This is a genomic window from Streptomyces sp. NPDC028305 (assembly GCF_055569495.1).
In genome coordinates, this window is record NZ_JBVHTN010000007.1 from 279,603 (window position 1) to 394,945 (window position 115,343).

The window sequence follows — 115,343 nt, forward strand, 5'->3', positions numbered from 1 at the left end:
GGCGAAGCGGCGTACGAGGCTGTCGACGTAGCCGGGGATGTCCAGGCCGTCGGCCGGGGGCAGGCTCGCGGCGGCCTCGGCGCAGAAGGCGCGGACGGCGTCCTCGCCCCATTCGGTGGCCATGGCGTCGGCCACGGTCCCGCAGCCGGCCGCCAGGCCCAGATAGGCGAGGAGCGAGTGCGAGCCGTTGAGCAGCCGGAGCTTGGTGAGCTGGTACGGGGCGACGTCGGCGACGAAGCGGGCGCCCCCGGCCTCCCACCGCGGCCGGTCGGCGGCGAAGGCGTCCTCGAGCACCCACTGGGTGAAGGGTTCCGCGGTCACCGCGCCCTCGTCGCGCAGGGTCAGTGCGCGGGCGGCGGTCCGCAGATCGCCCTCGGTGGTGGCGGGGACGATGCGGTCGACGACGGTGGAGGGGAAGGCGACCGAGGCGGCCGTCCACTCCAGCAGGCGCTCGCGCTCCGCCCATCCGGTGGCGGCGAGGAACTCCCGTACCAGGCGGCGCAGGACCGCGCCGTTGCCGGCCATGTTGTCGCAGGAGACCACCGACAGGGGCGCGCCGCCGGAGCGCAGCCGGGCGCGCAGGCCGTACGCCAGTTGTCCGACGGCGCTCGCGGGGGCGGTCGCGCCCGCGAGATCGCCTCGTATCAGCGGGTCGGCCGGGTCGAGGCCGCCGGTCGCGGGGTCCCGGCGGTAGCCCTTCTCGGTCACGGTGAGGGTGACGACGGTGACGTCGGGGGAGGCGAGCAGCTCGGTCAGGCGGGCGCCGTCGTCGGCCGCGTGCAGCACCTCGGTCACCGTGCCGATCACCCGGGTGACCGGCCCGTCGGGGTGGCGCTCGGTGAGCGAGTACAGCCCGTCCTGGGGGCGCAGGGCGTCCACGACGGCCCTGCTGCGCTGGGTGACACCGGCGATCCCCCACCCGCCGGCCGCGGACACCTCGGCGAGCTCGGTGCAGACGGCCTGGTGGGCCCGGTGGAAGGCGCCGATGCCCAGGTGGACGATGCGCGGCCGCAGCGCGCCGCGGTCGGTCGCGGGCCGGCTCCCGGCGGGGACGGCGCGCAGGGTGGCGGCGGACAGCCGTCCCCCGGCGGGGGCGGGGGTGGCCTGGTGGCGGGGTGTGGCGCTCACCAGTCGTGCACCGATCCGTCGGTGCGGCGGTTGACCGGCAGGTATTTGGGGTCGTAGGGGAAGCGGGCGGCCGCTTCCTCGTCGAGTTCGACGCCGAGGCCGGGGGCGTCCGAGGGGTACAGGGCGCCGTCGCGCAGCTCGTAGGTGGGGCGGAAGACCTCGTGGGCGAGCGGGTCGTGGCCCATGTACTCCTGGATGCCGAAGTTGGGGACGGTGACGTCCAGGTGGACGTTGGCGGACAGGGACACCGGGGACAGGTCGGTGGCCCCGTGGGAGCCGGTGCGCACCTGGTACAGCTCGGCGAGGTGGAAGATCCGCCGCAGGTGGGTGATGCCGCCGGCGTGGACGACGGTGGCGCGGATGTAGTCGATGAGCCGCTCGGTGATGAGCTGCTGGCAGTCCCAGATGGAGTTGAAGACCTCGCCGACGGCGATGGGGGTGGTGGTGGCCTGGCGGATCTGGCGGAAGGACTCCTGGAGTTCGGCGGGGGTGGGGTCCTCCATCCAGAACAGCCGCAGCTCCTCCAGCCGGTGGCCGAGCCGGCCGGCCTCGGTGGGGGTCAGCCGGTGGTGGACGTCGTGCAGCAGGTGGAAGTCGAAGCCGTACCGCTCGCGGACCGCGGTGAGCAGGCGGGGCGCGAAGTCCAGGTAGTCCTCGGTGGACCAGGTCTGTTCGTCGGGGAGGGAGGCGGCGGCGGGCTCGTAGACCACGCCCTTGCGCACCCCGTAGCTGCCGGGCGAGCCGGGGACGGCGGCCTGGGCGCGGATCGCGCGGTAGCCCAGGTCCCGGAAGCGGGCGACGTCGTCGAGGAGTTCGGGGATGTCCCCGCCGCTGGCGTGGCCGTAGACCATGGCCCCGTCGCGGGCCCGGCCGCCCAGCAGGTCGTACAGGGGCATGCCCGCGACCTTGCCCTTGATGTCCCACAGCGCGGTGTCGACGGCCGCGATGGCGGTCATGGTCACCGGGCCGCGGCGCCAGTACGCGCCCTTGTAGAGGTACTGCCACATGTCCTCGATCCGGGCGGGGTCCCGGCCGATCAGCAGCGGTACGAGGTGGTCGCGCAGATAGGAGGCGACCGAGAGCTCGCGGCCGTTCAGGGTGGCGTCACCCAGTCCGGTGACGCCGTCGGACGTGGTGATCTTCAGCGTCACGAAGTTGCGGCCGGGCGAGGTGACGATGACCGTCGCCTCGGTGATGGTGGCCATGTGCTGCTCCTAGAGGGGGAGGAGAAAGCGGGATGCCGTGGTGAGGAGGGCGCTGGTCGACTACCATACAAGTATTGCAGTCGAGTGGGTCAAGGGATGGGAAGGGGCTCGATGGCACCGGTGGAAGGGCTTCACACGGCACGTTCCCGGGGGCGCAACACCCGGCAACTGGTCCATGAGGTACTGCGCTCGCGCATTGTGAGCCTGGAGCTGGCGCCCGGGGCGGCCGTCTCCGAGAACGATCTGGCGGCCGAGCTCGGCGTCAGCCGCACGCCCGTGCGCGAGAGCCTGATCCTGCTCGCCGACGAGGGGCTCGTCGACATCTACCCGCAGATGGGGACGTTCGTCTCGCGGATCCGCGAGCGCGATGTCGCCTCGGCCCAGTTCGTCCGGGAGGCGCTGGAGTGCGCGGCCCTGCGGGACGCCGTGGGCAAGGCCACCGAGCGCGACATCGCCGACCTCAGGGCGCTGCTCGCCGCCCAGGAGGAGGCCGACCGGCGGACCGACAGGGAGGGCTTCTTCCAGCTGGACGAGCAGTTCCACGCCCGGCTGATGGCTGTCAGCGGACACGGCTCCGCGTGGCGGGTGGTCAGCGAGGCGAAGGCCCAGCTCGACCGGGCGCGGCGGCTGTCACATGCGCTGACCCAGCAGATGACCCTGCTGGTCGGCCAGCACCGCGCGGTCGTCGACCTGTTGGAGGCGGGCGATCTGGACCGGGCCGACGACGCGCTGCGCTCGCATCTGCGGCTGGTCTTCAGCGACGTGGAGAAGATCCGGGCCCGCCACCCCGAGCTGTTCAGCGACGAGGACGCGCCCGTCCGGCCGCGCCGCGACACCGCCCGGCGCGGCGGCTCCCGGGAGGAGGCCTGAGGGGACGGCCGTCCCGGCCCGTGGCCGGCTGGAGGCCAGGGCCTGGCGTCAAAGGGCCCGTTGCATGAGCAGCGTGTCGATCCAGCGGTCGTGCTTGCGGCCCACGGCCGTCAGCCGGCCGGCGTCGGTGAAGCCGAAGCGGCGGTGCAGGGCGGCCGAGGCGTCGCTGCCGGTGTCCGCGATGACCGCGATCATCTGCCGCCGTCCGGCCCGGGCGGTCTCGGCGATCAGGGGGCCGAGCAGGGCGGTGCCCAGCCCCCGGCCGGTGGCGTCGGGGGCGAGGTAGACCGTGTCCTCCACCGTGTACTGGTAGGCGGGCTTGGGCCGCCACGGCCCGGCGTACGCGAACCCGGCCACGGCGCCGGACAGTTCGGCCACCAGGAAGGGCAGGCCGCTGCCGCTGAGCTCGTCGAGGCGCCGCTCCCATTCGGCGGTGGAGCGGGGGGTCTCGTCGAAGGTGGTCACGGTGTGCAGGACGTAGTGGGCGTAGATGTCGGCCACGGCCTTCAGGTCGGCGTGGACCGCCGGCCGGATGGTCGCTCCCGGGGGCGTCATGATCGTGCTGCTCTTTTCGCTATAGAGGAAGTTGTTGTTATTATAGAGGAATGCTGGATCTCCTGACCCTGGGCACCCGTGTGCAGGGACTGCGCCATGAACGCGGCCTGACCCTTCAGCAGTTGGCGGGCGCGGCCGAGGTGAGCGTGAGCATGCTCTCCTCGGTCGAACGCGGCCAGAAGGCGCCCACGGTTCTCGTCCTCGCCCGCATCGCCGACGGGCTCGGCGTGCCGCTCGCCGAGCTCGTCGCCCAGCCCGAGGACAGCCGCGTCATCGTGCGCAGAGCGGTCGACCAGGACACCGTCGAGGAGCCGGGAGGGTGGCGGCGGACCGTCCTCACCCCCGTGGTGCCCGGCGTGAACTTCGAGTGGATCCGCACCACCCTGCCGCCCGGCTGCGACGCGGGCCGCTTCCCCGCGTACGCCCCGGGCTCCCATGAGTTCGTGGCCGTGGAGTCGGGGACCCTGCGGCTGACCCTCGCGGACAGGACGGTGGAGCTCGGCGCGGGGGACTCGGTGTACTTCGCCGCCGACGTCACCCACGCCTACGCCAACCCCGCGAGCGTGCCGTGCACTTACCATGTCGCCGCGCTCATCATGCGGCCCCGCGCGGCACAGCCCCGGAAGCCTGATGGGGCCCGGTGAAATTCGGTTGTCCGGCAGCCGAGCCCCCTGCTCTACTCACCGCGGCACCCCCGCCGACCGAGGAGGCGCAATGAGGAACACGTTCATGTCCATCCACCCCACCCCTGCCATCCGCGCAAAGGACATGACGTTTGTCGACCTCATCGACCCTGCCCGCCGCAAGGAGGACGACCTCCGGTAGGCACGTCCTCCGCTTCCTCCTGCCGGGCCGCGGCGCCGCCGCACTCCTGGCCCTCACCATCACCGCCGCCACCGCCCTGCCGCTGGCGGCACCCCAGTTCACCCGTCGGCTCGTCGACGGCGCCAACGCCGGCGAGGACGCCCGCCGGCTCACCCTCATCGCGCTGGCCTACCTCGTCCTGGCCGTCGCCGGGCAGGGCGCCCGTACCGTCACCGCCTGGCTGGCCGGCAAGGCAGCCTGGGACGGCACCAACCGGCTGCGCGAACACCTGGCCGAGCACACCCTCGGCCTGGACCTCGCCTTCCACGGCGAACACACCCCCGGCGAGCTGATCGAGCGGGTGGACGGCGATGTGTCCGCTATCGCCGACTTCGTCGTGGCGTTCCTGCTGGACGTCGTGGCCGGGGTGCTGCTGCTGTGCGGGGTGATCGCGGTGGTGGCCGTGGTCGACCCGCGCATCGGCCTCGCCCTGCTGGTCTACTGCGCGCTGATCGGCCTCGGCATGGTCCACGCGCAGCGCCTGGCCGTGCCCTCCGCCACCCGTGCCCGGGCGGCCGACGCCACGCTCTTCGGCTTCCTGGAGGAGCGGCTGGCCGGAGCCGAGGACCTGCGTGCCAACGGGGCGGGCGAGCACACCGTCCGCCGCTTCCACCAGGCCTGCGCTCACCTGTGGCGCGTCGGACGGCGCGCCAGCGCGGTGGGCAGTGTCGTCCTGGCCGCCACCAGCGTGGCGTTCGCGGCCGGCACCGCGCTCATGGCCGGCCTGTCGGGCGCCCTCAGCATCGGCACCGCGGTACTGCTGTTCCAGTACACCCTCATGGTCCGCACACCGTTCGAGCGGCTGATCGACCAGCTGCGCCACTACCAGACCGCCCTCGCCGGAGTGGCCCGCATCGGCGAGCTGCTGGCCGAGCGCCGCACGCTGACCGTCCCGGCCACCGCCGAGGAGCTGCCCGCCACCGGACCGCTGCGTCTGGAGCTGGACGGTGTCGGCTTCTCCTACGGCGGCGAAGACGGCGGGCCGGTGCTGCGCGACATCAGCCTCGCCCTCGCCCCGGGCGAGACGCTCGGCCTGGTCGGCCGCAGCGGCAGCGGCAAGACCACTATCGCCCGCCTGGTGGCCCGGCTGTACGACCCGACGGCGGGCGCCGTCCGGGTCGGCGGCCTGGATCTGCGCGAGGTGGACCCCGCCTCGCTCCGCGACCGGATCGCCGTGGTCACCCAGGACGTGCAGCTGTTCGCCGCCGATGTCCGGGACAACCTCACCCTGTTCCGCCCCGGCCACGACGACGAGCGGCTGCGGGCCGTCCTGGCCGAAGTAGGGCTCCCCGCCTGGGACCTCGACGCCCCACTCGGCAAGATCTCCGCGGGCCAGGCCCAACTGCTGGCGTTCGCCCGGGCCCTGCTGGCGGACCCCGGGCTCGTGGTGCTCGACGAGGTGTCCAGCCGGCTCGATCCGGCCACCGAGCGCCACATCGGCGACAGCACGGCCCGGCTGCTGACCGGCCGGACCGGGGTGCTCATCGCACACCGGCTCGAATCGCTGTCCCGCGTGGACCGGATCGCCGTCCTGTCCGACGGAAAGGTCGTCGAGCACGGCACCCGGGAGGAGCTTCTCGCCGACCCCGCCGGCCGGTTCGCGCGGATGCTCGCGGGGGTGCGCCGATGAGCCCCCTCGCGGCGGTGACCGCCACCCTGGTCCGGTTCGATCTGCGCCGCTTCCTCATCGGTGGCCTCCTGTGGATGCCGGCCAGCGTCCTGCCGCTGGTCGGCGGGCTGATCCTCCAGCGGATGTTCGACCACCTCACCCTCGGCAGGGTGCCGCTGATGCTGTGCGCGGCCTTCGTGGGGGTGGAGCTGGTCCGCGGCCTGACCATCGCCATCGCCTGGACGTACGGCGACTACTGGTGGAGCGCGGCGGCCGCCCTGCTGCGGGGCAATGTGCTGCGCTCGATCCTGAGTGGGAAGGGGCGGGTGCCGCACTCGTCCGGGGAGGCGCTCTCCCGGCTGCGTGACGACGGCGCCGAAGTGGTGGAGTTCGTGGACGAGTCGGTGCCGCTGGCCGGAGCCGTGCTGTTCAGCACCGCCGCGCTGGCCATCATGGTGTCCATCCACCCGGCCGCCACGCTGGCCCTGATCGTGCCCACGCTCGCGATCGGGGTGGCGAGCCGGCTGCTGAACCGCGTGACCGGACGGCTGCACCGGGAGGCCGCCGTGCGCGGCGCGGCCGTCACCGGCCACCTCGGCGAGGTCTTCACCGGAGTGCTCGCGATCAAGACCGCCGGGGCCGAGAAGGCGGCGCTGGACCGTCTGCGGGCGCACAACCGGCTGCGCCGCGACGCGGCGGTCAAGGACCGGCTCGCCACCGACCTGCTGACCACCGCGACCGGCGCGAGCGTCGAGATCAGCGTCGGCCTGGTGCTGCTGCTGGCCGCCCCGGCCATGCGCCGCGGCGAGTTCACCGCGGGCGACCTGGCGCTGTTCACCACCTACATCGGCTGGCTCACCGCGCTGCCGCGGACCGTCGGGTCGATCCTCGCCCGGATGCCCCAGTCCGCGGTCTCCACCGAGCGGCTCACCCGGATGACCGGCCCGGACAACAGCCTGTCCCACGACTCCGGCGTCTGGTTCCACCAGGACTACCCCGTCGCGGCCGCGGCGGCCCACGACGATCCGCTGGAGACACTCCAGGCGCGGGGGCTGGCCGCCCGCCACGGCCTGCACGGGGTGGACCTGGAGATCGAACGGGGCACCCTCACCGTGATCACCGGGGCGGTGGGTTCGGGCAAGACGACGCTGCTGCGCACCCTCCTCGGACTGGAACCGCCGGTGGCCGGCACGATCCGCTGGAACGGCGGGCCGGTCGCCGACCCCGGCGCCTTCCTGGTGCCCGGCCGGGCCGCGTACGTCGGCCAGGTGCCGCGGCTGTTCTCCGCCACGCTGCGGGAGAACCTGTTGCTCGGCCGGGATCCCGGCCGCATCGAGCAGGCGGTGGCCGCCGCGGCGTTCGACCGCGACCTGGCCGCGCTGCCCGAGGGTCTGGACACCCTGGTCGGCCCCCGGGGCGTACGGCTGTCCGGCGGCCAGGCCCAGCGGGTGACCGTCGCCCGGGCCCTGGTCCGCTCACCCGACCTGCTCGTCGTGGACGACCTGTCCTCGGCGCTGGACATGGAGACCGAACAGCTGCTGTGGGAGCGGATCACCGGCCTCGCCACGCTGCTGGTCGTCTCCCACCGGCCGGCCGTACTGGCCCGCGCCGACCAGGTCGTCGTCCTGGACCGGGGCCGGGTGGCCGGGCGGGGGACGCTGGACGAACTGCTGGAGAGCTGCCCGGAGATGCGGCGTCTGTGGGCGCGGGAATCCCTGGAAGGAGCGGCTGAATAGCCAGACCGGCGTGAGGGCCCGGGGCGTGGCGCGTCGGCGCCGCGCCCCGGGCCGCGCCCGTGGCCCCCGGCACCGAACGGAACACCGCTCAGGAGGCCACGGGCTCGCGCAGATGGCCCAGCAGTTCGTCCCCGGCCGGGTACGGGCGCTCCTCGGGCAGCAGCTTCGCGGCCGCGTCCAACTCGTCCCGGCGCACCAGCGCGTGGATCTCGTGAGCCAGCGCGGTCACATCGGTGATCGAGACCGTCCACTCGTCCGCGTACCGGCGCGCCGCCTCGCCCGACAGGCCCAGCTGAAGCGAGCGGTACGGCAGCGGCCGCAGCCGCGGATCGCGCTCCGGGTCCCACTGGACGCGCGCGGGGGCGGCCTTCAGCGCGCGCTGCCAGGCGGCCCGGTCGGGGTGGAGCCCGGGTTCGTAGTGGGACAGGCACGACCGGCCCAGCGCCCACTCGAATCCCGCACGGGTGATCTCGACGGCCAGGACGGTCTCCTGGCCCTCCTTGGCGCCCCAGCCGCAGCGGTACATCATCCACAGGAACGACGGCTTGATCCAGGTCATCCGGTCGCGCTTCCAGGCCGCCGGGAAGCGGCCGTCGCGCGCCGCGGGCAGGCCGAGGTGCGGAGCGTACGCCTGGTAGACGGTGACCGTGGACCTCGTGTGGAGCGCGCGGATGCGATGTCGCGGTTCTTGCATGGCCACCAGGGTGGCGGGCGTACGCGGCGGGCGGCCAGCGAATTACGGGGGCGCGGTCCCCTCCCGTCCTGGCGCGCCCACGGAGGTGCGCTCTCGCGGCGCGGCCGGGACGCGTGGTCGGATACGGCCCATGGGTTCCCCAAGCGCTTCTCCCCGCCCCTCTCCCGCCGCCGAAGACGCGGGCCCGCGGGCCGCGGCCACGGACGCCGTGGGGGTGGACGCCTGTCCGGGTGGCTGGGTGGCGGTGACCCTGCGCGAGGGCCGGTTCGCGGGCGCCGACCGGGACGCGGCGCTCGCCGCGCTGCTGGCACGGGTGCCGGCGGCGGCCGTGGTGGCGGTCGACATGCCGCTGGGGCTGCTGGAGACCGGGTGGCGCCGCGCGGAGGAGCTGGCCATACGTCAGGTGGCCCCGCACCGCGCGCGGGTGTTCCCGGTGCCGCCGCGCGTGGTATGGGAGGAGTCCGGCTACGACGCGGCGAACGAGCGCTGCCGCCACCTCACCGGCTCGGGGCTGCCCCGCCAGTCCTGGGGCCTGGCGGTGAAGCTGCGGGAGGCCAACGCCTGCCGCGAGGGCGGCGACCGGCGCCTGTACGAGGTGCATCCGGAGGTCTCCTTCGCGGCCATGAACGGCGGCCGCCCGGTCGCCTGGTCCAAGAAGAGCTGGAACGGCCAGGTCCAGCGGCGGCGGCTGCTCCTCGGGCAGGACATCGCCCTGCCCGAGGAGCTCGGCCCGGCGGGCCGGGTCCCGCCGGACGACGTTATGGACGCCGCGGCGGCGGCCTGGAGCGCCCACCGGATCGCCCTCGGCACCGCGGTGAGCCTGCCCGACCCGCCCGAGACGACGCGCGACGGGCTGCCGGTCGCCATCTGGTATTGAGGAGCCGGTCGGTATGGGGGCGAAGCGCGGCGGCGAGTGAGCCAGGGCGCGCCGCCCGCGCCGGAGGCGCTGATGTGCACTGTGAAAGGGAGAGCGCGCACAGGCCCCGAGGCTGCGGTCGCCACGCGGCGGAGCCGCAGATCGACGCGGTCGGCTACCGCCGCGTGGTCGACCGTCGACAGGGGCTGTAGCGCCCCGGAGGGGAACCGAGCTCGAGAAGAAGGGGCCGCCCGGCCCCCTCCGCCGGGCGGCCTCCCCGATCGCCGGTCCGGCCGGTCGTCAGACGATGACTCCGCGCGAGCGCAGATAGGCGACGGGGTCGACGTCCGAGCCGTAGCGCGGACCGGTGCGCACCTCGAAGTGGAGGTGCGGTCCGGTGGCGTTGCCGGTGGCTCCGGAGCGGCCGATCCGCCGGCCGGTGTCCACCGTCTGTCCGGGGCGCACCGCCAGCGAGGACAGGTGCGCGTACTGGGTGTAGAGGCCGTCGTGGTGCCGGATCACCACCTCGTAGCCGTAGGAGCCGCCCCAGCCCGCGGTCACCACGACGCCCGGGGCGGCGGAGCGCACCCCGGTGCCGAGGGGCACCACGAAGTCCACCCCGGTGTGGTGGCCGCCTGCCCAGCGCGGTCCGCGGACGCCGTAGGAGGTGCCGAGCGGCCCGCTGACCGGGGCCACATGGGCGCGCCGGGCGGCGGGCCGCCGGGCGCCGTGGGCCGAGGTGCCGGACGCCGTGGCCCCTGCCTTGCCGGTCTTGTGGTGGCTGTTCGACGCCGGACGCGGCTGCTTCGCCTGCGGCCGCTTTCCGTGGGCCGCCGCCGTGCGCGCCTGGCCGGAGCGGGAGGGGAAGGCGAGCCGCTGCCCGGGGAAGATCATGTCCGGGTCGGGGCCGACAGTGCGCCGGTTGGCGCGGTAGAGCGCCTTCCAGCCGCCACTCACGGACTCGCGCAGCGCGATGCGGGACAGCGTGTCCCCGGCCCTCACCCGGTACGGGCCGGAGCCGGTGGCGTGCCGCCGCGGGGCGGCCGAGTGGTGGCGGGAGCCGGTGGATTTGCGGGACCCGGCGGAGTGGCCGGAGTGGCCGGAGCTGCCGCGGCCGGTGCCGGCCGCGGGCCGGCTGTCGCGGGTCAGCCGCCCCCGGACCGAGCAGACCGGCCAGGCGCCGGGGCCCTGGTGGCGCAGCACCGCCTCGGCCACGGCGATCTGCTGGGCCCGGGTGGCGAGGTCGGCCCGGGAGGCGTACTTGGCTCCGCCGAACGCCTCCCAGGTGTGCTGGGAGAACTGGAGACCGCCGTAGTAGCCGTTGCCGGTGTTGATGTCCCAGTCGCCGCCGCTCTCGCATTCGGCGACCTTGTCCCAGGTGTCCGAGGGGGCCGCGGTGGCCACTTCGGCGCCCAGGAACGGCAGGACGAGTCCCACGCTGCCCACGGTGAGGGCGGCGCAGAGGGGCGAGACCCGGCTGGTTGGTGCGGAACGGCGGTGACTTCGTCGTTGGGCCATGGGCCTGTTCCTCTCCACGAGCTTTCACTCGCCCACCGGCTGCCCCGGCGGGCTGTACGAGTACCGCAGCCGGGGGCCGCAGGTCACAAGGCGCAGGGGGCCGCACGGACCGCCGCACGCCGTCGAGTGCCACCCCCGCGGAAGCTGATGCCCCGTCAGGCGTGAGCCGCAAGGCGCGTGGAGGCCGGGGGGCGCACGGCTCGGGCCGGCGCGGGCCGCGGCCTGGACGCCGAGGGGGCCGGGCGGGCCGTGCCCGGCGCGGCGGTGGAGGCCCGGACCGTCCGGGGCCCGGCGGGAAATGATTCTTTCCCGGAGCGCACCGGGCCGGCTAATCCGCGCGATTGCCCTTTCCCGGCCCCATCGGTACCGCCGGCCTCGGGGAGAGGCGAAATACGCCCGGTGAGGGGGTTGGGGCGATGCCGGGCCGGGACCCGGCCGCCGCCCGGAATCCGCCGGCCCGCGGGCCGCCCCCGGTCACCGGCCCAGCCGTAGGGGGTCCGGCCGGGAGGTCGGCGGAAAAGCGCGAACGCCCTGGCCGGGTCCGTCTGTTGGGGGCGGGAGAGAAGCGGGACAGAGAAGAACGGGGGGAGAAGGGGAGAAGAAGAACGGATGGGCCATGAGGCCGGCGGCGGTCCGGCCCGGGTCCTCGCCCCGGCCGTGATCCTCGGACGACGCCGCACGCGAGATCGGGCCTTGGCCCTGTTTTGACGCGGTGTCATCGAGTCGCGGCGGAGGGTATATCGAGATCGGGTCCGGCGCTCACTCGTGTCGTCCCGGGCGGATGCATTTGCGGTCCTGGGCGCGGGGTTCGAACCGAGGCCCGGACCTTGGCACGCGGTTCCGGTACGAGGCGGGTCGTATATCGAAGCGGTCCGGAACCGTCCCTTCCTGAACTATCCCGGTACGAAGCCGTGGTGCGGAGGTGCTTCGTCCGGTCGAAGGGCGTGGGGCTGTGCCTCTCGCAGGGCCGGACGTGTCTGGACGCCGTGCTCGGACCCGCTCCTTCCTGGGGGTATGGACGCGCGCCACGCCGTACGGGGCTGCCGTCACGGGTCCGGGCGCCCAGGTGGGGCTGTGGCCGGAGCGGCGGGGCCCGATTTCGGCGTTGTCCGTGGTCCGTCCCTTCTCATCCGTATCGATTTGCGACTTCGTCGAGTGCGGACGCAGATGCAGAGGCAGACGCAGACGCGGAGCCCCGGTCCCCGACGTGGGATGGAGCGTCCGGCCGACCGGTTCCTTACCGCCCGTATGGATTTGCGGCTCCTGGTGCGGGGTTCGGCCCCCGGACCGGGCATGCTACGGAGACGGAACCCGCGGCTGCGCGGCCGAGCCGTAAAATCGACCTTGTCCCTGAACCGTCTCTTCTCGGCCGCGGTGATATCCGCCGCGCCCGCTGCGCCTGCGGCCCGGACCGGCGACGGTCCGAAGCCCGCCGCCGTGCGGCGTGGTCGCAAAACGAGGCCGTCCGCGAGAGTCGGGATAGGGAAAGATCCGCTGTACGGCCGCGCTTCTCCCGAAAAGGCGTCCGTCGCCGGGGGTGTGGGAAACTGGCGGAGAATCAGGCGGTCCATGTATAGCGGGATGCGTGCCGCCGCGCATACCATGGCAATCACATCGACTTCCTCCGCAGACCGCCCGCCGGGGCGGCTTGTGAATAATCAACTCTCCCCGTCGGCCAGTCGGGACCCTGGAGGGCATCACCGCCCTCTTTATCCGGGCCCCGTCCGCCGGTGAGCGGGAAGGGCCCGTAACCGGGCCCGCACCGCCGGGAGAGCGCAGCGTGCCTACGACGTACGGTGGTCGCCGCCGCGCGGCGCCGTACGTGAAGTGTCGTATGCGTGCCTACGCCATGCCGCTGGACGCCTCACCCGGGGGCGCACGGTGCGCCGGGGCGTGCCGCCGACCGCCCGTCGGGCACCGGGCGGGGCGGCTGTCTCCGCGATTCACGCCCCGTTCCTGACCTCTCCGGCCGCCGAACACGCCGTATACCAGCGCTACTTGGCGAAGCGGCGACCACCACCGAAGGCCGGCCCGGGGCCACCGCGGACACTCGCCCGCCACCTCGCGGGGCGGCGGGCAGGTGTCGCCTCGGGGGCCGCCACCGGCCCCGGCTCAGGGTTTGCGAGCCACGCCCGCGTAGACCGTGACCGGCGGGTCGTCGGGCGCCAGCTCCTCCGTCTCGGCGTCCGGCCGCCAGTGCGACACCAGGACGGGCGCCGGGCCGACGGGCTCCAGGCCGTGGAAGAACCTGGCGACCTCCGCCCGGGTGCGTGGCCGCAGGGTCACCCCGCCCTCGCGGTACAGGGCCACGACCCGCTCCGCCTCCTCCTCGCTGCCGTCGGCGGTGGCGTGCGAGAACACGAGGTGGCTGCCCGGGGCGAGCGCGTCGATCAGGCCGCGCACCAGGTCGTAGGCGCCCTGCTCGTCCGGGATGAAGTGCATGAGCGAGATGAGCGACAGGGCCACCGGCCGGTTCAGATCGAGCACCTCGGCGGCGAGGTCGATGATCTTCCCCGGCTCGCGCACATCGGCCTCGAGGTAGTGGGTGGCGCCCTCCGGTGTGCTGCGCAGCAGGGCCTCGGCGTGGCGCAGCACGATCGGGTCGTTGTCCGTGTAGACCACGCGGGAGTCGGGGGCTATCCGCTGAGCCACCTGGTGGAGGTTGGGCTCGGTGGGGATTCCGGTGCCGATGTCGAGGAACTGGCGGGTGCCGGCGCGGGCGAGCCACTCGGTGGCGCGGTGCATGAACAGGCGGTTGACTTTGGCGGAGGTGGCGACGGTGGGGTCGATGTCCAGGATCTGTACGGCCAGTTGCTCATCGACCGGGTAGTTGTTCTTGCCGCCGAGGATGTAGTCGTAGACACGGGCCGGATGCGGCCTGCTGGTGTCGATTCTGGTGAGCCCGGATTCGGGCCCGGGCACTGACGGTGCTGACATCGGGCGCTCCATGGGGGTCGGCGCGGGTGGGTCGGGAGATGCGGGTGCGTCAGGAGACCAGGAAGTCGGCCTTGCCGGCCTTGGCGCCCTGGATGAAGGCGATGATCTCGCTGCGGGTGTAGATCAGCGCCGGGCCCTCCGGATCGGTGGACTGACGGAGTGCGACCCGGCCGTCGTCCAGCTTCCTGGCCTCGACGCAGTTGCCGCCGTTGCCACCGCTCCACGGCTTGTGCCAGCCCTCGTTGCCGAGGTCGGCCGCGCGCATGCCGTTGTAAATGCGATCCATTCAGAGCTCCTTGCGGAAATCGCGGAGGATTTCCTTTGTGCGTCGTGCGGTTGCCGCCTGGGCCGCCATGCGGTCCAGGACCTCCAGGTGCGAGGCCACCTCGACACGTTCGTCGAGGTAAACGGCGCCGGTCAGGTACTCGACATAGACCATGTCCGGCAGTTCGGGTACAGCGAAGCGGAACAGGACGAAGGGCCCGTAGGTGCCCGGGTGGTGGCCCGAGGCGAACTCCGCGATCTGTAGCGTGACGTTCGGCCGCTCGGTGGCCGCCAGCAGCCGCTCGACCTGCCGCCGCATGATCTCGGGGGTGCCGACGGGCCGGCGCAGCACGGTCTCGTCCATCACCACCCACAGATGCGGGGCGTCCTCGCGGGTGAGCAGCGCCTGGCGCTCCATGCGCAGGGCGACGTGCCGCTCGGCCTCCTCGGTGTCGACCTGGCCGACGGCGCCGGTGCGCATGATGGCCCGGGCGTAGTCCTCGGTCTGGAGCAGGCCGGGGACGAAGTGCGGCTCATAGGCGCGGATGACCGCGGCCGCGCCTTCCAGGCTGACATGCACGCTGAACCAGTCCGGCAGGATGTCGTGGAACCGCTGCCACCAGCCGGGCCGGTTGGCCTCCTCGGTCAGGGTGATGAACGACTGGGCCTCGTCGCCGGTGACGCCGTAGGCGTCCAACAGCATCCGCACATACGGGATCTTCAGGGCGACCTCGGCGGTCTCCATCCTGCGGATGGTGGCGGCGGCCACGTGCAGCACCTGGGCGGCCTCCTCGCGCCGCAGGCCCGCTCTCTCCCGCAGATCCCGCAGACGCTTGCCCAGGACGACCTGGCCCACGGTCGGGGCGGACCGCGGTTCACTCACTTCTACCTCCCGCAGCTGATGCCCGAAGTGTGTCATGCCCTGAATGGAGCGGACACACTGCACTTGCGACTCTGCACTTTTCAGAGTGCCTCTTGCCAAGTGCACAAGGCGTTACGCATAGTGGCGTCGTGATCCCGTCAACTCACGCGGCGCCGCCCAGGCCCCGCTGCCGACGGCGTCTGGAGCTGCCGCCCACGCTGTTCGCCGACGCCGGATACGACGCCGTCGCCCTGCCGGAGCGGCATGGGCGTCAAGTCATGGAGCTGCTGCCCCGGTCGGGCTGTGTGTATTCCGCCGCCGGACGGTGGTGGTGGATCGTCCCGCCACGGTCGGACTGCGGGCTCAACTGGCCCGCGATGGCCCTGTATTCGGTCGGCGCGGTGGTGACCGGCGGATCGTGGCGAGCGGATCCGGCGGACGAGGCGCCCCGGCTGATCCACCGGCCCGAGGGCACCGTGCCGTACACCCACCCGCTGGTGCTGCACATCGCCGTGTGCGCGGTCGCCGGGATCCCCCCGACCTGGCCCGGCTAGGCCCGCCTGGCCGGCCCGGCTGGGCCAGGCCAGGTTCTGTCGGCTAGCTTCTGTCGGCCCCGACGGGCCCCGGGACGGATCCCGGGGCCGCGTCCGCCGTCATGCCCCGCTGTCGGTCTGGAGATACGCGGCCGGGCGGGGATAGCGGCGCAGGGCGCCCCCGCCGGGCGGGTCGTCGCTGTCCATGGACGGACGCGCCGGGGCCGGAGTGGCCGGAGCCGGAGCCGGATCCGGGGCGGGGGCCGGGTCCGCGACCACCGTCGGCATGTAGATGAGGGTGTCGTCCATCGACGAGCGGTCCGCCGCGACGGCCGCCGGGTCCGGCGCGTACACCGTCATCCGCCCACCCGTGGGCGGCTGTTGGGCGGCCTGCGCGGGCTGGGCAGGCTGCACGGTCTGGGCGGGCTGCGGCGCGCTCTGCTGGGCCGGCTGCTGGAGGGCCTGCTGCATGGCCTGGAGCCGGGCGTACGCGCCCGTCGCCTGCTGCTGGGCCTGAGGGGCTGCCTGGAAGGTCTGGGTGAGCTGTGGCTGCGGCGTGGGCTGGAGGGCCTGCCAGGACGGCACCTGGCCGGCGGGGGTGTACGCGGCGGGGGCCAGCTCGGCCATCGGCTGCGCCTGGGGCTGGGGATAGGCCGCGGGCATCGCCTGCTGCCCCGCGTACAGCCCATAGCCGTCCTGGACGGGCTGGAGCGGGGTGGCTGGGTAGAGCGCGGGCTGCGGCGTCTGCACGGACTGGAGAAGCTGCTGAAGCTCGGACTGCGGCTGCGGCAGCGCGTACGACGTCTGCTGCGGCAGCGCGTACGAGGGCTGCTGCGGCAGGGCGTACGACGGCTGCTGCTCCACCATGTAGGACGGCTGCTCCAGCAGGTAGGAGGGCTGCTGGTCCAGGGAGGGCTGCGGGGCGTACCAGGCCGTGCCGTACAGCACCGTGCTCAGCCCGGTCAGCAGCCGCTGCACATCAGGCTGGGAGCGCACCACCAGCCGCATGAACTGGCTGCTGCTGCCGAGCTTGTTGCCGCATTCGCGGACCAGTACGCCGTGTTCGGACAGCAGCCGGTCGCGCACCTGGGCGCCGTCGGCGCCCTCCGGGAGCTTGACGAACACGAAGTTGCCCTGGGACGGGTAGACCGTCAGCCCGGGCAGGTTGGCCAGCTGGGCGGTCATATCGTGTCGGTCGCGGCTGAGCATGCGCAGGCTCTGCGCGTACTCCGGCTGGTATCGCTTCAGCATGAAGACGATGACCTCGGCGAAGGAATTGAGATTCCATTTCGGCAACCGGGAGCGGATCTGGACGGCGAGCGCCGGATTGGCGACCAGGTAGCCGAAACGGACCCCGTGCAGGCCGAAGTTCTTGCCGAGGCTGCGCAGCACGATGACATTGGGCCGCAGTACCGCCTCGTCCACGACGCTCGGATACGCCTCGGCGTCGGCGAACTCCAGGAAGGACTCGTCGATGACGACCAGATCGAGGTCGGCGAGCGCGTCCATCATGGAGACGACGGCCTGCCGGGACAGCAGCCCGCCGTCGGGGTTGTTCGGGTTGCAGATCACCGCGACCCGCGAGCCCCGGGCCCTGACGAAGGAGACGAAGGCGTCCGGGTCGAGCCGGAAGCCGTCCATCTCCGGGAGCTGGAACATGTCGACCCGCTTGCCGGTCTCCATCGGCTGGTCGGTCCACCGGCCGAAGGTGGGTATCGGCACCGCCAGGCTCTCCTTGACCAGCAGGTGGTCGATCCAGGTGATGAGCTCGGTCGAGCCGTTGCCCATCGCCATGGTCTGCGGCTGGAGCCCCAGCAGACTGGCCAGTTCGGCGGTGATGGTGTCCGCCGAGCTCGGGTAGTACGTGAGGATGTCCCGCAGCCGGACCGCCAGCACCGCGAACATGGCGGGCGTGGGGAAGTACGGGTTGCAGGGGATGCAGAAGTCGACGACGTCCTGGCCCACTCCCGCGCGGGAGAGGGAGAAGTAGGACGGGCTGTGGTTGGTGCCACGGAACAGTTCCGTGGCATTACCGGAATTGCCGACTGCGGCAACAGTCACAGCAGGACCTCCTCGGTCACGGGGCCGTGCGGACACGACCGTTGCTGCTCTGTCTCCAGAGCCTGCTGCATGATCCCTCAATCGTCACTCTGCTGAGGATTTTCGTGGGGTGTTTGAGAAGTTCGGGACAGGGGAACAAGTGGGCGGTTATCATTCCGCCTCAAAATCGTGTTCGGTTCGATGCTGTCCGGCCACCCAGACTGCCACTTGAGCCCGGGAGTTGAACCCGAGTTTGCTCAGAATGCGCTCGATATGGCCCTCGGCGGTGCGCTGGGCGATCACCAGCGCGGCCGCGATCTCCTTGTTGCTCAACCCCTGGGCGACCAGTCGCGCGATCTCGGTCTCGCGCGGCGTCAGCGGCGAGGGCTGCTCGGCCTCCGCGACCGGGGCCCGGGCGGGCAGCTGATCCAGGAGCGCGTACGTGAGCGCCTCGTCGTAGGAGAGCCGGACGCCCTCCTTGACCGCCGCCTGGAACGCCTGCTTGCCCAGGGCCCGCTGGGTGTCCGCCGCGCAGGCCTCGTGGTAACGGATGAGATGTCCGTACCCCGACAGCGGGGCGCCGATGCTCTGCCAGATGTTCCGCAGGGCGCCCAATATCCTGGCGGCCCGCTGGTATCCCTTCTGCGAGGCCGAGATCCAGGCCAGCACCTCCAGGTTGACCCCGACTCCCAGCGGGTCGTCCAGTGAGCGGTTGAAGGTCAGGCTCTCCCGCTCCAGGGCGGCCGCGCGTTCGTGGTCGCCCTGGCGCCACACCTCGACGCCGAGCGCCATCGTCGCGTACGCGCGGTGCCAGCCCTCCCCGTACGCGTCGCACACCGCCAGCGACTCCTCGCCCAGCGCGATGGCGCGCGGCGAGTCGCCCAGGAAGGAGTGGGTCAGGGAGAGCCGGATGAGCGCGAGCGCCAGCCCCACCGGGTCGTCGGCGGCGCGATGGCGCACCACCGCCTCCTCGTAGAGCCCGATCGCCGACTCGGGGTCGTCCCGGCACATGGCGATCATCCCGGAGTAGAGCGCCACATAGCCGAGGACCGCGTCGCGCCCCAGCCGGACACCGAGCGCCCGGCACTCCTCCAGCATGGCGGCGGCCGCCTCGATGTCGGTCTGGATGATGGCCAGCCAGCTGTCGGTCCACAACGCGCGGGCGCGCGTCTCGGTGGGCTCGGCGCACAGGGCCAGGCCCCGGTCCAACCAGCCGCGCCCCTCGGCGAGGTAGTAGCTGGTGATCCAGTGGTAGAGCAGGTCGGTCGCGATGCCGAGCCCGGCCGCGGCCTGCCCGGGCTCGGTGAAGCTGTACTCCAGCGCGGTGCGCAGATTGGCGTGCTCCCGCTGGAGCCGGGCGAACCACGACACCTGGGTGGGGCCGAACAGCTCCGCGCGGGCCGTGGCCGCCAGCCGCTGGTAGTAGTCCCGGTGGCGGCGCAGCCGCACCGCCTCCTCCCCGGCCGCCGAGAGCCGTTCCCGGCCGTAGTGGCGCAGCGTGTCCAGCATCCGGTAGCGGACCGCCTCCGGGTGGTCCTCCCGGATCAGCACCGACTTGTCCACCAGCCCGGCCACCAGGTCCAGCACGTCCTCGCGGTGGATGCCGTCCCCGCCGCACACCGCCTCGGCCGCGTCCAGGTCCAGGCTCCCGGCGAACACCGAGACCCGGGCCCACAGCAGCTGTTCTTTCCCGGTGCACAGGTCGTAGCTCCAGTCGACGAGCGCCCGCAGCGTCTGATGGCGCGGCAGGACGGCCCGCGAGCCCGTGGTGAGCAGCCGGAACCGGTCGTCCAGCCGGTCGAGCAGCTGCTGTACGGACAGCGCCCGCAGCCGTACCGCCGCCAGCTCGATGCCCAGCGGGATGCCGTCCAGCTGGCGGCAGACCCGCTCCACCGCGTCCCGGTTGGTCTCGGTGACGGAGAACCCGGGCAGGATGGCGCCGGCCCGCTCCACGAACAGCCGCACCGCGTCGCACTGTGCCAGTGCCGCGGTGGACAGCCGGGGGCCCGTGGCGTCCGGCAGTGCCAGCGTCGGGACGGCCAGGGTCTGCTCGCCCGCGGTGCCCAGCGCCTGCCGGCTGGTGGCCAGGACGCGCAGCCGGGGGGCCTCGCGCAGCAGCCGGCCGGTGAGCAGGGCGCAGGCCTCTATCAGCTGCTCGCAGTTGTCCAGGAGGATCAGTGCCTGCTTGTCCCGCAGGTGGTCGACCAGGGCCTCGACCGCGGGCCGGGAGGAGTGGTCCCGCAGCTCCAGGGCCTCGCTGACGCTCTGCGGCAGCAGCCCGGGGTCGGCCAGCGCGGCCAGCTCGACCAGCCACACGCCGTCCGGGAACGCGCGGCGCGCGTCCTCGGCCACCCGCAGCGCCAGCCGGGTCTTGCCGACCCCGCCCACGCCGGTCAGGGTCACCAGCCGTGAGGCGGACAGCAGCCGTTTGACCTCGGCCGCCTCGTGCCGACGCCCCACAAAACTCGTCACCTCGGCCGGCAGCCTTCCGGTGTGCCGACCGTTCGAGGTGCCTGATGCCACCGCGCTCATGGATGCCTCGAACCAGTCCCGGCCGCCGGGTCTCCTTCTCGGGCCATCGGGCCGGGCCCGACGCTTCCAGGCTATGCCTGGCCTCTTGGGGGCGCGCGGGTCCGGGGAGGCGCCGGGCGGGCGGGGCGGGGGAGACACAGGGAGAATGGTGGTAATGCGCCGTTTGGGGCCGTGTGGGGAGTGCAGGTCGGCGGCCGGAGGCGGTGGCAGGACGGAAGCGAAGGACATCGCATGACGGCGACGCGTGACGAGGGCGGGCGCCGCGGCGGGGCCGGGCCCGCCCGCGGGCCGGGAGCGGCCGGTGCGGCGGTGTCGGCCGGTGCGTCCGGGCTGGTCGGCCGGGCGGGCGAGCTGTCCGAAGCCCGGCGGCTGCTCGGGCGTACGCGGCTGCTCACCCTCACCGGCGTTGCGGGGGTCGGCAAGACCCGGCTGGCGTTCGGCGTGGCCGATCTGGTGCGCGGGGACTTCCCGGACGGCGTGTGGACGGTCGAGCTCGCCGCGCTGGAGGACCAGAGCCTGCTCCCGCAGACCGTCGCCGGCGCGGTGGGGCTGCGGGACCAGGCCGCGCGGTCGGCGGTGGAGCTGCTCGGGGATCATCTGAGCGGCAAGCGGGCGCTGCTGGTCCTCGACAACTGCGAGCACCTGGTGGAATCCTGCGCGCGGCTCGCCGACAGCCTGCTGCGGCGCGCCCCCCGGCTGTGCGTGCTGGCCACCAGCCGTGAGCCGCTGCGGGTGCAGGGGGAGACGGTCCTGTGGGTGCCCTCCCTGCCCGTGCCCGAGCCGCACCGGCGGCACCGCCCGGAGGCGCTGGCACGCTGCCCGGCGGTGGAGCTCTTCGTGGCCCGCGCGGCGCGGGCCTCGCCCTCGTTCACCCTCGGCCCGCACAACGCCGACACCGTGGCCCTGCTGTGCGAGCGGCTGGACGGACTCCCGCTGGCCATCGAGCTGGCCGCCGCCGTACTGCGGACTCTCGACCCCGAGCAGGTGCTGGACCGGATGGACCGGTGCCTGGAGCCCGCGGCGGGGGAGGCCGGGGTAGCGGAGCCCGCGGCGGGGGAAGCCGCCCCTGCCCGGGCCCGCCACGAGACCCTGGGCGCGGCCGTCGACTGGAGCTTCGACCTGTGCTCCCCGGGCGAGCGGGCCCTGTGGGCCCGGGTGTCGGTGTTCGCCGGGGACTTCGACCTGCGGGCGGCGGAGGAGATCTGCTCCGGCGACGGCCTGGCCCGCGAGGACGTGCTCGACCTGGTGACCGGGCTGGTCGACAAGTCGGTTCTGGTGCGGGAGGAGCGGGGCGGCCGGGTCCGCTACCGGCTGCTGGAGACGATCCGCAAGTACGGCCGGGCGCGGCTGGCCGGATGCGGGCAGGCCGCGGCGGCGCGGCGGCGCCACCGCGACTGGTACCGCGACCTGGTGCGCGAGGCCGAGGAGGAGTGGCTCACCCCGCGCCAGGAGGAGTGGCTCACCCGGCTGCGCGGCGAGATCGCGAATCTCCGCGCGGCCCTGGAGTTCTGCTGCGCCGAGCCCGGCGAGGCCCGCGCCGGTCTGGAGATCGCCGCAGGGCTGTGGCCCCACTGGATCTGCGGCGGCAGCCTCGGCGAGGGCCGCCACTGGCTCGGCCAGGCGCTGTGGCTCGCGCCCGAGAGCAGCGAGGCCCGGGGCAAGGCCCTGTGGGTGGACGCGTGGCTCGCGACGCTCCAGGGGGACACGGCCGCGGCGCTGCCCCGGCTCGACGAGTGCCGGGAGCTGGCCCTCCGGCTCGGGCACGAGCCCACCCTGATCCGCGCCACCCAGCACCGGGGCGGCCTCGCGCTGTACGAGGGCGACTTCCCCCGGTCGATCCGCCTCATCGAGAAGGCGCTGGAGGGCCACCGCGCGGCCGGTGACCGCAACGGCGTCATGAGCGCCCTCTACCAGCTGACCATGGCCTGCTCCCTGTACGGCGACGCCCGGGCCTCGGCCTTCGGCGAGGAGTGCCTGGCGCTGTGCGAGGCCGGCGGGGCCCAGTGGGCCCGCTCCTACGCGCTGTGGGCGCTGGGCCTGCACACCTGGCGCCGCGGCGACCGGCGGCGCGCCACCACCCTGGTGCGGGACGCCCTGCGCACCCGGTGGGCGGTGCGCGACAGGTGGGGGATGGCGCTGTGCCTGGAGGTGCTGGCCTGGACCGCGGCCTCCGGCGGACAGTCCGGGCACGGCGCGCGGCTGCTCGGCGCGGCGGACGCGATGTGGAGCTCCCTGGGCGCCTCGCCCTCGGGGTTCCGGCACCTGGCCGCCGTGCACGACGAGGCCGCCGCCCGGCTGCGCGCCGACCTGGGCGGCGCCGCGTACGCCGCCGCGTACCGGGCGGGGACGCGGCTGACGGACGACGAGGCCGCGGCCGCCGCGCTCCACGCCCCCCACCGGCCCCGCCCCCGCGGCCGCCGCGCGGCCTCGGCCGGCGCGTGAACCCAGCGGCGGGCGGAGGCGAACCGAGCCCTAAAAAGGAGGCGAGTGAGCCCCGAAAGACCACTCAGGTACCCATGCGGGGATTTCTCCCCTCCCCGGGGGATGTCCCCGGACGCATGCTGAATGTCTCGATTCCGGATTCCGCCGGAAGTCGGCGGAAGATCGAAGGCCCGAGCCATGTGTGACCACCAGCCTCCCTGCCCGCCCGCCGAAGCCACCGATCACGATTCGGCGCGTCTCGTGGCAACCCACCCCGAGCAGGGGTGGAGCCTCCTGTGCAACGGTGTGGTGATCTTCGCGGACACGGGTGAGCTGCTCCCCGACGGACGCGTCGTCCCCGCCCCCCGTACCTCCCCGGACCAGACCGCATGACGAATGCACCCACCGTGGCCCTCGCGCCACCGCCAGGCACCCTCCGGCGGCCGGCGCGGCGTGGAGCCCGCGCCGCCGACCGGGGGGTGTCCTGGGTGCTGCCGTCCCATCCCTCCTCGGTGTCCACCGCCCGGCGGCTGGTGCTGTCGCAGCTGGCCGTATGGGCGCTGGCAGGCCCGACGGACGATGCGGAACTGCTGGTCAGCGAGGTCGTCACCAACGCGCTGCGCTACACCGGGGGGCCGGTGCGGCTGACGCTGTGCCTGTGCCCCGCGGAGGACGCGCTGCGCTGTGAGGTGGAGGACGCCGACCCCACGCCCCCGTGTGCCCGTGAGGCCTGCGAGGACGACGAGGGGGGCCGGGGCCTCTACATGATCGACCTGCTGGCCCGCTGCTGGGGCAGCCAGCGGACGGGCTCGGGTAAGACGGTGTGGTTCGAGCTGCACATCCGTCCCGGCGCCGAGGGACACCCCGACGCCCCCTGATCAACAACGACATGTGACCCTCGACGAAAGGAGATGCCATCGGACGGTACAGCGCAAACACGCACTCCGTGATGCCGAACGGCCCGGGGACCGGAAGGTGAGTGCCCTCCACCGCGACTTCCGGCCCCGGGCCTCGCCACGCCCGCCCGGCGGGCCGCCGCGGCGGTGGCGCGAACACCGATTCCGTAGGGCATCACCGATCACTGACGCATCGGTTGATCACCTTCGTATCACTCGTGTAGCCTTGTGATCGCATTGAGTAGCATATTTTGTCCGGCTTATCGCAGCGGGTTGGGGCGCGAGGGGGCTTGTGATGGACCGGACCGGCGAATCCTGGTTATCCGGCTCCCTGATCGGGCGCTCCCGCGAGCTGGCGGCCCTGGGTGAGCACGCCGAGGCGGCGCGCTCCGGGCGCGCCGGGTTGGTCATCCTGTCCGGCCCGGCCGGTATCGGCAAGACCAGTCTGCTGCACGCCTTTGTGAACGGCGGGGCGTGCCGGGACATGACGGTGCTCCACGGCAGATGCGGCGAGGTCGTCACCAACGCGGGCTACGGCGGCGTACGGGCCCTGTTCGGCCGCTTGGGGCTGTCCGAAGCCGACACAGCCGACGGCGCCGAGGAATCCCCGCTGCTGCGGGGCAGCGCCCGCCGCGCGTTGCCCGCCCTGCGGCCCCGCCCCGGCGAGGAGGGGCCGGGCACGGCCGCGACCGTCTACCCCGTGCTGCACGGGCTCTACTGGCTCACGGTCAATCTGACGGCGCGCGGCCCGCTGGTGCTCGTCCTGGACGACGCGCACTGGTGCGACGAGCGGTCGCTGCGCTGGATCGACTTTCTGCTGCGCCGCGCGGACGACCTGCCGCTGCTGGTGGTGCTGGCCCGGCGCACCGAGGCCGAGCCCGCCGCCCCCGGCGCCCTCGCGGACATCGCCGCCCACCCCCGCTCCACGGCGCTGCGTCTGGAGCCGCTGACCGAGGACGGGGTGGGGGAGATGGTCGGGCGGGTCTTCCCGGCGCCCGTGGACCCCTCCTTCGTCGAGCGCGCCGCGGCCGTCTCCGGGGGCAACCCGCTGAAGCTCGCCAGGCTGCTGGGCGAGTTGCGGTCCAGGGGTGCGTCGCCGGACGAGAAGAGCCTGGGCGCGGTCGCCGAAGTGGGCCAGGGCGTGGTCGCGCTGTCCGTGCGCGCCCTGCTGGACCGCCTGCCCGCCTGGGTGCGCGATGTGGCCACGTCGATCGCGGTGCTCGGCGAGGTGGAGTCGGAGCGGGCCGAGCACGTTGGGGCGCTGGCCGGAGTGCCCGCCGCGCTGGTCGAGGAGGCCGTGGCGGCGCTGCGGCGCGCGGAGGTGGTCGCCCCCGACCGGCTGGAGCCGGCGCATGACGTGGTGCGCTCGGCGCTGCTGGACTCGGCCGCCGCCGAGGAACTGGGCGAGCTGCGGGTCAGGGCGGCCCTGTTGCTCAGCGACGCCGGGCGGCCGGCCGAGGAGGTCGCGGGCCAGCTGCTGCTGGTGCCCGCCGTGGACCAGCCGTGGATGGCGCGGGTCCTGCGGGACGCGGCCGCGCTGGCCGAGACCCGGGGCGCCCCCGAGGCCGCGGTCCGCTATATGTACCGGGTCCTGGAGGCGGAGCCGGACAGCGTGTCGGCGCGCGCCCAACTGGCCAGGTCGCTGGCGGAGATCAACCCGCGCGAGGCCATCGGGCTGCTGGAGGAGGCGCTGGAGCTGGCCCTGGACATACGCGTCCGGGCGACCATCGCCGTCCAGCTGGGGATGGCCTGTCTGACCGTGCAGCGGGCGCCCGCCGCCGTGCGGGTGCTCGGCGAGGTCCTGGACGCGCTGGAGGCCGAGCTGGGGTCCGGCCCCCACCCCGATCCCGCCGACCGCGAGCTGCGCGCCCTCGTCCAGTCGGTGCTGCTGATCACGGGGTGCGACGAGAAGGCGACGATCACCGCCGTCCGCGCCCGCTTCGCGCGGATGGCCGCCCCGGCCGGGGACACCCCGGCGCAGCGTCAGATATTGGCCATGATGAGCGTGCTGACGGCGATGGACGGCCGCTCGGCGGAGCGGGCGGTGCGGCAGGCGCGGCGCGCGCAGCGGGGGTCGGACGCCGCGACCGGCACCCTGCCGCTGATCTTCTCCTCGCTGGCGCTCTCCCTCGCCGACGAGGTCCAGGGCTCGCTGGAGGCGCTGGACCGCTCGCTGCGCTACAGCCAGGAGAACGCGGCGGTGTGGACGTATGTGCTCGCCCTGTCCTCCCGCGCCCTGATGCTGCACGCGATGGGCGAGATCCCGGACGCGCTGGCGGACGCCCAGACCGCGGTGGAGATCATCGCCGGGGAGCGCTGGAGCGGCCATGTGACCATGCCTCAGACGGCGCTGGCCACCGCGCTCGTCGACCGCGGCGAGCCGGAGCGGGCCGAGGCGCTGCTGGAGAAGATCGACCGGCCGAACCTGGATGGCTTCGTGCTGGAGTACCACTTCTATCTGATGGCGCGGGCGCGGGCCCGCTGGGCGCTGGGCGACGGCGAGACGGCGCTCGGCCTGCTGCTGGACTGCGGCAGGTCCCTGGAGGAGACGGGGTTCACCAACCCGGCGTTCGCGCCCTGGTGGGTCGAGGCGGCCTGTCTGCTGGCGGAGTTGAAGCGTCCGGAGGAGGCCGGGGACATCGTCGAGTGGGGCGCCGGCCTCGCCGAGCGGTGGGGGACGTCCCGGGCGCTCGGGCTGGCCGCGCTCGCCCGTGGTGTGACCACCGGGGGAAGCCGGGGCGTCGAGCTTCTCGCCGAGTCGGTCGAGTCGCTGTCCCGGTCGCCCGCCAGGGCCGAACACGCCAGGGCCGAGTATCTGCTGGGCGGGGCGTTGCTGGAGGCGGGCGACCCGCGCGGCGCCCGTGAGCATCTGCGGACCGCCGCCGACCTCGCCTGGCGCTGCGGGGCGCTCGCGCTCGCCAAGGAGGCCCGGCGGCGGCTGGTCGCCTCCGGCGGGCGGATGCGGGAGATCACCGCCTCGCCGCTGGATCTGCTGACCGGCATGGAGCGCACGGTCGCGAACCTCGCCGCGGCCGGGGCGGGCAACCGCGAGATAGCGGAGTCGCTGTTCATCACGGTGCGCACCGTCGAGATGCATCTGACCGGCGTCTACCGCAAGTTGAGCGTCGGTCACCGGGCCGAGCTCGGCGCCGTGCTGCACACCCGGAGCGCCCCCGATCCACGGGCGCCGGCCTGGGTTTCCGCGTCCCGCGGGCGGAGTTGAGCGGTGCGCCCCGCAGCTCGGACCCGCCCCGACTATAATCTCAGTGTATAGTGAACCGCATGCAGCTCTCCGGGCTCCCCCTCATCGGGCGTGAACGTGAGCGGGCGGTCCTGGCCCGGGCCGTGGCCGGCCTGAGCGCACACCACCCGGCGGTCGTCACCCTGACCGGCGCGGCGGGCTTCGGACAAGACGCGCTGCTGCGCTGGGCCGCCGGGCTCGCCGAGGACCGCGGCCTGCGCGTGCTGCGCGCCCGGGGCACCCCCGGCGAGACCGATCTCGCGTACGGAGCGGTGAACCAACTGGTGGGCCCCGCAGCCGACATCACACCCGAGGGCCCGGCCGGGCTGCTGCGCACGGCCCGGGACCGGCCGACGCTGCTGACCGTCGCGGACGTGCAGTGGCTGGACCCGCACTCGCTGCGCTGGCTCCAGGCGCTCGTACGGCGGCTGCCCGGCGCGCCGGTCGCGGTGCTCGCCGGTGCCAGTGGCCCCGCCCACCTGGTCGACCCCGGGGCCCCGGGGCCCCTCCCCGTGACCCGGCTGGTGCTTCGCCCGCTGGACTCGGCCGAGGTCGCGGCGGCGGTGGCCCTGGTGTGCGGCGGCCCGGGGCAGGAACGGTCCACCGCGGCGGCGGCCGACGCCACCGCGGGCCACCCGGCCGTCCTCCACGACGCGCTGCGCCGCTTCACCGACGCCGGACACCAACCGGTCGACGCCCAAGTGCCCCGACTGCGCGCGATCACCGCCGCCGTCACCGCCGACCACGCCACCCGCGCGCTGCGCGGCCTGCCCGCCCCGGCGGTCGCGGCCCTGCGCGCCCTGGCCGTCTGCGGCGACCTGCTGGACTTCCCCCTGGTGTGCACGCTCCTCGACCCGCGTCCGGAGCACGAGGCCGGGCTGCGCGAGACGCTGGAGGCGACCGGCCTCACCGCCCCCGGCACCGGGGCGGCGCTGCGGCTCCCCGGCCCGGAGGTCCGGGCCCGGGTGCTGGAGGAGATGCCCGCCGGCGAGCGGGCCGATCTGTACGCGCGCGCCGCGGAGCTGGCCCACCGGGCCGCGGTGGACGACGCGGCCATCGCCGCGCTGCTGCTCGCCGCCCGCCCGGTCGGCGCGCCCTGGGCCGTCCACGCGCTGCGCCGCGCCTGCGCGGACGCGCTGCGCGCCGCCGACCACGGTCGCGCGATCGCTTGTCTGACCCGCGCGCTGGAAGAGCCGCTGGACCGCGAGCAGCGGGCCCGGCTGAGCCTTGAGCTGGCCTCCCTCGAGGTCGTGGAGGCGCCGGAGGCCGGCGACCGCCGGTTCGCCCGGATCCTCCGCTCGCCGGGCCCCGAACTCGCCGGGGCGCGGATGCGCGCCGCCGACCTGGCGCTGGCCCGCGGCGGCAACGATGTCGTACGCCGGGCGCTTGCGGACGCGCTGCCGGTCGCGCGGGATGGCGAACGAGACGCCCTGACCGCCCTGTTCTGGCTCGCCGAAATGGGCCGCCACGACGACACCGACCTGCTGCTGCACGAGGTTCCCGCGCTGCCCGGCCACCCGGCCTCGCCCGCCCAGTCGGGGGTGCGCGCCTGGGAGCTGGCCCTGCGCGGCGAGGACCTGCTCACCACCAGGGCGCTGGCCCGCGGCGCCTTCGCCGACCGCGGTGACGAGGGTGCGCTGCTGCTGCCCCGGCTGGTGGCGTGCCGGGCGCTGTGCCTGACCGACGACCTGGACGAGGCCGCGCAGCGGCTGGACGTCCTGCTCGCCGAGGTCCGGCGCGGCCCGGCCCGCGCCGCCGCCGCGCTCGTCCTCACCGCGCGCGGCGAACTCAGCCTGCGCCGGGGCCGGTCCGACCTGGCCGAGCGGGATGTCGCCGCCGCCGAGCGGGCCCTGCCGCAGGGCCACTGGCACCCCCTCTACGCCCCCTACGCGCGGGCCGTGCGGATCCTCGTCGCGCTGGAGAGCGGAGACCGCGAGCGGGCCCAGTCGCTCGCGGCCCTGCCCGACCCCGACGCCTCGTGGAACAGCATGGCCGGGGCCCATCTGCTGTTCGCCAGAGGGCTGGTGGCCATCGCCGACGGCAGGCCGGTCGAGGCGGTCGACCTGCTGCTGGCCGCCGGCCGGCGGCTGCTGCGCCTCCAGTACGACAACCCGGCCCTGGTGCCCTGGCGTTCCATGGCCGCCCGGGCCTGTCACGCGCTGGGCCACCACCAGGAGGCACAGCGGCTCAGCCACGACGAGCTGGCCCTGGCCCGGCGCTGGGGCGCGCCGAGCGCCGTCGGCTGGGCCGAGCTGGGCGTCGGGCGGGCCGTCCGCGAGGAGCGGACGGCCAGGCTGCGCGAGGCCGTGCGCCTCCTCCGGGCCACCCCGGCCACGATGGCCTACACCGGGGCGCTGATCGAGCTGGCCACGGCGGAGCTGGACGCGGGGCGGCGGCAGATCGCGGCGCCCCTGGTGGCCGAGCTGACCCGGCTCACCGCGGCCCACCCCGGCAGCAGACCGGCCACCCGGGCCCGCGCGCTCGCCCAGCGCCTGGGCAGGCCGCCCAGCTTCACGGGCCACGACCGGCCCGCCGCCTGGGCCGCGCTGTCCGAGGCCGAGCGGCGGACCGCCACCCTCGCGGGTCTCGGCCACGGCAACCGGGACATCGCCGACACGCTCTCCGTCACCACCCGTACGGTGGAGCTGCGGCTGAGCGGCGCGTACCGGAAGCTGCGGATCAGCGGCCGGGCCGAACTGCGTGCGCTGGTGCGCTCGATGGAGGGCTACGACACGGATGTTGCATGAGCGGGACGACGAACTGGCGCAGATCAGCGCGGCGTTACGGGACGCCCGCGAGGGCCGTCCGTCCCTCGTCCTGCTGACCGGCCCGCTCGGCATCGGCCGGTCCGCGCTGCTCCAGCGGCTGCCCGCGCGGGCCGCGGACGACGACGTGCGCGTGCTGCGCGCCAACGCCGCCCCTGTGGAGGCGGAGTTCGCCTTCGGAGTGGTGCGCCAGCTGTTCGACAGCCTGCTGGCGGGTGCGCCCCGGGAGCTGCGTGAGCGCTGGACGCGCGAGTTCGCCGACGTCGCCGACGTCGCCCGGCTGTTCCCCGCCGACGAGGCCATGCCCGCGGACGACGCACCCACCGCCGCCTTCGAACCGGTGCTGCGGGCCTTGCGCTCGCTGCTGGAAGGCGTCTGCGCCGACGGCCCGCTGCTGATCCTGGTGGACGACCTCCAGTGGGTGGACACCCCCTCGCTGCGCTGGCTGGCCTATCTGGCCAAGCGGCTGCGGGGGCTGCGGACCGTCTTGGTGTGCACCCTGCGGGACGGCGAGCCGCGCGCCCGGGACCCCCTGCTGTGCGAGGTCGTCGAGGCCGCGACACACCGGCTGCGCCCCCGCCCGCTGTCGTCCCGGGCCACCGCGGAGCTGATCCGCGACCACTTCGGCGAGCCGGGCGACGAGGAGTTCATCCGCGCCTGCCACGAGACCTGCGCCGGCAACCCGCTGCTGCTGACCTCCGTGCTGCCGGACCTCGCGGACACCGGCCCCCGGCCGACCGCCGACCGGGCCGCCGCGGCCCGCGCGTCCCGGCCCCCGCACCTGCGCGAGCGGCTCGCCCGATGCGTGGGCCTCCAACCGCGCCCCATCCGCGACCTGGCCGCCGCGATCGCGGCCCTCGGCGACCAGGGCGACCCTCAACTGGTCGCCCTGCTGGCCGGCCTGGACCCGATCGGGTTCGCGGCGGCGCTGCGCGCCCTCCACGCACTGGGGCTGGCGGCCGACGAACGGGAACCCCGCTTCGTCCACCCCGTCGTGGCGGACGCCGTCCAGTCCACCCTGTCCGTGGCGGAGCGGGAGCGGCTGCACGACCGCGCGGCGGAGCTGCTGTACCGGGGCGGGCGCTCCGACGAACAGGTCGCCGCACAGCTGATGCTGGGCGTCACCTCCCGCCACCCGTGGTCGGTGGGCGTGCTGCGGGCCGCCGCGGACGTGGCGCTGCGCCGGGGCGCCCCCGAGGTCGCGATGCGCTATCTGCGGCGCGCGCTGCTGGACGGCTCCCTGTCGGGGGAGGGCCGGGCGCGGCTGCTGATCGACCTGGCCACCGCGGAGCGCGGCCCGGACCCGGCGGCCTGCGAACGCCACATCTCCCAGGCGATCCCGCTGCTCCCCACCGCCGCCCACCGCGCCGCCGCGGCGCTGCGGCTCTCCCCGGCCGTCATGGGCCCGACCACCTTCTCCGCGCGCGACCTGCTGCGCCAGGTCGCCGAGGAGCTCGGCCCGCCGGACGCGCTGGAGGGGGCGTCGCGCGAGGTGGCCCTGCGGCTGGAGGCGCGGCTGCGCCAGGGCGCCATCGAGGACCCGGCGGAGCTGGCCTCGGCGGTGGAGCGGCTCGGCGGGATGGGGGCGGAGCCGCCGACGGCCACGGCCGCCGAGCGCGAACTGGTCGCGGTGCTGCTCTACGCCGCCATGCTCGCCTGCCGGCTGCCCGCGGCCGAGCTCACCCGGCTGGCCGGGCGCCTCCTGGAGCGCGAGCCGGCCGCGACCGCGCGGGTGTACTCCGCGCTGCCGCTGACCACCGTCACCCTGGTCGCCGCCGACTCCGTCGACGCCCTCGGCACCTGGCTGTCCGTCGAGCAGCGGATCGGCCGGCCGCACGCGGCCGCCACGGTCGCCGACGGATTCGGCCACCTCGAGCGGGCGATGGTGTTCATGGCGCGCGGCCGGGCCGCCCGGGCCCACGCGCACGCCGAGCGCGCGCTGCGGCTGTCCGAGGCCCACTGGCACGAACTGGGCGTCACCTCCACCGTCGCCCTCATCTTCACAGCCCTGGAGATGGGCGATCCCGCGCTGATCGAGCGGATGCTGGACCGCGCCTCACAACACCGGTCCTCCTGCCTGACCCTGACGGCAGGCCTTCAGTTCCTGGGCGCGGCCGTGGACGCCCACCGCGGCCACTGGGCCGCCGCCGTGGAGATCCTGATGGCCAGCGGCCGAAGGCTGGAGGCGGCGGGCTGGCGCAACCCGGTGCTGTTCCCGTGGCGGCCCCGCGCGGCCGGGCTCTACCAGCGGCTCGGCGACATCCGTTCGGCGCTCGCGCTCGCCGAGGAGGAGCGGCTGCGGGCCGAGGAGTGGGGCGCCCCCGTGGCCATCGGCCGGGCCCTGCGGCTCAAGGGCTCGCTGCTGGGCGGCGATCAGGGGGAGGCCCTGCTGCGCGAGGCGGTCGGCGTGCTGCGCCGCTCGGCCAACGAACTCGAACTCGCCCGCGCCCTGCTGGTGCTGGGCCGGCGCCTCGAAGGCCGCGCCGAGTCCGGGGAACTGCTGCGGGAGGCCGCGGCGCTGGCCGCCGAGTGCGAGGCGCCATGGCTGGTCGAACGGGCCCGCAGCGACGGCCCGGGCGCCGCGGTCCGGCCGGAGCGGGTGCTGACCCGCACCGAGCGCCGGGTGGTCGCCCTCGCCGGCCGGGGGCTGACCAATACGGAGATCGCCGGAGAGCTGGGCGTGTCATCTCGTGCCATCGAGAAGCACCTGACGAATTCCTATCGCAAGCTGGCCGTTTCCGGGCGGCGTGAACTCATCGCCGCACTGCCCAGGCTCCAGGCGGTCAAAGGGAGTTAACGCCGCTAATGCACCGCCGGTCGGGCCCGGTACTCAACGGGTCCCCTCGGCATGCCGGGCCCGGGGGTTCGGTCCCCGCTCCCGCACCGGGCGCCACACCCTGTCCGTCTCTCGACGGGGCAACCTGCCGAGCAGGTCAGAGCGTTGACCATGGGGACGGTGCGCCCAGCGGCGACACCGTACCGAGGCACCGAAACCGCGGCCCGCGGACCGAACCATCCGCCGTACCCACCACAGGATTTGCCGACCCGCTCCGGTGGACGTTGACTCCCCTGGCCGGGGCTACCTAGTCTCCGAACCGGAATATGAAAATGCACGACAACTATTTCGTTCCCGTTATTTCCGGGGAACGGTCCACGAAGGGCGGCAGGCCATTGGCGACCCCCGCACCGGCAGGCACAGTTCAGCCAACCTCCCATGACGCAGGACGCGATCAGCTCGACTACGCCGACCTCCTCGGGCAGTTCGACCAGCCCGGCGCGTGTGTGGCCCGCCTCGACGCGAGCCTGCTCGTCCAGCAGGCGAACCAGGAGTTCTTCCGCCAGTTCGGGGGCTCCTCCGCGGACGTCTGCGGCCGGGGCTTCTGCGACCTGACACACCCCAGCCTGCGACACCCGCTCAGACACCAGTTCGCCCGGCTCGTCGACGGCAGCCGCCGCCGGTTCGCCACCCACGTCGTCGCCGTCTCGGCCGAGGGCGCCGCGTTCACCAGCGCGCTCACGGCGGTCGCGGTGCGCGGGGAGACCTCCCGCGTCGCCTCCATCCTGGTGGTGATGCGCTCCGCTGACGGCTTCGAGGACGCCGACGTCGTCACCCAGCACAAGAAGGTCATCACCGAGATCGAGGCACGCATTCTCGAAGGCATCGCCGCCGGGATCTCGACCATCCCCCTGGCGTCCCGGCTCTACCTCAGCCGCCAGGGCGTCGAATACCACGTGACGCGGTTGCTCCGTAAGCTGCGGGTCCCCAACCGGGCCGCGCTGGTCTCCCGCGCCTACTCGATGGGCGTGCTCGAAGTCGGCTCCTGGCCTCCGAGGGTCGTCCGGGACTTCGTCAAGTGAACCGGTCGCGGCACGCCGGCCACGGTACGTCGGGCACGGCGACTGTCGGGCTCAGGTGCGGGACTCCAGATCGCGCCGGGTGTCGTCGCCGTACACGCCGTCCTCGTCGCCGCGGATCCCGTACCACAGCTGGAAGCGTGCCACGGCGGAGGCGAGGCTCTGGTCGTACTGGCCGTTGACCGCCCCGCCGGTGTAGACGTCCGGGATCCGCAGCAGCCGGGACTGGAGCTCGGAGACCTCCGGGCCGCTGTCCCCCAGGGACAGCACCGGGGCCTGGCCCTGCGGGTCGTCCCCGCCCGGCGAGGCGGGCGCGGCGGACTCGGTAGGGGCGGTGGGCTCGGCGGACTCGGTGGGCGCGGCGGGGGCCGAGGTACCGCGCCCCGGGTCCGACGGTGCCGCGGTGGATCCCTCGGAACCGGACAGGAGCAGGACGAGCGCGAGCGCGACGGCCGCGCCGGCCGCCCCCGCGACGGCCAGGGCGGCGGTGCGCGGCCGGTTCCGGGACGGCGCCTCGGGCTCGGGCTCGGCGGCGGTGGCCGTCGGCTCGGTGGCCGTCCCCAGCCCCGGCTCGAACTCCTCGGTGTCCGCGTCGGCGCTGTTGTACACGCGGGGCGGCGCCGACGCGATCAGCGGGCGGAAGAGGTCCAGATCCTCCATCCAGGGATCGACCGGCGGGTCGTCGTCCTTGCCTGACTTGACGCCCGCGCGGAAGATCCGGGTCGGCTCGATCACCTGCCGTCCGGTGGGCTGTTCGGGATCGGTTCCGGCAGCAGCCATACAGACCTCCTCTGTCGAGACCGTCGATTCCGTCGATAGCGTCGACAGTGTCGAGACGTCACGAGGAGATACGGACGGGAGGGCCGGACGACTCAACGGGAGAAATCCGGGTACCTCCGTCTGGATCTGTTGCGGATGCCTGTCGATGTCCGGCTGACGAAGCTCAAGGGGGAAGGCTCCTGACCGGCCGCTCCGTTCCCCCCAATGGCCGCGGCCGGGAGCCGAAGGGAGTGGATGCCATGGAGCGCACCACCTGTTGTGTGGTGGGCGGCGGGCCGGCCGGGATGGTGCTCGGGCTGCTGCTGGCCCGCGCCGGGGTTGAGGTCACCGTCCTGGAGAAGCACGGCGACTTCCTGCGGGACTTCCGCGGCGACACCGTGCATCCGAGCACGCTGACGCTCCTGGACGAGCTGGGTCTCGCCGAGCGGTTCGCCGCGCTGCCGCAGCGTCATGTGCGCACCGTCCAGCTGCCGATCGGCCCGGGCCGCTCGCTGTTCACCGTCGGCGACATCGGCTCGCTGCCGGGCAAGTACAACTACGTCGCCATGGTCCCGCAGTGGGACCTGCTGAACCTGCTGGCCGACGAGGGCGAGCGGGAGCCCTCCTTCCGGTTGCGGATGAACACCGAGGCGACCTCCTTTCTCATGGAGCGCGGCCGGGTCATGGGGGTGCGCTACCGCACCGAGGACGGGAGCGTCGGCGAGCTGCGGGCCACCCTGACCGTGGCCTGCGACGGCCGCGGGTCGCTGGCCAGGCGCCTGCCCGAGCTGGGGCTGCGGGAGTTCCTCTGCCCGATGGACGCCTGGTGGTTCCGGCTGCCCCGGCACGAGGGCGACCCGCGGGGCCTGGTCGGGAACGCGGGCGACCGCTTTCTGACCGCAATGATCGACCGGGGGGAGTACTGGCAGTGCGCCGTGCTGATCCCCAAGGGCACCGACGCGGCCCGGCGCGCCGCGGGCCTGGACCCGTTCATGGCCGAGTTCGCGGAGATCGCCCCGTGGCTGGCGGACCGCACCCATGCGCTGCGGTCGTGGGACGAGGTCAAGCTGCTCGACGTACGGATGGACCGGCTCCGGCGCTGGCACCGCCCCGGGCTGTTGTGCATCGGGGACGCGGCGCACGCGATGTCGCCGGTGTTCGGGATCGGCATCAACCTGGCCGTCGAGGACGCCGTGGCCGCCGCCCGGATCCTCGCCGGGCCGCTGGGGAAGGGCACCGTGGGGCTGCGGGAGGTGCGCGAGGTGCAGCGCCGCCGATGGCCGACCGCTGCGGGGACGCAGGCGCTCCAGCGGATCGCCCATGCCCGCGTCATCGAGCCGCTGCTGGCCGGCCGCATCCCGCGCGGGGGCGGGGCCCGGGTGGTGCGGGTGCTGAACGCGGTGCCCTGGCTGAAGCGGGTCCCGGCGTACTTCCTGGCCTACGGCGCGCAGCGCGAGCGCCCGCCCGCCGCCGCCCTGCGCTGAGCCGTGGCCGGCGCGCAGGACGGCGCGGGCCGGGGTGCTGCGGCGCGGTCGCTCAGTGGCCGCGCAGCCGATCCATGTCGCGGCGGTCCCGCTTGGTCGGCCGGCCGGTGCCGCGGTCGCGATGGCCGACCGCGGCGAGCTCCTCGCGCGGCGGCGGGGGAGGGGAGTTGTCGACAAAGCACTCGGCCGCCACGGCCGCCCCGACCCGCTTGCGCACCAGGCGTTTCACGACGACGATCCGCTCCCGCCCGGCGTGGAAGATCCGCACCTCGTCCCCCGGCCGCACGGCCTGGGCCGCCTTGACGCGATCCCCGTTGACGCGGACGTGGCCGCCGCGGCAGGCCGTGGCGGCCAGCGACCGCGTCTTCGTCAGCCGTACGGACCAGATCCAGCTGTCGACCCGCACGGGCCCCTCATCTGAAGCCATCCCTGAAGCCATGCTCTGACTCTATCGGCTCCGTCCAGGTCGGTACGTCCTGCTTTATCCGGGATTGCTGTCTAAGGTGCGACGCATGAGCGCACACTTTGACGTCGTGGTCCTGGGGGCGGGCTCGGGCGGCTATGTGGCGGCGATCCGCGCCGCGCAACTCGGGCTGTCCGTGGCCGTCGTGGAGGAGCGGTTCTGGGGAGGGGTGTGTCTGAACGTGGGCTGCATTCCCTCCAAGGCCCTGCTGCGGAACGCCGAGCTGGTCCATCTGTTCACCGAGGAGGCCCAGACCTTCGGCATCCGGGTGGACGGGCAGGTGATCCCGGACTACCGGGCGGCCTATGAGCGCAGCCGCAAGGTCGCGGACGGGCGGGTCAGGGGCGTCCACTACCTGATGAAGAAGAACGAGATCGCGGAGTACGACGGCCGGGGCACCTTCCTCGACGACCGTACGCTGCGGATCGACCTGGCCGCCGGGGGAACGGAGGTGCTCACCTTCGGCCACTGTGTGATCGCCACGGGCGCGGTCACCAATCTGCTGCCCGGCACCTCGCTCAGCGAGCGCGTGGTGACGTACGAGGAGCAGATCCTCAGTCCGGAGCTGCCCGAGAGCGTGATCATCGCGGGCGCGGGCGCCATCGGCGTCGAGTTCGCGTACATCATGCGCAGCTACGGGGTGCGGGTGACGCTCGTGGAGTTCCTGGACCGGATCGTCCCGCTGGAGGACGAGGAGGTCTCCGCGGAGCTCGCCCGCCGCTACCGCAGGCTCGGCATCGACGTCCTCACCTCCACCCGGGTCGAGGCGATCAACGACGCGGGCCCCTCGGTGAAGGTCATGGTGACCACGGGCGGCCAGCGGCAGACGCTCCAGGCCCAGGCGGTGCTCCAGGCCATCGGGTTCCGGCCGCGGGTCACCGGCTACGGCCTGGAGAACGCCGGCGTCGGGCTGACCGAGCGGGGTGCCATCGCCGTCGACGCCTACTGCCGCACCAACGTGCCGCACATCTTCGCGGTCGGGGACGTCACCGCGATGTTGATGCTCGCCCATGCGGCCGAGGCGATGGGGGTCGTCGCCGCCGAGACGATCGCGGGCGCGGAGACCATGGCGCTGGACTATGTGATGATCCCGCGGGCGACCTTCTGTCAGCCTCAGATCGCCAGCTTCGGCTGGACCGAGGCTCAGGCCCGGGAGCTGGGCTTCGATGTGCGGGTGGCGAAGTTCCCGTTCACCGCGAACGGGAAGGCGCAGGGCCTCGGGGACCCGGCCGGCTTTGTGAAGCTGATCGCGGACGGCCGCCACGGCGAGCTGCTGGGCGGCCATCTGATCGGCCCGGAGGTCACCGAGCTGCTGCCGGAGCTGACGCTGGCGCAGCGCTGGGATCTGACCGCCCACGAGGTGGCGCGCAATGTCCATGCCCACCCCACGCTCTCCGAGGCGGTCAAGGAGGCCGTGCACGGCCTCGCGGGCCACATGGTCAACATGTGACCCGGCCCCGGCGGACCGTGGCCTCGGGCGTCGACGGGGTGCGAATGCCCTAAATGTGCTAAAAAGACCAGATGAAGGTGGGTTCGGCGCTACGCTCCCGCAGTGTCGCCGGACAGGCGCTCGCCCTGATGCTGGTGATCACGGCCCTGCTCCTGGTCGCCACGGGCGCCGCGCTGTTCCTCCAGGCCCGGAGCAGCGGCGAGAACCAGGCCCGGGGCCGCGCGCTCGCCGTCGCCCACTCGTTCGCCCGCGCCCCGGGGGTGCTCGCCGCCCTGGAGTCCCGCCACCCCACCGCCACGCTCCAGCCCTTCGCACAGCGGGTCACACGCGACGCCGGCATCGACTACATCGTGGTGACGAGCCCGAGCGGCATCCGCTACACCCACCCCAACCCCCACCAGATCGGCAAGCGCGTCGACCAATCCCTGTACCCGGCCACGGTCGGCCGCGCCTTCACCAGCAGGGTCCCGGGCGTGACCCTCTCCGCCCCCTCCATCCGCGCGGCGGTCCCGGTCACCGACGCGAGCGGAAAGGTGATCGGCATCGTCAACGCCGGGGTCACCATCCCCAACGTGCGCCGCTCGGTCGACCGCCAGCTGCCCTTCATGCTCGGCTCCCTGGGCGTGGCCCTCGCGCTCGGCGCGGGCGGGGCGGCGCTCGTGAACCGGCGGCTGCGGCACCAGACCCGTGGCCTCGGGCCCGCCGAGATCGCCCGGATGTACGAGCACCACGACGCCGTACTGCGCGCCGTACGGGAGGGCGTGCTGATCGTCGACCGCGACGGCAGGATGCTGCTCGCCAACGACGAGGCGTGCAGGCTGCTCGCCCTTCCGCCCGGCGCCCAGGGGAAGCAGGTGGCCGACGCCGGGCTCCCGCCGGACACCGCCGGCCTGCTCGCCTCCGGCCGGCCGGCCACCGACGAGGTCCACCGGGTGGGGGAGCGGCTGCTGGCCGTCAACCAGCGCCCCGCCAGCCGGCGCGGACAGCCCTGGGGCAGCGTGGCCACGCTGCGCGACACCACCGAACTGCAAGCCCTGACGGACAAGGCCGACCGGGCGCGGGAGCGCCTGGAGCTGCTGTACTACGCCGGGGTCGAGGTCGGCACCACGCTCGACATGGTGCGCACCGCCCAGGAGCTGGCCCAGGTCGCCGTACCGCGCTTCGCCGACTTCGTCACCGTCGACCTGATGGAGTCGGTCCTGCGCTATGAGGAGCCGGACCCCGCCGACACCCGGATGCGCCGCGTCGCGGTCAGCGGCGTCCGCGAGGACTCGTCGCTGCGGCTGATGGGCGAGCCGATCGGCTCGGTGGCGGTGCCGCTCACCGCGCGCGGCGTCATCCTCGGACAGGCCGAGTTCTGGCGCTCGGCGCGCGCCGCGCCCTTCGAGGACGACGATCTCACCCTCGCCGAGGAACTGGTCAGCCAGGCGGCCGCGTACATCGACAACGCCCGCCGCTACGCGCGCGAGCACGCCGTCGCCCTGGCCCTCCAGCGCAGCCTGCTCCCCCGCGAGCTGCCCGAGCACGAGGCCGTCGAGGTCGCCCACCGCTATGTGCCCGGGCACGCCGGGGTGGGCGGCGACTGGTTCGACGTCATCCCCCTCTCCGGCGCCCGCATCGCCTTCGTCGTCGGCGACGTCGTCGGCCACGGCCTGCACGCAGCCGCCACCATGGGCCGCCTGCGCACCGCGGTGCACAACTTCGCCGCGCTCGACCTGCCCCCCGACGAGCTGCTGACCTACCTCGACGAGGTGGTGGAGCGCCTGGACCGGGAGGAGACCGCCGCGAACGGCGCGAGCGGGCCCGGGGTCGCCGGGGCCACCTGCCTGTACGCGGTCTACGACCCCGTGGCCCGGCGCTGCGGCCTGGCGCGGGCCGGCCACCCGCCGCCCGCCCTGGTGCGCCCGGACGGCACGGCGACCCTCCTGGACCTGCCCGCCGGACCGCCGCTCGGCCTCGTCGGGCTGCCCTTCGAGGCCGCCGACATCGACCTCCCCGACGGCAGCCGGCTGGTGCTGTACACCAACGGGCTCCTCCAGGCCGGCGACGTCGACGTCGACATCGGTCTCGAGCGTCTGCTCGGCGCCCTCGCGGGCGCCGGCGCCGACCCCGAGCAGACCTGCCGGGCGGTGATGGAGGCCCTGCCGCCGGACCACCCCACCGACGACATGGCGCTGCTCGTCGCCGGAACCACCGGCCTGGCCCAGGACCACGTCGCCTCCTGGGACCTCCCGGCGGACCCCGCGGTCGTCTCCGGCATGCGGGCCGCGGTGGCCCGGACCCTCGGCGACTGGGGTCTGGACGAGGCGGCCTTCACCACCGAGCTGGTGGTCAGCGAACTGCTCGGCAACGCCATCCGCCACGCCTCCGGCCCCATCCGGCTGCGCCTGCTCCGCGACCGGTCCCTGATCTGCGAGGTCGCCGACGGCAGCACCACCGCGCCCCATCTGCGCCGGGCCGCCAGCACCGACGAGGGCGGGCGCGGGCTGTTCCTGGTGGCCCAGATGGTCCAGCGCTGGGGCACCCGCTACACCAGGAGCGGCAAGGTCATCTGGACGGAGCAGACACTGCCGTCCGAGTCGTCCCCGTGGCCCCTCTCGGCCGCGCTCGCCTTCAGCTGATCACCGCCGCCGTGGTGGTCAGCAGCTCGGGGAGGGTGCCGGTGAACTCGGGCATCAGCCGCAGGGCCACCGCCCAGGCCTCCGGATCCTTGCCGAGATGGGAGGCGACCAGATCCACGGCTTCCCGGCGGGCCCGGCGGAACTGCTCGTCCGTGCCGCCGGCCCCGGCCTCCTGGGGGCGGTTCGCCGGATATTTCGACAGGTAGGTCGCGGCCACGATGGCGGGCCGGGCCTCGTGCAGGACCTCCGACAAGGACAGCTGCCCATAGGACACCGCCTTGTCCAGCCACTCCTGCCGGAAGTACCGGGGGAGCTGGTGGTGGCTCAGCAGCTCCAGCGCGGTGGGGCGCGGGCCGGTGAGGCGGTGCGGATGGGCGTTGTGCTCCAGCCGCACCTCCGCCAGCTGCACGTCGACGCGCAGCTCCCCCGGGAAGTCGTCCCGCTTCGCCAGCTCGACCAGGAGGGCGTCGGGCAGCGGTTCGCGGCCGTGCTCGGCCATCAGCTCCTCCCAGGGGAGCCCCGGGCCGGTCTCCTCGGCCAGCCGCTCCATCGCCGCGGAGAGCTGGTCGCGCCGCCCCTCGCCCGCGGCGCGCAGGAACGCCGCCCGGCTCGCGGGCGACTGCGCCCGCGCGAGCTGCTCGCGCAGCTCGGCCAGGCCGCCCGCCGACTCCAGGGCGGATCGGGCGATCTTGTGGGTGGCCGCCGGCAGCGGGTGCTTCTTGCTGCGCCGCTCGGGGAACTCGGTCTCGTCGAGGAGCGCGCGCACCTCCTCCGCGCCGTGTTGCGCCCACAGCCGCTCCAGCAGCCGCAGCTGGCCGGCGAGCGTATGCAGCTTGACCTTTCCGAGCAGGATGCGGGCGAGGCGCGGATCGCCGGCCTCGCAGGCCGGCAGCAGCCAGTGACGGCGCCCGCTGTCCCGCAGCTCGGCGAACACCTCCTCGGTGAGCGGCAGCGGCCCCTCCCCGCTGTCGGGGTCGGTCCGCCGCCCGGACAGGATCTGCCGGCGCTGCTCGGGGCTGAGCGGGGTGTGGATGTACAGCTTGGCGTTGATCTCCGGGTCGTCGTGGCGCAGCAGCTCCGCGATGGTGGTCTCCGGAAGCTCCCAGCTGGAGGCGATACCGGCCAGCACGGAGACCCCGTGCAGCGCGATGAAGCGGTCGCGCAGCGCCGCCGAGGGCCGGCGATGGACCAGCAGATGCTGGACCGTGCGGAGGTCCAGGTGCTCGGCCAGCGCCAACTGGACGTCCTCGGTGGCCAGACCGTACAGCTGGAGAAACACCGCTCGGGCACCTTCCGGCGCGCTGACCGGGTACTCCGGGGCCAGCGGCCGGGGCCAGGTCTTGCGCCGGTGCTTGGCCGACTGCTCGCGGGCCGCGGCGAACAGCTCCGTGCTCGTTCCGGCGAAGCGGGGCATCAGCGAGTACAGGGCGCGCCATGTGGCGAAGTCCTCGCCCAGCTCGGCCACCAGACCGGTCAGCGCCTCGCGGACCGAAGGCTCTTCGCACGGCAGCGAGCCGAGCACCGCACGGGCGGGCCGGATCTCGGTCAGCACCCGTTCGACCGGGTAGGCGCCCTCCTTGGCACCCCGCCGCAACAGTTTGGACAGGTTGAAGCGGGAGTAGCTGTCACCCCAATCGGAGTCCCCCAGCAGCCGCCACGGCAGCCGGGAGGTGGCGGGAAGATGCTGGGGCGACTTCTTGTAGGCCGCCAGCACGAGGTCGTCCGGGCAGTCCCGGCGGGCCGCCAGGATGAGCAGCGCGCCGTTCGGCAGGGGCTCGCGCCCGTGCTCGGCCAGCAACAGATCCCAGTCCACGCCGTCCAGCGGGATGTCCTCGCGCGCCCACCTCGCCTCGCGCAGCCGGTCCACCAGCGCCGCTCCGGACAGGGCCGGGATGCTCGGGGCGGGCTCGGCAGCGGCGGGGTCCGCGGGGGCGGCGGGGTCTGCGGTGTTCGCAATGTTCGCGGAGTCCTCGGCCACAGGGGCGCCCCCCAGCAGTACGGCGGCCGGGTCCGGTGCGGCCACCGCCCGGCGCACCAGCTCCACCACCGCCGGGCGCAACGCGGCCAGTTCGGTGAGGGCGGACAGCTCGGCCACGCCGCCGTAGGTGAGCACCGCCCGGCAGGCCGCCACCTGGTCGTCCACGTTTGCCTTGTGGACGACGGACTTCAGGGCGTGGCGTACGAGGCGGGGGAAGGGCGCGCGCAGCGCCGGCAAGAGCTCCTGGACATTGGTGGTGTTCAGCAGATACTCCACCAGCCCGTCCGGCTCATGCCAGTCGGGATCGTCCAGACTCCGCTTCGCGCCCTCGAACACCGCGGCCCGCAGCTCCTCCCGATCGCCGTACCCCCGGTAGAGCCGTGGCCCCAGGGCCGTGTAGCCCAGCGCGGCCAGGCGCAGCAGCGCCGGCAGGCGCTCGGGCGTCGCCGGGCATTCGGACAGGACCCAGATCATTTCGGCGTCGCCGGTGGCGAACATCTCGTCCACCAGATAGTCGGGCAGCGGCTCCCGCCCGGCCATCAGCGCCATGGCCTCCTCGCGCAGCCGGGCCATCAGCTCCGGGGCGAGCGCGGGTCCGGCCAGCCGGAACGTGGCCGAGAGCAGGGATTCGTCGAGGATCGCCACGCCGGGTGTTCTCCGATCGTTGAGAAGAGCAGAAGAGAGCGGCTCAAGAAGTGAAAGGGGAAGGAAAGGGGAGGAGCGGTGAGAGCGGGGCTCAGGAAGTGGCGGGCAGCTCGGCCATCTTGGACAGGGCGCCGATCCAGAACCGCTGCCGCTCCGGGGTCTGTCCCACCAGATGCGCGGCGCGCAGCTTCGGCGGCATATGGCGCAGCAGCCGCGCCACCACCTCGGCATGGCGCTTCAGCTGGGAGACCTCGGCGTTGGCGAACACCTGGTGCACCAGATCGGTGTCATTGGTGCCCTCGGCCGAGCTCTCACAGGCCGCCGCCAGCCTGGCCTCCCACTCCGTCACATCGCGCGCCAACTCGCGCAGACCGATGACCTTCTGCCCGGAACTCTCCGACAGCCGCGCCTCGAGCTGGGACAGCGGCACCGGGGCGTACTCCCCGTCGCCGAGGTAGATCAGCCCGGTCTCCAGCGGCTGTCCGGCCCGATGCAGCTTGATCAGCCGCTCCAGGGTCCGCTTGGTGATCCACTCCCGGCCCTCGTCGTCGATGTCGCTCTTCCACCACTCCAGCACCGTCTCGGCCACCTCGCCATAGGTGTCGATCAGCCACTGATTGGCGGGGATGTCCTGCGGGCTCACCTCGTAGCTGACCGTGAAGCGGCTCGCCTGCGCCACGTTGTTGCTGCTGACCAGCAGCTTGCGGCCGAGGTGGTACGGCGGGTTCTGGAGCGCTATCTGGGCGCACAGCCCCGGAATCGGCCGGCCGGCCAGCGACCACTCCTGGGTGATCTCCATCAGCTTGGCGAAGGTCGCCTTGTCCTTGGGCCGGTTGTACTCGTCCCAGACGATCACCTTGGACTCGGGCCCCATGAGCGAGCGGCTGAGCAGCGTGTCCAAGGTGCCGTCCGGCGTCGGGATCGGCACACACAGGTCCTCGACATTGGTCACCGGCAGCGAGAAGTACACCGGGTCGCTGCCGGTCTCCTCCCGGACCACCGCCTTGGTGATCTCGGTCTTGCCGCACCCGGGCGGGCCCTGGAGCAGCACGGACCAGTTCTCCCGGACGGCGGTGCGCAAAATGGCGCGCACCGGATCCGCGACGGTCGAGGGGTTCGGGCAGCCGACGGCGGCCGCGATGCCGTCCAGGACCTCGGCCGTGCGGTCGGGGCCCGGCTTGCCGTCCGACTTCACATCCCGCAGGCGCAGCCGCTGACCACCGACCAGCGGGAGCCCCCAGGAGAGCGGAAATCCGGCGCGGGCGCAGTCCAGGACGTGCTGGAGGGTGCGCGGGGACAGCAGCGAGCGCAGCCGCGGGGTCAGCCCGGCCCACAGCCGGAACACCTCGGTCACATCCCAGTCCGCGTAGCGCTCGGCCAGCTTCTGCCGCCAGGCCGTGTCATTGGCGGTCACCCGCAGGGTGACCATGCGGTCCAGGACGGCCAGATCGCTGCGTCGGGCGCTGGTCTCGGCGAGCGACTCGTTGTCGGCGAGGAAGACCCCGACGCAGCCGAGCGCGCGCAGATCGTGCTCGCCGAGCGTCCAGTTGCAGGCGATCTGCATCAGCTGGGACTGAATGGTCTCCCCGGCCTGAAGCGAGTCGTCGATCAGCAGCACAAAGGGCCTGCCGGGGGAGAGCTGACGCATGATCAGCTGAGTGAGGACCAGCTCGCCGCTGCGGTCGTCCCGCACCGGAGCGTTGACCAGCAGGTCGTCCGGGGTGAGATTGGCCGCCGGGATCAGGATCACCTCGGTGCCGGGGTGCGCCTCGGGCACGTACGAGAGAAACGTCGACGTCTTGCCGATGCCGTGCTCGCCGAAGACCTGCCCGGTCTGTCCCATGGCGATCATCGCGCTGATGAACTGCTCCAGCCGGGAAGCGCTGACCGGCCCGGCCCCCTGCCGCGCCTGCTGGGGCTTCTGGATCTTCTGGGTCTTCCGCGCCGTCCGCCCCGCTCGCCCGGCGGAGGCGTCTTCCGCGGTCGGTGCCATCGTCTCCACGCTGCTCACAGTGGCCTGTTCCCTCGTTGTGTGTCTGTCGGTTGTCCGAAACGGCCGGCCGGCGACCGGCCCACGGTCAGCTGTCGCCGGTGACCACGCGGTGGCAGGCCATCGGCGGATCGTGCCGCTCCGGCCAGTCGTCCCCGCCGTCCGTGATCAGCCAGATCCAGCGGTCGGGCTGGGCGGGGGTGACCCTGGGCGCATATCCGTCGGTGACCATGATCACCGCGTCGGCGCGCTCCTCGAACCGCCGCCCGTTCACCGCCAGCCGGCCCTCGACATAGTCGACGACGTGCTGGAAGTTCGTCCCGCCGCCGCCCAGTACCCGCTCCCCGGGGACGAAGGGCATCACCGCGCCGTCGAAGCTCAGCCAGTGGCTCTCCACCCCGTCCGTCCGGCCCACCAGCGAGGTGATCCAGTCGACCACGGCCTGCGGCATCGACCCCGAGGTGTCCAGCGCGACCACCACCACCTTGGTGCGCTCCGCGCCCCGCCGGGAGAGCATCGGGTCATGGCCCAGCGCCAGCAGCACGGCCCCGTGCTTCTTCGGATAGACCAGCCGCTCGCCCTCGCGCAGCTTGGAAGCCAGCACATCGGAGAGCCAGCGCCGCCACCACTCCACCCGCCGGGTCCGCGGGGTCTCCCCGCGCAGCGCGCCCAGGCCCATCCGGCCCCACATGCGCTCCACCCGCTTTCCGCCCCCCGCGCTGCGGTCCGCCAGGCCCAGCATCTCCTCCCGGGCGATGCCCTCGCCGCGCAGCGCCGCGCGCATCGCCTCGGCCAGCGTCGCCCCGACGACCGAGGAGAGCGTCTCGTCGTCCATCGGCAGCTTCCGGCCCGCCCCTTCGCCCTCGCCCGCCCCGGCCGGCCGCATGTGCACACACACCGTGGGCGGCACCGGGGGTCGGCGCATCCGCTTGAGCTCCCCGTACACCCCCAGGTCGGTGTCGACGAAGTCCTGGTAGGACAGCGGCGTCAGGCCCTGCTCGGTCAGGTCGGCCACATACCGCTGGTGCACCTCGCGCGGATCGACGCCCACCGGCTCGCGGCGGGTGCCCCCGAGGCCGTCCGGCACCTCCTGGGTGGGCAACTCCGTACGCCCCAGCCGGACCATGGCCACATGGTTGATCGCCACCTCGGCGGCCAGCTCGAACACGGGGTCGGCGCGCAGGTCCTCGTCCACGTACAGATGGCGGTGGATCAGATGGCGCGCCTCGTGGAACAGTACGAAGCGCACTCCACTCGGCCCGATCCGGACGAAAAACTCCGGGTTGTACAGCAACAGGCAGCTGCCGTCGCCCACGGCCACCACCGCCGCCGTGTCCACCGCCGCGGTGGCGATCTGGTGGTGGCACTTGGCGTACAGCCACGAGCCCACCACGCTGTCCTTGACCCCGAAGTCCAGCAGCGCCGCCTCCTTGAGCCGACGGCCCTCCTCAGCGACCTCCGGGTCGGCCACCTGACACTCCAGCAGCGCCCGGCGGTCGCCGAGGTCGATCACCCCCCGCGCCGCGGCATGCCGGCTCGCCCCCGTCACCCGTGCCACTGTCTCCCCCTCTTGCGCATGGCTGTTACACCTGCGGCTTTCCGGTGCTCGTGCCCGGCCCGCTACCAAGAACGTTATCCACCGGGTACGACAGTGGGCCCCCGGGGCGGATGGGCGGGAGCGCCGGTGGCCGGCCCGCCGCTCAGACCACCAGCGGCCGGTCCGCCGGGGTGACGGGGGCGGGGAGCGTGGTGGAGCCCGAGAGATAGCGGTCCACGGCCGCGGCGGCGGAGCGGCCCTCGGCGATCGCCCACACGATCAGCGACTGGCCGCGGCCCGCGTCACCCGCCACGAAGACGCCCTCGTGGCCGGCGGCGTACCCCTCGTCCCGGGTGATGGTGCCCCGGTCGTCGAGTCCCAGGCCGAGCTGGCCGAGCAGGCCGCTGTCCCGCTCCGGGCCCGAGAAGCCCAGCGCCAGCAGGACCATGTCGGCCCGCAGCACCCGCTCCGGGCCCGGCTCGGGCCGCCCGTCCGCGTCGACCCCGACCAGCCGCACCGCCTGTACGCCGGTTCGCTCGCCCCGCTCGTCCCCCTCGAAGCGGATCGTCGCGGCCGAGAAGACCCGCGCGTCCGCGTCGGCGTCCGGGGACGCGCCCAGCACCTGGGCCTCCTCGTGGGCGGCGGACATCCGGTAGATCTTGGGGTAGACCGGCCAGGGCTGGCTCTCGGGCCGCTCGGCCCCGGGCTGGGCATGGATGTCCAGCTGGGTGACGGAGGCCGCGCCCTGGCGCAGCACGGTGCCCAGGCAGTCCGCGCCGGTGTCCCCGCCGCCGACGATCACGACATGCCTGCCCTCGGCGGTGATCGGCGGCCGGGCGAAGTCGCCCTCCTGGACCCGGTTGGCCAGTGGCAGATACTCCATCGCCTGATGTATTCCGGCCAACTCCCGCCCCGGCACCGGCAACTCCCGCCAGGCCGTCGCCCCGACCGCTATCACCAGCGCGTCGTAGCGGGCCCGCAGCTCGGCGGCGTCCACGTCGGTGCCCACGCCCACGCCCGTACGGAACTTGGTGCCCTCCGCGCGCATCTGAGCCAGGCGGCGGTCGAGGTGGCGCTTCTCCATCTTGAACTCGGGGATGCCGTAGCGCAGCAGCCCGCCGACGCGGTCGGCGCGCTCGTACACCGCCACCGTGTGTCCGGCGCGGGTCAGCTGCTGGGCCGCGGCCAGGCCCGCCGGGCCCGAGCCGATGACCGCGACGGTCTTCCCCGACAGCCGCTCGGGTGGTTTGGGGGACACATGGCCGCTCTCCCACGCCAGGTCCGCGATGGCCCGCTCGACGTTCTCGATGGTCACCGCGGGCTGGTTGATGGCCAGCACGCAGGCGCTCTCACAGGGCGCCGGGCACAGACGGCCGGTGAACTCGGGGAAGTTGTTGGTGGCGTGCAGCCGCTCGCTCGCCCGCCGCCAGTCGTCGCGCGAGACCAGCTCGTTCCACTCGGGGATGAGGTTTCCCAGCGGGCAGCCCTCGTGGCAGAACGGGACGCCGCAGTCCATGCAGCGCCCGGCCTGGGCCCCGACGATCGGCAGCAGGCCGCCGGGCACCTGGACCTCGTGCCAGTCCCGCACCCGCTCGGCCACGGGGCGGCGTGGCGGAAGCCGGCGAGGTGTGTTGAGAAAGCCCTTCGGGTCGGCCATGACGGCGTTCCTTACCCGTGTCTGCCCGTGTTCTGCCCGTACGCGGCGCCCCACGCGGCCGCGCTCGCGTCTCGGCAGGGGCTCGGCCTGGGCCATGGGGTGGCGGGCGCCCCGCGGAACACCACGCCTTCCCCCACTGTACGTCCGGGTGCAAGGGCGCCCGGCGCCGCCACCTGCGGCCACCGCGCGGTCGGCGGACGAGCGATCGCCGCCCGGTGATGTTCCCGGCAGGCTGGAGGAAACCGGGTACCGGGTACTGGGCACCGGATACAGGGAGCGAAGGGAGCACATGATGGCCTGTGGATCGACGCCCCTGTGGGCCGGCGAAGCCAGCTGGTTCTGCTGCGGCAACTCCTGGGGCCCGTGCGCCGACGAGGGCGGCGGCGCCTGCGGCACCTGCCGGTCGAGCGAGCCGCAGGCCGCCTGGCCGAACGCCTCCCCGGAGTGCTGGGAGATCACCCGGCCGGACCTGTGCGGGGAGGACATGCCGCGGCGCGGCTGCGGCAGCGTCCTGACCGTCCGCCACCAGTGCTCCGGCGCGTCGGTGTGTGTGACGATCACCGACTGCGGCCCGCGCACGAGGAGCTTCTGCTCCGAGTCGACCTGCTGCGACGGGGTCTGCCGGACCAACCGCGTCATCGACCTCACGCCCGCGGCCTTCGCCGCCCTCGGCAGCCTCAGCTCCGGCACCCTGCCGGTGCTGATCCACGAGTGACGGGGGACCGGCCGTGACCTCGCCCCGACCGGCCCCCGGCGGCCTCGAAGACGTCGGCAGACGGCGGTTTCTGACCACCGTGGCCCTGAGCGGCGCCACCATCGTCGGCGCGACCTCGCTGGGCGCCGTCGACGCGGACGCCGCCTTCGCCGCGCCCCTCACCCCCCTCGACCCGGCCGTCCCCCGGAGCGCCTTCGTGGAAGGGCGGATCCTGCGGATCGACGGCAGCGTGCTGTGGGTCGCCGGGTCCCACGGCGACGCGGCGCGGGTGCGGCTGACCAACGCCACCAGCGTCTGGAAGGCGGGGGTGGCCACCGCCGAGGCGATCGAGGCCGGTGACGGGCTCTACGCCCGCGGTGTCCCGATGCCCGACGGCACCGTCGCCGCCGACGCGGTGTGGGTGAACATCGTGAACCTCTACGCCACCGTCCGCCGCATCGACAAGGACCGCCTCCATCTGACGCACGGGGCGCACCGGATCGTCGGCCATCTGCTCCCGGTCACCACCAGCGCCTCGTACCCGGGCACCGCCGCCACCTCGGACCTGTCCCGGCTGCGGGTGGGCGACGGCGCGCAGGTCCTCGGCGCCTGGCGGCCCGCCGACCGAGCCGTGGACGTCGTACGGGTCTCGGTCGGGCCCCCGCCGGGGAGGAGGCGGTGATCGCCGCGTCGGCCGGGGCGGCCACGTTGCTGACCGCCGGGCTGCTCGGCCGGACCGGCGCGGCCAAGCTGCGGCCCCGCCGCGCGGCCCGCCCGGCCCCGCCACCCGCCGCGCTGGTCCGGCTGGTACGCGGCGCGGGCCGGGCCGCGTTCGCCCTGCGGCTGCTCGGCGCCCTTGAACTGCTGCTCGCCGTCGCGCTGCTGGCGCCGCCCGCCACCGTCGTCCCGGGGGTGGCGGCCGCCGTTCTCGGCGCGGGCTTCAGCGGCTATCTGGCCTACGCCCGCCGGGCCGCGCCGGGTTCGTCCTGCGGCTGTACGGGGAACGGCGCGGCCCCCGTCACCTGGCGCGCCTTCGCCCGCGCCGCCGCCCTGGCGGCAGGCGGCGCCACGGCGGCCGTGGCGGCGACGGCGGCGGAGCCCTGGTGGGCGGCGGTGACCCGGCGGCCGGTCACCTCGCTGGGCCTGGCCGGCGTCGGCGCGCTGGCGCTGGTGGCGCTCTCGGCCGACGCCGGCGTGGGCCTACGGCGGCGGCCACGGCCGCGCGGGATTCCGCTCGTCCGGCCCGCGGACGGTGGCGCGGTTCCGGTGGCCGCGACGGTCGAGCTGCTGGAGCGCTCGCTGGCCTGGCGGACGGCCGCCCCGGTGGTGCGCTCCGCGCTGCTGGACCACTGGGACGACGGCGGCTGGCGCGTTCTCCAGTTCGCCGGGGTGTACGGCGAGGGTGCGGGCGCCAGGCCGGCCTTCGTGATGTTCGCCCTGGACGCGACGGCCAGCCTGGACACGGTGGCCGAGCCCGCGGTCCGAGTCGGAGCCGTGGACGCGGACACCGGCACCCCGGTGCCGCTCCCACCCCACCCACCCGCGAGCCCCGACGGGCGCCCTGGAGCCGGCGGGAGCCCGGTGCCGGGCGGGAGTCCGAGACCCGGCGGGAGTCCGGTGACTGGCCGAAGCTTGGCGCCGGGCCCGAGTCCGGCACCTGGCGAGAGGCGGCACCTGGTTTGACCCGCGGCCCGGGACCCGGCGGGAGCCCGGCGCCGGGCCCGAGCCTGGGACCCGGCGGGGTCCGGGGTTCTGGCCGGGCCTGGCGTCGGCCCGAGTCCGGGGCCGGGCTGAGCGCGAGACCCGGCGGGAGCTCGGCAGCCGGCGGAAGCCCTGCGCTCGGCGGAGCCGGCACCTGGCCCGGCCCCTGCGGACAGCCCGGGACCCCGCAGGAGCTCGGCGCCGGGCTCGAGCTCGGGACCTGGCGAACTGGCCCTAGCCTGGCGCCCGGCCGAGGTCCGGCGCTCGGACGGAGCTCAGCCCCGGCCCGAGCCCGGAACCTGGACCGACCCGCAGCCCAGCACCCGGCGGGAGCCCGGTGCCGGGCCCGAGCCTGGGACCAGGCGGGGCCCGGGTTCCCTGACCGAGCCTGGCGTCGGCCCGAGTCCGGGGGCCGGGCTGAGCGCGGGGTCCGGCCGGGGCTTGGGGCCTGGCGGGAAATCGGCAGCTGGCGGGAGCTCTGCGCCCGACCCGCAGCCCGGCGCCTGGCGCTCAGCCAGAGTCTGGGATCCGGGCCTGAGCCCAGCACCTGGCGGGGGCCAGGGAGCCGGCGGGGCCGCGTCGGCCTTCAGGAGCCGGCCGACGCGGCCAGGAGCGCGGTGTCGTCGTCGACGTGGCCGGGGGCGCCGAGCAGCTCCATGGCGCGGTCGATGATCCGCTGCGGGTCGTGCCGTGCCGCCTCGGGCAAGTCCGCGCAGGCCGTCCGCAGGGCCGCCAGCCCGTTGTCGAGGGAGAGCTTGCTGTTCTCCACCAGGCCGTCCGTGAACAGCAGCAGCCCGGCGCCGGCCGTCAGCCGTGTCTCGTGGTCCTCGGGCGCGCCCTGCGCCAGCCCCAGCGGAGCGCCCGGCCGGGTCTCCAGGAAGCCGGTGGCCTCGCCGGCCACCACGAGCGGCGGCAGGTGTCCGCTGGACGCGTACCGCAGCCGCCGGGTCCCCGGCTCGTACACCGCGTACAGACAGGTCGCGAAGTGTTCGACGTCCAGCGACCGCAGATACGCGTCGAGCTTGGCGAGGAGCGAGCCCGGCGAGGCGCCGTCGAGCGCGAAGCCGCGCAGGGCGGGCCGCAGCCGGCCCATCACGGTGGCGGCGGCGACGTCATGGCCCATGACGTCGCCGATCGCCAGCCCCATGGCGCCGTCGGGCAGTGCGATGACGTCGTACCAGTCGCCGCCGATCTCCGTGCCGGTGGTGCTGGCCCGGTAGTAGGAGGCGGTGCGCAGCCCGGGCACCTGGGGCAGGTGCTGGGGCAGCAGCGCCCGCTGGAGGGTGAGGGCCAGCCGCCGCTCGTTGCGGAACCGGGCGGCGTTGTCGTAGGCGAGGGCCAGCCTGCCGGCGAGGGAGTCGAGATAGCTCCGGTCCTCCTCGCGGTACTCCCGCCCGCGCCGGGCGATGGCCAGGGCTCCCAGCGTGCGGCCGTGGGAGACCAGCGGCACGGACAGCACGGTGCCGGGTGCCGTCACCCCGGTGCCGTCGTCCTGGTCGAGGCAGTCGCCGAGGGCGCGGTCGAGCTCGTCCTCCCCGGCCGTCGGCTGGCCCGCGGTGAACTCGGACCGGCCCGCGCGCGGGTCGGTGACACGGATCCGGATCTCGTCGGCGAGGGACGGAATCAGCACGTCCTTCGCCGTCTCCAGCACCTGCGGCGGGTCGAGGCTGTCGGAGAACAGCATGCCCGCCTGGGCGAGCGAGGTGAGTGTGGCGGCGTGGCGGCGGCTCTCGGTGAGCACCTGCTCGCGCAGGCGGGACAGCTCCAGGTTGGCGCGTACCCGGGCGAGCAGCTGGCGGGCGGAGAAGGGCTTGGCGAGGTAGTCGTCCGCGCCCGCCCGCAGCCCTCGTACCATCGCCTCCTCACCGGCCCTGGCGGTCAGCACGATGATCGGCAGGCGGGTGGTCCGGGGATCCTGGCGCAGCGCCCGTACGAGCGCGAATCCGTCCAGCCGGGGCATCATCACATCGGTCAGCACCAGGTCGACCGGGTGTGACAGGGCGGTCTCCAGCGCCGCCCGGCCGTCCCCGGCGAGCAGCACATCGTGCTCCGGGGCGAGCAGGTCCTTGAGGTAGCCGCGCACATCGGCGTTGTCGTCGGCGACCAGCAGAAGCGGCCGGTGGGCGCCGTCGCCCTCCGGTGGCGACGCGGGCATGTCCATGCCGTCCAGGCCACCCACATCGGTCGCGTCGTTCTGTAGCCAGTGCAGCGCCTCCCCGGCGTAGGCGGCGGTGCGCTTCTGCCGGACGGGCCCGCCGTACGCGCCCCGGTCGGCGGCGGAGGTGGCGGCGGTGGCGACGTCCCGCGCCGCCAGGTGGGCCGTGCCGAACGGCACCTCGACGGTGAACGTGGTGCCCTCGCCCGGCCTGCTGCTCACCGAGACCGTGCCCGCGTGCAGCTCGACCAGGTCCTTGACGAGCGCGAGGCCGATGCCGCTGCCCTCGTGCGAGCGTGAGCGAGCCCCGCGCACCTGGTGAAAGCGGTCGAACAGATACGGCAGCTCCTCCGGCGGGACACCGGTGCCGGTGTCCGTGACGGTCAGCCGGGCCCGCTCCCCGGCGGCCGCCATCCGCACCGTGACCCCGCCCGCGAAGGTGAACTTCAGCGCGTTGCTGAGCAGATTGAGGACGATCTTCTCCCACATCTCCCGGTCCACATGCACCGGCCCGGGCAGCGGCGGGCAGTCCACCCGCAGGCTCAGCCCCGCCAGGTCGAAGGCGGAGCGGAACACCGCCGCCAGATCCGCCGTGACATGCGACAGATCCACCGGCTCGAAGCTGCCCTTCAGCCGCCCGGCCTCCGCCCGGGAGACATCGAGAAGCGTGTTGACCAGCTTCAACAGGCGCAGCGCGTTGCGCTCGGCGAGCTCCAGCTGTCTGCGCCGCTCGGGTCTGTCCTCCTCCGCTAGGGCCTGCTGCACCGGCCCCAGCAGCAGGGTCAAGGGGGTGCGGAACTCATGGCTGACATTGGAGAAGAACGTCGTCTTGGCGCGGTCCAGCTCGGCCAGCGCCTCCGCGCGCCGACGCTGCTCCTGCTGGGTGTGCGCCGCCGCCAGCGCCGCGCTGACACCGGAGGAGAGCACATCGTAGAAGTCCCGGTAGGACGCGTTCACGGGCAGCTTGGGGTTGACGCCCATGACGAGTACGCCCGCCACCTCGCCCGAGCGGACGAGCGGATGGGCCAGCGCCTCCTCTCCCGGCCGCCCGAGCAGCGCGCCCGGGAGCCAGGCCGGGGCGGCGTCGCCGACCACCGTGGCCAGGCGCGCCGCGAGCCCGTCCCGCTCCCTGTCTCCGTCCCCGTCGGTCTCCTCGGCGGTCCGGTCGAGCCGGAGCTCCCCGGGCGGCCGGGTGGCGTCCCCGCAGGCCGTGGCGGCGGCCAGCCACAGCTCTCCGGGCCCCGACGCCAGATAGACGGCGGTGCACGGCACGTCCTCGCGGTGGGCGTCCAGCACCTCCACGAACGTTCGCGCCACGTCCTGCGGGCTGCTCAGCCCGGCCGTCCTGGAGCCCAGCGTGGCCAGCAGCCGCAGCCGCCGCTCGCTGAGCACCCGGGCCGTGGTCTCCGTGACGACGCACAGCACCCCGCCCACCGTGCCGTCCGGCATCGGTATCGGCTGGTAGGAGATGTCGTAGTAGGACTGCTCCAGGAAGCCGCGCCGGATGAACGCGAAACCCATGTCGTTGACCAGGATCGGTTTGCGGCCGTCTACCACGGAGTGGAACAGCGGACCCGTGGTCGTGTCCCAGTTCTCCGGGAACACTTCGACGCACGGACGACCCAGCGCCTCCGGGTGCTTGCTGCCGATGATGGTGGTGTAGCCCTCGTTGTACAGCATCCGGAACTCGGGGCCCCAGAACAGCGCCATCGGCTGTTCCGAGTCGAGGACGATACGGAGGGCCTCGGTCAGCCGGGCAGGCCACGCCTCCGTCCGCCCCAGGGGGGTCGCCGCCCAGTCGATGCCGCTCATCAGCCTGCCCAGCGAACCGCCCTCGGTGAACAGCTCCTCCACCCCTGAGTGCTGCCTCTCGGGCCCGTTCATGGAGTCGGCTCTCCTCAGTCACAGTGTGGCACAGCGGTACGGCCGGACCCCGGGCGAAGCGGGCCGGTAGAGGGCGGGAACAGCGGGCGTCAAGAGCTCGGACCGGCCACCTGTCATGTGCCGTTTGGCCTGTTCGGGTCTGGCGCGTTTTCGCTCCGGCGGGACAGATTATGCAGCGCATGCGCCCAGGTTCAACCGTGTGTGAAATTCGGGAGGGTGGTTGCGCTACATCCGGTTCCTTGCCCTGGGTGCCGCCTGCTCGGCGTACGGCAGCTACGTGAACATGGTGGCCCTGAGTCTCTTCTCCTACGCCGTCACGGGAACGGCACTGGGCACCGGCCTGTTCATGGCGCTGCGCCTCTCCGCGAGCGTGCTGGGCGGCTCGGTCGCGGCCCTGCTCGCCCGGCGGCTGGACCGCAAGGTCCTCATGATGACCGCGGATCTGACGCAGGCCACGGGGCTGTTCACGCTGCTTCTGGCCCCGGACGGCGCCCGGGGATATCTGCTGTACGGGCTCGCGGTGGTGACCGGGCTGTGCGCGACGGTTTCCTCGGTCTCGCTGCGCAGCGCGGTGCCGGACATCGCCGGCCAGGAACTGCGAGTTCCGGCCAACGCGCTGCTGGCCACCAGCCGGTCGATGGCCATGGTGGCCGGGTTCGCGTCCGCCGGGCCGGTGGTCGCCTGGCTCGGCTTCACCGGCGCCATCGCGATCGACGCCTGCACCTTCCTGGTGTCCGCGGCGAACCTGGCCCTGCTGCCGCTGCGGATCCGCCCCACGGCCGGGGCCACCGGCTCCGACGGCGGGCCGGACGGCGACAAGGCGGCGGGCCAGGGCGGGGCGCCGGAGCGGCGGACGGCGAGGTGGCTGTTCTCGCTGACCCCGCTGCTGCTGTTCATGGTGTCGATCCGGGGCCTGGACGCGTTCGGCTCCTCCTCGCACAACGTGGGCCTGCCGGTCTACTCCAGCGAACTCGACGAGGCGCACCCGGCCTCGTTCATCAGCTTCTTCTGGGCCACCTGGGCGCTGGGGAACATCGCCACCCAGCGGGTGGTGGCCTATCGCGCCAAGCGAAGCGGGCGGGCGCTGGGGGAGTGGGCCTTCGCCCTGGGCACCGTGGTGATGTCCGCGACGTTCGTGCTGGGATTCGCCGGTCTGCCGATGCCGCTCACGGTCGCCATCGTGTTCCTCGCGGGCATGGCGGACGGGCTCAGCGAGATCGCCTACACCTCGAGGCTTCAGACGGTGCCCGACGACCAGCGGACCCGGGTGTTCGGGATCTCCGCGACGGTGGAGAGCGTGGGATTCGGCTCCGGCATGGTGATCAGCGCCGCGCTGATGGAGCGCATGTCGCCGTTCGGGGTGGTCGGGGTGATGCACGGGGTCGCCCTCGCCGTCGGGGTGGTCTTCATGTTCTTCCTCGTCCGCATCGGCCGTGCCGCGCGGGAGCGGTCCGCCGCCCAGGACGGCGCGACAAGCGTCGAGGATCGGACACTCGCGGAAGAGGGGAGGGGCGCCCGGTGACGGTGCCGCCCCACAGACGCGTAGCGATCATCGGCATGGCCCTTCGCCTACCGGGCGCCAACACCCCGGAAGGGTTCTGGCACACCATCCACCGCGGAATATCGCGGATCCACCGGTTCACCGAGCGGGAGCTGCGGGCGGCGGGCGTTCCGGAGACGACCTTCCGGGCCGAGGACTTCGTCGGGGCGAGCGCCCCGCTGCGGCGCATACCGGAATTCGACGCGGAGTTCTTCTCGATGAGCGCCCGGGAGGCGGCGCTCACGGATCCACAGCAGCGGATCTTCCTCGAGTGCGCACACCACGCCCTGGAGGACGCCGGCTACGCGGGCACGGGCACGCAGGTCGGAGTGTTCGCCAGCACCGGCTACCACCTGTTCCCGTACCACACCTACGGACACCGCAACCTGGCCTGCGAGCCCCTCGGCGACACCTGGGTCCCCACACTCCAGCGCGACATCGGGAACCACCCCGACTACACCGCCACCCGCGCCGCCTTCCGGCTCGGGCTGACCGGGCCGGCGGTCGGCATCCAGAACGCCTGCTCCAGCTCCCTGGTCGCGGTGCACCTCGCCCGGCAGGCCCTGCTCACCGATGACGCGGAGCTCGCGGTGGTGGGAGCGGCCGCCGTCCATGTGCCGCAGATCCTCGGCTACCGCCACGCCCCCGGCTCGATCCTCTCCCGTACGGGACGGTGTCTGGCCTTCGACGCGGCCTCCGACGGGACGGTCGGCGGCAACGGGGTGGCCGCCGTCGTGCTCAAACGGCTGGACCGGGCGCTCGCCGACCGCGACACCGTCCACGCGGTGATCCTCGGCAGCGCCCTGAACAACGACGGCGCTGCGAAGAAGAACTACACCGAACCCTCGGTGGACGGGCAGCGGGCGGTCATCCGGCGCGCGCTCGCCTCGGCGGGGGTGTCCGCCGACACCGTCGGGTACGTCGAGACCCACGGCACGGGGACGTACAAGGGCGACCCCATCGAGTTCGCCGCCCTCACCGGCGCGTTCCGCGAGGACACCGAGCGGCGCGGCTTCTGCGGCATCGGCTCGGCGAAACCCAACATCGGCCATCTGGACGTCTGCGGGGGACTGGCCGGGCTGATCAAGGCCGTGCTGGCGCTGCGGCACGCCACCATTCCGCCCCTGGCCGGCTTAACCGCCCCCAACCCGCTGCTCGACCTCGACACGAGCCCCTTCTATCTGCCGTCGGAGGCGCGCCCGTGGCCCGCGGGGGACACCCCGCGCCGGGCCGGTGTCACCTCCCTGGGGGTGGGCGGCACCAACGCCCATGTCATCGTCGAGGAGGCGGAGGAGGCCCCGCGCGCCCGGAGCGGGGCGGTACGCCCGCCGGGGGCGGCGCGACCGGGCCTGGCGCCACCCTGCATGGTGCCGCTGTACGGACACAACTCGGCTGCCCTCGACGCCAACGCCCGCGCGCTGCGCGCCCGTCTGCGGACCGGGCCCGCACCCGCCATGGCCGACCTGGTCACCACCCTGGCCCTCGGGCGGCGCGCGCTCCGCCACCGCCTGGTGCTCCTCGGGGACACGCCCGCGGCGCTCGCCGCCGCGCTCGACGACTGCCTCGACGGCGGCCTCGACGGCGGCCTCGACGGCGGCCTCGGCGATCGGCCCGCCCCGCGCCGGTACGTACGGGGCGAGGCGCCGCACTCGCCGCCGACCCCGCCTGTCTGGCTGTTCAGCGGCCAGGGCGGTGCCTCGGTGCGCGGGGCCGCCGCGGCCCTCTACACGCGGTTCTCCGTCGTACGCGAAGTCCTGGACGCGTGCGAGGAGCAGTACCGCGACGAGTACGGTGGCTCGCTGCTGCGTGTGCTCACCGCCGCGGGAAGCGAGGCCGGAGCTGCCCGGTACGCCGACGACGAGTCGACGGAAACCCTCCAGCCCGCCCTGTTCGCGCTACAGGCGGCGCTGACCCGGCTGTGGCAGCGGCTCACCGGCCCGCCGGCCGCCGTCGCGGGCCACAGCGCGGGCGAGTGGGCGGCCCTGTTCGCGGCCGGCGCGCTGTCGCTGGCCGACGGGCTGCGGCTGACCGCGGCGCGCGGACGGCTCATGCGCCGCGACTCGGCCCCGGGCGGCATGATCGCGGCGTTCACCGACGAGGCGACGGTCCGGCTCGCTCTGGCGGACCTGGCCGGCCTGGAGCTCGCCGTGGTCAACGGCGCCCGCCACCATGTGCTGGCCGGGCCGCACGCCGCGCTTGCTGAGGCGGACCGGTGGTTCGAGGCGCGCGGCGTCCGCCGACAGCGGCTGCCCGTCGACCGGGCGTTCCACAGCGCCCTCCTCGACCCGGCCCTCGACGGGCTGCGCGAGGCGGCCGGGGCGGTCCGGTTCGGAGGTGTCCAAGTGCCGTTCGTCAGTGGCCTGGACGGGCGTACGCGGCCGCCCGGCTGGGCCCCGGACCCGGACTACGCGGTGCGCCAGGCCCGGTGGCCGGTCCGCTTCGACCTGGTCCTGCGGGAGCTGGCCGGGGGAAGCCCGGCGGCCCTGGTCGAGCTGGGGCCGGGCGAGGTGCTGACCGCCCTGGCCCGGCGCGAGCTCGCGGGGGTGCGGGCCTTCTCCACCCTGCGCCGCCGCCGCGGGCTCGGCGCCCTGTGGGACGCCGCCGCCCGGCTGCACTGCCAGGGACACGGGCTCGACTGGGGTGAACTGGCGGCCGGTTGCGCGGGCGGACGCGTCCCGCTCCCCGGCTATCGATTCCAGCGCAAGACGCACTGGACCGGCCCCGAGCTGGTGGAGGCCGCGCCCGCCGAGGGCGGCGCCGCCGGGCCGGGACCGGGGAGAGACATGGGCGACCGAGAGATTGGGGCGGCATTGGATCAGGTGCTCGGCAGGATCATTGAGTTGACGGCACATCAGCTGGGTTTCGGCGAGGAGGAAGTGGGGCCCGACGTGCCGTTCTTCGATCTCGGCGCCGACTCGCTACAGATGATCAACATGCTGCGCGAGGTGGAGCGGGAGTTCGCGGTGAAGGTCGCGATGCGCGAGCTGTTCGAAGAGGCCGACACGCCACGGCTGCTGGCCGAGGCGATCGTGGCCCGGATGAGCCCGCCACCCGCCCCCGAGGTGCCGCGGCCCGAGCCGGTGCCGGAGGTCACGGCGGCGGCCGACGCGCCGTACGTCACGCGGGAGGCGTACGACGAGCTGGCCCGGCAGGTCCAGGAGCTGGCCCGGAACCAACTGCTCCTGATGAGCCAGCTGTCCCAGCTGCTGGAACGCTCGCTGCCGAGCGACGGCGCGCCGACCCTGAACGGAAGGGCGGACTTGAGATGACGCAGTCACCGACCGCCGCCGTGGCGCGCGACCTGGCTGAGATGTCGCGGCTGTCCCGCCGCATCACCGAGCAGATCGAACGCCTGACCGCAGCCGCCGCCCCGCTGCCGCGGACTCCGGCCCCGGCCACGCCGTCGGCCATCGCGTCCCCCGAGCCTGCCGCGCCCGGGGCGGTCGCGCCCACTCCGACGGCCGGTGCCCCGGCCGCGCTCGGGCCGACTGCGTTTGCGCCGTCGGCGTCTGCGCCGGGCGCACTCGGGCCGCCCGTCTCTGTGCCATCGGCGTCAACGTCGGCCGCGCCTGCGCGGGCGGCGTCTGCGGCGGGGGCGCCCGGGCCGACTGCCTCCGGGCAGTCGGCGTTCGCGTCCGCCGCGCCCGCACCGCCGGCGGCCGTATGGGTCACGTCCTCGCCGCCAGTGTCCGCGCCGGCCGTGTCCACACAGGCCGCGTCCGCATCGCGGACGGCCGTGTCCGCGCCGGGTGCGCTCGGGTCGGCCAGCTCTGCGTCGTCGGCATCCGTGTCGTCCGTATCTGCGCCGGTCACCCCCGCACCGCCGACGGCCGCGTCCGCGCTGCCAGCGCCCGCACCGGCCGCGTCCGCATCGCGGACGGCCGTGTCGGCGCCGGGTGCGCTCGGGCCGACCGCCTCCGCGTCGCCCGCGTCGGCGTCGGCCGTGCCCGTACCGCCGACGGCCGTGTCGGCTGCGTCTGCGCAGGCAGCGTCCGCGCTGGCTGCAACTGCATCGCCGACGGCTGCGTCGGCCACATCCGCGCTGTCGGCGCCCGCACCGGCCGCGCCTGCGTGGCCACCGGGTGCGTCCGCGCGGGCAGCGTCCGCGTCTGCCGTGTCCACTCCGGATGTGCCCGCATCGCGGACGGCCGTGTCGGCGCCGGGTGCGCTCGGGCCGACCGCCTCCGCGTCGCCCGCGTCTGCACCGGCCACGCCCGTACCGCCGACGGCCGTGTCGGCCGCGCCCGCGCCGTCGGCGTCCGCGTCGGGCACGTCTGCCCCGACGTCCGCCGCGCCCGCGTTCCCCGCCTCGGAGTCGGCTGCCACCGACAACGCACCTCACGTCCACGGTCCCCGCGTGTCCGTCCCCCGTACGGCCGGGATGGCGGCCCAAGGCGGGCAGGCGGCGCGCGCTCACGCGGACGAGCTGATACGCCGCTATACGGCCAGGACCGCGGCCTCCAGGGAGCTCGCCCAGCGCCACCGCCGTGCGCTGGCCGACAGCCGGGCTTCGGTCGGCTTTCGCAGCGCCACCAAGGAGATGCTGTATCCGCTGGCGGCGCGGCGGGCCCGCGGGTCGCGGCTGGAGGACATCGACGGCAACGCGTACGTCGACATCACCATGGGTTTCGGGGTGCTGCTGTTCGGCCACGAGCCGGAGTTCGTCACCGAGGCGGTGCGTGCGCATCTGGCCGACGGTCTGCGCCTGGGCCCGCGGGGCCCCGAGGCCGGGGAGGCCGCGGAGCTCCTCGCGGAACTCACCGGCATGGAACGCGTCGCCTTCGCGAACTCCGGCACCGAGGCCAACTCCGCCGCCATCAGGCTCGCCCGCGCCGCCACCGGCCGGGACAAGATCGTCACGTTCCGGGGGGCCTACCACGGACACGCCGACAACGTACTCGGCCGAACCATAGGCGCGGGACGCGAGACCGTCCCCGTCTCCTCCGGCATCCCGCACCACGCCGTCGCCGACCTCCTCGTCCTCGACTACGGCGCTCCGGACAGCCTGCGGCTGATCGAGGAGTCGGCGGGCGACATCGCCGCCGTGCTGGTGGAGCCCGTCCAGAGCCGCAACCCCGCGCTCCAGCCGGTTGCGTTCGTCCGCTCGCTGCGCGAACTCACCCGCCGCCACGGCATCGTCCTGCTCTTCGACGAGATGCTCACCGGCCTTCGGCCGCATCAGCGCGGCGCCCAGGACCTGTACGGCGTGGTGCCCGATCTGGCCACGTACGGCAAGGTCCTCGGCGGCGGTTTCCCCATCGGCGCCATCGCCGGGCGCGCCGACCTCCTCGACGGGGTCGACGGTGGCTTCTGGCGCTACGGCGACGACAGCTACCCGCCCCGCGACACCACCTTCTTCGGCGGCACCTACCTCCAGCACCCCGTCTCGATGGCCGCCGCGCGCGCCGTGCTCACCCACCTCAAGGAGCAGGGCCCGGACCTCCAGCGCGGGCTCAACGCCCGCACCCAGCACCTGGCCGACACGCTCAACGCGTTCTTCGCCGAGGAGGAGTTCCCGCTCCGGCTCGCCCACTTCGGCTCGATGTTCCGCTTCGAACACCGGGCGGACATGGAGTTGTTCTACTACCACCTGCTCCTGCGCGGTGTGCACGTGTGGGAGTGGCGCAACTTCTTCCTCTCCACCGCGCACACCGACCACGACATCGAGCGGATCACCGACGCGGTCACCGGCTCGCTGCTCGATCTGCGCCGGGCGGGCTTCTTCCCGCGCACCACCCCCGAACCCGCCCGCCCGCGCGCCGCACGGCAGCCCGCCCCGCGCCCCGCGCCCGAGGTGAGCCTGTACTTCTTCGGCGACTACCCCGAGGGCACCGCCCCCGAGGACTCCTACGAACTCATCGCCGACGCCGCCCGCTTCGCCGACTCCCACGGCTTCCACGCCCTGTGGCTGCCCGAGCGCCACTTCCACACCTTCGGCGGGCCCTTCCCCAACCCGGCCGTGCTCGCCTCCGCCCTCGCCCGCGAGACCAGCCGCATCCGCCTCAACGCCGGCTCCGTCGTCCTCCCGCTGCACGACCCGATCCGGGTGGCCGAGGAGTGGTCGATGGCCGACAACCTCTCCCACGGCCGGATCGGCATCGGCTGCGCGAGCGGCTGGCACGCCCGGGACTTCGTCTTCTTCCCCGAACGGTTCGGCCACCACAAGGAGCTGATGTACGAGCAGGCCGAGCAGGTCAGGGCGTTGTGGCGGGGCGAGCCGCTGCGCCGCCCCGGAGGCGCGGGCGAGACCGAGGTCCGGCTGTTTCCCCGCCCGGTCCAGGACACCCCGCCGATGTTCACCGCCATCGTCGGCAACCCCGACTCGTACGCCCGGGCGGCCCGGCACGACATGGGCGTGGTCACCAACCTGATGAGCCAGTCCCCGGAACAACTGGCGGAACACATCGCCCTGTACCGGCGGACCCGCGAGGAACACGGCCTCGACCCGGACGCGGGGCGCGTGGTCGTGCTGCTGCACACCTACCTCACCGATGACCCGGACGAGGCCCGGCGCCAGGCCTACGCACCCCTCTCCCGCTATATGCGCTCATCCCTGTCCCTGTTCGGGCAGGTCGCGAACAGCCTCGGCCACAGCGTGGACATCGACGGTGTCGGCGACGAGACGCTGGACGCCATCTTTCGCCGCGCCTACGGCCGCTACTGCGACCAGCGCTCTCTCATCGGCAGCCCCGAGAGCTGCCGGCCCGTGGTGGACGCGCTGCGCGAGGCGGGCGTGGACGAGATCGCCGCCCTCGTCGACTTCGGCGTGTCCCCGGACCGGCTGCGGGCCGGGCTGCCCCACCTGGAGCGGCTGCGCCGCGCCCTGCACCCGGAGACCGCGGAGGCCATCGGGCTCCCCAAGACCGACGCCGCCGGGGGCGTCGCCACGGCGCCGCCCGCCCCCCTCTCGCCGGGCCAGCGGCGCATCTGGCTGCACGAGCGGCTGCTGCCCGGCGGCACCGCGTACAACGAGGCCACCGCCATCCGCCTCGACGGCCCCCTCGACCTCCCCGCCCTGCGCCACGCCCTCACCGGTCTCGCGGAGCGGCACGAGATGCTGCGCACGGTGTTCCCCGCCCTGGAAGGCGAGCCCCGACAGGTCGTACGCGATCGCATGGCGCCCGACTTCGCGCTGGTGGACCGCGCGGGGACGCCGGAGGAGGACGCCGTGCGCGAGGCGATGGCCATCGAGAGCGCGCGCCGGTTCGACCTCGCCGACGGCCCGCTGTTCGTGTTCCGGCTGCTGAGGCTGGGCGAGGCGCGGCATGTACTGGTGTTCTCCTTCCACCACATCGTTGCCGACGCCCACTCCGTCACCGTGCTCACCCGAGATCTGTCCCTCCTCTACCGCGCGGCACTGGACGGTGGCAGCGTCGCCGTTCCACCCGAACTGCACTCCAATTACCGTGAGTTCGCGCGGGACCGGGCGGCCGTGGGGGACTCGGACCCGGCCCTGGCCCGCGATCTGGCGTACTGGACCGAGAATCTGGGCGGCGAGCCACCGGTGCTCGAACTCCCCACCGACCGGCCCCGCCCCGAGGTGATGACCTCCCGTGGCAGGACCGTCTTCCGGACCCTGCCCAAGGACCTCACCGAGCAGCTGCGCGAGCTGAGCCGCCGGTCCCGCGCCACCCTCTTCATGACGCTCCTCACCGGCTTCGCCACGCTGCTGCGCGAGGTCACAGGACAGGAGGACATCGTGGTCGGCACCCCGGTGTCCGACCGGCCCGAGGGCACCGAAGACCTCGTGGGCTTCTTCCTCAACACCGTCGCGCTGCGCTTCGACCTCAGCGGCGACCCCGCCTTCGAGGAGCTGCTGGCCCGGGTGCGCGGTACCGCCGTGGACGCCTACGACCACGCCACCGCGCCGTTCGATGCGGTCGTACGGGCCCTGGCCCCGCCCCGCGACGCCTCGCGCAACCCCGTCTTCCAAGTGCTCGCGGAGTACGAGAGCGGCCCACCGCTCGCGCTGGACCTGCCCGGGGTGCACAGCACCGCGCTGAACCACCGCCCGGACAAGTCGCTGACCGACCTGACGGTGTACTTCACCGCCCGCCCGGACGGTGTCGGCTGCCACCTGGAATACCGCACCGACCTGTTCGACCCGGCCACCGTCGACCACTTCTTCGACCGCTTCCGGGACATCCTCGAAGCCGCCGTGCGCGACCCCGCCGACCCGCTGTCGCGGGCGGCCGGCCCCGCGCCCGCCTGCGCGGGGCCGCGCCGACCGGTGGCCGACGCGACGGTGCACGGGCTGGTGGCCGACCGTGTCCGCAGCGACCCGGGGCGCCTGGCGGTGTCCGACGGCGCCACGCGCCTCACCTACGGGGAGCTGGACGCGCGCGCCGCACACCTGGCCGCCCGGCTCCGCGCGGCCGAGCCCCGCGCTCCGGGCGGTGAGCGCGTGGTCGCGCTGTGGCTGCCGCGCTCCGCGGACCTCGTCGTGGCGATGCTCGCCGTTCTGCGGACCGGCGGGGCGTATCTGCCGCTCGACCCCGCGCTCGGCCCGCAGCGGGTGGGCGCCATCCTCGCGGACTGCGGCGCCCGCACCGTGCTCACCCGCGGCGACGCGCCCGCCCTGCCCGCTCTGCCCGACGGCGTCAGCGTCCTCGACATCTCCGCAGCGGAGATGCTGGAGGACGTTCAGGACGGGCGTCCGGAAGGGCCCGTCGGCCCCGATTCGCTGTGCTACGTCATCTACACCTCCGGCACCACCGGACGTCCCAAGGGGGTGATGGTCACCCACCGCAACGTCGCCCACCTCTGCCAATGGCACCGCGAGCGCTTCGCCTTCACCCCCGACGACCGCGCCGCCGTCGTGTCCAGCCAGAGCTTCGACGCCTCGGTGCTGGAGATCTGGCCCGCCCTCACCTCCGGCGCGTCGATCGCCGTCGCGCCCGAGGCCGCCCGGCTCGACCCGCCCGCGCTGGCCCGCTGGTACCGCGAGGAGCGGGTGACGTTCTCCATGCTGCCGACCGCGCTCGGCGAATCCGTCCTGGCGCTGCCGGTCCACCTTCAGCCGCCGCTGCGCCACTTGGCGCTCGGCGGCGAGGTGATGCGCCACAGGCCGCGCCCGGGGGTGCCGTACGAGACGGTCAATGTGTACGGGCCGACGGAGACCACGGTCCTGGTCACCACCGCGACCGTCGCCGACGCCGGGAGCGACCTTGGGCCCATCCCGATCGGCCGGCCGATCGACAACACCTCGCTGTATCTGCTGGGCGAGGACCTGCGGCCGGTCCGGGACGGTGACCCGGGCGAGCTGTACATCGGCGGCCCGGGCGTGGCACGCGGCTATCTCGGCCGCCCCGAGGACACCGCGCGGCGGTTCCTCGACGGCCTCGTCGGCGGCGCGCGGCTGTACCGGACGGGCGACCTGGCCCGGCGCCGCCCGGACGGCGCCCTGGAGTTCGTCGGTCGCACCGACGACCAGGTCAAGATCCGTGGCTTCCGGGTGGAGCCGGGCGAGGCGGCCCAAGTGCTGCGCGAGCTGCCGGAGGTGGGCCAGGCCGCGGTGGTGGCCGTCCGCGACGGCCGGGGCGAGGCGCGGCTGGCCGGGTATGTGGTCCCCGACGGCGGCGCGCCCGCCGACGAGGCCGCGTTCCTGCGGCGGGTCGCCGGGCGCCTCGCCGAGCGGCTGCCGGAGTACCTGGTGCCACGCGCCTGGGCGGTGGTCGACGCCCTGCCGCTGAGCGCACAGGGCAAGCTGGACCGCGGCGCGCTGCCCGAGGCGGCTGTGCCGTACGCCGATGCCGTGCCGTACCCCGATACCGCCGTCACCGATGACACGCCACCGGACGAGGCCATGCCGTACGAGATCTCCGGAGAGGCCGAGGCCGAGGCCTCGCTGGTGACCCTGTGGTCGGCCGAACTGGGGCTCGACGCGGCGCGCATCGGGCCGGACGCCTCGTTCTTCCGGCTCGGCGGCGACTCGATCGCCGCCATGCGGCTGCTGCACCGGGTCCGCGAGGAGCTCGGCGCCGAGTATCCGATGGTCCGCTTCTACCAGCGGCCGACCGTACGGGCCATGACCCAGGCTCTGGCGGCGACCGCGGAGACCGCGGAGGAGCCCTCGCGGGTCCGGGGGGAGATATGACCCCCGACGCCACCGTGGACGAGTTGCTGGAGTACGTCGCCGCGCACGGCATCGTGCTGGCCCGAAAGGGCCACCGGCTGCGGTACGACGCCCCGCGCGACGCCTTCGGCCCCGACGTGCTGGCCGCGCTCACCCGCCACAAACGCGAACTGCTCGCCCGCCTCGAACTCGAAGACCGGGGCCGGGACACGGTGGTGGCCACCGCCCCGGTGTCCGTCCAGCAACTCGGCCTGCTGGGGCGGAGCCGGCAGGACCCCGTGCCCCAGGTGTGGAACATCCCCCTGCGGATCTCCCTCACCGGGCCGGTCGACCCCGCCGCGCTGCACACCGCGCTGGACGGGCTGGTGGCCAGGCACCACGCGCTGCGCTGCCGCTTTGCCCAGGTCGAGGGGGAGCGGTGGCGGCAGGAGGTGCTGGCCCCCCGGTCCGTGCCGCTTCCGGTGCGCGACCTGACCGGCCTGGACGCGGTGCGCCGGGCCGAGCGGGTCGAGGAGGAGTGCGCGGCCGCCGTCGACACGGCGTTCGACCTCACCTCCGGCACCTGGCCGGCGTGGAGCCTGCTGCGCACGGGCGACGACGCCTGGGTGCTGATGTTCGTGGTCCACCACATCTGCGTCGACGGCTGGGCGGTGACGGTCCTGCTGCGCGACCTGGCCGAGCTGTATCGGGCCGCGGTCTGCGGCCGCCCGCCCGAACTGCCCGAACGGGTGGCGCAGTGCACCGACTACGCCCGGGAACAGGCCGCGAAGGCGGCCGGGCCGGGCGGCAACGGGCGTGAACTGGCCTACTGGGCAGGCCGGTTCGCCGATCTGCCGGCCGACCTGGACCTGCCGCTCGACCACCCCCGCCCGCCCCGGGCCAGCGGCCGCGGCCGTACTGCGCGGCTGACCCTGGAGCGGGGGTCGGCCGACGCCCTCCGCGCGCTGTGCCGCGAGCGTGGCGTCACCCCGTTCGCGGTGACCACCGCCGCCTTCGCGGTCCTGCTGTCCAGCCTGACCGGCCGGGACGACCTGCCCGTCGTCACCAACTACGCCAACCGGCCGCGCGGGAACATGGAGCACCTGGTGACCACCACCGCCACCGGGGTGGTGCTGCGGCTGCGTCTGGACCGGGCCGCCCGTTTCGCGGACCTGGTCGACCAGGTGGTCAGCCGTACCGTGGAGGGCATCGACCATCTGCTGCCGCTGTCCGCCCTCCGCCGCGGCCTGCTGGAGGAGTACGGGCTGCGGTTGCCCGGGGCGTTTCCGATCGGTATGACCTTCCAGAACTCCCTCGACCTGACCCTGGACCTGCCCGGGATCCGGGCGGAGGTCATGGATCAGCCGACGGAGGGCGCGCGCAGGGATTGCAGCTTCGGGGTCGTGCCCCAGGGCGACACCTACGAGCTGTACGTCGAGTACGCGACCGACCTGTGGGACCCGTCGACCGCCGACGGGTGGCTCGGCGGGTACGCCGCCGTCCTCGACGCCGTCTGCAATCGGTTCGAGGCCCCGCTGGACTCGCTGCCCGGCATGGGCGCAGGTGTCAGGTGAACAGCCCGAACACCACGATGAGCAGTGCGTAACACGCCGTCACCAGTGCGGCGCCCGCCACGTGGACACCCACCGTGCGGGCCCGCCCGGGCAGCAGCCAGAAGGCGAGCGCCCGGTTCACCAGCGGCATCATCAGCCAGGTGAGGGCGCTGACGCTCAGTACGTTTCCGATGAACAGGGCCAGATACCCGGGCGTCCCGAGCGAGTCGAGCCCGCGACCCACGGTGAGGTTGAGGATCATGACGGTGGGATAGAGGGCGAGCACCACCGACATGGCCTGTTTCCAGTTGGGGGGAACGCCGTCCTGCTCCCCTTCTCCGAAACGGAACCAGCCGCTGAACGGTGAGGTGATTTTGCGGACGTCGTACGTGGAGAAGTACTCCCGCCCCTCATCCAGGAGCTTGTCGCGGGCGTCGGACCCGAGCCACTCGTCGAGGTGTTTCCGGGTGTCGAAACGGAAGACCACAACCCAGTTGTCCTGGATCCCCGCCACCGGCTCGAAGAGCTCGGAGCCCATGAACCCGGGGCACTTCTGCTGCGCCCTGAGTATCTTCTGCTGCCAGCGCGCGAAGTCCGCTTCCCGGCCGGGCCGTACCTCGTGCGAGATCACGGCCGTGACGGCCTCCCGGACCGGGGCCCCGCCGCTGAGCACCTCCTGGGTGGGTGGTTCCTCGAACAGCGCGCTGCCTTCGTCGAGCAGCTTCCGCCGGACGCTGGACCGCAGCCACATCGTCAACTGATCGATCCGGGAGAAACGGAATACCACCACCCACTCGTTCTCCTCTTCGGAGTCCGGCGGGTACTGCTCGGTGCCCTCGAAGCCCTCGAAGTCGCGGACGGCCCGGTCCGTCCGCTCCTGCCAGCGCTGGTACTCCTCGGTGCGGCCGGGCCGTACCTTCTGCGAGGTCACGACCGTGGCGCCGGTCCCCTCGGAGCCCTGGCTTGCACGGGCACTCATATGGAGTAGCGTATTTCAAAGGGGATTTAAGGCGCAAACCGTGAGTTGAGCGAATAACGGGGCAATAGTGGACCAAATGGTATGGTGTCCCGCGCGGAACCCGGGCAGCGGCCGAGCGGAGGTTCGAGATGGGGAACAAGGAGTTCCTGGCTGAAGCCGTGCGACTGGCCACGGAGTCGGTCGAAAAGGGCTGGGGCGGGCCGTTCGGGGCAGTCCTCACCCGGGACGGCGAGATCCTCGCCCGGGGGCAGAACCGCGTGCTGCTCACCGGCGATCCCACCGCACACGCCGAAGTGGAGACCATCCGAAAGGCGTCCCAGGTGCTCAACCCGGAAGCGCCGACCATATCGGAGGAGCACCAGAACGAGAGCACGCTCCAGTACGTGCCCCGCCCCGAGGGATCCACCGACGTGGTGCCCGAGCGCGCGCGCATGCTCCAGGGCTGCTCGATCTACATCAGCGGGGCGCCGTGCCCGATGTGCATGAGCGCCATTTACTGGTCGCGGATCGACAACGTCTTCTACAGCTGTGATGTGGCCGCCACCCGCGAGATCGGATTCGACGACTCCTTCCAGTACGAGGACTTCCAGCGGCCCTTGGACGAGCGGAGGATCCGGATCGAGCAGATCCACCCGGAGCTGGGCGCCGGGGCCTACCAGGCGTGGATGGAAAAGCCGGACCGGCACCCGTACTGAGTGGCCGGACCCACGCCGCGGGACGGCGGATCACCACAGGACCAGGACGACCACCCATCACTCTTCAAACGGCTGCACGACGGGTTCCACGCCTCCGCGATGGGGCGGGGGTGGCGGCGCGGCAGCGAGTTCGAACTGCTCCACCGCGCCATGGGGTTCGCCGCGCTCGGGTTTCTGACCCTCGTACCGCTGCTCATCGTGGTCGCCGCGGCCGACCCGGTGAATCCCCAGGGCTTCCCCCAGTGGCTGGCCGAGGGCCTCGGGGTGTCCAAGGAGTCGCGGGACGAGGTGCGGCGGCTGTTCGCGGCGCCGCGGCAGGCGTTGGAGACCACCACCGCCTTCGGTCTCGCCACGCTGTGTGTCTTCGGCCTCCGGTTCGGCGCGGCGGTGCAGACCGGCTACGAGAAGGTGTGGGAACTGTCCCCGGGCCGCTGGCACACCGTCTGGCGGCATCTGGTGTGGCTCGCGGTGCTCATCGGCTACCTCCTGGTGTCCTCGCATCTCACTCCGGGGTGGCGGCTGTGGATCGGGATCGTGGGGACGGTGACGTTCTTCTGGTGGTCTCAGCGGGTGCTGCTGGGCGGCCGGATCGGCTGGGGCCCCCTGCTGCCCGGAGCGGTGGCCACGGCGGCCGGGCTGCTGGGTCTGCGGATCTTCTCCCGGCTGGTGTTCTCGCCGCTGATCGCGTCGAGCGCCGTCTCCTACGGCCCGGTCGGCACGGTCCTGGTCGTCCAGTCCTGGCTGGTCGGCGTCGGTTTCGTGGTGTTCGGCGGGGCGCTCCTCGGCAGGGTGCTGCACGAGGAGTGGGTGCTGCTGGTGAACCGGCGCCGGCACGGAAAGGCCTGACGCCGGCCCACCGGGTCCGCAACGTTCGGCTCAGAAGCGGTACGAGGTCAGGTAGTCCGGCAGCAGGATCCGTGTCCCCGGCGCGGCGGCCCGCACCTGGTCCCGGAAGCCGGCCAGGTCCATCGTGGGGTCCTCCTGAGCGCCGTCCTTCAGCGGGTTCTCGAACACGTCCCAGTGCACCGGCACGACGGTGCCCGGGTATCCGAGGGTCTTCAGCAGCCGGGGCACATAGCGGTGCGTCGAGACGCTGTTGGGCACCGCGACCATCGCCACATCGGGCCGCAGGCCCTCGGCGTCCCGTGCGCTGAAGTCGCTCGCCCCCATCAGGAACGCCGACGGGCCGTCGCCCACCGTCACCTGGAACGCCAGCGTGTCCCCCTCGGGCAGGTCGGAGATCGTCTCCGGCCGGGCGGCGGGCGGGGCGTTCAGCGTGCCCGGGGCGAAGTAGCTCTGGGCCTTGTTGCGGCTGTGGCGGCTGGAGACGACCTCCACCACATATCCGCCGAAGTCCAGCACCTCCCCGCCCTTGACCACGATCATCCTGCTCGCGTCGATCCCGAAGGCCCGCAGCAGGTGGTACGTGGTCTCGGTGCCCACGATCCGCGCCTCGGTGGAACGGGCGATGAACGGCACGTCGTTGAAGTGGTCCCAGTGGCTGTGGCTGACCAGCACCAGCTCCGGGCGGCCGATGTGCTCGCCGACCAGCGCCTCGTCGGTTTCCAGTTCGGTGCGGGCGTTGAAGGAGCCCTCGAACAGGCCGGTCTTGAAGCGGGTCAGATAGGGGTCGGAGAGCACGGTCCGCCCGTCGAAGTCGATCCGCCACCCGGTGGTCCCCAGCCAGCGGAACTCCGCGCCCGACGCCTTTCCGGTCCGGCTTCCGGGCCGGCGCGGGGTGGTGGCCGCGCCCGGGGCCGCGGACAGCATCGGGACGGCCGCCCCCGCGGCGGCTCCCCGGAACAGCAGACGGCGGTTGAAACGTGGTGTCTTCTCGTCGTTCATGGCCACAGCAGAGCAGGCGCCGACCGGCCCCGTCCAAGATCCAAACCTCTCCCCATCGATATCCGGGTGGATATCACGCCAGGTCAGAGCCTCTGAGGTGGTCCACGGCCAGCCGGGCCGCCCGGCCGATCGCCGCGTCCACGGCGGTGTTCACGGTGCCGGGCTCGCGGGTCTCGGCGAACACCGCGACCGCGTACCGCCCGCCGTCCGGGTAGTGGGCCACGCCCGCCTCCATGTGCAGGCTCGGCAGGGTCCCCGTCTTCGCGGCCACCCGTACGTCGCCGGGAAACCCGGAGACCAGCCGGTGGCGGAAGACCTGCCGGGCCATCAGCTCGCGCACCCGCGCGCACGCCTGCGGCGGCCCCGCCTCGTCCCGCCAGATCAGCCCCAGCAGCCGGGTGATGTCGCGGGCCGTGCTGCTGGTGGTCCGCCGCGGGTCGAGCACCCGCAGCCCCCGCACCCGCTCGGGGCCCAGGGTGGGGAAGACGGCCGCGAACTCGGCCTCGTCGCGGGCGCCCACGTCCTCCAGCATGGACTCCAGCAGCTCCCGGGGGCCGCCCACGACCACCGTGTGCTCCAGCCCGAGCTCGGCGGCCAGCAGCCGCACCGTGTCCAGGCCCACCCGGTGCATCAGCACATCGGCCGCCGTGTTGTCGCTCACCGACAGGGCGAAGTACGCCAGGTCGCGCAGCGACATCTCGACGTCGTCGAGGCACCCGGCGGTGCCCCAGCCACCGAGCCGGTCGGCCGCCGTCAGCAGCACCCGCTCCCGCGGGTCGAGCTGACCGGCCGCCGACTGCCGGGCGAACTCCAGCACCAGCAGGATCTTGAACACGGACGCGATGACCACCGGTTCGTCCGCGCCGACCGCGACCTCCCGCCCACCGCCGATCCCCACGGCGTGCAGCCGTCCACGAGCCCCCGCGGCCTCGAAGACCGCCGCTACCTTGTCCTCGATTCTCTCCTCGGTCGAAGCCAATGCCACGGTCCCTCTCGCGCGTCACGTATGGTCGCCCGGTGGATCTGATACGCCACCTGCGGCTGTTCATTGTCGTCGCCGAGGAGCTGCACTTCAGCCGCGCCGCCGAGCTGCTCGGCATGGCGCAGCCCCCGCTGAGCCAGGCCGTCCGCAGGCTGGAGAGCGAGATGGGGGTGGAGCTGTTCGACCGGTCCCGCCGCCAGGTGCGGCTCACCGCCGCCGGTGCGCTGCTGCTCCAGGAGGCGGGTGAGCTGCTGGCCCGTGAGGAGCGGCTGCGTACGGTCATGCGCCGCGCCCGCACCGGGGAGCCGGCCACCCTCCGGGCCGGAGTGCCGCCCCAGATGCCCGCCCGTACGCTGCACGCGCTGCTGGCGGCGTGCGCCGAACGGTGTCCGGGGCTGCGGATCGATCTCCAGGAGGTGGACACCGCCGAGCAGTTGCGGCTGCTGGCCTGCGGACAGCTCGATGTGGGCTGGGTGCAGCATCCTGTCGAGTGCGGGGACGCCACCGATCTGGCGCTCGGCCCCATGGTCGGGGTCGAGCTGGGCGTGGTGCTGGCCCGTACGTCCCCGCTCGCCCGGCTGCCCGAGGTGTCCCTGGCCGACCTGGCCGGCCATGACCTGGTGCTCTTTCCCCGGGCTGGCGCCCCCGGCTGGTACGACCGGATGCTCGACCTCTGCCGGGCGGCGGGCTTCGCCCCGCCCGCCGTCCGCCACGCGCGCAACCCCGAGTTCCTGGTGGGCCTGGTCTCCGCGGGGTGCGGGGTGGCCTTCGACGACGGCCGCGTGGCCGGGCGGGAACCGCGGGTGATGTGGCGTCCGCTGGCGGGGCGCCCGCTGATCCAGCAGATGTCCGCCGTCTGGCCGGAGCAGCGGCCCCACCCGGCGGCCCGGCGCTTCGCGCGCATCGCGGCCGAGGTGGTGGCCCGCGACACGACGACGGCCCGGCGGCTGCCCGCGGCCCCGGCCGGGGAGCGGCACGAGGGGCGAGCCGAGGAGCGGCGTGGGGAGTGGTACGAGGGACGGCCGAGGCCGTGGTCGGTGGTGTTCGAGCCGGCCGTCCCCCGGGCCTCGGCGTCAGATCTCGCGGGCGCGCGCCATCAGGGAGCGTCCGATGAGGACCCAGGCGACGGCCGCGATGCCGAGCAGGATCAGCAACCAGGGCCAGGCGGCGCCGAACCCGAAGAGGGCCCCGTCGCGGATGCAGCGGATCCCGTAGGTCACCGGGTTCGCCCATGACAGCCAGCGCAGCAGGGGGGCCATCTGTGCGGCGGGGTAGAACGAGGGGCTGGCGAACAGCAGCGTGGGCGCGAGCACGTTGATGGTCACCGAGAAGCGCTGGAAGTCCTTGAACAGGGTGGCGAGCAGCAGATAGAGGCCGTTGAAGGCCATCGAGGCGACGGCGATCCCGCACAGCACCGACACCCAGTGGCTCGGCGGCCAGCGGAAGGTGAACACGAGGAGCGAGACGCCCAGCGCGGCCAGGCTCTGGAGAAGGATGAGCAACGTGCTGACCAGGAGCTTTCCCGCCACATAGCTGCCGCGCCGCAAGGGGTAGGACCAGAGCTCGACATCCATCCGCCCCAGGCGCTCCTGGAACAGGGAGGTGCCGGCGGTGGTGGCCGCCGCGAGCATCGACGAGAGCAGCAGCGCTGGAACAGCGAACTCCGGATAGCTGATGACACGGCCTTCGTAGCGCACATCCCCGACCAGGCGGGACAGGGACGTGGCGAACAGGAGCAGATAGACGGCGCTCGGTGTGATGGCGAGCAGCAGGTTGGTGCGGTTGCGCGTGAGGAGGAGGTACTCGCGGTACATCGTGGCCGCGACATCGCCGCGCGGCCGGGGCGGTGGGGCCGGTGCCGGGGCGGTCTCCCCGGACGGCCCCGGGGCGAGGTCAGCCGTCATGTCCGGCCCCCACGAGCGTGAGAAAGGCGTCCTCGAGCGACGGGGTGCGGTACTCGACGGGCCCGACGCCGATCCCCAGCGCCTCCGCGTCGCTGAGCAGCGCGGGCAGGCGGGTCCGGGTGGCCTGGCCCCGCACCTCGACATGTCCGTCGCCGGCCGTCACCCGCAGCTGCGGCCGCCCCCGGCCCAGCACGGCCAGCAGCCCGTCGGTGTCCCGCGGGCTGTCCGGGCGCACCAGCGCCACCTGGCCGCCGAACCGGTCGGCGAGCTCGCGCGGGGCCGCGAACTCGACCAGCCTGCCGTGGTTGACCACCAGGACCCGCTGGCAGTTGCGCTCCAGCTCCTCCACGTAGTGGCTGGTCCACAGCATGGTGGTGCCGTGTCGGCGGCGCAGCTCGTGCAGCAGGGACCACACCTGGAGGCGGCCGCCCACGTCCAGCCCGGCGGAGGGCTCGTCGAGGAGGAGCAGCGGCGGGTCGCCGAGCAGCGCGCGAATGACCTGAAGGCGCCTCATCTCCCCTCCGGAGAGGGTGAACACGAGCTGGCGGACCTTGCCGTCCAGGCCGAAGGCGGTGAGCAGCTCGTCCACCCGCGGTCGCACTTCGCGCCAGCGCAGTCCCTTGTACGCGGCGGTGATACGCAGGTTGTCCAGGGCGGGCAGCATCATGTCGAACGGCCCGCTCTGGTGGACGACGCCGATCCCGCGTTTGGTGACTCCGCTGGGCGCCGCGGGATCGGCCCCGAACACCTCGACGGCGCCCCGGGTGGGCACGGTGGCTCCGCAGATCATTTTGATGAGGGTCGTCTTGCCCGCCCCGTTGGGGCCCAGCAACCCGATGGCCGCGCCCGGCTCGATGTCGAAGGACAGCCCGCTCACCGCGTCCCGGTCCATGCCGTCGTACCGCTTGACCAGGTCATGAGCGTGGACCGCGGGCGTCATGCCGGCGGGCCCGGGGTCCCGGACGGGGTGACGTCATCGGCCAGCAGCAGCCCCTGCCCGGCCAGCGCGTCCAGGAAGTCGCGCACGTCCTGCACGACCACGTCGGTCTGCCCGGTGTCGGCGGCGGCGTACCGCCGCGCCATCTCCGAGGTGATGGCGTTGACGGGCTGTCCTTCCGATACGAGGATCCACAGCTCGGCCCCCGTGCTGTTGAGGGTCCGGAACTCACCCGAACCCGCGTCGTAGAGCCGCACTTCGCCGTCGTCGGCCATCCAGACGACGTCGGGGGCGATCCGGTAGCGCATGGACGATTCCCTTCAGTCGACGAGCGGCAGGAGACGGCGGCCGGAGGTCTTCCAGTCCTCGTACACCGGGTGGACCGTGTCGTCCCGGACCAGATGGGGCCGGAGCATCTCCTCCTGGTGTTCGGCGAGTTGGCGCCCGGACACTCCGGTGGCCCGCCACCAGTTGGAGATCATGGAGTGGCGCAGCATCCGGCACAGATGCCGGCCGTTGCGATTGACATCTCCGGTCTCCGCCATGTGGTACGCCCGGCAGCCACCGCCGCAGGCGCCCCGGATATAGCAGCGGCGGCAGTCCTTGAGATTCTCGCCGCTGAATACGCTGTTGCCGCGCATGTCGGCGAGTACCGGGGACGCGAAGAGTTCGGTCAGCCGGCGCTGCCGGACGTTTCCGGCCTTGTGTATCTGCTCGGTGACCAGTTTGCAGGGATAAACATCGCCCAGTGAATTTACGTAGATTTCATTTCCGCCCATACCGCAGTTGCCCTTGATCGAGCACGGCTTGCTGGACCTGGGGCCGTCGGGGAGAAGCTTGTCGGCCATCGGATTGGTCCAGAAGAAATTCTGGATCTTCTGGAAGTCCAGCCATCCGAAGTCGTACCCGTCGGTGGCCGCACGGCCGAGGTCGGAGTGATACATGAGACGTACGCGACGCACTTTGAGATCGTCGACGAATTCGCAGACCTTCTCCAGGGCGTCCACGTTTTCCGGGGTGACCACATGGTTGATGACCGGGGCGACGCCCGCGTCGTTGAGCAGCCCGAGACCCTTTCCGGTGCGGGCGAAGGTGCCCTTGCCCCGGGTCCGCTCGTGCAGTTCCGCGGTGCCGCCGTCGACGCTCACGGTCACCGTGCCGAAGATCTCCGCGATCCGCCGCGCGATCTCGGCCGTGCGGATCAGCGTGCCGTTGGTGATCATGTTGACCGTCAGTCCCCGGTCGCGGGCGTGCGAGGCGACCTGGAACAGATCCTTGCGCAGCATGGGCTCGCCGCCCGTGAAGATGAACTGCTCCACGCCCATGTCGGCCGCCTGGTCGACGAGGTCGAGCGACTCCTCGGTGGACAACTCCCCGGGCAGGCACTTCTCCGAGGAGGCGTAGCAGTACGGGCAGCGCAGATTGCAGCCGTCGGTGATCGCGTAGTAGACGGTCGTGAGGTTCCCTTTGGGAGGGCGCACCGCCGGGCGGTGCCCGGGCAGATAGACGATCCACTTGAGCACCAGTTTGGCCAGGGCGCGCTCCACCTCGGCGGATCCACCGCCGGGCGACGGGGGCTTCCAGCCCCGGCTCAGCGCCTCGAGCACCGCCAGTTCCGGCTCGGTCAGCACGCACCAGGCGGCCAGCTCGGGGTTGGTGACCAGGCGCTTTTCCGAGTACCGGAAGTAGACGAGATCTTCCGGAACGATCAGGTCGTGCCACTGCTCCAGCAGCTTCATCCTGCACCTCCGATGAGCAGGCGGGGCTCCGGGCGCGCCGGGGCCCCGCCTGCCGGCTGACGGGGACTGCCGACAGCCGTCGGTCAGATGTCGAGTCTCGGCTCGGACTCCGCGTTACCGGATCCGGCACCGGCACCGCCCGAACAATCACAGGAGCACGGCTGGTCCACATCGAACTCGACGGGCAGCATTTCCGGCTTCACCCAGGCAGGACATTCCATGATTGGTCCTTTCTTGTGATTGGTTCTTAAGGTCACCGCTCTACGCAGCCCGGCCCCGATTTCCGGGCGCGCCGGACGATGGGCGCATGGCGTATTCCCATCGCAAGGGGAGGCATGGTTTGCGGCGGATCTGCACCGAACCCTCACAGCATTGGGGTGGCTGGTCGTGGGTGTCAACAGGAATAGGCAAATCCGGATGGCCCGTGATTGGGGCGCCCGTTCGGGCAGAAGTATTCGCGCCATTACCCTCCCGCCGGTTTCCGCGTGGCCGGGAGATCCTTGTGTCCGCGCCTCGATCTTTCAGGCATTCGGCGGAGAGCGCGGAGCGTGACGCAAGTGACGGGTGTGACGGGACTTTCTGGCATGCTGGCCATGTGAACGGACCCCGGATCCATGTCGGCCTGGCCCCCGAACTGCGGATGTTCGCCGTCCCCGAGCGGCGCCGGGAGCGCACGGCCGTCGTCACCGACGGCGCGTCCACGCTCGGACACGTCATCGAGTCGCTCGGCGTCCCGCTCACCGAGGTCGGCGGGTTGCTCGTGGACGGCCGCGAGACCCCGGTGTCCCATGTGCCGCGGGCGGGGGAGACCGTGGAGGTGTGCGCGGTGGCGCGGCCGCAGCGGGTGCCCGGCGCGCCGCTGCGTTTCCTGCTCGATGTGCACCTGGGAACCCTCGCGCGGCGGCTGCGACTGCTGGGCGTGGACGCGGCCTACGAGAGCGAGGACCTCGGCGACCCCGCCCTGGCCGCGCTCTCCGCGGCGCAGCGGCGGGTGCTGCTCTCCCGGGACCGCGGGCTGCTGCGCCGACGCGAGCTCTGGGCCGGGGCGTATGTCTACAGCGACCGCCCCGACGACCAACTGCGGGACATACTCGGCCGGTTCACCCCGGAGCTGGCCCCCTGGACGCGCTGCACCGCGTGCAACGGCCCGCTCGAGGACGCCGACAAGGACACCGTCGGCGAGCGCCTGGAACACGGCACACGCCGCACCTACGACGTGTTCGCCCAGTGCACGGCCTGCGAGCGCGTCTACTGGCGCGGCGCGCACCACGCCCGCCTGGAGGCGATCGTCCAGCAGGCGGTGGGGGAGTTCGGCGCCGCCGTGCGTTAGTCGCTGGTCCGGCGGCCGTTCCGCCCGCCGGACCCACCACGCCGTATGAATCGTGTCAACTTCTTAGGGCGGCACAACTCTTGACGCACCCCGCTATGCGCCCATAGCTTCCTGGCAACCAAATCGAAACGTTTCAACTTCGGTCCCGGGAACCGCTCTGCCCCGCCCTGCCCCCGAAGGAGACGCACCGCCATGACCGGATCCGGATCAGCCGCAGGGTCCCGTATGAGCCGCAGACGGGTGCTGGCCGCGAGTGGCGCGGCCGCGGCCGTGTGGGCCGTGGGGCTGCCCGCCCCCGCCTTCGCGGAGGCATCCGCGGAGGCACCCGCCGAGGCCGCCCCCGCGCGGCTGACCCCCTTCCCGCTCTCCGCCGTGCGACTGCTGGAGAGCCCCTTCCTGGCCAATATGCGGCGCACCCTGTCGTATCTGCGCTTCGTCGACCCGGAGCGGCTGCTGCACACCTTCCGGCTCAATGTCGGACTGGCCTCCACCGCCGAGCCCTGCGGCGGCTGGGAGGCCCCGAATGTGCTGCTGCGCGGCCACACCACCGGCCATCTGCTCTCCGCGCTGGCCTTCGCCCACGCGAACACCGGCGAGGAGGTCCACGCGGACAAGGCGCGCCGGATCGTCGCGGCGCTCGCCGAGTGTCAGGCGGCCTCGCCCGGCGCGGGCTTCCGGAGCGGGTACCTGTCGGCGTTTCCCGAGCGGATCTTCGACGAGCTCGAGGCGGGCGGTAAGCCGTGGGCCCCGTACTACACCATCCACAAGATCATGGCCGGGCTGCTGGACCAGTACCGGCTCAGCGGAAACGAGCAGGCCCTGGAGGTGCTGCGGGGGATGGCGGCCTGGGCCGACTCCCGCACCGCCCCGCTCGACGAGGCCACCATGCAGCGGCTCCTCGGCGTGGAGTTCGGCGGCATGAACGAGGTGCTGGCGGGCCTGTACCTGGTCACCGGCGACCCCGCCCATCTGCGGACGGCGCGCCGCTTCGACCACGAGTCGCTGTACGGCCCGCTGGCGGAGGGGCGCGACGAGCTGGACGGGCGCCACGCGAACACCGAGATCGCCAAGATCGTGGGCGCGGCCGAGGAGTACCGGGCCACCGGGGACCCGCGCTATCTGCGGATCGCGCGGAACTTCTGGGACATCGTCGTGCGCGACCACTCCTATGTCATCGGCGGCAACTCCAACCAGGAGTTCTTCGGCCCGCCCGGGCAGGTCGTCAGCAGGCTGTCGGAGGACACCTGCGAGAACTGCAACAGCTACAACATGCTCAAGATCGGCCGCCTGCTGTTCCTCCAGGACCCGGGCAGGGCCGCGTACATGGACCACTACGAGTGGACCCTGTACAACCAGATGCTCGGCGAGCAGGACCCCGACTCCGACCACGGCTTCGTCACGTACTACACCGGTCTGTGGGCCGGTTCGCGCCGGCAGCCCAAGGGCGGCCTCGGCTCCGCGCCCGGCAGCTACAGCGGCGACTACGACAACTTCTCCTGCGACCACGGCACCGGCCTGGAGACCCACACCAAGTTCGCGGACACCGTGTACTTCCGCGACGAGAAGGCCGGGGCCCTGTACGTCAACCTCTTCATCCCCTCCGAAGTGACCTGGGCCGAGCGCGGCTTCCGGCTGCGGCAGCGCGGCGGTTACCCCGACACCGACACCGTCCGGCTGACCGTCACCGAGGGCGGCGGGCGGCTGGCCCTGAAGGTGCGGGTGCCCGGCTGGCTCGCGGACGGGGACCGCCGGGCCCGGGTGCTGGTGGGCGGCCGTCCCGTGGATGCCAGGCCGGTGCCCGGCCGCTATCTGACCATCGACCGGCACTGGCGCACCGGCGACACCGTCGAGCTGACCTTCCCCCGCGAGCTGGTGTGGCGCCCGGCGCCGGACAACCCGCACATCAAGGCGGTGTCCTACGGCCCGCTGGTGCTGGCGGGCGCGTACGGCGAGACGGGCCCGCGCACCATCCCGGACATCGAGCCGTCCTCGGTGCGGCCGCCCGGCGTGCTGGGCGGCGGGCCGGAGTTCACCGCGGTCGCCGGGGGAACGAGGGTGCCGCTGCTGCCCTTCCACCGGGTGCACCACCAGCGCTACAACGTCTACTTCGCCGTCCCGCCGCGCGGCCCGCGGCGGCGCGAGATCGCCCGCTTCCCGCTGGCCGAAGGCTCGGGGGCGACCAGCGCGGACGCGCTGCGCCGCTTCCCGGACGCCCGGCTGGCCGGTGGCGCCTCCTGGACCACCGCGGCGCCGCACGGCGCGGCCGTCGCGCTGGACGGCAAGGACGGCCATGTCGCCCTGCCGACGGGGCTGCTCACCGGCCTCACCGAACTCACCCTCTCCGTCCGGGTGTTCCTGGACAGCGTGGCCAACTCCGCGCGCGTCTTCGACCTCGGCTTCCACAAGAACACCTACCTCTTCCTCACCCCGCGCACCGGCGCCGGTAAGGCCCGCGCCGCCTGGAAGATCGCGGGCATGGAGGCGGAGGACTACATCGACGCCTCGGCCGCCCTGGAGCCGGGCCGGTGGATCCAGCTCGCGCTCACCCTCGGCGGCGGCACCGGCGTGCTGTACGTGGACGGCGAGCAGGCCGGGCGCAACGACGCGGTGGTCTCCGGACCGCTGCTGCTCGGCGCCACCACCCGCAACTACCTCGGCCGCTCCCAGAACCCGACCCACCCGTATCTGCACGGTGCCGTCGCCGACTTCCGCGTCCTGGGGCGCGCCCTGACCGCCGCCGAGGTCGCCGCGCTGCACCGCACCGACGGCTGACCCCTCCCCCTCCTTCCGCCTTTGTCCCTACGGGAGCGCCCCCATGCCTGAAACCGGCACCCCAGAGCCCGGAAGACCGATCCGACCGACCAGACGCCACTTCGTCATGGCCTCCGGGGCGGTCGTCGCCGCACTCGGCACCGGCCTGCCCGCCGCCCACGCGGAGTCCGCCGCCGGGGCCGGCTTCCCGGCGGCCCGGTTCACCGACCCCCGCCGCGACAGCCGCCCCACGGTGTACTGGTACTGGAACGGACCGGTCACCCATGAGCTGATCGACCGCCAGATGGCCGAGCTGCGCGACAAGGGGATGTACGAGGTCGTCCTCTTCCCCTTCGACAACGCCGAGATGAGCCCGGTGTTCTTCAGCGAGGACTGGTTCGACGTGGTCGGACACGTCCTGGCCGTCGCCGAGCGCACCGGGATGCGGGTGTGGGTGTTCAACGACAACCACTTCCCCAGCGGGCGCGCCGCCGGGCTGATCGTGAACGGCGGCACGGTCGGGGGCCGCCACTACCCCGCCCGTCCCGAGCTGCGCCTCAAGGCGCTGTGGCGATCGACCACCGTGGTGGAGGGCCCGGCCACCGTCGACCTGTACGAGACCACGGGCGTCGGCGTCGAGAGCGGCCGGCTCGTGGCCGACGCCGCGGTGCTCGACGGCGCGGCCGTGCTCCGCCGCGGGGCCCGCTGGGGTGACTGCACGGTCACCGGCAGCGCCAAGGCCGAGACGGCCGCCGCCGGACTGCTGCTGCGCGCCTCCGCCACCGGAGACGACGGCTATGTGGTCGAGTTCGACCAGACCGGGGTGGTGACCATCTCCCGGCTGGACGGCGGCGAGCGGTCCGAACTCGCCCGCAGCGCCCGCACCGACGGCTTCAACCGGACCAAGTTCCACACCCTGCGGGTGGCCGTCAGCGGCGCCACGCTCACCGTCCGCCTGGACGACAAGGACAAGGGCACCGTCACCGACGACACCCACCCGGCGGGCAGCGTCGGCGTGCACGCCACCGGCACCCAGCGCGCCCTGTGGGAGGACCTGACCGTCACCGCCGCCGACGACACCGTTCTCTACCGCGAGGACTTCGCCGACCCCGCCGCCCCCGGCGAGTTCGCCACCCGCCGGAGCCCCGGGACCGCAGCACCGGTGGCGGCCGCCGCCCGCCCGGTCGGCGCCGACGACGCCGCGCTGCTGGTCGAACTCACCGAGCGGCTGCGGACCACCCGCCGCTGGGAGGTGCCCGCGGGGCGGTGGCAGATCGATGTGTTCGGCGGGACGACCCTGGCCGACGACACCCAGGGCTACAGCCGCGCCTATGTCGACCTGCTCGACGAGAAACCCATCGAGCTGATGCTGGACATGGTGCCCGGCGAGTACCACCGCAGATTCGGCCGCTACTTCGGCACCGTGGTGCCCGGCTTCTGGGACGACGAGCCGTTCTTCGCCTCCGCCGAGCCGCACTTCAAGCGGGCGCCCTGGTCGCCCACGCTCGAGGCGGCCCTGCGCGCGGTCGGCGCCGAGCCCGGCCGGGCGTACGCCGCGCTCCTGGACGACGGCCTCGGCCGGGAGGGCCGGGTGCTGCGCGGACGGTTCTGGCAGGCGGTCTCCGACCGGTTCGCGCTCTCCTTCCGCAAACAGGCCGACTGGTACGCCGAGCGGCGCGTCGCCCTGATCACCAACCCCCTGTACGACGAGGCCGCCCCCGCCAAGCGCATCGCCTCCACCGGCGATCTGCACAAGGTCAACCAGTGGGCGCAGATCCCCGGCGGGGACATGATCACCGGCGAGTATGTGGCGGGCAAGCCCAGCATGATCCCGCGCAACCCGGCGAGCGCCGCCCACCAGGCCGGCCGCGAGCGGGTGCTGCTGGAGGCCTTCGGCAACATGGGGTGGCAGGTCGCGCCCGCCTTCGCCCACGCGCTGCTGGGCGCCGGCGCCGCCAGGGGCGTCAACCTGACGGTGCTGCACGCGCTGTGGACCGACGAGACCCGGGTCTACTTCCCGCCGCCCATCGGCCCGCGCGCCCCCTGGTGGTGGGCCATGCGCCCGCTGGCCGACTGGACCGGTCGCGTGATGGAGTCCGCCCGCGGCACCTCCGCCGCCCGCACCGCCCTGATCCAGCCGCAGCGCGCCGCCGAGCAGTGGCGCGGCACCGACCAGGGCACCGCGCTGGACACCGCGTTCGGCGCGGCCGCCCGGGCGCTGGAGAGCGCCCAGGCCGACTTCGACCTCGTCCACGAGGGCGCCCTGTCCGGCGACCGGGCGCTGCGCGACCACGCCAGGACCGACGGCGGCACCCTGGCCGTCGGCCACGCCCGCTACGAGCTGGCCGTGGTGCCCAACACCCCGGTCCTGGACGCCGCCACCGTCCGCACCCTCGCCGACTTCGCCCGCGGCGGCGGCACGGTCCTCGCGGTCGGCGAGCTGCCCGACCAGGAGGCGAACGGCGACGACGCCGCGCTGCGCCGCGCCCTGCGGGCCCTGTTCCCCGAGCAGGCCCCGGGCAGCCGCCGGGTCGGCCGGGGGCGGGCCGAGCGGGTCGCGGACCCCGCCGGCCTCGGCGAGGCGGCCCGCGCCGCGGGTGTCGCCGCCGCCGTGCTCGATCCGCCCGCCCCCTCGGTGCTCGTGCTGCGCACCACCTCCGGCCGGGACACGGCCTTCCTGCTCAACAACGAGAGCGCCGAGAGCGTGGACACCGAGGCGGTCCTCCCGGCCGGCGGCGCACCGGAGCTGCGCGACCCGGCCACCGGCACGGTCATCCCCGCCCCCGTCCACACCACCGTCGGCCGGCCCGGAGCCGAGGCGACCCGGCTGCCGCTGCGCCTGCGCCCGTACGAGACGCTGGCCGTGGTGTTCCGTGCGGGCACCACGGCGCGCGCCCATCTGACCCGGGCCGATCTCCCGGTCACCGCCGTGACCGCCGAGGGCGGCGGGTTGCGGGCGAAGGCGCTGGCGGACGCACCCGGCCGCTACGCCTTCACCGGAACCGACGGGCGCCACACCTACCGCGGCGAGGCCGAGGTCACCGACCCGCTGCGGGCGATTCCGCTGGACGGGGACTGGACCCTGACCCTGGAGCGGGACGGCGCCGAGCCCGTCGTACGGCCGCTGGGCAGCTGGGCCGACCTGGACCCGCGCTTCTCCGGCAGCGCCACCTACACCAAGAACATCACCCTCACCCGCGCGGACCTCGACGGCCGCCGTCTCCACCTCGACCTCGGCGAGGTGCGCGAGGTGGCCCGGGTGACGGTGGGCGGCACCGCGCTGCCGCCCGCGCTGTGGGCCCCGTACTCCGTGGACGTCACCGAGCTGCTGCGCCCCGGCGTCAACACCATCGCCGTCCGCGTGGCCAACACCCTCTCCAACGAGCGCGGCAAGCCGCTGCCGTCCGGGCTGCTGGGGCCGGTGACGCTGCGCCCGCTGCGCCCGGTGACGGCCCTTCTGACCCGAGCGTGACCAGCGCCTGACCAGCGCCTGACCAGCGGCCCGGAGCCGCGGCCCCGGGCCGCGCCCGCTTCGCGCCCGTTTCGTGTTCCGGCGCGCCCGACTTCCGCCCGTATCCCTCCGGGCCCCCGACCACTCATTCGGAGATGCTCCATGGACAGACCCGTCCGACCTCCGCGGCCACCGCTGCGCCGCAGACGGCTCGCCCGGCTCGCGACCACCGCCGTCGCGGCCCTCGCCGCCCTGGCCACCACCGTGCCCTCGGCGGCCCCCGCCGACGCGAGTGGCGCGGGCCGTCCCAGCGCGCTGCGCACCGGGGCCCTGAGCCAAGCGCTCGGCATCGACGACACCACACCCGAGCTCAGCTGGCGGCCGTCCGTCACCGGCCGGGACACCGTGCAGCGCGCCTACCGCGTCCAGGCCGCCACCAGCGCGGCCCGGCTGGACGCCGGCCGCCCCGACCTGTGGGACTCGGGCGAGGTCCGCTCCGACGCGCCGCGCGCCACCTACGCGGGCGACCGGCTCGGCCCGCGCACCCGGGTGTACTGGCGGGTCAAGGTGTGGACCGGGGGCGGCGCGGGCCGGGCGTCCGGCTGGAGCGCGCCGTCCGTCTTCGAGACCGGGCTGACCTCCCCGGAGGACTGGTCCGCCCAGTGGATCGGCCACGCCGACTGGCAGCTGAGCGGCCGCCAGGTCACCCCCGTGGTCGTCGACCTGCCCAAGACCGACGCCCGCTATGTACGGCTCGACGTCACCCGGCTCGGACTGCCGCTCGCCGAAGGCGACTTCCCCCACCTCACCCGGCGGCTCCAACTGGCCGAGATCGAGGTGCGCGACTCGGCCGACCCCGAAGGCCCCGACCTCGCCAAAGGGGCGGCGGTCACCGCCTCCGAGAGCAACACCGTCCGCAAGACCTGGGAGCCGGCCCTCGCCGTGGACGGGCTCACCAACAGCGGCGCGCAGACCGCCGCCGGGTACGCGAGCAAGCCGCACCCCGACGCCGATGTCTCCGCCACGCCCATCACCCTCACCCTGGACCTGAAGCAGACCGCCCGCTTCGACCGGGTGCTGCTCTACCCGCGCGCCGACGTCCTCACCGCCGACGGCCGGGTGCCGGACTTCCCCGTCGACTACACCGTCTCCACCTCGGACGCGGCCACCGGCCCGTTCACCGAGTCCGCCCGCGTCACCGGGCAGACGCCGCCGAAGCCGTACCTCCCGGCCGGACTCCCGCTGTTCGCCAAGGACTTCACCGTCCCCCAGGGCATCCGCTCCGCCCGCCTCTACCTGACCGGCCTCGGGGTCTACGACGCGCGGATCAACGGCCGCCCGGTGGGAGACGCCGTACTGGAGCCCGCCAACACCGACTTCGCCGACCGCGTGCAGTACGCCACCTACGACGTGACCGAGCGGCTGCGGCGCGGCGCCAACACCATCGGCGTCGAGCTGGGCAACGGCATGGCCAACGTCGTGAGCACCGCCGACCGTTACCGCAAGCTCTACGGCAACCTCAGCGACCCCAAGCTGCTCGCCCAGCTGGAGATCACCCTCGCCGACGGCACCGTCCGGCGCATCGCCAGCGGTCCCGACTGGCGCACCACGCTCGGCGCCACCACCTCCTCCAACTGGTACGGGGGAGAGGACTACGACGCCCGCCGGGAGCTCCCGCGCTGGGACCGGCCCGGCGGGGACCGCACCGGCTGGCGCGCCGCCACCGTCGTCGCTGCACCCGGCACCGCCACCGACCCGGCCCAGGTCAGCGCCCGCGAGACCGAGCCGATCCGGGTGACCGAGACCCTTGAGGGCACCGAGGTCGCGAACTCCCCGGCCGGCAGCCGGGTGTTCGACCTCGGGCGCAACATCGCCGGATGGCCCGAGATCACCGTGCGCGCGCCCGAGGGCACCGCCGTGCGGGTCCACCCCGCCGAGAGCCTCAAGGACGGCCACGCCCACCAGTCCATCAGCAACGTCGGCGCGCCGCTGTGGGACAGCTACACCACGGCCGGCCGCGGGGCGGAGACCTGGCATCCGCGCTTCAGTTACCACGGCTTCCGCTATCTGGAGCTGAAAGGGCTGTCCGCCGGCGCCGAGGTGTCCGTACGCGGCCTGGTGCTGCGCACCGACAACGCCTCGGCGGGCGAGTTCACCAGCTCCGACGAGCTGCTGAACGGCATCCACGGGCTCATCAGGGGCGCCATCCGGAGCAACATGATGAGCGTGCTCACCGACTGCCCCAGCCGGGAGAAGCTCGGCTGGCTGGAGCAGGACCAACTGGTCTTCCCCGCCCTGGCCGCCAACTACGACATGCAGTCCCAGCTGCGCAAGATCGTGCGGGACATGGCCGACGCCCAGACCCCGGACGGCCTGATCCCCAGCACCGTGCCGGACTACACCCTGCTGCCCGGCTCCTACCGCAACGACGCCAACTGGGGCGGGGCGTTCGTCCTCGTCCCCTGGCAGCTCTACACGACCTACGGCGACCGGGAGACGCTGCGCGCCTACTACCCGAGGATGAAGCGGTACGCGGCCTTCCTCGCCCAGCAGGTCAGCGACGGCATCCTCGACTACGGCCTGGGCGACTGGATCACCCCGGACCGCACCTTCCCGCGCGCCGTCGCGGGCACCTACGGCTACTGGCGGGTCGTCGACGCCCTCGGCCGGATCGCCGGCGTGCTCGGCGAGCGCGAGGACGCCGCCGCGTACCGGGAGAAGGCCGACGCCTCGGTCGCCGCCCTGTCCGCGAAGTACTACGACGCCGCGACCGGCACCTTCGGCGGTGGCGGACACGGCGCGGAGGCGCTCGCGCTGGACATGGGCGCCGTCCCCGACGGCGAGCGGCAGCGGCTGTTCGACCACTTCGTGCACAGCGTCGAGCAGGCCGGTGACCACCTCGTGCTCGGCGAGATCTCGCTGCCCGCCGCCTTCCGGGTGCTGTCCGCCGCCGGGCGCGACGACGTGGTCTACCGGATCGCCACCCGCACCGACAGCCCGAGCTACGGCTACCAGGTGGTGCACGGCAACACCACGCTCGGCGAGACCTGGGACGGCGGCTCCGGCCAGTCCCAGAACCACTTCATGCTCGGCTCGGTCGACTCCTGGTTCACCGGCTCCCTCGCCGGGATCCGGCAGACCGACGACTCGATCGGCTACCGCAAGCTGCTCTTCGCACCCGCCGTCGTCGGCGACCTGACCCAGGTGGCCGCCTCGTACACCACCCCGTACGGCCCCGCCCGCAGCGCCTGGCGGCGCGACGGCTCCGCGTACCGGCTGACCGTGACGGTGCCCGCCGGGACCACCGCCGAGGTGCGGGTGCCCGTCACCTCCGGGGCCGTGGGGGCGCCGGACGGGGCGCGTCCGCTGCGTACCGAGGACGGCGCGCGGGTGTACGCCGTCGCCTCCGGGACCTGGACCTTCACCTCCGTCTACGAGCCGCCGACCGGGAGTGACGCATGAGAGACGACAGAGGTGGCCCGCGCCGCCGGGCGCTGCTCGGCCTGGGCGCGGCGGCCGGCGCGGCCGCGGTGCTCCCGGCAGCCGCGACACCCGCCGCGGCGCGCGGCAAGGCCCCGCGGCCCGGCTTCGCCGCCGCGTTCGCCTCGCCGGGCCGCGCGGTGCGGCCCAAGTTCCGCTGGTGGTGGCCGGACGGCCTGGTGGACCCGGCCGAGATCGCCCGGGAGGTCGACCAGATCGCCGACGCCGGGTTCGGCGGGGTGGAGGTCGCGGCCGTCACCCACAGCCTGAGCGAGCCGATCGACGCCGAGCGCTACGGCTGGGGGACCGCGGCCTGGGCCGCCGGTCTCGAGAGCGCCCTGCGCCAGGCCGACCGGCGCGGCCTCACCGTGGATGTGACCATCGGCCCGGCCTGGCCCGCCGCAGTGCCCACCATCACCCCGGACAGCGACGCGGCGGCCCACGAGCTGGCCCACGGCCTGAACACCTTCCAAGGTTCCTACGCGGGCCCGGTGCCGCCGCCGGTGGTGCCTGCGGCCGAGGGCGCCACCGCCCGGCGGCTGCTGTGGGTGCAGGCGGCCCGTATCGGCGCGGCCGCCGCGGCCCCGGCGCCGCTGCAACTGGACCGGGACTCGGTGACCGACCTGACCGCGCTGGTCCGCGACGGGGCGCTCCAGTGGACCGCGCCCGACGACGGACAGTGGGCGGTGATCTCGTACTGGGAGCGCGGCTCGGGCCAGCGGCCCGAGGGCCCGGCCCACACCTCCCCGCTCGCCTATGTCGTCGACCACTTCAACGCCGCCGGCACCCGCGCGGTCACCGACTTCTGGGAGCGCCGCATCCTCACCCGCCGGGTCCGGGAGCTGCTGCGCCGGGCCGGGGGCGCGCTGTTCGAGGACTCCCTGGAGATCGAGACCGACGCCACCTTGTGGACCCCCGGCCTCGCGGAGGAGTTCGAGCGGCGGATCGGTCACCCCCTGCTGCCGTATCTGGCCGCGGTGATCGAGAAGGACGAGAAGTATGTCTTCGCCTTCGACGCCGCCACCAACAAGGCGGTGCGCCGCGACTACATGCAGGTCATCACCGATCTGTATCTGGAACACCACCTGCTGCCGCTGCGCGACTGGGCCCACTCGTTGGGCCTCGCCCTGCGCGTCCAGCCCTACGGCCTGGAGACCGACGCGATCCACAGCGCCTCGCTCCTGGACATCCCCGAAGGCGAGTCGCTGGGCTTCAAGAACCTCGACGACTTCCGCTGTCTGGCGGGCGGCCGGGACATGGGCGGCGGGCGGGTGCTGTCCAACGAGGCGGGCGCCACGGCGGGCGGCGCGTACGCCACCACCTGGGACGCCACCCTGCGCAAGCTGGTCACCCAGTACTGCGCGGGCGTCAACCAGGCGGTGCTCCACGGCTTCGGCTACGCGACCGCGCCCGGCGCCGCCTGGCCGGGCTTCGCCGCCTTCTCCCCGTACCACGGCGGCCCCGGATACGGCGAGGCATGGGGGCCGCGCACCCCGGCCTGGCGCCATGTGTCCGACGTGGCCGGATACCTGGGCCGGATCCAGGGCGTGCTCCAGACCGGCAGCCACCGCGTGGACGTGGCCGTGCTGCGCCAGAAGGGCTACGCGGGCTCCGGGCTCGGCGCGCCCTGGTTCACCGCGGACGGGGTGCCACTCGGCTGGACGCACACCTTCCTCAGCCCGCGCTCGCTCGGCCTGCCGAGCGCCGTGGTACGGGGCGGGCGGCTGGCGCCCGACGGGCCCGCCTTCAAGGTCCTGGTGCTGGAGGGCGACGTCATGATCGGGCGTGAGCGCACCCTGGAACTGGTGACCGCCCGCAAACTGATCGAGCTGGCCGAGGACGGCCTTCCGATGATCGTGGTGGGGGACTGGTCCGACGGGCATGTGCCCGGGCTGCCGCACGACGGCGACGACGACCGGTTGCGCGCCCTGATCACCCGGCTGTTCGCCGTCCCCGGGGTGCGCAATGTCGCCGACCGGCCCGACATCCCGGCGGCCCTGGCCGACCTGGGCCTTGGGCCCGAGGTGGCGTACGCGGCCCGCTCGCCGCTGCTGCACTGCCACCGGGCGGCGCGGGACGTGGCCTACCACTTCTTCGCCAACGGCTCGGCGACCGAGACGGTGGACCACGAGGTGGCCATCGCCGCGCCCTGGCCGAAGGCCACCCCGTACGCGCTGGACGCCTGGACCGGCGAGGTGGCGCCGGTCGCCGTCCACCGCCGCGACGGGGACCGGGTCACGCTGCGGATGGCCCTGGCGCCCGGGGCCACCGCCCTCGTCGCGCTCGCGCGCGGCGCCGGGCCGCTCCACGCGATCAGCACCGACGCCGAGTCGGCGCGGGTCACGGACGGTGTCCTGGAGGTGGTGGACACCCGCCCCGGCACCCGCGAGACCGTGGTGAGCGACGGCCGGAGGGCCGTCGCCCGCATCGGCGAGCTGCCCGCGCCGCTCACCCTGGACCGCTGGTCGCTGCGGGTGGCGGACTGGCGGCCGGGCCCCTCGCCCGACCGCCATGTCACGGTGGAACACCGGCTGGACCTGGACGCCCTCGCGGCCTGGCCGGACCTCCCCGGCCTTGAGGACGCGTCCGGCATCGGGCGCTACCGCGCCACGGTGCGGCTGGGGCGCGGCTGGACCGGCGCCAACGGCGCCCGGCTCGAGCTCGGCGAGGTCTTCGACACCTACCGGGTCACGGTCAACGGCACCGCGGTGGGCCCCGTGGACCAGGTGACCGGCGTGGTGGATCTGGGGGGCCTGCTGCGGCGCGGAGACAACACCATCGAGGTCGAGGTGGCCACCACGCTGCTCAACCGGCTGCGGACCGTCCGCCCCGCCGAGTTCGGCGCCGCGAAGCGGCAGCGCTACGGCCTGATCGGCCCGGTCCGCCTGGTCCCCTACGGCCGCGCGACACTGCCCACCGGCTGAGGTGACCCGCCGGCTCTAGGGCTCGCCGGGGGCGGGGGCCGTGACGGCTCGCTCGATCAGGATCATCGCCGCGTCGTCCGCCAGGTGCCCGTCCGCGTGCCGGACGAGCGCCTGGCGCAGCCGCTCCAGGTACTCCTCCGGGGTCGCGCCGTCGAGTTTCTCCAGGGTCTCCGGCAGTGGGAAGAACTCGTGGGAGCGGTTGCGCGCCTCCAGCACCCCGTCGGTGTGCAGCAGCATCCGCTCGCCCACGGCGAAGGGAAAGGTCTCGGTGCCGATGGGCGGCCCGGTGAGGAACTCCTCCAGGCCCAGCGGGGGCAGCGGACGGGTGGGGGAGAGGGTCCGTACGCAGCCGTCCTGGACGATCAGCGGCGGCGGATGGCCGCGGTTGATCACCTGGATCGTCGCGTCGTCCGGCACCTGAGCCAGCAGCACGGTGACGAACTGCTCGGCCTGCTCCTCCCAGTTCCGCGGGTCGGTGCGGTCCATCAGCGCGTACTCCCGCTGGAGCGCGGCCGCGCAGCGGTGCATGACCTCGGCCAGGTCCCGCTCGTAGTGCACCGCCTCGCGGAAGGCGCCCAGCACCGCCGCGGCCGACCGCACGGCCGCCAGCCCCTTGCCCCGTACGTCCCCGACGATCAGGCGCACCCCGAACCGGGTGGTCATCGCCTCGTAGAGATCGCCGCCGATCTGCGCACCCCGCTCGGCCGCCAGATACACGCTGGCGGCCATCACCATGCCCATCCGGGTGGGCAGCGGCCGCAGCACCACGTTCTGCGAGACCTCGGCGATGCGCCGCACCTGGGTCAGCTCCTGCGTCCTGCGGACCCGCACGGCGCTGCCCACCACGCTCGCGAGCGCCACCAGCAGCAGCGCGGCCATGTTGGCGTACACCTGCTGGGTGCCCCAGGCGTGGTTGGCGGTCGCGGTGGCCGAGCTCACCCCGAAGGCGAGCAGGGCCACCGCGCTGGTGCCGAGCGGCCCCATGGTCACCGCGGCCAGCGCCGGGGCAGGGGACAGCAGGGGGCCGGTGTATATGACATGCGCCGGTGAGAGCTCGATCGTGACCACCGCGACGAGGGCCACGAAGGGCAGGCACCGCGCAACCGCGAAGAGCCTACGGCTGTGACCGTAAGCTCCCCGGTCCGCTGAAGAGCGGAGGAATCGCATAACCTGCTACTTTAATCGGATTACGGACTATTCCGGAGTTAACGTGCTGTAAAGGCCGCGAATCGTGGGGTGTGGCGCTATGCCCGAGCTACCCGATGTGGAGGGTTACCGGCGGGTGCTGGCCTCCTGCGCGGAGGGCCGCCGGGTGGAGCGGGTCGAGGTGAGCGACGCCGGCGTGCTGCGCGGGGTGACGCCTCAGCGGTTGCGGCGGGAGCTGACCGGCCACCGCTTCGGCGCTCCGGAGCGGCACGGCAAATGGCTGATCGCCCGTACCGACGGTCCCACCGTACTCCTGCACTTCGGGATGACCGGCGATCTGCTGTGCCGCCCGCACGACGAGCCGCCCCATCCGCACGACCGCGTCACCCTCGCCCTGGACGACGGCCATGACCTCCGCTACCGGGACCAGCGCAAGCTCCAGGGCCTGTGGCTGGCCGCCACCGAGGCCGACGTGGACCGGATCCTGGGCGACCAGGGCCCGGACGCGCTGTCCGTGAGCCGCGCCGAACTCGACCGGCTGCTGGCGGGGCGGCGCGGCCGGGTCAAGGCGACGCTGACCGACCAGTCCGTCGTCGCCGGGCTCGGCAATCTGCTCGGCGACGAGATCCTGTGGCGCGCGGGCATCCACCCGGCGCGGCCGACCGCCGGGCTGAGCGCCGAGGAGCGGGCCCGGCTGGAGCGCGAGATGCGCGGCGTGCTGCGGACGTCGGTGCGGGCGGGCCATGTGCCCACCGGCCCCTCCTGGCTCACCGGCCGCCGCGACGACCCCGACCCGCACTGCCCGCGCTGCGGCGGCCCGCTGCGCCGCACCCGGATGGCGGGGCGGACCACCGCCTGGTGCCCCCGCTGTCAGCCGGACGGATCATGAGGAATGGGTCATGACGAATGGGTCATGACGCGGCGGCGCGCCTTCAACTCCGCAGCGCCGGGACCCGCACCGTGGGGAAGGCCCCCTTCAGATCGAACCCGGACGCGGGCGCACCGCGCAGTGCCTCCCGCGTATAGGCGCTCCAGATCTTCGCGAGGACGTCGGTCCCGGTGTCCTTCAGCCGGATCTGCTTCCGGCTCTTCGCGTCCTCACCGAAGAAGGCGACCGTCGTGACCAGGTCGGGGGTGTAGCCGACGTACCAGGCCGACTTCTTGTCGTCGGCGGTGCCGGAGATGCCCGCGGCGGGCCGGGCGAGGTTGCGCGCCGCCAGCGGCCCTTCGCCGTTCTGCACGAGGTCGGAGGTGACGGAGTCGGCGGTCGCGCGGGTGACCGCCCGGTCGCCGATGGCTCGCGGCGGCCCGGCCGTCTCGTCACCGCGCCGCGCGGACTTCACGATGACCGGCGTGACGCGCTCGCCGTGGCGGTCGAACGTGGCGTAGGCACCGGCCATCCGCAGTGGACTCACGCCCGCCAGGCCCAGCGACACCGTCAGCGGGTCCGTGAGGCCGGTGGTGTCCGGGGGCATGCCGAGGGCCACCGCGATGTCCTTCACCTCCGCCCGGCCGTTGTTCCGCCCCTGTTTGTTCTCCAGCGCGGTGGCGGTCACGACCGGCAGGAAGACGGGCCCCACCTGGTAGTCGGCGCGGGCGGCGTTGCTGAGGTAGTGCTTGGTGTAGTCCCGGCCGCCGTACAGCGCCAGCAGCCGGCCGCTCCCGGGGTCCACCGAGACCGCCGCGCCCTGTGTGTCCTTGTCGCGCAGCGCCGGCTTCATCGTGCGCTCCAGGGCGCGCTGCTTGTCCGGGTCGATGTTGAGGGTGATCGTCCAGCCGCCCGCGGCCAGCTCCTGCTCGCTGACCCCGGCCGCGATGAGTTCGTTCCGCGCGGCGTCCACCAGGTAGCCGGCCTGCCCGCTCAGGCCCCGGGCGGGCTGGGGGGCGACCGGTTCGGGGAAGCGCAGGGTCTGCCGCTCGCCCGCGTTCAGCCAGCCCATCTCGACCATGTTGTCCAGGACGTAGTTCCAGCGCCGGGTCACCAGCCGCTTCGCCGCGGGGGTCGCGACCGCCCAGTCGTACTGGCTGGGGGCCTGCACCAGTGCCGCGAGATAGGCGCCCTGGGCGACGGTCAGGTCCTCGACGTCCTTGTCGTAGTACGCCCTGGCCGCGGCCTGGACGCCATAGGCCACCCGCCCGAAGTAGCTGGTGTTCAGATAGCCCGCGAGGATGTCGTCCTTGGAGTTCCGCTGGTCCACCTTGAGGGAGATGATCAGCTCCTTCACCTTGCGGGTGACGGTCTGCTCCTGGCTCAGGTAGTAGTTCTTGACGTACTGCTGGGTGATGGTCGAGCCGCCCTGGGTGCCCTTCCCGGTCACGGTGTTGACCAGGCCGCGGGCGACGCCCATCGGATCGATGCCCGGGTCGTCGTAGAAGGTCTTGTTCTCGGCCGCGACGAACGCGTGCTGCACGTGCTTCGGCACCCTGCTCAGGGGCACCGACTCGCGGTTGATGTCGCCCGTGCGGGCCAGGACCGTTCCGTCGCTGTACGTGTAGACATTGCTCTCGGCCTTCGCCAGGGCGTTGGCCTTGGGGATGTCGATGAGGTAGTAGAGGACCGCGAAGGTCCCGACCAGCAGCGCGCACAGCGCGATCACGTAGGCCAGCAGCCTGCGCCAGGTGAAGAAGCGCCGCAGCCCGGTCGGTTTCTCCCGCTTCCGCTGCTTCCCCCGTCTGGGCCTCCTTCTCGTCCCTCCAGGGGCCCCGGCCGTCTCCTCGCGGGCCGCCGCACCGTCCGGCTCGCGCCGAGTAGGTAACGCCATACGCGGACCTGTCATACCGGGAGCACCTCCGTCGAGCCCCGCGAGATATTCGCGGGCGGGGCCATCCTCGGCAGCGAAGATCTTGAAAACCGCAAAGCCCGGTAACGGCCCCGGCTCGGCCGGGCCTCGAATCCCGCTCGACGATGTATCAGCCGTGTATCGGTGCCGCCGCCGCTTCGACCGGCGCCGCTTCGGGGCCCTCGGGGAGCCGCAGCGTGGCCACCGCCCCGCCGTCCGGCGCGTTGGAGAACGCCAGCGCGGCGCCGATGACCTCCGCCTGACCCAGCGCGATGGTCAGCCCCAGGCCGTGGCCCCGGCCGCGCTCCCGCGCGCCGGTGCGGAACCGCTGCGGGCCGTCCCGCAGCAGATCGTCCGGGTAGCCGGGGCCGTGGTCGCGCACGGTCACGGTCCTGCGGTCCGGGTCCACCGTCACCTCGACCGGGGAGCGGCCGTGGCGATGGGCGTTGACGACCAGATTGGCCACGATCCGCTCCATCCGCCGGGGGTCCGTCCACACCGTCGGTCCGTCCCCGGCGCCCTCCTCCGCCCCCGGGCCGGTGCCCAGCCGTACGTCCAGCGCGGTGCGGGCGACGGCCTCGGCCACCAGGGCCCCGAGGGGGCAGGGGGACGGATCGGCCCGCTCCGCGCCCGCGTCCAGCCGGGAGATCTCCAGCAGGTCCTCGACCAGTGTGCTCAGCACCCGCACCCGGTCCCGCACATACCCGGCGGCCTCGCCCGGCGGCAGCAGTTCGGCCGCGGTCACCAGACCCATCAGCGGGGTGCGCAGCTCGTGGGCCACATCGGCGGTGAACCGCTGCTCGCGGAGCAGCCGTTCCTGGAGCGCGGCCGCCATCGAGTCCACGGCCCCCGAGATCTCGGCGATCTCGTCGTGCGGGCGGGCGGTGGCCGCGATACGGGCGTCCAGGTCACCGGCGGCGATCCGGCGCGCGGTCGCCGCGGCGGTGCGCAGCCGCCGGCTCATCCGCCCGGCGGTCACCACCCCCAGCGGCAGCACCACGGCGGTGGCCATCAGGCCGGCCAGCACGATGTTGGTGTCGAGCGCGCTGATGTCGCGCATGGAGGTGCCCAGGTCCACCCGGACCGAAAGGATCTGGCCGTCGGCGGGTCTGGCGGCCCACATCGTGGGCCCACCGGCCCCGGTGGTGAACTCGGTGCCCTGGTGTCCCTTGCGCACCAGGCCGCGCAGCCCGCCGGGAAGTCCGGGCGCGTCCAGGGCGGCTCCGGAACCCTCGACGTCGCCCGTGCGGGCATAGATGGCGGCGGCCCGCTCCAGCGTGGTGCGGGCGGCGTCCCGCGCCTGCGACAGCTCGCGCTCCTGTGAAGCGCGGTGCACCAGCACGCCGACCGCCGCGGCGACCGCACAGGCGGCCGCCGCCACCAGGGCGGCTATCCGCCATCTCAGCGCCATCGTCAGCGCCGCAGCTTGTAGCCGAAGCCGCGGACCGTCTCGATCCGCTCCGCGCCTATCTTGGCCCGCAGCCGCTGGACATGGAGGTCGACCACGCGGGTGTCCCCGTGCCAGGCGTGGTCCCACACCCGGCTGAGCAGCGTCCGGCGTTCCAGCACCACGCCGGGCGACGCGGCGAACTCCAGCAGCATCCGCAGCTCGGTCGGCGTCAGGGCCACGAGCCGGCCGGCGCGGCGCACCTCCATCCCGCGGGGATCGATGGTCAGGTCGCCGAAGGCGAGCGTCCGCGGCTCCTCCTCGGCCGTCTCCCCCTCCGGCCCGCCGGGCGCGCTCCGCCGTACGGGGGCGAACGAGGCGCGGCGCAGCAGGGAGCGGATACGGGCCACCAGCACCGCGCTCTCGACCGGCTTCACCACGTAGTCGTCGGCCCCCGCCTCGAGACCGGAGACCACGTCCAGGGCGTCGCCGCGGGCGGACATCATCAGGATCGGGGCCAGGCTCAGCTCGCGGACCCGGCGGCACAGCCCGATGCCGTCCAGTTCGGGCAGCATGACGTCCAGCAGCAGCAGATCGGGCTGCCGCTCGCGGAACAGCTCGAGGCCGGTGAGGCCGTCCCCGGCGGTGGACACGGTGAAGCCGTAGCGCTCCAGGAGCATGCGCACCGTGTTGCGGATCACCTCGTCGTCCTCCACGAGCAGGAGGTGGGCCTCGGTGGTGGGGCCGGGCGCCGCGGGGCCCGGCCCGGCGGCCGCGGGCGGGGGGAAGGCGGAGGTCATGGCGTCCTCCTCGGCGGGGCGGTCTCGGCCGGCACGGCGCCGGGGCCGGTCTCCGCGACTTCCGGGGCGGCGGGGACGGGAACCCCGGCATCCGGGGCGGTGGAGGCGCCGCGCGGGGTGACCGCGGCCAGGACATCGCCGTTCCAGCGGTAACGCGCGGTCAGCCGGCCGTCGTCGCCGGTCGACGTGATGACCAGGTCACGGCCGTACGTCTCGCCGGTGACGCCCAGCTGGCCCCAGTAGATCAGCACCGGTCTGATGGTCCGGCCCTCCGCCGAGTACACCTGGACCAGCGTCCGCTGGAACTTCGGAAGGTCGACCGCGGTCACCAGCTCGTCCCGGCCGTCGCCGGTCAGATCGCGCAGGACCGGCTTGCGCAGCGGGCAGTCGGCACGCGGACACGCGGCCAGTGCGCTCTGCACCACCTTCGGCACATTCGGGTCCTTGTCCAGCAGCCGCTTCGGGGACACCCTCGCCAGCCCGCCGGCGGGCGCGGACACGCCGTCGACGGGCAGATAGCGGACGAAGCGGGGGGCCTGCCCCTCATGTTCGGGCGTCGGCGGCGGAGTGAAGTCCGGCCACAGCGGCACGGCGCTGGTGGGCGCGGACAGCCGGGGAGCGGCGCCGTCGTCCCGGGCACCGGTCCCGGACGCGCAGCCCGCGAGCCCCACGGCCGCGCCGGCGGCGGCGAGCGCGGGCAGCAGGAGCCGCGTCCGCCGCTGGGAGACTGAGGAGTGCATAGGCCGATCACCCTATGACACCCCTGCGCCGCACGGATGTTGTGCGGCCGCATCGGAGTGAGCGCTCAGGACAGCCAGGCCGTGTACGAGAGCACATCGCCCGACTCGATCCGGTACTCGGGGTCGTCGCGGGTGTACGTCTCCTCCACGTCCAGCACCCTCCCGTCGTCCGGGTCGAGGACGACCATCTGCCGCAGCCCGCCGGTGGTGCGCACGAACGCCTGGCCTTCCCGGCCCATCCGGTCGGTGACCCGGCCGGCCGGGCGCAGGCCCGCGTCACGGGAGAGCAGGGTGGCGAGGTTCGCGATCTCGCGCGGGCCGGGTGTCCACACCCGGAGGAAGTCCCGGACCGCGCCGAGCAGTTCGTCCGGGTCGCGGTCCGCGCCCGGGTGCCAGACGGCGAGGTAGTCGCGCAGCGCGGCGGCGCCGGCCGGCGGCGGCTCGAAGAAGCTCTGGTTCGCGCCGCCGATGCCCGGCGGGTAGCTCTCCCGCTGCACCACCTTGCCGTCGTGGACCGTACGGGGCGGCACGCCGTCGTCGATGACCGGGCGGCCCGGGTGGCGGGGGTCGGTGGCCACCACGAGAAGCGAGCCGCTGCCGTCCGCGTTCCAGCGGGTCAGCGTCTCCAGGGGGACCGTCACCGCGTCCTTCCCCGACTCCAGGCCCAGCGACCAGTCCTGGACATGGCTGCCGCGCACCGACGTCCCGGGCTCGGCGGCCGCCGCGGTCCGGGCCCGGCCGGCGATCTCCGCGAGCGGCACATCGGCGGCGGAGGCGTGCGGCCGCAGCGCCACCGGGGCGGCCACGGCCGGGGAGGAGGCAGGGCCCGAGACGGTCAGCGCGATGGCGGCCACCGCGCCCGCCGTCGCCGTGGCCGCACCCATGACGATCCGCCGGACGGTGCGGCGCCGCCGGGCGCCGGACACCAGCTGCCGCAGCCGCCGCTCGCCTTCGAAGTCCAGCGGGCGGTCCCGCCAGCGCTCGTCGCCTGCGGGGACGGGGTCGGCGCCGCGGAGCAGGTCGAGTTCGTCGGTCATGTCCCTTGTTCCTCCGTGCTGGTCCCCGCCGGCACCGGGACAGTCCCGCGCACCGTGTCGATCTGCGCCCGCAGCCGCTGCCGGGCCCGGTGCAGCCGCATGGCCGCGGCCGACCGGCCGCATCCCAGGACGGTGGCCAGCTCCTCGACGGTCAGCTCCTCCCACGCCGTCAGCTTCAGCACCTCCTGGTCGGCCTCGGTGAGCCGGTCCAGCGCCTCCAGCACCCAGGAGCCCGGCCGCTCGGCGTCCGGGCCCGACACGGTGCGCCGGCCGCGCGTCACCTCGTGGTGGCCGAGTCTGGCGAGCAGCCTGCGGTACCGGCCGCGCCCGCGCACCGCGTTGGCCAGGCAGTTCCGCGCCACCCCGTACAGCCAGGGCAAGGGCGACCCGGGCAGCTCGCGGCGGCGCCGCCAGGCGACGGCGAACACCTCCGCGACCACTTCCTCGACCTCGCTCGGCTGCCCGTCGAGCCGTCGCGCCACGAAGCGGCTCACCGCCCAGTAATGCTCACGGTAGGCGGTGTCGAAGGCTTCGTCGGGGCTCATGCCCGGTAGGTGTCCGGCATGCCCCCGATCATCACACCCCGGGAATCTTTCTTTTCCCGGCCTCCCCTGTGACGGTCGGGAGGGGTGCCGGACACCTACCGGGCATGAGTAACAACACTGTTGTCGCGGCACCGGCGCCCCTGCCCACGCGCCGTCCGAGCCCCGGATCCGCGGCCGTGAGGTGGCTGACGACCACCGACCACAAGACGATCGGGACGCTCTACCTCGTCACGTCGTTCGCGTTCTTCTGTATCGGCGGGATCCTGGCGCTGTTCATGCGCGCCGAGTTGGCCCGCCCGGGCCACCAGCTGATGTCGAACGAGCAGTTCAACCAGGCGTTCACCATGCATGGCACGATCATGCTGCTGATGTTCGCCACGCCGCTGTTCGCGGGCTTCGCGAACTGGATCATGCCGCTTCAGATCGGCGCGCCCGACGTGGCGTTCCCGCGGCTGAACATGTTCGCCTACTGGCTGTACCTGTTCGGCTCGCTGATCGCGGTGGGCGGGTTCCTCACCCCGCAGGGCGCCGCCGACTTCGGCTGGTTCGCGTATTCGCCGCTGTCGGACGCGGTCCGCTCGCCGGGTGTGGGCGCCGACATGTGGATCATGGGTCTGGCCTTCTCCGGCTTCGGCACCATTCTCGGCTCGGTCAACTTCATCACCACCATCATCTGCATGCGCGCTCCGGGCATGACGATGTTCCGTATGCCGATCTTCACCTGGAACGTGCTGCTCACCGGTGTGCTGGTGCTGCTGGCCTTCCCGGTGCTGGCCGCCGCGCTGTTCGCCCTGGAGGCGGACCGCCAGTTCGGGGCGCACATCTTCGACGCGGCCAACGGCGGGGCGCTGCTGTGGCAGCATCTGTTCTGGTTCTTCGGCCATCCCGAGGTGTACATCATCGCGCTGCCGTTCTTCGGGATCATTTCCGAGGTCATTCCGGTGTTCTCGCGCAAGCCGATGTTCGGCTACATCGGGCTGATCGGCGCGACGATCTCGATCGCGGGTCTTTCGGTGACGGTGTGGGCGCACCATATGTATGTCACGGGCGGCGTGCTGTTGCCGTTCTTCTCCTTCATGACGTTCCTGATCGCGGTGCCGACCGGGGTGAAGTTCTTCAACTGGCTCGGCACGATGTGGAAGGGGTCGCTGAGCTTCGAGACCCCGATGCTGTGGGCGGTCGGCTTCCTGATCACGTTTCTCTTCGGCGGTCTGACCGGTGTCATCCTCGCCTCACCGCCGATGGACTTCCACGTGTCCGACACCTACTTCGTGGTGGCCCACTTCCACTACGTGATCTTCGGTACGGTCGTCTTCGCGATGTTCGCCGGCTTCCACTTCTGGTGGCCCAAGTTCACCGGCAAGATGCTGGACGAGCGCCTCGGCAAGATCACCTTCTGGACGCTGTTCATAGGCTTCCACGGCACGTTCCTCGTCCAGCACTGGCTGGGGGCGGAAGGGATGATCCGCAGGATTCCGGATTATCTCGCCGCCGACGGCTTCACCACGCTGAACACCGTTTCGACGATCTTCTCCTTTGTGCTCGGCCTGTCGATCCTGCCGTTCTTCTACAACGTCTGGAAGACCGCGAAGTACGGCAAGAAGATCGAGGTCGACGACCCGTGGGGCTACGGCCGCTCGCTGGAGTGGGCCACCTCCTGCCCACCGCCCCGGCACAACTTCACCGAGCTGCCCCGGATCCGCTCCGAATCCCCGGCGTTCGATCTGCACCACCCCGAGGTCGCCGAGCGGGAGCCGGTGGGATGAGGGGCATGAGCGCGGCCGGCGCCCCGTACTCCGGCGACATCGCCATGGGCATCAACCAGCTCGAGGGCTATCTGCTGCTCCAGGCGGAACGCGACCTGGCCGCGGAACGGGCGCGCCGCTTCGCGGGCCGGCTGGACTGGCTGACCGTCGCCCAGCGCCAGGAGGTCGAGCGCCGCTACACCCAGGACCAGTTGGACGTCACCGAGCAGATGCTGCGCAAGGTGGCGTGGCGCTGCGAGGAGCTGCGCGCGGAGTATCAGGCGGTCCATCTCCGGCTGCGGTGCCGGCTGGTGGCCGCGCTGCTCGGCGGGATCGCCCTGGCCGTCGTCGCCACGGCGTCCGTGACCGCCGCGCTCGTCGCCGGATAGCGACGGAGCGACCCGCGTCGGCGGCACGCCCCCGGCCGTGCCGCCGACGGGGGCTATTTGATGTACTCCGGGAGCACCTGGGCCGGCCAGGTGCCCACGGTCAGGATGCCTGCCGCGTAGGCGCGGGACACCAAAGCGGCGCGGTTGGGCGCCTTGAGCTTCCGCAGCATCGAGCTCACGTGGTACTCGACGCCCTGCCTGCTCAGATAGAGCTTGGAGGCCAGCTGCACGGTCGAGGCGCCGGTGGCCACTCCTTCGAGTATCCGGGCCTCGATGGGGGAGAGCAGCAGCCCCCGCAGCGTGGACACCTCCTCGGTGGCCGGCTCGTCGTCCGGCCTGACCAGGACGACGATGGAGGACGCCTGCCGGGACGGGCCCTCGATGGCCGTGCCGGTCAGATCGCCGGAGAACACCTGCCCGTCCGAGCGGCATCCCACGACGCGCTCGGTGAAGCGGGTGCGGCGCCCGTCGTGCAGGCGCGAGAAGTGTTCCCGCAGCACGGAGAGCGCGCTGGGGCGCAGCAGCTCGAACAGTTCGCGGCCGCACAGCTCCGCGGACGAGCCGCCGAAGTGGCGGAAGAAGTCGTCGTCACCCGCGAGGACGCGCAGGTCGGAGGTGAGCGTGGCCATGCCGGTGGCGTACCGGCCGCGCCCTTCATGGACTCTGGGGTGATCAGGGGTGACCCGGGCGGTGTGGGGGAGGGCAGCCAAGGGAAGTCACCACTTTCTGTCGTATCGGCAACGGCTGAACAATCTGGTGACGGGTGTTTAGGTCCGCTTTCAGGTGTATACCAATGCCACGCACTGTTGGCCCTGCCCGTATACGAAAGACTTGTGACCGTTTCTGCCCGAATGGAGTTCGGGGCAACTGTGATCAACTTCCGCGTGTCGTACGGCGGAAGGGCGCCGAAACCTCCGGGTCGGGCCCCGTCCGCCGGTGTCACCGTGGACTCGGGCAGACCGCCGCCACCGATCCCACACATCGCCCACACTGCCCGAAGGGTCAGCCGTGTACGGCCATCTCCGCTCCGCACACCGCCGCCTGGGCCCGCGCGGCGAGCGCCCGACGGTCGTCCACCCCCGGCAGCGCCCACAGCGGCTCGCGCACCCGCACCCGCACCGTGAGCCCGGCGGCACCCAGAATCCGCCGCACCGAGCTGCCGAAGTCGTCCTCGCCGACGAAGGCGGCCACCGTGGTCGGCGCTCCGTGCTGGACGTACTCGAGGGACACCGGCCGGACCGGCGCCCCCGCGTCGAGGGCCGCCTGGAAGGTGGCCCGCCGGAAACGGCCGCCCGTCCCGGCACACCAGGTCGCCCCCTGCGGGAAGGCCATGACCGAGCGCCCGGAGCGCAGTTGCCCGGACATCGCCGCGACGGTGTCCGGCAGCCCGCGCAGGCTGTCGCGGTCGATGAACAGCGTCCCCGCCCGCCGCACCAGCGGGCCGACCCCCGGCCACCCCCCGACCTCCCGCTTGGCCAGCATGGTCACCGGCTCCACGGCGAGCAGGGCGAGGATGTCCAGCCAGGAGATGTGGTTCGCGACGACCAGCGTGCCCGTGTCACCCGGCACGCTCAGCGGCCCGCCGATCACCTCGAGCCGGATGTCCAGGGCGTCCAGCACCGCCGCGGCGTGGGCGCGCAGCGTGGCGGGCTCGCCGATCCCCCGGCCCCGCAGCAGCGCGCTCACCACCGTCCGCGCGAAGGACGCGGCACGCCCGGCCGCCCGCGAGGCGGGCACCCGCGCGGCGGCGTGCGCCACACAGCGGGTGGTGCACGGGGACCACGCGGCCCACGCGCTCGCGGGCGCCGGTACGGGCACGGGCACGGTCACCGTGAATCGCCCAGGAAGTAGCGCCGATAGCGGTCGTTCATCCGCTCCGTGTCCAGCAGCACGAAGAAGTCGGCGTCGTCGAAGTCCCGGTCGTGCTGCGGGGCCCCGCACATCCAGGCCCCGATCCGCAGATAGCCGCGCAGCAGGGGCGGCAGCGAGGCGTAGCCCGGCTCGGCCACCAGCGGCCGGGTGGGCATCCAGGGGTCGTGCGGGCGCACCCGCACCTCGGGCGGCGCGGCGTGCCGGGAGGTGCCCAGCAGCCACGCGTTCGCCGCGGCCTGCCCGCCGTCGGCCAGCGGCACCGAGGCGCAGCCCGCGAGATAGCGGTGCCCGGACAGCAGCACATACCGGGCGAGCCCGGCCCACATCAGATTGATCACCGCGCCCGAGCGGTGGTCCGGGTGCACACAGGCCCGGCCCGCCTCGACCATCGACGAGCGGATCTCCTCCGGGAGCCCGCTCAGGTCGAACTCGGTGTCCGAGTACAGCCGCTCGGCGCGCCCGGGAGGCAGCAGCCGGTAGGTGCCGACCACGGTGTCCGTCGCCGTGTCCGTGACGATCAGATGGTCCATGACCTCGTCGAACTCGTCCATGTCCCGGCCGGGGACGGGCGAGTGCAGCCGGGCGCCCCGCTCCTGGCCGAACACCTGGTAGCGCAGCCGCTGCGCGGCCTGTATCTGCTCTTCGGTGTCCGCGATCGAGGTGACGTAGGAGCCGGCGTCCGCCGGTACCGGGGTTGTCGAGAGCAAGGGCATTCCTGTTCTCCGTTCAGGGGATTCAGCACCAGCGAAGCTTGGAATGGCTTCGCAAGTGTTGCCCCGGTACGAGAACGCGGCAGTGTCCGGACGGTGATTCGACGACTGCCGCTCGATGACGAACGTGTGCCGCCGCGGCCGGAACACGCGCCGTCCACCAGAAGGACGCCCGCCGGACAGGCCCTAGGCGCCCGGCAGGGGGAAGTTCAGCGCCCGGGCCGCGTCGGCCGGGGTGGGCTGGGACCACAGCTCGGCGACGGAGCGCGCCGAGGCCAGCGAGCGGGTCTCGGCCCGGTCGAGATAGAGCATGCCGTCGAGGTGGTCCGTCTCGTGCTGGACGATGCGCGCGGGCCACCCCGCGAACTCCTCGTCCAGCACCCGCCCCCGCTCGTCCTGCCCCCGCAGTCGGATCCGCTCGGGGCGGGCGACCACGGCCTGCCAGCCGGGCACGCTCAGGCACCCCTCGAAGAACGCCACCCGGCGGCCGGGGTCGCCCACCGGCTCGTACGACGGGTTGACCAGGACCCGGAAGGTCAGCGGCACCCGCCCGCGCGCCTCACGCACCTCCGCGGACACCTCGGCCGGGTCCTCGATGACCGCGATCCGCAGCGGAATCCCGATCTGCGGGGCGGCCAGGCCCACCCCCGGCGCGGCGTGCATGGTCTCCCGCATCGCCACCACCAGCCGGTCCAGCTGCCCGTCGGACAGCTGACCCTCGTACGGAAGGGCGGGTCGGCGCAGGACCGGGACGCCCGCGGAGACGATGGGCAACGGGCGGGGGCCGGCGAGAAGCGCGTCGACGAGCTCGGGCAGCGGGGTGGTCGGCATGGGGACAGCCTGGCAAGGGGCGGGCCGCCGCGGCAAACCGGGCTCAGCGGCAAAACCCGTTTAGTCGAAGACTGAACAACGCGGGGCGGCGGCCCGTATCTTCTGTCGAGTCGCCGGGGAACCCACGCCTCCGGCGGCTCTCCCGGGCCTCGTGGCCCGGTCCGGCTGCCGCTCCGCGGTGACTCTCCCCGTTGTGCGCCACGGGGCGGCAGCCTCACCGCGCGGGCGTCACGCCTTGAGGCCGGCCATCCAGGCCTCGACCTCGTCGCTCACGCCTCGCCCCAGGCCGTTCTTGCGCTGCTTGAACAGGCCGCGGTGAGCAAGGCGTCCAAAACCCGCGGTGAACACGGCCATCGTTCTCGGATACCGCCGGACCCATGGCCAACCGGGTGCGGCCCGCCTATTATGACGAATCGCTGTATTGGGCGGGGGTACAGGGGATCGGCACAGTCGGTGCGGAACAATTCGTTCCTTGACGTGTGGCGTGACCGGGTATTCCGGCTCGAGATCGTCGGAATAACTCGGGATGGCCGTTTCGCGCTGACGGGGGCAATGTGGCCGAAGGTACATCGGGCTCGAATTCCGGGCTCGGGTCCTATTTCCGATTGCTGCGGGCGCCGGGCGCCGCGGCGCTGGCGTTCTGGGGGATGGTCGGCCGATTCCCGATCGCCATGCGGTCGCTGAGCTGTCTGATGCTGATCTCCGCGGTCACCGGGTCACTGGCGGACGCCGGGACGGTGGCGGCCGCCATGCTGGTCTCGCAGGGCGTGGCCAGCCCGGTGCTGGGGCGGCTGGCCGATCGGCTCAGCCAGCGGCGGGTGTTGCTCACCGCCTGCCTGGCACACGGGGCGGGGATGACGCTGCTGGTGGTGTCGATCCTGCTCGAGGCCCCGCTGTGGCTGCTGATCCTCGCGGCGGTGGCCACCGGGTGCGCCTCGGTCTCGTTCACCTCGTTCATGCGGGCGCGGTGGGCGTCGATGGCCGACCGCGGGCTGCTGCGCACGGCCTACGCCCTGGAATCCATGCTGGACGAGACCATCTTCCTGCTGGGGCCCCTGCTGGTCACCCTGCTGGCCACCGCGGTGCACCCGGCCGCGGGCCTGATCGCCTGCGCGGTGCTGACCACCACCGGCTCCATCGCGGTGGCGCTGCACCGCCGGTCCGAGCCGGTGTCCGAACCGGCCCCGGGCCGTGGTCCCCGGCGGGCGATCTCGGTGGCCGGGGTCAGGGTGCTGATGGTCGCGTACGCGGGGATGGGGTTTCTGCTCGGCGCGGTCGACGTCACATTGATCGCGTTCGCGCAGGAGCGGTCGGCCTCCGGGCTCGCCGGGGTGTTCCTGTCGCTGACGGCGGTGGGCAGTCTGACCGCCGGGGTGGTCTACGGGGCCGTGGACTGGAAGCTGTCGCAGGCGCGGCTGCTCTCGATCACCACCTCGGCGCTGACGCTCGGCGTGGTCCCCCTGGCCTTCGCGGACTCCCCCCTCGCGATGGCCTTCCTCGCCGTCGTCGCGGGGGTCGCGATCTCCCCGGGGCTGATCGCGGGCAGCACCCTGCTGGAGTCCCTGGCCCCGAAGGGCTCCCTGTCCGAGGGGTTCTCGTGGCTCACCAGCGCCGGTGCCCTGGGCATCGCCCTGGGCACCGCCGTGGGCGGGCGGCTGGCCGACCCGGGCGGCTTCGAACAGGCCGCGTGGGCGGCGGTCGGCGGCGGGCTCCTCGCCATGGGGCTGAGCCTCGTGGGACAGCCGGCGCTCCTGAGGACGGGGCCCGCCCCGGAACCGGCCCCGGAAACCGCCGTATGAGCACCATGACGTTGACGAGAGCGATGGCGGAGCGATGACGAGAACAATGAGGACAGAGTGGTGAGCACTGCGCGGCACGCGTCCGAGCGGGACGGACTCGGGGGATTACCGGTTCCCCGTCTCTTCTTCGACGAGTTCATGGCATTCGGGCGGCAGGCCCTCATCCGGGCGGATGTCCCCGTGGTGATCGATTTACCGAAAGGCGCCCGGGGCCTCGGCAGGGAAGGCGTGGCCGAGCGCCTGGGAAACAAGAAGGTGACCCTGTTCACCGAGCCCGGGGACAAGCGGAATTCGCAGCGCTGGACCACCAAGGAGATCCGGCTCCGCGAGTTCTTCGACGACGGCCGATACCGGACCGACCCCGGCACCTGGAACCGTATCGTGTCGAACATCCGCAACAGCCCGGCCGATGTCGACGCGATCCTCGGCTTCGACGCCGGGAAGCTGTTCGACTACCGGCGCTCGCTCAACGCGGCCAATCTGTGGATCAGTCACCGCGGAGTGTTCACCCAAAGCCACTTCGACGAGCTGGAGAACTTCAACATAGCCCTGGAGGGCCGTAAGCGGTTCGTCCTCGCGCCCCCGGGATTCCGCGAGTACTACCCGAGGTCGCTGGTGCGCGGGTTCGGCGACAAGTCGCGGGCCTTCGACTTCGACGACGTCGACCGGCGGCGCTTCCCGAGGCTCGCCGCAAAACTGGCCGAGCGCCGGGAGCTGATCCTGGAGCCCGGCCAGATGCTCTATCTCCCGCTCGGCTGGTGGCACCAGGCCGAGTCGCTCGACGAGATGAACATCAACATGAACTTCTGGCTGCGCGACCCCAAGATCTTCCGTAGACCCCATGTGCTCGGCGTCGCGCTCTACACGGCCGCCTACCGCAAGCTCAAGGGCGTCTACAACTACCAGCCCGCCGAGGCCGCGTCGTGACCGAACGCCGGACCATCACACCCCCGCACCGGTACCGCAACAACGACAAGGCCGTCGGCGTCGGGAACGCGTTCTGGGACCTGTCCGAGCGCAACGGCCTCGCCGGGATCACGGCCGAACTCGAGGACGGCGAGCCCGGCGTGCTGCACACCGAGGACGGCCACGAGTTCACCAACTTCACCTGCTGCTCCTATCTCGACCTGGACTCGCACCCCAAGGTCATCGAGGGCGCGGTCGCCGCACTGCGCCGGTTCGGCGTGCTGGACCACTGCATCCCGCGCACCCGGGTGCAGCTCCCGGCCCTGCCGGAGCTGGAAGCCTCGCTCGGCGAGCTGTTCGGCGCCGAGGTGGTGGCCGCCATCTCGGCGGGCGTCGCCAGCGCCGGGCTGTTGCCGCTGATCGCCTCCGGCCATCTGGGCAACGGGGTCCGGCCGCTGATGGTGTTCGACCGCAACTGCCATGTGTCGATGGCCGCGGCCAAGCCGACCTGCGCCGACGAGACGGAGGTGGTCACCTGCGACCACCACGACCTCGGGTTCCTCGAGGACATGTGCGCACGGTACGAGCGCGTCGCCTATGTCGTGGACGGCGCGGACAGCCTGGGCGGCTACGCGCCGGTGCGGGAACTGGCGGAGCTTCAGGAGAAGTACGGCCTGCTGGTGTACTACGACGACTCGCACTCGATCTCGGCGTACGGGGAGCGCGGCATCGGCTACATCCGCTCGCACTGCCCGGTGCTGGACGAGCGGACCATCACCGTCGCCACCCTGAACAAGGCGTTCGGCACCAGCGGCGCGGCGATCCTGCTCGACGGCTACCCGAAGGACACGCTGCGCGTGGTCGAGCGGTTCGCGGGCGCGCTCAGCTACTCGCAGCCGATGAACACGGCCGCGGTCGGGGCCTCCCTGGCCTCGGCGGAGATCCACCGCACCGAGGAGCTGACCGTCCTCCAGCGGCGGCTGCGAGCCAACATCGAGCTGTTCGACCGGCACATCAGCACCGGGCAGAGCGGGACGACGTTTCCGATCCGGGTCGTGTCGATGAGCGATGAGACGGTCATGGAGGCGGGCCGCCGGGTGTACGAGGCCGGGTTCTATGTCTCCCCGCTGTTCTTCCCGATCGTCGCCCGCGGCACCGCGGGCCTGCGGGTGATGCTCCGCGCCGGCCAGACCGAGGAGCAGATCCGCGGGCTGTGCGCGGCCCTTGCCGCAGTGGGCGCCCAGCAGGCGGCCCCGGCGGAGGCGACCAGATGAAGGTGACACCTCCGCTGACACCGACGGGCACCGCTCGGGCCATCCCGCGCTCCATCCTCTACACGCCCGCGCTGTCCCTCGACCGGGTGGTCAAGGCGTGGTCGTACGACGCGGATGTGCACCTGATCGACCTGGAGGACGCCATCCCGCCGCAGCGGAAGCCCGCGGCGCGGAGCGTGTGCCGCGCGGCGCTGGAGAAGGCGCCGGAGCCCGCGAACGCCGCCGTGCGCGTCAACGAGCTGGGCACCGCCGAGGCGGTGCACGACCTGGCGATGCTCATCGAATGCCCGGTCAAGCCGGGCTTCGTGGTGATGACGATGGTGAAGTCCGCGGTGGAGGTGGCGCTGATGCGCGACACCCTCGCCTCGGCGGGGACGCGCCCGGAGATCTACGCGACCGTGGAGACCCCGGCCGCCGTCGCTGACATCGATGCCATCGCGGCGGCCGCCGACGGGCTGATCCTCGGCTCGGCGGACCTGGCCGCCGCCCTGGGCATCGACATCACCTGGGCGGGTCTGCTCGCGGCCCGGCAGGCGATGGCCCTGGCCGGCGCCCGGTACGGCACCGCCCTGATCGACACCGCCAACTTCCGGCTCGCCGAGCCCGAGGCGCTCGCGGAGGAGCTCGGCCGGGTGCGCGAGCTGGGCTTCCACGGCAAGGTGACCGTGCACCCGAGCGAGCTGGGCGCGATCAACCGGGCCCTGCGGCCCGACCCGGCCGGCCTGCGGCTGGCCCGGCGGGTCAGCGAGGCCGTGCGGGCGGCGGACGGCGGGATCGCGGTCCTGGACGGCAACATGGTCGGCCCGCCCTTCGCCCGGATGGCCCAGGCGACGGTGGCCCGCGGGGACGCCTGGGCGCAGCGGTTCGGCGGCGACAGCGGCGACAGAGGTGGCATCGGTGAGGAGGCGGGCGATGGCCGTCGCTGAGCGCGCTCTCGCCGGGCCCGGCACCGTCCCGCCCATCACCGTCGCCGTCCTCGGCACCGGGGCCATCGGCCAGGACCTGGTCGGCAAGGTCCGGCGCTCCGCCGTGCTGAAGTGCGGCCTGGTGGCCGGGCGCAACCCCGAGTCCGCGGGGCTGCGCCACGCCGCCGCGCTCGGCTGTCCGACCACGGCGGAGGGGATCGGCGCGATCCTCGCCGCCCCGCGCCCGTTCGACGTGGTGTTCGACGCCACCAACGCGATGTCGCACGCCGAACACTGGCGGCTGCTCAGGCCGCTGGACACGCTGCTGATCGATCTGACCCCCAGCCGGCTCGGCCGGATGGTGGTGCCCACCGTGACCGGGACCCACCCGCCGGCCGAGCGCAACGTCAGCCTCATCAGCTGCGGCGGACAGGCGGCGATCCCGGTCGCGCACGCCCTCGCCGGCCGGTACGAAGTGGCGTACCTGGAGGCCGTCTCCACTGTGGCCGGCGGCATCGCGGGCCGGGCGACCCGGCTCAACCTCGACGAGTACGTGGCCACCACCCAGCACGCTCTCACCGAGTTCACCGGGGTGCGCGACACCAAGGCGATCCTCAACATCAGCCCGGCCGCGCCCCCGGCGACCTTCCGCACGGCCGTCCACGCCGTCGTCCCCGGGGCCGACGCCGCCACGGTGCGCGCCGTGGTGGCCGGGGCGGCCGAGCGGGTGCGGGCCCATCAGCCCGGCTACGAGGTCATCGCCTGCACGGTGACCGGCGACCGGGTCGTGATCTCCCTGGAGGTCACCGCAGGCAGCGACGTACTGCCCCGGTACGCCGGAAACCTGGACATCATCAACTCGGCCGCCGTCCTGGTCGCCGAGCAGCACGCGGCCCGGCTCGCCCCGGCCGCCGGGACGGGGGCGGGCCGATGAGCTCCGTGGTGATCCACGACCCCACCTTGCGCGACGGCCAGCACGCGGTGCGGCACCAACTCGGCGTGGCGGCGTTGCGGGGGTACGCCGAGGCGGCCGACGCGGCGGGGATCCCGGTGGTGGAGGTGGGCCACGGCAACGGCCTGGGCGCCTCCTCCCTCCAGGTGGGACGGGCCGCCGTCAGCGACGACGTGATGCTGTCGACCGTGCGGGAGGCCCTGCGCCACAGCAAGATGGCGGTGTTCATGCTGCCCGGCTGGGGCACCTCCGACGATCTGCGCAAGGCGGTGGCGCACGGCGCCGACGTGGTCCGCGTCGGGGTGCACTGCACCGAGACCTCGCTGGCCGAGCGCCACCTCGGGTTCCTGCGCGAGGAGGGCGCGGAGGCGCACTGCGTGCTGATGATGAGCCATATGGCCACCCCGGCGGAGCTGGCCGAACACGCAGCGCGCGCCGTCGGGTACGGGGCACGGGCGGTGGGCATCATGGACTCCGCCGGCCACCTCCTGCCCCAGGACGTCACCGACCGGATCGGCGCGATGGCCGAGGCCGTGGACGTACCGCTGATCTTCCACGGCCACAACAACCTCGGCATGGCCGTGGCCAACTCCGTGGCCGCCGCCGGGGCCGGGGCCGCGATCATCGACGGCTGCGCGCGCGGCTTCGGCGCCGGGGCGGGCAACACCCAGCTGGAGGTGGTGGTGCCGGTGCTGGAGCGCAGCGGGTACGCCACCGGCATCGATCTGTACGCGCTGCTGGACGCCGCCGAGTTCGCCGAGCGTGAGCTCATGCCCGCGCCGCCGGTCACCGGCTCGCTGTCCATCGTCAGCGGCCTGGCCGGGGTGTTCTCCGGGTTCAAACACCAGGTGCTGGACCAGTCCGCGCGGGCCGGAGTCGACCCGCGCGATGTGGTCTTCGAGCTCGGGAGACGACAGGCCGTCGCGGGGCAGGAGGACCTGATCGTCGATGTCGTGGCCGAGCTGAGCGCCCGGAAGGCCGCCACATGACTGCTCCGAGTGGCCCGGTGACCATCGGCGCCGAGGACATGGCGGGCGCGGACCGGCTGGTGCGGGTCATCGACGCGCTGGCCGAGGTGTTCGGCGATCTGGCGGCGGGCCGGACCCGGTCCCCCTCCCGGACCGTGATCGAACACGGCGCGCCCGGCCCGCGGCGGCAGCTGCTGGCCGGGACTGCGGTCTGGGAGCGGCGCGGGGTGGGCAGCGTCAAGATCACCACGCTCACCCCGGACAACCCGGCCCGCGGGCTGCCGCTGATCCACGGTGTGGTCGTGCTGACCGACCTGGAGACCGGGCGGATCACCGCGCTGCTGGACGGCGCCGAGCTGACCGCCGTCCGCACCGGCGCGGTGGCCGGCCTGGCGACCCGGCTGTGCGCCCCCGAGGGCGTCGAGGAGCTGGCCGTCCTCGGCGCGGGGGTGCAGGCGCGGGCCCTGGTGCGGGCCGTGTGCGCGGTGCGCCCGATCCGCTCGGTCCGGGTGTTCTCCCGCACCCTGGCCCGTACGGAGGCGTTCGCGGAGTGGCTCCGCGCCACCTCGGCCCACTTGGTCGACGTCTCGGTGTGCGACACCGCGAAGGACGCCGTCACCGACGCCGCCATCATCTGCACAGCCACCTCGACCGACGGCCGGACACCGCTGGTGGCAGCCGACTGGGTGGCTCCCGGCGCGCATGTCAACGTGATCGGCGGAACCCACGAGGACGCGATCGAGGTCGACCCGGCGCTCCTCGCGTCCGCGTTCGTCGTCGTGGAGGAGCGGGCCGCCGCGCTCGAGGACGCGGGCGAGGTGCGGGCCGCGCTGGCCTACGGGCTGATCGGCGTGACCGAACTGCACGAACTGGGCGGCCTGGTGAACGGGACGACCGCCGCGGACGGCCGGACCTCGGTGTTCCGCGGGGTGGGCCTGGCCATCGAGGACACCGCCGCCGCTGCGGCGCTCCACGAGGCCGCGGCCACCGGCGGGCGGTGAGTCAGCTTGCCTCGCGGCAGCGCACCATGAAGGACCGCTCGAACACGATGACCGTCTCCCCGGTCGACTTGGCGCCGGTCGTCTCCACCGTCACGATCCCCTGCCCCGGCCGGGACCGGGACAGCCGCTTGGCGAGGATCCGGCTCGTCGCGTACAGCGTGTCGCCGACGAACACCGGATCCTTCAGCCGGACCTTGTCCCAGCCGAGGTTGGCCACCGCCCGCGCCGACAGCGCCTGCACGGTCATGCCACCCACCAGACACAGCGTTATCCCGCTGTTGACCAGCACCCGCCCGTACTCGGCGCCCTCCCCGTAGGCCCGGTCGAAGTGCAGCGGGTGCTGGTTCATGGTCAGCAGCGTCAGCCAGGTGTTGTCGGTCTCGGTGATGGTGCGGCCCGGCCAGTGCCGGATGACCATGCCGGGCTCGAAGTCCTCGTAGTCCCCACCGTGTTCTTCGACGTACTCGTTGTCCCCGACCCGGCGCAGCGTCATGCCCCCAAGGGTAGGCCCTGGCTATGCTGACACCCGGTCGATCGACGCTCGGCGACGCGGAGTTGGGGGAACCCGGATGAGCGGGCTCGAGGACATCGGCACCCCGGCGGCCACGGGACACCCGTGGTTCGGACGCCACCGGCTGAGGCCGCCCGACGCGCCTGCGGACACCATCCGGGAGATGCTGCGCACCGAGATCAGGGACACCGGCTGGCCGTATCAGCCGCTGCTGCCCGCCGCGCCGATCGCGCTGCCGCGCGCGTCCTACGCCGAGCTGTTCCGCGCCACCGCGGCGCTCCTCGACCTGGTGCGCCGCACCGCCCTGGAGACCGCGCCCACCACGGAGGGCAGGCTGGCGGCGTACGGCATGCCGGACAGTGAACACCGGCTGTTCATGGCAGACCCGTTCACCGAGGAGCGGTACGCGGACTGCGTGGCCCGGCCGGACATCATGATCGGGCCGGACGGGCCGCGGTTTCTGGAGTTCAACGTCAGTGGCGCGCTCGGCGGCCCCGTGGAGACACACTGCCGCCTCGAGGTGTGGCGCAAGCTCTACGCCGACGACGCGGGCCGGCTGCCCTTCCGCTGCCGGAGCCCGTTCGCGGTGCGCGCCGAGATGTTCCGGGACCTGTGCGCGGAGCTGGCCGTGGCGCCCCGGGTGGCACTGGTGGGCAGCGCCCGCGACCAGGGGGTGGAGTCCACCCGCTACTTCGACATAGAGGCCGACCACTTCAACGGCCACGGGCTGACCGCGCGCTTCTTCGAACCCGAGGATCTGCACGAGGCATGGGACTGCCCACCGCGGCTGCGCTACCCGCTCGGGCTGCGCAACTTCACCCTCCCCGACTGGGCCGAGCTGGGCATCGACACCGCGCCGGTGCAGGCCGCGCTGGACCACGGCTGTCTGCTGGTGTCCACCCAGACCTCCACCTTCCTGTCCAGCAAGCTGACCATGGGCCTGCTGTCGGAGGGGCGGCCGTGGATGAGCGCGGCGGAGCGGGCCCTGGTCGACAGGTATCTGCCGTGGACACGGGTGCTGACCCACCGCAGGACGAGCCGGGGCGGCCGCGAGGTCGACCTCGTCCCCTTCGCGGTGGCCAACCGGGAGCTGCTGGTGCTCAAGGAGAGCCTCGGGATGAGCGGCAAGCAGGTCGTCATCGGCCGGGAGAGCGGCCAGGCGGAGTGGGAGGCGGCGGTGGCCGGGGCGGCGGAGGCGGGCACCAGCGTGGTGCAGGAGTTCGTGGCGCCGCGCACCTGTCGGCTGGCGATGGTCGCCGACGGCGCCCGGGAGCCGTATGACGTGGAGGTGGCCCCGGTGCTCGGGCCGCTGCTGTTCGGCGGCCGCCCGGCGGGGATGTTCTCCCGCTTCTTCGGCGACGGCACCGCGGGGGTCGTCAGCGTCCTGGGCACCAACAGCTCCGACGACTGCGTCGTGGCCATCTGACGGTGTCCGGTCCGGCGGACCCTTTCCCCACCCCGCCGGGGCTACGTCACGCGCCGGTGGGGCGTGCTCGTACGTGCATCCGCTCGCCCTGCGCCCCGAAGAGGCTCAGCACCTCGACGGGCTGGTCGCCCGCGCCGGCGAAGCCGTGGGGGACACGGGTGTCGAACTCGGCCGCCTCGCCCGCGGCGAGGACGAGGTCGTGCTCGCCCAGCGCGAGACGCAGCCGGCCGGCGAGCACATAAAGCCACTCGTACCCCTCGTGCACCTTCTGCTCGAGCCGAGTGCCCTCGGACGTCTGCCCGGCGGGCAGGATCATCTTGTAGGCCTGTAGCCCGCCGAGGTGGCGGGTCAGCGGCACGAACACCCTTCCGTGCCGGGTGAAGGGCCGCGGATGGATACGAGGATCGCCGGTGGCGGGCGCGTCGACCAGCTCGTCCAGCGGCACCTGATGGGCCCTGGCCAGGGGCAGCAGCAGCTCCAGGGTCGGCTTGCGCTGCCCCGACTCCAGGCGCGAGAGGGTACTGACCGAGATCCCGGTCGTCTCGCTCAACTGGGACAGCGTGGCACCGCGCGCCAGCCGCAGCGCGCGCAACCGCGGCCCCACACCCGTCAGCACACTCGCGAAATCGTCATCCGACACCCTTCTATTTGCCGTTCCGGCAAGGGCCTTTGTCAAGTGGCCTGGAAACCGCACCTCCGCCAGGCGCGCGGGCCCGCCTGTTTCCCCCGCCTGGGCACGCGCGGGTCCCCTACGCGCACACCGGGCTCGTACGCTGCCCGACTCCGTGGACGACGCCCAGGCCATCCTGCTCTGGGACGGCGCCCACCCCTGACGCGCGGAGCTTCGTCAGCTCCTCAGCTCCGCAGTTCTTCGAAGAGTCGCTCCCAGTCGTCCAGGAAGCGTTTGAGCCCGTACCGGTCGAGCGCCGCGCGGCGGGCTCGTGCCCCGTCCTCGGCCGCCGCCCCCGGCTCCCGGAGATAGGTCCGGACGGCGCGGGCGAGCACCTCGGGGCGGGTCGAGAGCACACCGGCGCCCTCGGGCACCGCCTCGACCGC

General features: G+C 73.4%; 81 protein-coding genes and 1 pseudogene (2 of these 82 cut by a window edge). 42 read left to right on the top strand and 40 right to left on the bottom strand.

What is annotated here, in order from left to right:
* Positions 1 to 1,128, bottom strand: partial view of a mannitol dehydrogenase family protein gene (locus ACZ4WQ_RS31015; RefSeq protein ID WP_398373318.1) — the 5' portion only. 345 nt of this gene lie to the left of the window's left edge; only the first 1,128 of its 1,473 coding nucleotides appear in the window; the start codon lies at positions 1,126 to 1,128; its stop codon lies beyond the left edge, outside the window.
* Positions 1,125 to 2,333: a D-mannonate dehydratase ManD gene (gene manD / locus ACZ4WQ_RS31020; RefSeq protein ID WP_385336758.1), complete on the bottom strand. Its 1,209-nt coding sequence runs from the start codon at positions 2,331 to 2,333 to the stop codon at positions 1,125 to 1,127. The genes ACZ4WQ_RS31015 and manD overlap by 4 nt, the downstream gene beginning before the upstream one ends.
* Positions 2,334 to 2,444: 111 nt before the next feature.
* On the opposite strand from manD, the gene ACZ4WQ_RS31025 reads away from it, so the two are divergent.
* Positions 2,445 to 3,203 carry a GntR family transcriptional regulator gene (locus ACZ4WQ_RS31025; protein ID WP_398373320.1) on the top strand — a complete coding sequence of 253 codons (759 nt, stop codon included), beginning with the start codon at positions 2,445 to 2,447 and terminating at the stop codon, positions 3,201 to 3,203.
* A gap of 48 nt (positions 3,204 to 3,251) precedes the next feature.
* Here the strand turns inward: ACZ4WQ_RS31025 and ACZ4WQ_RS31030 are convergent, their stop codons facing one another.
* Positions 3,252 to 3,758, bottom strand: coding sequence for a GNAT family N-acetyltransferase (locus ACZ4WQ_RS31030; RefSeq protein ID WP_361188110.1), 507 nt, complete (start codon positions 3,756 to 3,758; stop codon positions 3,252 to 3,254).
* A 50-nt stretch (positions 3,759 to 3,808) separates the two neighbouring features.
* Here ACZ4WQ_RS31030 and ACZ4WQ_RS31035 point away from each other — a divergent pair, with 50 nt between their 5' ends.
* From ACZ4WQ_RS31035 to ACZ4WQ_RS31045, 3 genes are all read left to right on the top strand, one after another.
* Positions 3,809 to 4,402, top strand: a complete 594-nt coding sequence (locus tag ACZ4WQ_RS31035) for a helix-turn-helix domain-containing protein (RefSeq protein ID WP_358845748.1) — start codon at positions 3,809 to 3,811, stop codon at positions 4,400 to 4,402.
* A gap of 131 nt (positions 4,403 to 4,533) precedes the next feature.
* On the top strand, positions 4,534 to 6,252 hold the full coding sequence (locus ACZ4WQ_RS31040) for an ABC transporter ATP-binding protein (RefSeq protein ID WP_398373323.1): 1,719 nt from the start codon (positions 4,534 to 4,536) through the stop codon (positions 6,250 to 6,252).
* Positions 6,249 to 7,967, top strand: a complete 1,719-nt coding sequence (locus ACZ4WQ_RS31045; RefSeq protein ID WP_398373325.1) for an ABC transporter ATP-binding protein — start codon at positions 6,249 to 6,251, stop codon at positions 7,965 to 7,967. The genes ACZ4WQ_RS31040 and ACZ4WQ_RS31045 overlap by 4 nt, the downstream gene beginning before the upstream one ends.
* 88 nt (positions 7,968 to 8,055) lie before the next feature.
* On the opposite strand, the gene ACZ4WQ_RS31050 is transcribed toward ACZ4WQ_RS31045, so the two are convergent.
* A complete protein-coding gene (locus ACZ4WQ_RS31050) occupies positions 8,056 to 8,661 on the bottom strand; it encodes a DUF4291 domain-containing protein (RefSeq protein WP_398373327.1) in 606 nt (201 codons plus the stop codon).
* A gap of 130 nt (positions 8,662 to 8,791) precedes the next feature.
* On the opposite strand from ACZ4WQ_RS31050, the gene ACZ4WQ_RS31055 reads away from it, so the two are divergent.
* Positions 8,792 to 9,538 carry a DUF429 domain-containing protein gene (locus tag ACZ4WQ_RS31055; protein ID WP_398373329.1) on the top strand — a complete coding sequence of 249 codons (747 nt, stop codon included), beginning with the start codon at positions 8,792 to 8,794 and terminating at the stop codon, positions 9,536 to 9,538.
* 279 nt (positions 9,539 to 9,817) lie between these two features.
* On the opposite strand, the gene ACZ4WQ_RS31060 is transcribed toward ACZ4WQ_RS31055, so the two are convergent.
* The 4 genes from ACZ4WQ_RS31060 to ACZ4WQ_RS31075 form a co-directional block, all read right to left on the bottom strand.
* A complete protein-coding gene (locus ACZ4WQ_RS31060) occupies positions 9,818 to 11,035 on the bottom strand; it encodes a transglycosylase family protein (RefSeq protein WP_361188096.1) in 1,218 nt (405 codons plus the stop codon).
* Between the two features lie 2,112 nt (positions 11,036 to 13,147).
* Positions 13,148 to 13,957 (bottom strand): SAM-dependent methyltransferase, encoded by an 810-nt coding sequence (locus ACZ4WQ_RS31065; protein ID WP_385337231.1) that lies wholly within the window; start codon positions 13,955 to 13,957, stop codon positions 13,148 to 13,150.
* A 64-nt stretch (positions 13,958 to 14,021) separates the two neighbouring features.
* Positions 14,022 to 14,258 (bottom strand): DUF397 domain-containing protein, encoded by a 237-nt coding sequence (locus ACZ4WQ_RS31070; RefSeq protein ID WP_311725411.1) that lies wholly within the window; start codon positions 14,256 to 14,258, stop codon positions 14,022 to 14,024.
* On the bottom strand, positions 14,259 to 15,119 hold the full coding sequence (locus ACZ4WQ_RS31075; RefSeq protein ID WP_311725412.1) for a helix-turn-helix domain-containing protein: 861 nt from the start codon (positions 15,117 to 15,119) through the stop codon (positions 14,259 to 14,261).
* A 128-nt stretch (positions 15,120 to 15,247) separates the two neighbouring features.
* Here ACZ4WQ_RS31075 and ACZ4WQ_RS31080 point away from each other — a divergent pair, with 128 nt between their 5' ends.
* Positions 15,248 to 15,652 carry a hypothetical protein gene (locus ACZ4WQ_RS31080; protein WP_311725413.1) on the top strand — a complete coding sequence of 135 codons (405 nt, stop codon included), beginning with the start codon at positions 15,248 to 15,250 and terminating at the stop codon, positions 15,650 to 15,652.
* Positions 15,653 to 15,751: 99 nt separating this feature from the next.
* Here ACZ4WQ_RS31080 and ACZ4WQ_RS31085 read toward each other — a convergent pair whose 3' ends face one another.
* Both ACZ4WQ_RS31085 and ACZ4WQ_RS31090 read right to left on the bottom strand, forming a co-directional pair.
* A complete protein-coding gene (locus tag ACZ4WQ_RS31085; RefSeq protein WP_398373332.1) occupies positions 15,752 to 17,692 on the bottom strand; it encodes a pyridoxal phosphate-dependent aminotransferase in 1,941 nt (646 codons plus the stop codon).
* A 150-nt stretch (positions 17,693 to 17,842) separates the two neighbouring features.
* Positions 17,843 to 20,131 carry an ATP-binding protein gene (locus ACZ4WQ_RS31090; protein WP_468022596.1) on the bottom strand — a complete coding sequence of 763 codons (2,289 nt, stop codon included), beginning with the start codon at positions 20,129 to 20,131 and terminating at the stop codon, positions 17,843 to 17,845.
* A gap of 303 nt (positions 20,132 to 20,434) precedes the next feature.
* Between ACZ4WQ_RS31090 and ACZ4WQ_RS31095 the strand changes: the two genes are divergently transcribed.
* The 7 genes from ACZ4WQ_RS31095 (at position 20,435) to ACZ4WQ_RS31125 (ending at position 33,384) form a co-directional block, all read left to right on the top strand.
* Positions 20,435 to 22,645 (top strand): ATP-binding protein, encoded by a 2,211-nt coding sequence (locus ACZ4WQ_RS31095; RefSeq protein ID WP_468022597.1) that lies wholly within the window; start codon positions 20,435 to 20,437, stop codon positions 22,643 to 22,645.
* Positions 22,646 to 22,822: 177 nt separating this feature from the next.
* Entirely contained in the window at positions 22,823 to 23,017 is a 195-nt protein-coding gene (locus tag ACZ4WQ_RS31100) for a DUF5999 family protein (RefSeq protein WP_311725417.1), read from the top strand.
* Positions 23,014 to 23,502 (top strand): ATP-binding protein, encoded by a 489-nt coding sequence (locus ACZ4WQ_RS31105; protein ID WP_311725418.1) that lies wholly within the window; start codon positions 23,014 to 23,016, stop codon positions 23,500 to 23,502. Before ACZ4WQ_RS31100 ends, ACZ4WQ_RS31105 begins: the two co-directional genes overlap by 4 nt.
* Before the next feature lie 313 nt (positions 23,503 to 23,815).
* Positions 23,816 to 26,743, top strand: a complete 2,928-nt coding sequence (locus ACZ4WQ_RS31110) for a helix-turn-helix transcriptional regulator (protein WP_468022598.1) — start codon at positions 23,816 to 23,818, stop codon at positions 26,741 to 26,743.
* Between the two features lie 59 nt (positions 26,744 to 26,802).
* On the top strand, positions 26,803 to 29,508 hold the full coding sequence (locus ACZ4WQ_RS31115; RefSeq protein ID WP_468022599.1) for a helix-turn-helix transcriptional regulator: 2,706 nt from the start codon (positions 26,803 to 26,805) through the stop codon (positions 29,506 to 29,508).
* Positions 29,498 to 32,323, top strand: coding sequence for an AAA family ATPase (locus ACZ4WQ_RS31120; RefSeq protein ID WP_468022600.1), 2,826 nt, complete (start codon positions 29,498 to 29,500; stop codon positions 32,321 to 32,323). Before ACZ4WQ_RS31115 ends, ACZ4WQ_RS31120 begins: the two co-directional genes overlap by 11 nt.
* Before the next feature lie 305 nt (positions 32,324 to 32,628).
* Entirely contained in the window at positions 32,629 to 33,384 is a 756-nt protein-coding gene (locus tag ACZ4WQ_RS31125; RefSeq protein WP_385336800.1) for a LuxR C-terminal-related transcriptional regulator, read from the top strand.
* A gap of 51 nt (positions 33,385 to 33,435) precedes the next feature.
* Here the strand turns inward: ACZ4WQ_RS31125 and ACZ4WQ_RS31130 are convergent, their stop codons facing one another.
* Positions 33,436 to 34,161 (bottom strand): peptidoglycan-binding domain-containing protein, encoded by a 726-nt coding sequence (locus ACZ4WQ_RS31130; RefSeq protein WP_311725423.1) that lies wholly within the window; start codon positions 34,159 to 34,161, stop codon positions 33,436 to 33,438.
* Positions 34,162 to 34,400: 239 nt separating this feature from the next.
* Here ACZ4WQ_RS31130 and ACZ4WQ_RS31135 point away from each other — a divergent pair, with 239 nt between their 5' ends.
* Positions 34,401 to 35,624, top strand: a complete 1,224-nt coding sequence (locus ACZ4WQ_RS31135; RefSeq protein ID WP_398373348.1) for an FAD-dependent oxidoreductase — start codon at positions 34,401 to 34,403, stop codon at positions 35,622 to 35,624.
* A gap of 52 nt (positions 35,625 to 35,676) precedes the next feature.
* On the opposite strand, the gene ACZ4WQ_RS31140 is transcribed toward ACZ4WQ_RS31135, so the two are convergent.
* A complete protein-coding gene (locus tag ACZ4WQ_RS31140; RefSeq protein ID WP_311725425.1) occupies positions 35,677 to 36,051 on the bottom strand; it encodes an RNA-binding S4 domain-containing protein in 375 nt (124 codons plus the stop codon).
* An 85-nt stretch (positions 36,052 to 36,136) separates the two neighbouring features.
* Here ACZ4WQ_RS31140 and lpdA point away from each other — a divergent pair, with 85 nt between their 5' ends.
* Both lpdA and ACZ4WQ_RS31150 read left to right on the top strand, forming a co-directional pair.
* Entirely contained in the window at positions 36,137 to 37,537 is a 1,401-nt protein-coding gene (gene lpdA / locus ACZ4WQ_RS31145; protein WP_311725426.1) for a dihydrolipoyl dehydrogenase, read from the top strand.
* Between the two features lie 71 nt (positions 37,538 to 37,608).
* Complete coding sequence (locus ACZ4WQ_RS31150; protein ID WP_311725427.1) at positions 37,609 to 40,158, top strand: SpoIIE family protein phosphatase; 2,550 nt, start codon at positions 37,609 to 37,611, stop codon at positions 40,156 to 40,158.
* Here ACZ4WQ_RS31150 and ACZ4WQ_RS31155 read toward each other — a convergent pair.
* From ACZ4WQ_RS31155 to ACZ4WQ_RS31170, 4 genes are all read right to left on the bottom strand, one after another.
* Positions 40,151 to 42,781: a hypothetical protein gene (locus tag ACZ4WQ_RS31155; protein WP_468022601.1), complete on the bottom strand. Its 2,631-nt coding sequence runs from the start codon at positions 42,779 to 42,781 to the stop codon at positions 40,151 to 40,153. The two genes, ACZ4WQ_RS31150 and ACZ4WQ_RS31155, sit on opposite strands and share 8 nt — an antisense overlap.
* Positions 42,782 to 42,872: 91 nt before the next feature.
* A complete protein-coding gene (locus tag ACZ4WQ_RS31160; RefSeq protein WP_468022602.1) occupies positions 42,873 to 44,774 on the bottom strand; it encodes an ATP-binding protein in 1,902 nt (633 codons plus the stop codon).
* 85 nt (positions 44,775 to 44,859) lie between these two features.
* Positions 44,860 to 46,284 carry a DUF2201 family putative metallopeptidase gene (locus tag ACZ4WQ_RS31165; RefSeq protein ID WP_358845754.1) on the bottom strand — a complete coding sequence of 475 codons (1,425 nt, stop codon included), beginning with the start codon at positions 46,282 to 46,284 and terminating at the stop codon, positions 44,860 to 44,862.
* A gap of 187 nt (positions 46,285 to 46,471) precedes the next feature.
* Positions 46,472 to 47,965, bottom strand: coding sequence for a glutamate synthase subunit beta (locus tag ACZ4WQ_RS31170; protein ID WP_398373355.1), 1,494 nt, complete (start codon positions 47,963 to 47,965; stop codon positions 46,472 to 46,474).
* A 292-nt stretch (positions 47,966 to 48,257) separates the two neighbouring features.
* Between ACZ4WQ_RS31170 and ACZ4WQ_RS31175 the strand changes: the two genes are divergently transcribed.
* Genes ACZ4WQ_RS31175 through ACZ4WQ_RS31185 form a run of 3 tightly spaced genes read left to right on the top strand, consistent with a single transcriptional unit; the run spans position 48,258 to position 50,342 of the window.
* Positions 48,258 to 48,680 carry a septal ring lytic transglycosylase RlpA family protein gene (locus tag ACZ4WQ_RS31175; RefSeq protein ID WP_361188069.1) on the top strand — a complete coding sequence of 141 codons (423 nt, stop codon included), beginning with the start codon at positions 48,258 to 48,260 and terminating at the stop codon, positions 48,678 to 48,680.
* Between the two features lie 13 nt (positions 48,681 to 48,693).
* Positions 48,694 to 49,341, top strand: a complete 648-nt coding sequence (locus ACZ4WQ_RS31180) for a cell wall protein (protein WP_311725432.1) — start codon at positions 48,694 to 48,696, stop codon at positions 49,339 to 49,341.
* Positions 49,338 to 50,342 (top strand): MauE/DoxX family redox-associated membrane protein, encoded by a 1,005-nt coding sequence (locus ACZ4WQ_RS31185; RefSeq protein WP_468022603.1) that lies wholly within the window; start codon positions 49,338 to 49,340, stop codon positions 50,340 to 50,342. The genes ACZ4WQ_RS31180 and ACZ4WQ_RS31185 overlap by 4 nt, the downstream gene beginning before the upstream one ends.
* Positions 50,343 to 50,946: 604 nt before the next feature.
* Here the strand turns inward: ACZ4WQ_RS31185 and ACZ4WQ_RS31190 are convergent.
* On the bottom strand, positions 50,947 to 54,399 hold the full coding sequence (locus ACZ4WQ_RS31190; protein WP_468022604.1) for a SpoIIE family protein phosphatase: 3,453 nt from the start codon (positions 54,397 to 54,399) through the stop codon (positions 50,947 to 50,949).
* Positions 54,400 to 54,619: 220 nt separating this feature from the next.
* On the opposite strand from ACZ4WQ_RS31190, the gene ACZ4WQ_RS31195 reads away from it, so the two are divergent.
* From ACZ4WQ_RS31195 to ACZ4WQ_RS31210, 4 genes are all read left to right on the top strand, one after another.
* Positions 54,620 to 55,921 carry an MFS transporter gene (locus tag ACZ4WQ_RS31195; protein ID WP_311725435.1) on the top strand — a complete coding sequence of 434 codons (1,302 nt, stop codon included), beginning with the start codon at positions 54,620 to 54,622 and terminating at the stop codon, positions 55,919 to 55,921.
* A gap of 35 nt (positions 55,922 to 55,956) precedes the next feature.
* Positions 55,957 to 59,208 carry a type I polyketide synthase gene (locus tag ACZ4WQ_RS31200; RefSeq protein ID WP_468022605.1) on the top strand — a complete coding sequence of 1,084 codons (3,252 nt, stop codon included), beginning with the start codon at positions 55,957 to 55,959 and terminating at the stop codon, positions 59,206 to 59,208.
* Positions 59,209 to 60,296: 1,088 nt separating this feature from the next.
* Positions 60,297 to 66,035, top strand: a complete 5,739-nt coding sequence (locus ACZ4WQ_RS31205) for a MupA/Atu3671 family FMN-dependent luciferase-like monooxygenase (RefSeq protein ID WP_398373363.1) — start codon at positions 60,297 to 60,299, stop codon at positions 66,033 to 66,035.
* Positions 66,032 to 67,567: a condensation domain-containing protein gene (locus ACZ4WQ_RS31210; protein WP_398373365.1), complete on the top strand. Its 1,536-nt coding sequence runs from the start codon at positions 66,032 to 66,034 to the stop codon at positions 67,565 to 67,567. The genes ACZ4WQ_RS31205 and ACZ4WQ_RS31210 overlap by 4 nt, the downstream gene beginning before the upstream one ends.
* On the opposite strand, the gene ACZ4WQ_RS31215 is transcribed toward ACZ4WQ_RS31210, so the two are convergent.
* On the bottom strand, positions 67,560 to 68,525 hold the full coding sequence (locus ACZ4WQ_RS31215; RefSeq protein ID WP_311725438.1) for an antibiotic biosynthesis monooxygenase: 966 nt from the start codon (positions 68,523 to 68,525) through the stop codon (positions 67,560 to 67,562). The two genes, ACZ4WQ_RS31210 and ACZ4WQ_RS31215, sit on opposite strands and share 8 nt — an antisense overlap.
* A gap of 128 nt (positions 68,526 to 68,653) precedes the next feature.
* Here ACZ4WQ_RS31215 and ACZ4WQ_RS31220 point away from each other — a divergent pair, with 128 nt between their 5' ends.
* Together ACZ4WQ_RS31220 and ACZ4WQ_RS31225 are read left to right on the top strand one after the other, a co-directional pair.
* The gene (locus tag ACZ4WQ_RS31220; protein ID WP_398373367.1) at positions 68,654 to 69,220 is read left to right on the top strand and encodes a nucleoside deaminase; all 567 of its coding nucleotides are present in this window, start codon (positions 68,654 to 68,656) and stop codon (positions 69,218 to 69,220) included.
* Positions 69,221 to 69,319: 99 nt separating this feature from the next.
* Complete coding sequence (locus tag ACZ4WQ_RS31225; protein WP_311725602.1) at positions 69,320 to 70,066, top strand: YhjD/YihY/BrkB family envelope integrity protein; 747 nt, start codon at positions 69,320 to 69,322, stop codon at positions 70,064 to 70,066.
* A gap of 30 nt (positions 70,067 to 70,096) precedes the next feature.
* On the opposite strand, the gene ACZ4WQ_RS31230 is transcribed toward ACZ4WQ_RS31225, so the two are convergent.
* Both ACZ4WQ_RS31230 and ACZ4WQ_RS31235 read right to left on the bottom strand, forming a co-directional pair.
* A complete protein-coding gene (locus ACZ4WQ_RS31230; protein WP_398373369.1) occupies positions 70,097 to 71,065 on the bottom strand; it encodes an MBL fold metallo-hydrolase in 969 nt (322 codons plus the stop codon).
* A 73-nt stretch (positions 71,066 to 71,138) separates the two neighbouring features.
* Entirely contained in the window at positions 71,139 to 72,044 is a 906-nt protein-coding gene (locus ACZ4WQ_RS31235) for a serine hydrolase (RefSeq protein WP_468022606.1), read from the bottom strand.
* 47 nt (positions 72,045 to 72,091) lie between these two features.
* Here ACZ4WQ_RS31235 and ACZ4WQ_RS31240 point away from each other — a divergent pair.
* A pseudogene (locus ACZ4WQ_RS31240) lies at positions 72,092 to 73,096 on the top strand (LysR family transcriptional regulator); the annotation flags it as partial.
* 24 nt (positions 73,097 to 73,120) lie between these two features.
* On the opposite strand, the gene ACZ4WQ_RS31245 reads toward ACZ4WQ_RS31240, so the two are convergent.
* The 5 genes from ACZ4WQ_RS31245 to stsA all read right to left on the bottom strand — a co-directional run bounded on the left by ACZ4WQ_RS31245 (position 73,121) and on the right by stsA (position 77,091).
* Positions 73,121 to 73,951: an ABC transporter permease gene (locus tag ACZ4WQ_RS31245; RefSeq protein ID WP_398373373.1), complete on the bottom strand. Its 831-nt coding sequence runs from the start codon at positions 73,949 to 73,951 to the stop codon at positions 73,121 to 73,123.
* Positions 73,941 to 74,891, bottom strand: coding sequence for an ABC transporter ATP-binding protein (locus tag ACZ4WQ_RS31250; RefSeq protein WP_398373375.1), 951 nt, complete (start codon positions 74,889 to 74,891; stop codon positions 73,941 to 73,943). The genes ACZ4WQ_RS31245 and ACZ4WQ_RS31250 overlap by 11 nt, the downstream gene beginning before the upstream one ends.
* A complete protein-coding gene (locus ACZ4WQ_RS31255; RefSeq protein ID WP_398373377.1) occupies positions 74,888 to 75,196 on the bottom strand; it encodes a PqqD family protein in 309 nt (102 codons plus the stop codon). The genes ACZ4WQ_RS31250 and ACZ4WQ_RS31255 overlap by 4 nt, the downstream gene beginning before the upstream one ends.
* A 12-nt stretch (positions 75,197 to 75,208) precedes the next feature.
* Positions 75,209 to 76,627 (bottom strand): StsB family radical SAM/SPASM domain sactipeptide maturase, encoded by a 1,419-nt coding sequence (stsB, locus tag ACZ4WQ_RS31260; protein ID WP_385336827.1) that lies wholly within the window; start codon positions 76,625 to 76,627, stop codon positions 75,209 to 75,211.
* Between the two features lie 83 nt (positions 76,628 to 76,710).
* Positions 76,711 to 77,091: a StsA family sactipeptide RiPP gene (stsA, locus tag ACZ4WQ_RS31265; protein WP_385336830.1), complete on the bottom strand. Its 381-nt coding sequence runs from the start codon at positions 77,089 to 77,091 to the stop codon at positions 76,711 to 76,713.
* 131 nt (positions 77,092 to 77,222) lie between these two features.
* On the opposite strand from stsA, the gene ACZ4WQ_RS31270 reads away from it, so the two are divergent.
* The 5 genes from ACZ4WQ_RS31270 to ACZ4WQ_RS31290 all read left to right on the top strand — a co-directional run bounded on the left by ACZ4WQ_RS31270 (position 77,223) and on the right by ACZ4WQ_RS31290 (position 90,563).
* The gene (locus tag ACZ4WQ_RS31270) at positions 77,223 to 77,957 is read left to right on the top strand and encodes a Mut7-C RNAse domain-containing protein (RefSeq protein WP_311725445.1); all 735 of its coding nucleotides are present in this window, start codon (positions 77,223 to 77,225) and stop codon (positions 77,955 to 77,957) included.
* 225 nt (positions 77,958 to 78,182) lie between these two features.
* Positions 78,183 to 80,729: a beta-L-arabinofuranosidase domain-containing protein gene (locus ACZ4WQ_RS31275; protein ID WP_398373382.1), complete on the top strand. Its 2,547-nt coding sequence runs from the start codon at positions 78,183 to 78,185 to the stop codon at positions 80,727 to 80,729.
* Between the two features lie 43 nt (positions 80,730 to 80,772).
* Positions 80,773 to 84,180, top strand: coding sequence for a glycosylhydrolase-like jelly roll fold domain-containing protein (locus ACZ4WQ_RS31280; protein ID WP_398373384.1), 3,408 nt, complete (start codon positions 80,773 to 80,775; stop codon positions 84,178 to 84,180).
* Positions 84,181 to 84,321: 141 nt separating this feature from the next.
* Positions 84,322 to 87,621 (top strand): family 78 glycoside hydrolase catalytic domain, encoded by a 3,300-nt coding sequence (locus ACZ4WQ_RS31285; protein ID WP_398373386.1) that lies wholly within the window; start codon positions 84,322 to 84,324, stop codon positions 87,619 to 87,621.
* Complete coding sequence (locus ACZ4WQ_RS31290) at positions 87,618 to 90,563, top strand: glycosyl hydrolase (protein WP_398373388.1); 2,946 nt, start codon at positions 87,618 to 87,620, stop codon at positions 90,561 to 90,563. The genes ACZ4WQ_RS31285 and ACZ4WQ_RS31290 overlap by 4 nt, the downstream gene beginning before the upstream one ends.
* A gap of 15 nt (positions 90,564 to 90,578) precedes the next feature.
* Here ACZ4WQ_RS31290 and ACZ4WQ_RS31295 read toward each other — a convergent pair whose 3' ends face one another.
* Positions 90,579 to 91,730, bottom strand: coding sequence for a PP2C family protein-serine/threonine phosphatase (locus tag ACZ4WQ_RS31295; protein WP_311725450.1), 1,152 nt, complete (start codon positions 91,728 to 91,730; stop codon positions 90,579 to 90,581).
* 79 nt (positions 91,731 to 91,809) lie between these two features.
* Between ACZ4WQ_RS31295 and ACZ4WQ_RS31300 the strand changes: the two genes are divergently transcribed.
* The gene (locus ACZ4WQ_RS31300; protein WP_385336849.1) at positions 91,810 to 92,598 is read left to right on the top strand and encodes an Fpg/Nei family DNA glycosylase; all 789 of its coding nucleotides are present in this window, start codon (positions 91,810 to 91,812) and stop codon (positions 92,596 to 92,598) included.
* Between the two features lie 43 nt (positions 92,599 to 92,641).
* Here the strand turns inward: ACZ4WQ_RS31300 and ACZ4WQ_RS31305 are convergent, their stop codons facing one another.
* The 6 genes from ACZ4WQ_RS31305 to ACZ4WQ_RS31330 all read right to left on the bottom strand — a co-directional run bounded on the left by ACZ4WQ_RS31305 (position 92,642) and on the right by ACZ4WQ_RS31330 (position 98,998).
* On the bottom strand, positions 92,642 to 94,471 hold the full coding sequence (locus ACZ4WQ_RS31305; protein ID WP_398373391.1) for a transglycosylase domain-containing protein: 1,830 nt from the start codon (positions 94,469 to 94,471) through the stop codon (positions 92,642 to 92,644).
* Positions 94,472 to 94,619: 148 nt separating this feature from the next.
* Positions 94,620 to 95,900, bottom strand: a complete 1,281-nt coding sequence (locus ACZ4WQ_RS31310; RefSeq protein WP_398373393.1) for a sensor histidine kinase — start codon at positions 95,898 to 95,900, stop codon at positions 94,620 to 94,622.
* Between the two features lie 2 nt (positions 95,901 to 95,902).
* A complete protein-coding gene (gene cseB, locus ACZ4WQ_RS31315; protein WP_385336858.1) occupies positions 95,903 to 96,676 on the bottom strand; it encodes a two-component system response regulator CseB in 774 nt (257 codons plus the stop codon).
* Positions 96,673 to 97,416: a hypothetical protein gene (locus ACZ4WQ_RS31320; protein ID WP_361194271.1), complete on the bottom strand. Its 744-nt coding sequence runs from the start codon at positions 97,414 to 97,416 to the stop codon at positions 96,673 to 96,675. The genes cseB and ACZ4WQ_RS31320 overlap by 4 nt, the downstream gene beginning before the upstream one ends.
* Positions 97,417 to 97,481: 65 nt before the next feature.
* Entirely contained in the window at positions 97,482 to 98,453 is a 972-nt protein-coding gene (locus tag ACZ4WQ_RS31325; protein ID WP_398373395.1) for a CU044_5270 family protein, read from the bottom strand.
* Complete coding sequence (locus ACZ4WQ_RS31330; protein WP_311725458.1) at positions 98,450 to 98,998, bottom strand: RNA polymerase sigma factor; 549 nt, start codon at positions 98,996 to 98,998, stop codon at positions 98,450 to 98,452. The genes ACZ4WQ_RS31325 and ACZ4WQ_RS31330 overlap by 4 nt, the downstream gene beginning before the upstream one ends.
* 104 nt (positions 98,999 to 99,102) lie before the next feature.
* On the opposite strand from ACZ4WQ_RS31330, the gene ctaD reads away from it, so the two are divergent.
* Together ctaD and ACZ4WQ_RS31340 are read left to right on the top strand one after the other, a co-directional pair.
* On the top strand, positions 99,103 to 100,764 hold the full coding sequence (gene ctaD, locus ACZ4WQ_RS31335) for an aa3-type cytochrome oxidase subunit I (RefSeq protein WP_398373398.1): 1,662 nt from the start codon (positions 99,103 to 99,105) through the stop codon (positions 100,762 to 100,764).
* 5 nt (positions 100,765 to 100,769) lie between these two features.
* Positions 100,770 to 101,132: a hypothetical protein gene (locus ACZ4WQ_RS31340; RefSeq protein WP_398373400.1), complete on the top strand. Its 363-nt coding sequence runs from the start codon at positions 100,770 to 100,772 to the stop codon at positions 101,130 to 101,132.
* A 53-nt stretch (positions 101,133 to 101,185) separates the two neighbouring features.
* Here the strand turns inward: ACZ4WQ_RS31340 and ACZ4WQ_RS31345 are convergent, their stop codons facing one another.
* The 5 genes from ACZ4WQ_RS31345 to ACZ4WQ_RS31365 all read right to left on the bottom strand — a co-directional run bounded on the left by ACZ4WQ_RS31345 (position 101,186) and on the right by ACZ4WQ_RS31365 (position 104,899).
* Positions 101,186 to 101,761, bottom strand: a complete 576-nt coding sequence (locus tag ACZ4WQ_RS31345) for a helix-turn-helix transcriptional regulator (RefSeq protein ID WP_361191849.1) — start codon at positions 101,759 to 101,761, stop codon at positions 101,186 to 101,188.
* A 373-nt stretch (positions 101,762 to 102,134) separates the two neighbouring features.
* On the bottom strand, positions 102,135 to 102,962 hold the full coding sequence (locus ACZ4WQ_RS31350) for a lysophospholipid acyltransferase family protein (protein WP_468022607.1): 828 nt from the start codon (positions 102,960 to 102,962) through the stop codon (positions 102,135 to 102,137).
* Entirely contained in the window at positions 102,959 to 103,717 is a 759-nt protein-coding gene (locus ACZ4WQ_RS31355; protein WP_398373405.1) for a GNAT family N-acetyltransferase, read from the bottom strand. The genes ACZ4WQ_RS31350 and ACZ4WQ_RS31355 overlap by 4 nt, the downstream gene beginning before the upstream one ends.
* Positions 103,718 to 103,900: 183 nt before the next feature.
* On the bottom strand, positions 103,901 to 104,545 hold the full coding sequence (locus ACZ4WQ_RS31360; RefSeq protein ID WP_311725465.1) for a peptide deformylase: 645 nt from the start codon (positions 104,543 to 104,545) through the stop codon (positions 103,901 to 103,903).
* Positions 104,546 to 104,773: 228 nt separating this feature from the next.
* Positions 104,774 to 104,899 carry a hypothetical protein gene (locus tag ACZ4WQ_RS31365; RefSeq protein ID WP_311725466.1) on the bottom strand — a complete coding sequence of 42 codons (126 nt, stop codon included), beginning with the start codon at positions 104,897 to 104,899 and terminating at the stop codon, positions 104,774 to 104,776.
* Between the two features lie 251 nt (positions 104,900 to 105,150).
* Here ACZ4WQ_RS31365 and ACZ4WQ_RS31370 point away from each other — a divergent pair, with 251 nt between their 5' ends.
* The 7 genes from ACZ4WQ_RS31370 to ACZ4WQ_RS31400 are packed head-to-tail and all read left to right on the top strand — an operon-like array spanning position 105,151 to position 112,350.
* Positions 105,151 to 106,344, top strand: a complete 1,194-nt coding sequence (locus ACZ4WQ_RS31370; protein WP_385336883.1) for an MFS transporter — start codon at positions 105,151 to 105,153, stop codon at positions 106,342 to 106,344.
* Positions 106,345 to 106,404: 60 nt separating this feature from the next.
* Complete coding sequence (locus tag ACZ4WQ_RS31375; protein ID WP_311725469.1) at positions 106,405 to 107,271, top strand: cupin-like domain-containing protein; 867 nt, start codon at positions 106,405 to 106,407, stop codon at positions 107,269 to 107,271.
* Entirely contained in the window at positions 107,268 to 108,524 is a 1,257-nt protein-coding gene (locus ACZ4WQ_RS31380) for an 8-amino-7-oxononanoate synthase family protein (protein ID WP_468022608.1), read from the top strand. Before ACZ4WQ_RS31375 ends, ACZ4WQ_RS31380 begins: the two co-directional genes overlap by 4 nt.
* Positions 108,521 to 109,450: an HpcH/HpaI aldolase/citrate lyase family protein gene (locus ACZ4WQ_RS31385; RefSeq protein ID WP_468022609.1), complete on the top strand. Its 930-nt coding sequence runs from the start codon at positions 108,521 to 108,523 to the stop codon at positions 109,448 to 109,450. The genes ACZ4WQ_RS31380 and ACZ4WQ_RS31385 overlap by 4 nt, the downstream gene beginning before the upstream one ends.
* Positions 109,437 to 110,363: an acetaldehyde dehydrogenase (acetylating) gene (locus tag ACZ4WQ_RS31390; RefSeq protein WP_468022610.1), complete on the top strand. Its 927-nt coding sequence runs from the start codon at positions 109,437 to 109,439 to the stop codon at positions 110,361 to 110,363. The genes ACZ4WQ_RS31385 and ACZ4WQ_RS31390 overlap by 14 nt, the downstream gene beginning before the upstream one ends.
* The gene (dmpG, locus tag ACZ4WQ_RS31395) at positions 110,360 to 111,370 is read left to right on the top strand and encodes a 4-hydroxy-2-oxovalerate aldolase (protein ID WP_468022611.1); all 1,011 of its coding nucleotides are present in this window, start codon (positions 110,360 to 110,362) and stop codon (positions 111,368 to 111,370) included. Before ACZ4WQ_RS31390 ends, dmpG begins: the two co-directional genes overlap by 4 nt.
* The gene (locus ACZ4WQ_RS31400; protein WP_468022612.1) at positions 111,367 to 112,350 is read left to right on the top strand and encodes an ornithine cyclodeaminase family protein; all 984 of its coding nucleotides are present in this window, start codon (positions 111,367 to 111,369) and stop codon (positions 112,348 to 112,350) included. The genes dmpG and ACZ4WQ_RS31400 overlap by 4 nt, the downstream gene beginning before the upstream one ends.
* A 1-nt stretch (position 112,351) precedes the next feature.
* Here the strand turns inward: ACZ4WQ_RS31400 and ACZ4WQ_RS31405 are convergent, their stop codons facing one another.
* Positions 112,352 to 112,843 (bottom strand): MaoC family dehydratase, encoded by a 492-nt coding sequence (locus ACZ4WQ_RS31405; protein ID WP_311725476.1) that lies wholly within the window; start codon positions 112,841 to 112,843, stop codon positions 112,352 to 112,354.
* A 76-nt stretch (positions 112,844 to 112,919) separates the two neighbouring features.
* Between ACZ4WQ_RS31405 and ACZ4WQ_RS31410 the strand changes: the two genes are divergently transcribed.
* The gene (locus tag ACZ4WQ_RS31410; protein ID WP_468022613.1) at positions 112,920 to 114,287 is read left to right on the top strand and encodes a hypothetical protein; all 1,368 of its coding nucleotides are present in this window, start codon (positions 112,920 to 112,922) and stop codon (positions 114,285 to 114,287) included.
* Positions 114,288 to 114,333: 46 nt separating this feature from the next.
* On the opposite strand, the gene ACZ4WQ_RS31415 is transcribed toward ACZ4WQ_RS31410, so the two are convergent.
* Positions 114,334 to 114,927, bottom strand: a complete 594-nt coding sequence (locus ACZ4WQ_RS31415; protein ID WP_311725478.1) for a helix-turn-helix domain-containing protein — start codon at positions 114,925 to 114,927, stop codon at positions 114,334 to 114,336.
* Between the two features lie 215 nt (positions 114,928 to 115,142).
* Positions 115,143 to 115,343 carry the 3' end of a glycosyltransferase gene (locus tag ACZ4WQ_RS31420; RefSeq protein ID WP_311725479.1) on the bottom strand. The gene runs 774 nt beyond the window's last position, so only the last 201 of its 975 coding nucleotides appear in the window; its start codon lies off the right edge, out of view; its stop codon occupies positions 115,143 to 115,145.

What these genes read in the sequence shown, in the direction of transcription:
- manD (WP_385336758.1), bottom strand. Translation starts at nt 2,333, where the DNA reads ATGGCCACCATCACCGAGGCGACGGTCATCGTCACCTCGCCCGGCCGC.
- ACZ4WQ_RS31025 (WP_398373320.1), top strand. Translation starts at nt 2,445, where the DNA reads ATGGCACCGGTGGAAGGGCTTCACACGGCACGTTCCCGGGGGCGCAAC.
- ACZ4WQ_RS31030 (WP_361188110.1), bottom strand. Translation starts at nt 3,758, where the DNA reads ATGACGCCCCCGGGAGCGACCATCCGGCCGGCGGTCCACGCCGACCTG.
- ACZ4WQ_RS31035 (WP_358845748.1), top strand. Translation starts at nt 3,809, where the DNA reads ATGCTGGATCTCCTGACCCTGGGCACCCGTGTGCAGGGACTGCGCCAT.
- ACZ4WQ_RS31045 (WP_398373325.1), top strand. Translation starts at nt 6,249, where the DNA reads ATGAGCCCCCTCGCGGCGGTGACCGCCACCCTGGTCCGGTTCGATCTG.
- ACZ4WQ_RS31050 (WP_398373327.1), bottom strand. Translation starts at nt 8,661, where the DNA reads ATGCAAGAACCGCGACATCGCATCCGCGCGCTCCACACGAGGTCCACG.
- ACZ4WQ_RS31055 (WP_398373329.1), top strand. Translation starts at nt 8,792, where the DNA reads ATGGGTTCCCCAAGCGCTTCTCCCCGCCCCTCTCCCGCCGCCGAAGAC.
- ACZ4WQ_RS31060 (WP_361188096.1), bottom strand. Translation starts at nt 11,035, where the DNA reads ATGGCCCAACGACGAAGTCACCGCCGTTCCGCACCAACCAGCCGGGTC.
- ACZ4WQ_RS31070 (WP_311725411.1), bottom strand. Translation starts at nt 14,258, where the DNA reads ATGGATCGCATTTACAACGGCATGCGCGCGGCCGACCTCGGCAACGAG.
- ACZ4WQ_RS31095 (WP_468022597.1), top strand. Translation starts at nt 20,435, where the DNA reads ATGACGGCGACGCGTGACGAGGGCGGGCGCCGCGGCGGGGCCGGGCCC.
- ACZ4WQ_RS31100 (WP_311725417.1), top strand. Translation starts at nt 22,823, where the DNA reads ATGTGTGACCACCAGCCTCCCTGCCCGCCCGCCGAAGCCACCGATCAC.
- ACZ4WQ_RS31105 (WP_311725418.1), top strand. Translation starts at nt 23,014, where the DNA reads ATGACGAATGCACCCACCGTGGCCCTCGCGCCACCGCCAGGCACCCTC.
- ACZ4WQ_RS31110 (WP_468022598.1), top strand. Translation starts at nt 23,816, where the DNA reads ATGGACCGGACCGGCGAATCCTGGTTATCCGGCTCCCTGATCGGGCGC.
- ACZ4WQ_RS31115 (WP_468022599.1), top strand. Translation starts at nt 26,803, where the DNA reads ATGCAGCTCTCCGGGCTCCCCCTCATCGGGCGTGAACGTGAGCGGGCG.
- ACZ4WQ_RS31120 (WP_468022600.1), top strand. Translation starts at nt 29,498, where the DNA reads ATGTTGCATGAGCGGGACGACGAACTGGCGCAGATCAGCGCGGCGTTA.
- ACZ4WQ_RS31125 (WP_385336800.1), top strand. Translation starts at nt 32,629, where the DNA reads ATGAAAATGCACGACAACTATTTCGTTCCCGTTATTTCCGGGGAACGG.
- ACZ4WQ_RS31130 (WP_311725423.1), bottom strand. Translation starts at nt 34,161, where the DNA reads ATGGCTGCTGCCGGAACCGATCCCGAACAGCCCACCGGACGGCAGGTG.
- ACZ4WQ_RS31135 (WP_398373348.1), top strand. Translation starts at nt 34,401, where the DNA reads ATGGAGCGCACCACCTGTTGTGTGGTGGGCGGCGGGCCGGCCGGGATG.
- ACZ4WQ_RS31140 (WP_311725425.1), bottom strand. Translation starts at nt 36,051, where the DNA reads ATGGCTTCAGATGAGGGGCCCGTGCGGGTCGACAGCTGGATCTGGTCC.
- lpdA (WP_311725426.1), top strand. Translation starts at nt 36,137, where the DNA reads ATGAGCGCACACTTTGACGTCGTGGTCCTGGGGGCGGGCTCGGGCGGC.
- ACZ4WQ_RS31150 (WP_311725427.1), top strand. Translation starts at nt 37,609, where the DNA reads ATGAAGGTGGGTTCGGCGCTACGCTCCCGCAGTGTCGCCGGACAGGCG.
- ACZ4WQ_RS31160 (WP_468022602.1), bottom strand. Translation starts at nt 44,774, where the DNA reads ATGGCACCGACCGCGGAAGACGCCTCCGCCGGGCGAGCGGGGCGGACG.
- ACZ4WQ_RS31170 (WP_398373355.1), bottom strand. Translation starts at nt 47,965, where the DNA reads ATGGCCGACCCGAAGGGCTTTCTCAACACACCTCGCCGGCTTCCGCCA.
- ACZ4WQ_RS31175 (WP_361188069.1), top strand. Translation starts at nt 48,258, where the DNA reads ATGGCCTGTGGATCGACGCCCCTGTGGGCCGGCGAAGCCAGCTGGTTC.
- ACZ4WQ_RS31190 (WP_468022604.1), bottom strand. Translation starts at nt 54,399, where the DNA reads ATGAACGGGCCCGAGAGGCAGCACTCAGGGGTGGAGGAGCTGTTCACC.
- ACZ4WQ_RS31200 (WP_468022605.1), top strand. Translation starts at nt 55,957, where the DNA reads ATGGCCCTTCGCCTACCGGGCGCCAACACCCCGGAAGGGTTCTGGCAC.
- ACZ4WQ_RS31210 (WP_398373365.1), top strand. Translation starts at nt 66,032, where the DNA reads ATGACCCCCGACGCCACCGTGGACGAGTTGCTGGAGTACGTCGCCGCG.
- ACZ4WQ_RS31215 (WP_311725438.1), bottom strand. Translation starts at nt 68,525, where the DNA reads ATGAGTGCCCGTGCAAGCCAGGGCTCCGAGGGGACCGGCGCCACGGTC.
- ACZ4WQ_RS31220 (WP_398373367.1), top strand. Translation starts at nt 68,654, where the DNA reads ATGGGGAACAAGGAGTTCCTGGCTGAAGCCGTGCGACTGGCCACGGAG.
- ACZ4WQ_RS31225 (WP_311725602.1), top strand. Translation starts at nt 69,320, where the DNA reads ATGGGGCGGGGGTGGCGGCGCGGCAGCGAGTTCGAACTGCTCCACCGC.
- ACZ4WQ_RS31230 (WP_398373369.1), bottom strand. Translation starts at nt 71,065, where the DNA reads ATGAACGACGAGAAGACACCACGTTTCAACCGCCGTCTGCTGTTCCGG.
- ACZ4WQ_RS31245 (WP_398373373.1), bottom strand. Translation starts at nt 73,951, where the DNA reads ATGACGGCTGACCTCGCCCCGGGGCCGTCCGGGGAGACCGCCCCGGCA.
- ACZ4WQ_RS31250 (WP_398373375.1), bottom strand. Translation starts at nt 74,891, where the DNA reads ATGACGCCCGCGGTCCACGCTCATGACCTGGTCAAGCGGTACGACGGC.
- ACZ4WQ_RS31255 (WP_398373377.1), bottom strand. Translation starts at nt 75,196, where the DNA reads ATGCGCTACCGGATCGCCCCCGACGTCGTCTGGATGGCCGACGACGGC.
- stsB (WP_385336827.1), bottom strand. Translation starts at nt 76,627, where the DNA reads ATGAAGCTGCTGGAGCAGTGGCACGACCTGATCGTTCCGGAAGATCTC.
- stsA (WP_385336830.1), bottom strand. Translation starts at nt 77,091, where the DNA reads ATGGCGCGAATACTTCTGCCCGAACGGGCGCCCCAATCACGGGCCATC.
- ACZ4WQ_RS31275 (WP_398373382.1), top strand. Translation starts at nt 78,183, where the DNA reads ATGAGCCGCAGACGGGTGCTGGCCGCGAGTGGCGCGGCCGCGGCCGTG.
- ACZ4WQ_RS31280 (WP_398373384.1), top strand. Translation starts at nt 80,773, where the DNA reads ATGCCTGAAACCGGCACCCCAGAGCCCGGAAGACCGATCCGACCGACC.
- ACZ4WQ_RS31285 (WP_398373386.1), top strand. Translation starts at nt 84,322, where the DNA reads ATGGACAGACCCGTCCGACCTCCGCGGCCACCGCTGCGCCGCAGACGG.
- ACZ4WQ_RS31290 (WP_398373388.1), top strand. Translation starts at nt 87,618, where the DNA reads ATGAGAGACGACAGAGGTGGCCCGCGCCGCCGGGCGCTGCTCGGCCTG.
- ACZ4WQ_RS31295 (WP_311725450.1), bottom strand. Translation starts at nt 91,730, where the DNA reads ATGCGATTCCTCCGCTCTTCAGCGGACCGGGGAGCTTACGGTCACAGC.
- ACZ4WQ_RS31300 (WP_385336849.1), top strand. Translation starts at nt 91,810, where the DNA reads ATGCCCGAGCTACCCGATGTGGAGGGTTACCGGCGGGTGCTGGCCTCC.
- ACZ4WQ_RS31305 (WP_398373391.1), bottom strand. Translation starts at nt 94,471, where the DNA reads ATGGCGTTACCTACTCGGCGCGAGCCGGACGGTGCGGCGGCCCGCGAG.
- ACZ4WQ_RS31310 (WP_398373393.1), bottom strand. Translation starts at nt 95,900, where the DNA reads ATGGCGCTGAGATGGCGGATAGCCGCCCTGGTGGCGGCGGCCGCCTGT.
- cseB (WP_385336858.1), bottom strand. Translation starts at nt 96,676, where the DNA reads ATGACCTCCGCCTTCCCCCCGCCCGCGGCCGCCGGGCCGGGCCCCGCG.
- ACZ4WQ_RS31320 (WP_361194271.1), bottom strand. Translation starts at nt 97,416, where the DNA reads ATGCACTCCTCAGTCTCCCAGCGGCGGACGCGGCTCCTGCTGCCCGCG.
- ACZ4WQ_RS31325 (WP_398373395.1), bottom strand. Translation starts at nt 98,453, where the DNA reads ATGACCGACGAACTCGACCTGCTCCGCGGCGCCGACCCCGTCCCCGCA.
- ACZ4WQ_RS31330 (WP_311725458.1), bottom strand. Translation starts at nt 98,998, where the DNA reads ATGAGCCCCGACGAAGCCTTCGACACCGCCTACCGTGAGCATTACTGG.
- ctaD (WP_398373398.1), top strand. Translation starts at nt 99,103, where the DNA reads ATGAGTAACAACACTGTTGTCGCGGCACCGGCGCCCCTGCCCACGCGC.
- ACZ4WQ_RS31340 (WP_398373400.1), top strand. Translation starts at nt 100,770, where the DNA reads ATGAGCGCGGCCGGCGCCCCGTACTCCGGCGACATCGCCATGGGCATC.
- ACZ4WQ_RS31345 (WP_361191849.1), bottom strand. Translation starts at nt 101,761, where the DNA reads ATGGCCACGCTCACCTCCGACCTGCGCGTCCTCGCGGGTGACGACGAC.
- ACZ4WQ_RS31355 (WP_398373405.1), bottom strand. Translation starts at nt 103,717, where the DNA reads ATGCCCTTGCTCTCGACAACCCCGGTACCGGCGGACGCCGGCTCCTAC.
- ACZ4WQ_RS31360 (WP_311725465.1), bottom strand. Translation starts at nt 104,545, where the DNA reads ATGCCGACCACCCCGCTGCCCGAGCTCGTCGACGCGCTTCTCGCCGGC.
- ACZ4WQ_RS31365 (WP_311725466.1), bottom strand. Translation starts at nt 104,899, where the DNA reads ATGGCCGTGTTCACCGCGGGTTTTGGACGCCTTGCTCACCGCGGCCTG.
- ACZ4WQ_RS31385 (WP_468022609.1), top strand. Translation starts at nt 108,521, where the DNA reads ATGAAGGTGACACCTCCGCTGACACCGACGGGCACCGCTCGGGCCATC.
- ACZ4WQ_RS31390 (WP_468022610.1), top strand. Translation starts at nt 109,437, where the DNA reads ATGGCCGTCGCTGAGCGCGCTCTCGCCGGGCCCGGCACCGTCCCGCCC.
- dmpG (WP_468022611.1), top strand. Translation starts at nt 110,360, where the DNA reads ATGAGCTCCGTGGTGATCCACGACCCCACCTTGCGCGACGGCCAGCAC.
- ACZ4WQ_RS31400 (WP_468022612.1), top strand. Translation starts at nt 111,367, where the DNA reads ATGACTGCTCCGAGTGGCCCGGTGACCATCGGCGCCGAGGACATGGCG.
- ACZ4WQ_RS31405 (WP_311725476.1), bottom strand. Translation starts at nt 112,843, where the DNA reads ATGACGCTGCGCCGGGTCGGGGACAACGAGTACGTCGAAGAACACGGT.
- ACZ4WQ_RS31410 (WP_468022613.1), top strand. Translation starts at nt 112,920, where the DNA reads ATGAGCGGGCTCGAGGACATCGGCACCCCGGCGGCCACGGGACACCCG.